Here is a 115,343-nt window from a genome sequence, read left to right as displayed (position 1 = left end):
AACCTAGATAAGATGGCGTCTGCTTTCACTGAACAATTTAATGCAGTTCATAGACAAGGATATAACTTAAATAACTTAGAAGGAAAAACTACTACTAACCAAACGCCAAACTTCTTTTCATTAGGAGAAGGAAGTTATAAAGGAATTGGTGCAGCCAATACAATGCAGCTCTCAGATGCTATTAGCCAATCAACGGATAACATTGCTGCTGCTCAAGAAGCGGATAGTGGAGGTAGAGCCTTTATTGGTAACGGTGAGAATGCAAAAGCCCTTGCAGATGTTAAAAATACGCCTCTAAGTGATTTAGGAGAAAATACAGACGTTAGTACATTCTATGAATCTCTTATTGGTGACATGGGTGTACAATCTCAAGAATATCGTCGTTTAGAGGATAACTCGAGTACACTTCGCCTTTCTGTAGAGGAACGCAGACAATCTGTAAGTGGGGTTTCCTTGGATGAAGAAATGTCGAATATGATTAAGTTCCAGCATGCGTATAATGCAGCTGCACGTAGTATGACAACAGTTGATGAAATGCTCGATAAAATTATTAACGGCATGGGCCGAGTGGGAAGGTAGGTGAATAAATCATGCGCGTAACCCAATCGATGTTAACGAATAACATGCTTCGAAATGTGAGTAAGAGTTATGAACGAATGGGAAAGTACCAGGAACAGCTTTCAACAGGAAAGAAAATTCAAAAGCCTTCAGATGATCCTGTAGTAGCTATGCGTGGTATGAATTATCGTTCTGAGCTTACTGAGATTAAACAGTACCAGCGTAATCTGAATGAGGTTCATAACTGGATGGATAACTCAGATGCTGCGATGGATAAAGCGACCAAGGCTCTTCAGCGTATTCGTGAGTTGGCTGTACAGGGAAGTAATGGGACTTATGAAGAAGGGCAACGTGAGAATATTGCTAAGGAAGTTAAACAGTTGAAGCAACACTTAACGGATGTTGCCAACACAAAAGTGAATGATAAGTACATCTTCAATGGCACGAATACGACCGAAAAGCCGGTTAATTTTGTAGATGGTGCTGGCAATGTCATTAAAAATCCTGATGGAAGTGAAAAGGTTAGTACTTCTACAAATGGTAATGAAGTGAAGATTGAAGTTTCCAAAGGTGTTGAGATCGCAACGAACGTGAATCCTACTCAAGTTTTCAAAGAAGGAATGTTCGATGATATTGATAAGTTTATCAATCGTTTAGAGGGTACTGGCTCTGGTGAGTTAGATCACTCTATCGCAGACATTGATAAACATATCAATAGCGTAGTAAATGAACGTGCTGACCTTGGAGCTCGAATGAATCGTGTTGAGTTAATTGAGGATCGTTTGAGCAGTCAAGAAGTCATTACTTCTGGCACTCTATCAGAAAATGAAGATGCTGAACTAGAAAAAGTTATTACAGAACTAAAAACACAAGAAAGTGTACACCGTGCAGCATTAGGTGTCGGCGCAAGAATTATTCAACCATCCTTAATGGATTTCCTTCGATAAGCTATCTGTAAAAGCAGATAGCTTTTCTTTTACATTTAATAGAATAAGGAGGTGTTAGCCTGTGGATTTTCCTCAAATAAGATTGAATACACAACAAGCCAAAACTGGACTAAATATACAAAATGCTAAATTGACTATGAATCAACAAAAGGCAGATGTACGTATAGAACAACCACAGGCTGACGTATCTATTAAACAGCACTCTCCTAAATTAACGATTGATCAATCTAATGCTTGGAGTAACTTAGGACTGAAAAATGTATTTGAACGAACTCGAGATACTGCTCAGCATGCAAATCAAAAGTTCCTTGAGAATTTAGCGAAGATGTCTCAAGAAGGTGATGAACTGATGCGGATCGAAAATGGCGGAAACCCTATTGCATCTCAAGCTAAACGGAATGCAGGGTGGGATTTCACTTATAAGCCAGGTGGAATGCCGGTTTATGATCTAGTATCCCTGAGTTATGAACCAGGTCGAGCGGATATCAATGTGAAGCAGAATGACCCTATTATCCAGACCACCCCTAGGAAACCTCAATTCCAGTATCAAAGAGGGGATGTCTCTACTCAGGTTAAGCAGTATTCAAATGTGGATGTGGATTTTGTAGGATTAAAATATGTTGGCACACAAGGCTTTGAAATATCGATATAAAGAAGTGGTGAACTATGAATATTAAAACAAAATTTTTCGGAGAGATGGAAATAAATCCAGAAAGTATTATTAAGTTTCCTAACGGATTACCAGGTTTCGAGCAAGAAGATGAATTTGTACTGTTAGCTATTGATGAGGAAGAAATCTATCATTCTTTACAATCCACCAAGAGTGAGGAAGTGGCATTGATTGTTACGAATCCTTACTTATTTTTCACGGAGTATGAATTTCATGTAGATAAGAGTACTCAAGAGTTATTACATATTGAAGATGAAAGTGATGTAGTGGTTCTATCTGTATTAACGTTGAGAGACTCTTTTGCAGACTCTACAGCAAATCTTCAAGCGCCAATTATTTTGAATGTGAAGAAGAATAAGGCGAAGCAATTAATCTTAATGGACACGGATTATGAAACGAAACATCCTTTAGTGTCATCACAGAAAGATGGTGATTCGGATGTTAATCCTTAATCGTAAATTAAATGAATCGATTCAGCTTGGTGATGATATTGAGATTAAAGTTGTTGCGGTTGAAGGAGATCAAGTGAAGATCGGAATTGAAGCTCCGCGTTCACTAGACGTATATCGAAAAGAAATCTATTTAAAGATCCAAGAAGAGAACCAAGAAGCAAGCGCAATGTCGAAGGATGTCATCAATCTATTAAAAAATGCTAAAAAAGATTAAACCTTGTAAAAGTTAATCCGATATAAGAAATGTAACGTCAAAGGACCTAAAGGCGGCCGACTTTAGACCTTTTCGTAAAAATTACTTACTAAGTCTCACAAGGACGTGAGGCTCAAAATTCAAGGAGGAATCTTTTACTATGAGAATTAATCACAACATAGCGGCGTTGAATACTCACCGCCAGCTTTCCCAGGCTAACAATGCTAACCAACAGTCAATGGAGAAACTATCTTCTGGTCTTCGTATTAACCGTGCAGGAGACGATGCAGCAGGTCTTGCAATTTCTGAGAAGATGCGTGGTCAGATTCGTGGTCTAGAGCAGGCTGAACGTAACGCTCAAGATGGTATCTCTATGATTCAAACTGCAGAAGGTGCTTTAAATGAAACACACTCTATTCTGCAGCGTATGCGTGAATTATCAGTTCAAGGTGCAAACGATACTGCAACTGACGCTGACCGTGCAGAACTTCAAAAAGAGGTTTCTCAATTAAAAGAAGAAATTGACCGTATTTCAAATACTACTGAATTTAACACTAAAAAACTTTTAAATGGTGATCTTCAAAGTGTGCAAAAGGCACAAGGAGATGTACTTGAATCAGCCAATGTAGACTTTAAAAATAGTTTATCAGGTGACCCAGGTGAGAATGCAATAAATATTCAAAGTGGAAGTAATGACACCTTAACTATTGAGTATGGAGGCTCTGGAAGTACAGAAGATATCACTTTAACAGCTGGAACATATACTCAGTCTGAATTAGTTTCAGAAATCAACACCCAATTAACTGGAAGTGCAAATCTCGGTGACTTATCTGTTTCTGATACTAGTGGTAGCTTGGAATTCACTGATGGAGATGGCAGTGGTGATGCAACTGGATTTACGATAAAAACCTCTGGGAATGCAGCATCTGATTTAGGGATTTCTAGTGATTTAGTCGTGGCTGATGCAGGTAGTGCAACTGCTGCAAGTACAGTTTCTCACGATTCATACAGTATTGCGGCCGGTTCAAATGATCAATTTAATGTTTCATTAAACGGTAATTCTGCAACAACTGTAACATTAACTGCAGGTGATTATACATCAATTGATGCGTTAAATACTGAAGTGAACAATGCATTAGATGCTGCGGGAGTAGGTATTACTGCTGCGGTTAGTGAAGATGGTGAGAGTCTTGAATTTAATGCAGATACCAAGGGTGATACTTTTGAAATGACAGAAGGAAATGCAGGACTTGGTCAATTGGGTGTAACTGATGGTGCTCAAACAGGTACATTAACTTCTCTCGGGAATGAAGATGGAGACAGTTTGGGTGTTAAAGATGGTGACACAGTTAGAATTAATGGTCAAATTAATGGTAAAGCAATTTCAGAAGCAACTCTTTCTGTAACAGCAAACACTTCGCTTAATGACTTAACTTCTTCAATCGAAACGGCATTTGGATTAGACACGGATAGTGTTAGCATTACATCTGAAGGTGAACTTCAGGTTAATGGTAAAGATGGAGAGTCAAATGATCTGCAGAATCTGAGTCTTTCTATTGATGGAAATGAATCTTTTAACAACCACTTCAGTAACTTCTCAGAAGTTCAAGATGCACAAGATGAAAGTACAAATCATTCAGCAGTATTCCAAATTGGTGCTAACCAAGGTCAAACAATGAAGGTTGATATTAATGAAATGTCAGTAGGTTCATTATCTCTTTCTTCTGTTGACATTTCATCTCAACAGGGTGCTGAAAATTCTGTTACAGTTATTAACGATGCAATTGAGCAAGTATCAGCAGAACGTTCTAAACTTGGTGCATTCCAAAACCGAATGGAACACTCAATCAATAACTTAGGAACTTCTTCTGAAAACCTAACAGCAGCGGAATCACGAATCCGCGACGTAGATATGGCCAAAGAAATGATGAACCAAACGAAGCAAAACATCCTTGCACAAGCATCTCAGTCTATGCTTGCTAAGGCGAACCAACAGCCACAAGGTGTACTTCAGTTACTACGTTAATATTTCTTAGAATGCTCATGGACGAGTATTCTCGTAATACTCAAGGAAGAGTTACTGTTTCATAGTATGACTATGAATTCAGTAGCTCTTTTTTATATAAAAATAATGGTATTTTTTAAGTTTTTTTCATATTTTTACTAAACATATAGGTACATAATCCGATATAATAGTAGAAGGAAAAGTTAACCACTTCTCCAATAAAAATAATAACCTATGTTCTCAAGGAAGAGAATTTCAAGGTGTACATAATAAACTCAAGGATGAGTTACTAAACCTAATGTTAGTTCATAATTTTGAATTAATCGTAGGTTTATTAACTCATCTCTTTTTTGAGACTTTAATAGGTATTAAGTTGCATGAAGGGAGACCTATTTATGTTAGTGATTGGTCGAAAGCCAGGGGAATCTGTAGTTATTGATGACAAAATTACGGTTAAGGTAGTAAAAAGCGAGGACGGACATCTTCGTTTAGCAATTGATGCTCCGAGAGAAATTAGTATTACTCGAGGAGAACTATACGAACAATCAAATGATTAAATTTTCTAAGTAAACTCACGGACGAGTTTGAGGAAAGAGACTGCAAGGATGCAAAATTCGGTCTCTTTTTCAAACTCGTCATTTTTTATGAGTTTGATTCAGGTGTAAGAGTAGGGCCCACTCTTACGCTTGTTCAATATATATGAGGTGAAAATGGACGTTCACCTACTAAAACATATTCCAGGGAGGAATTTTATTATGAGAATTAATCACAATATTGCGGCATTAAATACGTATCGTCAGTTAGGCTCAGCAAATCAAGCAAACTCAGCATCAATGCAAAAACTATCATCAGGTCTCCGTATTAATAGTGCTTCTGATGATGCAGCAGGCCTAGCAATTTCAGAGAAAATGCGTGGTCAAATTCGTGGCTTGGAACAAGCTCAAACAAATGCCCAAGATGGTATTTCTATGATTCAAACGGCTGAAGGAGCATTGAATGAAACACATTCTATCCTTCAACGTATGCGTGAACTTGCTACTCAAGCTTCCAATGATACTAATACGACTGAAGACCGTGGTGAAATTCAAAAAGAAATGAACCAATTAACTTCAGAGATTAATAGAATTGGTAATACAACTGAGTTTAACACTCAAAAATTAATTAATGGTGACAAATCTTCAACAACAACACAAGCTACTAATATCACTGGTGTTTCTAATACATCTGGTGGTGTTGATGCTGTAAAAGCTTCAACTACTCTTGAAATTACTAAGGCTAATTTAGCAGAAGATGAAATTCTTACAATTGATGGCAAAACTATTGAGTTTTATGACAGCTCCAGTGGTAGTGCAGACCAAGCAACTGACTATAGCATTGACTTAAATGGTCTTGCAGATGATAATGCTGTAGCAAATGCAATTGCATCTTTAAATGGTGGTTCGCTTGGTACAAATGGCGTTGATTTGAGTGCAACTGGTAATGTAGTAACAGTTTCAGCATCTACTGCTGGAACAGCAGGAAATTCTATATCTGTTACAGCTCCTACAGATGGTACTGGTGTAACTGGACCATCTGGCGCAGATATTTCAGGAGGAACAACTCTATCTGGTGGAGTAGATGAAACAAAATCAAGTGATACATTTACCGTTACAACTGCTCCTTCTGAAGGAGATACATTAGATATTAATGGTACTACAGTTGCGTTTTGGGATAGTAATAATGGAAATTATGCAGACGCATCTGCTGCAGCATCAGATTTAGGTGTTAGTACAAGTGAATTAATTGATGTCTATGACACTTCGGGTGGTGCTGCGAAAAATACTACACAAATTGCTACAGATATTGCCTCACTAGAAGATAATGGAGTGGTTTCTGGAGTAACAATCACATCAAGTACTAATAGTGTAACGGTTACTTCAACAGCTAACGGAACGGCTGGTGATGGTACTACCGTATCCTATACTGGTGTTACTACAACAAATGGTGGTGTAAACCTCCAAATCGGTGCAAATGAAAACCAAAGCTTAATAGTAGATGTTGGGGACATGCGTGCAAATGCATTAGGAATTACTGCTGCAGCAGGAACAAATGGTTTTACAGGTACTGATACAGTTTCAGATGGTACAAGTAGTGCTAGTGTAGAAGCTGCGTTAGATGTTTCAACTCACAAAAATGCTTCAGCAGCGATTACTAAACTTGATGCAGCAATAGAAAATGTATCAGGTGAACGTTCTAAATTAGGTGCATATCAAAACCGTCTAGATCACACTATTAATAACTTAGGTACATCTTCTGAAAACCTAACAGCAGCGGAATCTCGAATCCGCGACGTTGATTATGCTTCTGCCGCATAGCGGACATGAAGCACAGTCGTCCTAACGGGAAACGGTTAGGATTACGATCGGGTGAATTGCTGGGAACCCCTTAGAGCCTTTGATGCGACAGCGAAGCCGGAAACGGCAAACGTAAACGCTAGAAAAATTAAAGGATTGGGCAATCAGCAGCCAAGCTCCTGTTCCGAAAGGATGGAGAAGGTTCAACGACTAGGATAAACCACTGTCTGGGTGATGAAATCCGTAGGAAAGTAGAGCTTTCCGAAGTGCCCGACCCCTACTAGAATAGCTAGAGGGTGAAGATATAGTCTGGTCAATCATGAGAGTGATTGTGGCACGATGGCCAAAGAAATGATGAACCAAACAAAACAAAGTATCCTTGCACAAGCTTCTCAAGCAATGCTTGCTAAGGCGAATCAACAGCCGCAAGGTGTACTTCAATTACTACGTTAATCTATCGATATTTAAAAAGGTCCACATTCGTGGGCCTTTTTTCTATCATAAAACCTTAAGGTCTCACCACCTAAATCCGATATAATAAGAAAGATGTGAGGAGGAGTTGGCTAGCGATGGATGTGGGGAAAATCTTATCTGGATCCCAACTCCTGCAAAGGGCTGAGCGCATCGAGAATACAACATCATATGCAGAAAAGGGATCTGAACAACAAAACTTAGAAGCTTCGTCTGAAGAGGTAGCATTAGCGACCAAAGAAATAGATAAAGACGAAGCCAAAAAAATTGTAGAAAGTATGAACGAATTTTTAGGACCTACGAGAACGGAACTGAAATTTCAGTTTCATGATAAGCTAGATGAATACTATGTATCTGTTATAAATCCAGAAACAGATGAAGTTATAAAGGAAATCCCTCCTAAGAAGCTATTAGATATCTATGCATCTATGGCAGAGTTTATGGGATTTATTGTAGACGAGAAAGTATAGGTGGTGAGTGGATATGAGCAGTGATATGCGTATAGGCGGATTAGCCTCAGGAATGGATATCGACAAAATTGTTGGTGACTTAATGAAGGCAGAGCGCATGCCTCTAAATAAAATGGAACAAGAAAAAACTTGGACTACATGGCAACGCGATGCTTATCGTGACATGAACAAAAAGTTTTTTGAACTTAAAAACATGGCTTTTGATATGAAGCTTGAAAGAACATTTAATAGTAAAACAACTTCTTCCACGAATGAAAGTGCTGTTACCGCAACTGCAACTGCTTCATCTAGTAATGGAAGTTATAATATTCAAGTTGACCAACTTGCGACTGCAGCGATTAATACGAGTCGCGCACCGGTTTCAGCTGATTCAGGAGATAAGATCGATCCTACTAAAAGTTTAAGTTCTCAAGAAAGTAAGTTTGCAAATGCACTTAACTTAGATGATTTTACTATTGAAACCTATAATGAAGATGGAACCGTTAATTCGAAAACGTTCCAGATTGATAGTTCAATGTCACTCAATGATGTTTTCAAAAAGATTAACGATTCTGACCTAGGCGTTCGAGCTTTTTATGATAAACAAGCTGATAAAGTCGTAATGGAGCGTACTCAAACAGGTGATTTTAACACGGATTCTACTCGCTTCAGGGGAGCTGAAATTGGATTTGATGGTACTACCGCTAAGTTTTTAACAAATACACTAGGTGTATGGAACGCAAAGCAAAAAGCAGATGGTAGTTGGGTTAAGGCAGAACAAGGTGGAACAGATGCACAATTCACTTACAACAATGCTTTAACAATCAATTCACATGATAATAATTACACACTAAATGGCATTACTTTTGAATTCAAAAATACAACACAACAAAATGCCACAATTTCCGTTAATAACGACGTAGATTCAGCATTAGAAAAAATTACAAAGTTCGTGGATAAATATAACAAAGTAATCGAATCCGCTAATGAACAGGTTAATGAAAAACGTTATAGAGACTATAATCCTTTAACAGAGAAGCAGAAAGAATCTATGGAAGAAAAAGAAATTGAACTATGGAACGAAAAAGCCAAAAGTGGGCTATTGCGAAGCGACTCTATCATTCGAGGAACTCTTTTTGATATGCGTAGTCAGTGGTATGACACTGTACAAACAGGTGGAGAGTTCAACCAATTGTCTGAGATTGGGATTACAACTTCTCCAAACTACCGAGATGGTGGAAAACTACTAATTGATGAGGATAAACTGCGTCAGGCTCTTACAGATAATCCTGGAGATGTTCATAAACTGTTTGCAAGTGATGGTACGGGTGATCAAAAAGGGATAGCTAGAAAAATAGATGAGACACTCAAAAACGCTATGGACTCTATCGAAAATAAAGCAGGTAAAACGACTAGTACGAACAGTTCTTTTATGCTTGGTCGTCAACTAAACGATTTAGATGATGAAATCAATCAATTTGAAGATCGTCTAACGCAAATCGAAGACCGCTATTGGAGTCAGTTCACGCAAATGGAGAAAGCCATTCAGAAGATGAACTCTCAGTCTAATTATATGATGCAACAATTTGGATAAAGAGATAAAGGGGAGTGAAACGTATGTCTACTCAAGCTTATCAAGCGTATCAAAATAACTCAGTAGAAACAGCGTCACCAGGTGAATTAACACTAATGCTTTATAATGGATGCTTAAAGTTTATTCGATTAGCTAAAAAAGGTATAGAAGAGTCGAACTATGAGTTGAAAAACACAAACATCCAAAAAGCTCAAAAAATCATTCAAGAACTCATGGTAACCATGAATCCAGAGTATAAAATCACAGAAGAGATTATGCCTTTATATGACTATATCAATCGCAAACTAATGGAAGCGAACCTTCACAACGACACTGCGATGTTAGATGAAGCGGCTGAGCTTGTTACGGATTTCCGTGATACATGGAAAGAAGTTGTGAAGCAAACGCGTCAGCAAAAGTTCGGTTCTGGTGGCAATGCCTAATGAGTCAGGTTCAAAAACTTCACGAAGTGACATCACAGTTATATGAGCTTATACAAGAGGAGCCAAAAACTGAAGATCGAGAAGAAATCATAGAAAAAGTAAATGACTTGTTAGACAAGCGAGAAGTGCTTTTACAAGACATTCAAGGTCCTTACTCTGAAGAAGAAAAGCAGTTGGGTAAGGAGATTGTACATATGGATCAGTACGTTCAAGAAAGAACGAATGCTTTAATGAAACAAGTGAAAATGGATATAGCACGAACCAAAAAACAAAAATCTTCTAACCAGAAATATACTAATCCTTATCAAAATGTGAGTAATTACGATGGTATGTTTATGGATCAGAAGAAATAGAGGTGATCTATTGTCTCAACTAACAGAAGAACAAATGCATTTCTTAAAGCAGTATGATCATCTTTTACAAACGATGAGTGAAGGATTTGAATACTTAGAAGAAAATATTAAAGAAGAAGCACCGCCACAAGTCGATCAGGTTTTTGCTGATATCGTTCAAGCTATGCAGCAACTTAATCAGGGTAACCAGCAGTTAGCTGCAATTCTTGAAAAACCTGAACAGATCAAGCCACTTATGGAAGACTTTCAAGACATCGTTAATATGATGACAGAATGGTTTGAACTGAACACTGTAGACGGACGTTATAGTCTATTAAACAATCGTGTAGTGCCAACTTTCGAAAGCTGGCGTTATTCCATGCATGAGCTCTTAAAACCATATGTATCTCATTAATCTATCCCGTTCCCTCTGTATATTAGAGGAGCGGGTTTTTACACGTTAAGAAGCATAAAATTTTAGCAATGGAGAAGTTCGACGTAGTTAAAATTTTGAAAGTATGAAGTATAAGAGCAACTAAGCCTCTGTCTGCGCCTTAAAAGGCTTGCCAATCGGCAAGTTTTCTTTATGTTAATCGAAATATAAATTTTCACTAAATATTCAATCATATCATGAGCATTCCCGCATAGATTAGGTGTACAATATAAGTGAAAGGAATACTTTGATAAACAGAAGAATTTTCTTGTTTATCCTTCAGTAATGCAGGGTATTTCTTTCAAATAAACCATCCTTATCCTTAGCTGCCTACAAGTTTCGACACTGAATCTTCTAAAAAGTCAGAAAAATAATAGAAGCGTTTCGATCCTTGTGGTAGAATAGGTAATACATAAGGATGAAAGGAGGACACTTCTATGAAGTACAACATTCGTGGTGAAAATATTGAGGTAACGTCAGCTATTAAGGAATATGTGGAAAGAAAAATAGGTAAACTGGGGCGTTACTTTGATGAGGAACCATCTTCAGAAGTACATGTTAATTTAAGTGTCTATAATGATGAGCAGCAAATTGAGGTAACTATTCCAATGCCAAATCTTTTGCTCCGTGCTGAGGAACAGCACGTGGACTTATACGCTGCCATTGACCTTGTGGTAGAAAAGCTAGAGCGTCAAATTCGTAAGCACAAAACCAAGGTGAATCGCAAATTCCGTCAACAAGGTGCACCGAAATATGTGTTTGCTGAGTTAGAAAAAGAAAACGCTGAAAAGGCAGATCCTTATAGTGACAATGACATTGAAATTGTTAGAAACAAGCGATTTGATTTGAAACCAATGGATTCTGAGGAAGCGATCTTACAAATGGACATGTTAGGCCATAGCTTCTTCGTTTTCACAAACGTCGAAACGAATGACACAAGCGTTGTTTATCGACGCCGAGATGGTCGTTACGGCATTATTGAGCCAAGCTAAAAAAATTCATAATGAAAGAGCTCCTTTTCACAGGAGCTCTTTTTTAGGTTGTATGTAACCTTATTGCCGCGATCTACCATCGCCGCCTTGGTTTTGTAGTTTATCTTTGATAGCAGCAACTTGAGTCAAGATTACACTGTTTAAAACAGTTGAAGTCACAATACCCAATATTGTGAAGAAAACAAGCGCTGCAAAGTAGTTGTTTGTCCGCATTCTAACCCTCCTAAGATTTGGTCAGTATAGTATGTGAAAGTTTTAGGAAGGCCATTCATAAAAAAATCTCCTCCATTATGAAAATCGCACTATTTTTCCGCCACAACCCTCTAATTTTCATTTTCTGCAAAGCAAAATCCCTTTATGACGCTTTTCATGCTCTCAAAATTTCATTTTTGGTAATTCGCCTTCCAAAAGGTTTCCATGATATAAATAACTTATCTTGAAAGGAGGCGTATTTAATGAAAGAAAGCAAATGTGATACGTGTAAGGATCTTCGTTTCAAAGTGAAAAGACAAGAAGAGTATATCGCTCAATTAGTTGAAATCGTTGCGGTAACAAACCGGAACGCAACAGAGCTGGATCGTCGTATATCTCAATTGGAGCACCAGTTAAATTACAACCATCATAACCTCATTTGCTAAGTCTCCGTTATGTTTCCTCTTCACTCCTCTAGCAGCCTCGCAATACGCCTCATTTGATGAGCAGGCTATCCCCAGTCTGTTCATCTTTTTACATATTTGCACGCTTTTCTTTTATCTTATATCATAGTTTTAATACCATCTGGGAGGACTGTCCTATACAAGGAGACTCCAGTTGTCATGGGACTAGGACTAGTGTTATGATTATGGTTGGATCAATCTATTTGAAATAACGGATTTCTATAAATAGGGGAGCGTTATACATGCGTGCTTTAATCAAAAAAGTTTTTGGCGATGAGAATTCACGTCAACTGAAACAAGTTCAAAAAGTTGTCGATCAGATCGAATCGTTAGAACCTGAATACGAGAAACTTACAAATGAACAAATTCAAGAAAAAACAGAAGAGTTCAAAGGTCGTATCCAAGACGGAGAAAGCCTTGATCATATTTTGCCTGAAGCTTATGCGATTGTTCGTGAAGCTTCGAAGCGTGTTCTGGAAATGCGACCATTCCCAGTTCAGCTAAGCGGTGCGATTGCCCTTCATGAAGGTAATATTGCTGAGATGAAAACGGGTGAAGGTAAAACACTTGCATCTACAATGCCTGCTTATCTAAACGCTTTAACTGGAAAAGGCGTGCACATTATCACGGTTAACGATTACTTAGCTAGTCGTGACGCAGAGGAAATGGGCAAGCTTTATAATTTCCTAGGCCTTACGGTTGGCCTGAACTTAAATGGGATGTCAAAAGAAGAGAAGCGTGAAGCGTATGATGCGGATATCACGTACGGAACGAACAACGAGTTTGGTTTCGACTACCTTCGTGACAACATGGTTTTGTATAAAGAAGAAATGGTACAACGTCCTCTTCCTTTTGCCATCATTGACGAGGTCGACTCCATTTTGATTGATGAAGCGCGTACCCCGTTAATCATCTCTGGTTCTGCTCAAAAGTCAGCAACGATGTATCAGCAAGCAGATCAGTATGTAAGAACATTAAAGCAAGAAGAGGATTACACGTACGATGAAAAAACAAAAGGCGTTCAACTGACTGAAGAAGGAATCAACAAAGCAGAGCGCTTTTTCAATATTGAAAACCTATTCGACTTAAACAATGTGACGCTAACTCACCATATCAACCAGGCGTTAAAAGCTCATACGTCTATGATTCGTGACCAAGATTACGTTGTTCAAGATGCTGAAGTAGTCATCGTTGACCAATTTACAGGTCGTTTAATGAAGGGACGTAGCTACAGTGATGGGCTTCACCAGGCAATTGAAGCAAAAGAAGGGCTTCAAATCCGTAACGAAAGCCAGACTCTAGCAACAATTACGTTCCAGAACTTCTTCCGTATGTATGAGAAACTATCCGGTATGACCGGTACAGCAAAAACGGAAGAAGAAGAGTTCCGTAACATTTACAATATGAACGTTGTGGTAATTCCGACGAATAAACCAATCGTTCGTGATGATAAAGCAGACATGATCTATAAGTCAGTGGATGCGAAGTTCAAAGCACTTGTTGAAGACATTAAAGAGCGTTACACACGCGGTCAGCCTGTCCTTGTTGGTACGGTAGCGGTTGAAACGTCAGAGCTTATCTCGCAGTATCTGAAAAAAGCCGGTGTACCACACAATGTCCTAAACGCGAAGAACCACTTCCGTGAAGCGGAAATCATTGAGAATGCTGGTGAAAAAGGTGCTGTTACGATCGCGACAAACATGGCCGGTCGTGGTACAGACATCAAGCTTGGCGACGGTGTTAAAGATCTTGGTGGTCTTGCTGTTATCGGTACAGAGCGTCACGAATCTCGTCGTATTGATAACCAGCTACGTGGACGTTCTGGTCGTCAGGGAGATCCAGGTGTATCGCAATTCTATCTATCCATGGATGACGAATTAATGCGTCGTTTCGGATCAGATAATATGCGTTCAATGATGGATCGTCTCGGCATGGATGATTCTCAGCCAATTGAAAGTAAGATGGTTTCAAGAGCTGTTGAATCAGCGCAAAAACGTGTTGAAGGTAATAACTTCGATGCTCGTAAGACATTACTTGCATATGACGATGTCCTTCGTCAGCAACGTGAGGTTATTTACAAGCAGCGTAACGAAGTCCTTGAATCCGATAACCTTCGTGAGATTATCGAAGAAATGATGAAGTCTACGGTTGAACGTCAGGTTCAGAGTCATACAAATGACGAACTTGATGAGAACTGGGATCTTGATGCGTTAGTTGACTACTTGAAAGGAAACCTTCTTGATGAAGGCGACATTGAAGTAAGTGAACTAAAAGGCAAAGTCCAAGAAGAAATCGTAGAAGTCATTCTTGAAAAAACGAAGAAGAAATACGATGAAAAAGAAGAAGAACTTACAGATGAGCAAATGCGTGAGTTCGAAAAGGTTATCCTTCTTCGTACAGTTGATACGAAATGGATGGACCACATCGACCAAATGGACCAGCTTCGTCAGGGTATTCACCTTCGTGCGTACGGTCAGACCGACCCTCTACGTGAATATCAGATGGAAGGCTTCGCAATGTTTGAGCAAATGATCGCGACGATTGAAGAAGAAGTTTCAAAATACGTCATGAAAGCTCAAATCCGCGATAACCTGCAGCGTCAAGAAGTTGCCAAAGGCGCAACAGCTGTTTCTGGTGATGATCAAGAAAACCAAAAAGAAAAGAAACGCCGCCCAGTACGAAACAACAACGCAGTAGGGCGCAATGAACCTTGCCCATGCGGAAGCGGCAAAAAATATAAGCACTGTTGTGGTAAGTAGAAAAGCGGAAGCGCCCGGTTAGCGACGTATGTACTGGACTGAGCCGCAGTACAATAAAGGAAGATCGACTAAGTACGTCACATCCTGTGACAAAGCCGATCTGACCCACGTCGTGTGGCCCCAAGTACACTAGTCGCTGGGCGCTGAAGCTAGACATCATAGACCGAGGCACTCTCTGAAGAGGAGAGTGTCTTCGTCTGTTCTCTAAAATTTTGATGAGGTGATACATCATGGATTTAATTGATATCCGACATGATTTAGATAATATGGCTACACGTTTAGCGGACTTCAGGGGGTCTCTTTGACCTCGATACGAAGAAAGCTCGCATTGCTGAGCTAGAGGAACAAATGAGTGACCCCGCTTTTTGGGACGATCAAGAAAACGCTCAAAAAGTCATTAATGAAGTGAATGGCCTTAAAGAGCTCGTTCATACATTGGAACGTCACGAGGAAACACATGAAAACCTAGAAGTATCCTACGAGCTGGTAAAAGAAGAGGTCGATGAAGAACTTCACGCAGAGCTTGAAGGAGAAGTAAAACAATTAGCTGAGGACTTGAATGCATTCGAGTTACAGATGCTATTAAGCGAACCTTATGATAAGCACAACGCAATCCTTGAACTTCACCCAGGCGCTGGAGGTACTGAGTCACAAGACTGGGCTAGCATGCTTCTTCGTATGTACACGCGTTGGGCTGAGGAAAAAGGCTTCAAAGTGGAAACAATGGATTATCTTCCAGGTGACGAAGCCGGGGTTAAAAGTGTTACGTTGAACATCCAAGGTCATAATGCCTATGGCTACTTGAAAGCTGAAAAAGGTGTTCACCGTTTGGTACGAATCTCACCGTTTGATTCATCCGGACGCCGTCACACTTCTTTTGCATCATGTGAAGTTATGCCTGAATTCAATGATGAAGTTGAAATTGATATACGGAACGAAGACTTAAAAATTGATACGTACCGTGCAAGTGGTGCAGGTGGACAGCACGTCAACACAACAGACTCTGCCGTTCGTATCACACACACACCAACGAAGACAGTCGTAACCTGTCAGTCCGAACGTTCCCAGATCAAAAACCGCGAACAAGCGATGAAAATGTTAAAGTCCAAACTTTATCAACTCGAAATCGAACGCCAACAACAAGAACTAGACGAGATCCGCGGTGAACAAAAAGAAATCGGATGGGGAAGTCAAATCCGTTCTTACGTCTTCCACCCATATTCTATGGTAAAAGATCATCGCACAAATGTAGAAATCGGTAACGTCCAGAGCGTTATGGATGGTGACATCAATCCATTTATCAATGCGTTCTTGCGTTCGAAGATGAATTAAGAGAGTAGTTTTTAAGCTACTCTCTTTTTATAAAAATATTTTAAAAGGTGTGAGTACATTGAATGCGAAAAAAAGAATAGTACCTTTACTCATTCTTCAGTTAGAAGCTCTCTTAAGAAGGTTAAGTCATCTCCATCCGAAAAGGAAACAGATTGAAGATGATTTAAGTATGATGTGGTCTGGTTACAATGGGGAATTGTTACTCGATTATGACCTCCGCTTTTTACCTTACCGCTCCTATCAAATCCTCCATGATGTTCGCCTCCAAGTCTTCGGAAAATGCTTTCAAATCGACACCCTCGTCTTATCTCCCTACGCAGCTTTTATCATTGAAGCCAAAAATTACGCTGGAACCATCGTTTTTGATGAAGAAAGTGAGACCTTTATACAGCTAGTAAGAGGAAAGAAGAAAACCATGAAAGATCCATTAATACAAGTAACACGCCAACAAAAACAGCTAGAAGAATGGCTCCGTCATAATGCAGGCATTCATGGTTACCCGGTTATTCCAATGGTTGCTATTTGTAATCCTTCTACAATTGTTACTCCTCCTAAAAACCACTCTCAAACATGGCCTATAATGAACTCTATCCATACAGTTGACCAAATCCAACAAAATAACGAACTTTATAAAAATCGAAAACCAGTTGATATAGAGTTAATTAAAAATAAGATCATTTTAGCAGATACTCCTTTAGAGCAAGATCTATTGAAGAAATACTCAATCAACCCTTCTGATGTTAAGTTGGGCGTTCAATGTCCTGAGTGTGGTCATCTACATATGACTTATATTAGAAGACGCTGGGATTGCTCGGAGTGTGGTCATCGCTCTAGTGTAGCGCACATTAAAGCTCTGGCAGATTACTTTTTGTTATTTAAAAATACGATCACAAATCGTGAATGCAGAATCCTATTGGGGTGTTCAGAAAGGTTAGCTTATCACTTTCTATCCAAATTAGGCCTTCGCAATTCAGGGAAAACAAGTGGCCGAAAGTATTATGCGCCTGAAAATGTGAGGGATTTTCTCTCATATGTGGAAAGTAGCAAATGAGTGAGGAAGTAGTGTGAATAAGTGAAGAAGTGCAGCTGAAAAGTGAGGAAGTAGTGTGAATAAGTGAAGAAGCGTCCCAGATAAGTGAGGAAGTAGTGCAAATAAGTGAAGAAGTGTAGCAGATAAGTGAGGAAGTAGTGCAAATAAGTGAAGAAGCACCCTAGATTAGTGAGGGAGTAGTACAAGTAAGTGAAGAAGTCACCAGAATTAGTGTGGAAGCCCCAGGCCATGATCATAAAACATAATAAGATTCCCGCCCTAGCGGGAATCACCCTCCACCAACACCCCACCACTTCACCACAATAACGCGGCAACATAGTGTTATTTACACCATTTTCTTCCCGTGCTATACTCCATAACGGACTTTATGTGTTTTATACATGCAAATTTTAAAATGAGTGAATTTGGACATCTAAGTAAACAATCAAAACAAGAGAGTGTAAAGGTGCTTTAGCGCTTTTGTGTTGCGTCGTACCAAAGCCCCGGCCAGCCCGGCCCCAGCATCGACCCCAAGAATCAGCACATCAAAGGCGTCCCTCTACAACAGCCAGCATCCGCACACTCCCGAGAAAGAATGAGGTGTATCTCTATGATGATGAAACGTTATCGAAGAGAGCCTATGCCTACGTGGCTACGGCATTTAATTGAATATATGTTCGTGATTATTGGTTCCGCTTTTGTTGCGACGGCATTTAATATTTTCTTACTTCCGAATGAAATTGCATCTGGAGGCGTAGCGGGTATCAGTACGATCCTGAAAGGGCTATTTAACTGGGATCCTGCTTATGTCCAGTGGGCGCTGAACATCCCGCTTTTCATATCGGGTGTACTCATACTGGGTAAAAACTTCGGCATGAAATCACTTGTCGGTACGATTGCTCTTCCGTTCTTTGTAAAAATCACAAGCGGTATTGAACCTGCTACAGAAAATGCACTTCTTGCTGCGATTTTTGGTGGTATGGGTGTGGGTCTTGGTTTAGGTATCGTGTTCCGAGGTCGTGCTTCTACTGGTGGGGTCGATCTTCTCGCTCAGATTATTCATAAATACACACATATTCCGCTTGGATTATGTATCGCTATGGTTGATGGCATGATTGTTCTTACAGCAGCAATAGTCTTTGATGTAGAGAAAGGTCTGTTTGCATTAATTGGACTGTTTGCGACAAGTCGTACCATTGATGTTGTTCAAGTCGGTTTTAACAGATCGAAAAATGTCATGATTATTTCACAAGAGGTTGAGAAAGTGAGATTGGGTATATTTCATGAGATTGATCGAGGTGCAACAGTTATAAATGGTGTCGGTGGTTACACCAATGAAGATCGAAATATTATTATGTGTGTGGTCGAACAGAGCGAATTCACCAAATTGACACAAACCGTCAAAAGGATTGATCCTAGTGCGTTTGTCATAGCTATGGACGCTGCAGAAGTTCTAGGGGAGGGTTTTAAAAACGGCTAAGTTGGTTATAATATCCTTGAGCGTTTTTAATTAAACACTAGTTAGGGGGATACTAACAATGAAAAAGCAATTATTAGCCGTATTGTTTGGCTCTGCTCTTGTACTTGGCGCATGTGGCGGCGGTGGGGATAACGGTGCCGATGACGCTACTGAAAACGGTGGAGAAGATCAAACAGAAGAACAAACTGGAGACAATGGTGACACAGGTGATGGCGGCGGCGAAACAGCTGGCGGCGTGAATGCTTCTGAAGCGAAAAAGTACTTCAAGCAAAGCTGTGCAGGTTGTCACGGTGCAGATCTATCCGGAAACAATGGACCGAACCTTCAAACGATCGGTTCCCAGTATAGTAAGGATCAGATCTTAAACATTATCAAAAATGGTAAGGGTGCAATGCCTGGCAACATGGCTTCAGGTGAAGAAGCAGAAACGATTGCTGCTTGGTTAGCTACTAAGAAATAAGTATTATTTTTACAAGAATCCATAAGTCAAACAAAGCTCAAATGATAGGTCTGACACCTATTGTTTGGGCTTTTTTAATTGTCTTTTAGATAATCATAAATGAAAACGGTCAATTGTTTGATTCTTTTGTCATAAATCAACACTTTTACAGATATTTTGAAAAGAAAATGTAATAATTTTTTGTCTAAACAAACAGAAATAAGATGTTATAATGGTAAAGACGTGAAAACGAGTCGTAATTTGCATATTCACGCTTCTTTTGTCAAAATTGACAACAGCGAAGACCTACAACTATAGATATAGGTGGTTAGTATATGATTGAGATGAAGGACGTGTACAAAACTTACCCCAACGGTGTGACCGCCTTAAACGGGATTAACCTCTCCATTGATCAAGGAGAGTTTGTCTATGTCGTTGGACCAAGTGGTGCAGGAAAATCCACATTAATTAGTATGATGTTTCGTGAAGAAAAGCCAACAAAAGGTTCTATTGCTATTAATGGCATTCAGTTAAATAAATTAAAAGAGCGAAAAGTCCCGCATCTTCGCCGTGATATTGGCGTTGTATTCCAGGATTTTAAGCTTTTACCAAGGCTTACAGTCTATGAAAATATCGCTTTTGCTTTAGAAGTTATAGAAGAGTCTCCGAAAAACATTCGTCGTCGTGTCATGGAAGTGCTTGATCTAGTAAAGCTGAAAAATAAGGCTAGGCATATTCCGGACGAGCTTTCTGGTGGGGAACAGCAGAGGGTATCGATTGCACGTGCGATTGTAAACCGTCCGAAAATGATGATTGCAGATGAACCAACAGGTAACCTTGACCCCGAGACTTCTTGGGAGATCATGAGAATATTTGAAGAGATTAACGCTAGAGGGACTACCATCATCATGGCTACACACAGCAAAGAAATTGTAAATACCATTAAAAAGCGTGTTATTGCAGTAGAAAATGGTCGTATATTCCGTGATGAAGAACGAGGTGAATACGGCTATGAAGTTTAGAACAGTAGGAAGACATGTCCGTGAAGGTGGAAAGAACATCTATCGTAACGGTTGGATGACGTTAGCATCTGTTGGTGCCGTTACCACGACATTATTGCTTGTCGGTGTGTTCATTGTAATTATGATGAACTTAAACCAAATTGCAACTAATGTTGAACAAGATGTAGAGATTAAAGTTTTAGTCGATCGTACAGCAAGTGAAGAACAGATCAATACGATGGAACAAAATATTGAAAGCATACCTGAAGTAGCTTCTGTAAATTTTTCACCAAAAGAAGAAGAGCTTAATAGTTTAATAGAAAGTATGGGAGAAGAAGGGAAAGCCTGGGCGCTTTTTGAACAGGAAAATCCTCTGAACGATGCTTTCGTCGTTAAAGCAGAAAATCCAAAAGAAACTTCTGTTGTAGCAGATCAAATTAAAGAAATGAAAAACATCGATAACGTAACCTATGGTGAAAAAGTGGTTGAGAAACTTCTTAAAGTCACCAAGTATGCACGTTATATTGGATTAGCGATCATAGTAGGGTTAGTCTTTACTGCTATTTTCCTCATATCCAACACAATTAAACTTACAATTATGAACCGCAGCAAAGAAATCGGCATCATGAAGCTTGTAGGGGCAACCAACAGCTTTATTCGTTGGCCATTCTTTATTGAAGGAATGTTATTAGGTATATTAGGTTCTCTCGTTCCAATTGGAATAACAGTAGGAGCTTACTACTACCTTTATAACAACCTTAGATCACAGATTCAATTACCATTTGTTGAATTCCTACCGTTCAATCCATTTGCTTGGCAAATTGCAGGAATTCTACTCGCCATCGGAGCCTTTATCGGTATCTGGGGCAGTGTTATGAGCGTAAGGAAATTCTTAAAGGTTTAAAGATCAAGGGGCATACAATAGTTCAGCAATTTTAAAGTAGACAAGCCTTTGCTGAGCTACTTTCCCCATCTTTAAACTCTATCAAATAGACTGATATACTGACATTTTTCTAACAGGGAAGGGGAAAAGGGACGAATGAAAAGGCTGATTGGTGTATTATTTGTGTTCACACTTGTATTTTCAGTAACGTTAGTTTCAACTTCAGAAAAAGCCCTGGCAAGCGACACACTAGAGGAAATCAAAAGAGAAATCGAAGCACTGAAAAAGAAAAATCAATCTTTAGATAACAAAGCAGATCAAACGAAGAAGAATAAGCAACAAACACAATCTGAAATTAATGCGAACCGTGCAGAGCAAAGACGAATCAACAACTTAATCCAAAAGCTCGACAGAAAAGTTGAGGAAACAAACACAAAGATTCGTCAAAAACAAGAAGAGATTAATAAAACAAAGCAGGAAATCAAGAAAACAGAAGAAGAGATTGCTCAACTTAAGAAAGAAATTGAGGAATTAAAAAAGCGAATCGCTAAACGTGAAGAATTACTTAAAGATCGTCTCAGAAACCTTCAGAAGAATGGAGGAGAGATCAGTTATCTAGAAGTACTTCTAGGTGCGAAAAACTTCGGAGACTTTTTGAACCGTGCTACAGCCGTAACGAAGATCATGGACCAAGATAAAGTGATCATGGAAAAGCACCAGGCTGAGAAAAAGTCACTTGAAGAGAAGAAGAAACAAGTAGAACAAAAGAAACAAGAACTAGAACAACGTAAAGCAAGCCTTGAACAGCAGAAAGCAGACCTCGTTCAGCTTCGTAAAGATCTTGATGCACAAAAAGCTGCGAAGCAAGAATTAATGAAACAGCTTAAAGTAGAAGAAAAAGAACTGAAGAAGAAGAAGATGGAGCTTTCTGAACAAGAAGCAATCCTAAATCGTCAGCAATCCACCATCCAAAAAGAGATTGAGCGTGCTAAGCGCCGTGCTGAAGAGAAGAAGCGTCAAATGTCCCAGAATAAGAATAATTCTTCTTCAACACCAACGAACTCTGGTGGGTTTATTAGCCCAGCAAATGGACCGTTAACTTCTGGGTATGGTCCACGTTGGGGATCTATGCACAATGGTATTGATATTGGAAAGTACGGAGGTTCTACACCAATTAGAGCTGTTGCAGCTGGTACTGTGTTAAAATCCTATTATTCTTCCAGCTATGGAAATGTAGTGTTTTTAACTCACTATGTGAATGGACAACTTTACACGACGGTATATGCACACATGCAAAACCGTGAAGTTTCAGATGGACAATCTGTTAAGCAAGGTCAGCGTCTAGGATATATGGGATCAACTGGTCACTCTACTGGACCTCACTTGCACTTTGAACTTCACAAAGGGCCATGGAATTATAGTAAAAGTAATGCTGTAAACCCAGCTAGATATATTAACTTCTAAATCGTAAAGAATATGAAAAGCGCCAATCTGATTAAGAGTCAGATTGGCGCTATTTTTATGAGTAAAGAAAGTATAAGTTGTAGCGCTTAAATGTCTAGCTCCAGCGCCCAGCAACGAAGGGACTTCCCTCGCCTCCGTACGATAAGTCAACATCGATTCACTTTGTTCATCGTGTTTCCTTTACACCTTTGTGACATGAAATTTGAACAAGGAAGAAAGTCGACGTAGTTAAAATTTCTAGGTGAAAGTACCACGGCAACTAAGCTTCTGTCTGCGCCTATCGGCTTGCCAATCAGCAAGTTTGGTTAATCGTACTACGGGCTCAGTCCAGTCCCTTCGTTGCTAAACGGGCGCTTGTGCTTTTCTTATGAATTAGCATGTAAACAACATTTGTAGTTTCATATAGTTATAGAGTACTCTTGCATGTCGCCCTTCCTCGGTATAGGGGTTTTGAAGTTGATATAATCTCCTTAAAAATATTTGATCACAATGGCAAGAAGGTCCAAATAGTCGGTAACACTCATCATGAGCTTTACATGCTGCATCCACCGCATTAACTGGTGCTCCAGGACCACTACAACCCGGACCACAATATTTATATCCAGGAAAGATACAAAGCTTAAAAGGCAATCTTACTCACCTCCATATATAACCCTGAAAAAGTCTTTTATTCACTATATGTAACAAACCTATATTAGGTATGGGGATTTGACATCTATGTCAGGTTAAACATTTTAATTTGCGGGTAAGATATGTTAAAGTCCCTATAGATGAATATATGAATACATGTGCATATATGTAATGAAGAGGTGAATTTTGAATGGGACATAATCACGACCACGGCCATGATCATACACATGGAGCCAATAAAAAAGCACTCATGATTAGTTTTATTATTACAACAGTTTATATGATCGTTGAAGCAGTAGGTGGGTTTATCACCAATAGTCTTGCTTTGTTGTCTGATGCGGGGCACATGTTGAGTGATTCTGTTTCACTAGGTGTAGGGTTGCTGGCATTTATTGTAGGAGAAAAAGCAGCGAACTACAGTAAAACGTATGGGTATAAACGCTTTGAGATTTTAGCCGCTTTATTTAACGGTGTAACGCTCGTACTCATTGCATTCTACATTTTCTATGAGGCATACAAACGATTTGTGAACCCTCCTGAGGTTGCATCGACCGGAATGCTTATTATTGCGATTTTAGGCATGATCATGAATATTGTAGTGGCATGGATTTTATTAAGAGGCGATACGGAAGAAAACTTGAACCTGCGAGCAGCTTTTCTGCATGTGCTAGGAGACCTTCTTGGCTCTGTTGGTGCTGTCGTTGCTGCATTACTGATCATGTTTTTAGGCTGGGGATGGGCTGATCCATTAGCTAGTGTCATCGTAGCCTTTTTAATCATGATTAGCGGAGGACGGGTAGTACGAGAATCTATACACGTTCTTATGGAAGGTACACCTAAGAATATTGATGTAGATGAGGTTATTGACACGATTCAAAACATACCAGAAATCAAAAGTATCCATGACCTTCACATTTGGTGTATCACGAGTGGGAAAAATGCGTTGTCTTGCCATGCTGTTGTGCAAAATGGTCTTTCTTTTAATGAGTCACAAAATCTATTGCGTACCATTGAACATGACTTGCAGCATAAGGACATTGGGCACGTGACGGTTCAACTTGAAAACGAAGACCATCCTCATGATGGCTCGATTACATGTAAGCATATAGATGAAAATCCGCAAGACCATGAACATGATCATTAAAAAGGGGGAGAGGGAAATTATGAAGTCAGATGAATCAGTGGAAAATGAGATCAATGATCTTGATGAAGAAACGCTTTTTGTTGTATCTCAAACCTTTAAAGCTCTCTCAGATCCAACACGTATCCGAATATTGCATTTACTTTGCACAAGAGAGCAATCCGTTAATCAGATTGCTGAGACACTAAACTTAAGACAATCCACAGTATCACACCAGTTACGTTTCCTGAAAAATTTGAGACTAGTGAAATATCGTAGAGAAGGAACCACTCTTTTTTACTCAAATGATGATGAACACGTAATGGGGATTTTAAGTCAAACGATTAATCACGCACTACACCATTAAAAAGCCGAGGGAGCACCTCGGCTTTTACTATGCAGAAATACGTTGTAACTCTTTTAACTTGGAAGAGAACTCAAGAGCAAAAGCTGTGCAACGTTCGTAATCCTCATCGGTTGTTAGAGCCATCTCAATTTTAAAACCATCCTGTAAAAGCTTAGCTCCACATTCTTGTAGTCTTTCTTCAAACGTATGAACGGCTTCACAAAACTTTGGATAGTTTGTATCTCCTGAGCCAAAAGCAGCAGCTGGTTTACCTGTTAAGTCCACACCTTCCATTTCCTCATAAAATTCTTCTACTTCATAAGGTAGATCTCCATCTCCCCATGTATAGGAACCTAGAAGAATGGCGTCATAATCTTGCAATTCAGTTGGCATGAGTTCGTCCATTTCTTCTAATGTCACCTCGTGCTCTTGTTTTTCGAGCTCGACTTTGAGGTGGTCAGCGACTTCTTCGGTGTTTCCGGACATGCTAGCAAATGCAATTAAAATGTTTGCCATAAACCAATCATCCTCCCTTTATATTTGTTTTGCAGCTCGTTTATATAGTATGGATCTCGCCTTCTCTAACTGTTGTACGTAGTAATCAAATATCTCTTTCTCTTTGTTTTCCAAGGCATGATCTACTTTATATTCGTAATAATTTATTTCTAATTCTAAGTCTAAGAGGGAACATATCAGGCTGTGTTCATAGATTTTTTGTAAATCTGATAAAAGAATATAAACGTGATAGGACTCGTTAATGGTGATTTGAAAATACCAGCCTAAATGCTCTACGTATTTTCTTTCATTTGTGAGTTCAAAACGATCTCCTTTTTGTAACTGAATGATGTTGGTATGTTGTTCACCCGTGCAGAAACAGTCCGCCCCATGCTGAAAAGATCTTTTTACAACAAAAGAAGATTGCATATGTAAGTTCCTACCTTTCGTTAATTGATAAAGATTCTCAACTATTACGTACAGTTTAATTGAAAACTATTCTCATCGTCAACCATTTTATGATACTGATAATCATTTTCACTTTTGAAGGATTTATGAAAATGTAAAGATAGTGCTCTGAGGGTCTTAGTACCAACTCTCTAAATTAGATGAATCCCTTTTTCACATTAATAAAATAGTGTACACTATACTTATCAAGTTTTACCTATAAGATACAAAGTGGACATGTTTCCAAAGCTTTGGCATAAACTTTATAAAGGGCATCGCACAGATCGGTGTGATGCCTTTTTGTGCAATCATTTCTCATTTCTTCGGGAAAATCGAATTATACATTTGGGGTGACGTACATGAACCTGAAAAGACGTTATTTGGCTTTGCTCCTAGTTGGTGCAATGGTATTGGGAGCTGTGGGAACTTATGCAGGCTTTCAGCTTTTCCAACCAGGGACAAGCCAAGCGCAGGTAGACAAAGAGGATGACCAGGAAAAGAAAGATCAAGAAAAGCAAAAAACGATCGAAAATCTCTTAAGTGGACTGCAAAAGAAAAATGATGAAGAGCTTTCAAAGGTGAATAAAGCCTACTCTTTAATCAAAGAAAAATATGTACAAGATGTAGATTCGAAACAATTAATTGAAGGTGCCATCGATGGCATGCTACAAACTCTAGACGACCCTTACAGCACCTATATGGATCAAGAGACTGTTGAGCAATTTGAGAGTACCATCTCTTCTTCTTTTGAAGGGATCGGTACAGAAGTAAGCTTGATTGATGGTAAGGTTACAATCGTCTCTCCATTTAAAGGATCTCCTGCTGAAAAAGCTGGCTTGAAGCCTAAGGACCAAATTGTTGGTGTGGATGGAGAAAATATCGTTGGAATGGATCTTTATGACGCAGTACTAAAAATTCGTGGTGAAAAAGGGACCACCGTTACATTAGAAATTAATCGTCCTGGTGTAAGAGAAAACCTTACGATTGATGTTGTGCGTGACACAATTCCAATTGAAACCGTATATTCTGATGTGAAAACAATTGATGGCAAAAAAGCAGGCGTGCTTGAGATTACATCCTTTGCTGAAGATACAGCAACAGATTTTAATAAGAAGCTAGCTGAGCTGGAAAAGAAAAATATCGAAGGTCTAGTTATTGACGTTCGTGGTAACCCAGGTGGCTTGTTTACTTCGGCTCAAAAGATTCTAGAGAACTTCATTCCGAAAGATGAGCCTTATGTTCAGATTGCCAATAGTTCAGGTGAGAAGCAGCGTTACTTCTCTAGTCTAAAAGAGAAGAAAGGCTACCCGGTTGTTGTGCTTATTGATGAAGGTAGTGCTTCAGCATCTGAAATCCTTGCTTCTGCGATGAAAGAAGCAGGAGAGTATGATCTAGTTGGTAAGCAGAGTTTTGGTAAAGGTACCGTTCAGCAACCAATTCCTATGGGAGATGGAAGCAATCTTAAGTTAACGATCTACAAATGGTTAACGCCAGATGGTAACTGGATTCATAAAAAAGGAATTAAGCCAACTGTAAAAGCTGAGTTACCAGAGTATTACTACACGAACCCAGTTCAAATTGATAAAGAACTCAAATACGATCAAAATAGTGAAAAGATCGCCAATGTACAGAAAATGCTTGAAGGACTTGGTTTCAACCCTGGACGTAAAGATGGCTACTTCAGTAGAGAAACTGCAGCTGCCGTGAAGAATTTCCAACAGGAACAAGGTCTAGAAGTTACAGGAACCGTTAATGAGAAAACAGGAACTCAGTTACAATCAGCTGTGGTTCAAAAGGTTCAAAACAATGAAAATGATACGCAAATGAAGAAAGCACTTGAGGTTTTATTCAAAGGCCAAAATTAATTATACGTTAGCCAATAAAACCATGCAGGATTTCAACATTTCGTATAGAATTATATCCGTAGCCCTAAGCTGCGGATATTTTTGTTTTTTTGAGCTTTCGCATCATCCAGCTCCAGCGCCCAGCAACTAGTATGCTTCCCTCACCTCCGTAAGATAAGTCAACATCGAATCGCTTTGCTCTTCGTGTTTCCTTTATCTTACTGCGGCTCAGTCCAGCATATACGTTGCTACCCGGGCGCTTGCGCTTTAGTTATTGGAGGGAAACAACATGACAATCGATTGGCTAGTCGAAATTTCTAAGGGGATCGGAAGGTTTTTTCTTCATCCTGTTTTCTACTGGGCTATATTTTTACTAGGTATGACAACCTTTCTACGAATTAAACGAGAACGTAAACATTTTGGTATAAAAATATTTGGGATATTAACAGAGGCGCGTGGGACCTTAGGGATTAGTCTCTTATCAGGTCTGGTTATATCGCTTATTGTCATAGGTAGTGGTTTTTCTTTTCCATATGCTAGCGTCTTACTCTGGACGGTTGTTGTTATTCTGGCTAGTTTATCTATGAAATTAAGCTGGATATCTCCTGCCTACACACTAGCAGCAACATACTTTCTTTTGTTAATGTTACCTGATCAATCCCTATCCTTTTTGCCTGAAGAATGGTTACAACTATGGGAGAGTACAAGTATAAAAGGTGTAGCGATTTTACTTGGATTGTTACTATTTGTAGAAGCAATTCTCTATATGAACCATAACGACAATGATTCTTTTCCTGAATCAGTAGTAGGAAAACGAGGAAAGCCGATTGGACAACATCGACTAAAAAAGCTTGCGATTCTACCAATCTTCTTTTTAATTCCTGGGGGAGCAATTGAGTCATTTGCATCTTGGTGGCCAATGTTTTCAGTTGGAGGAGAAAGCTATGGACTAATGGCTGTCCCAGCATTAGTGGGGTATGAGCATCTTGTGCGCGGTATAGCTCCCAAAGAGGCATCAAGAACATTAGGAAAGACCACATTTATCTTAGCTAGTGTTGTAACGGCATTGGCGGTCGGCAGTATTTATGTTCCTCTATTATCCCTAGTCGCTATTTTAGTTGCCCTATTAGGAAGAGAGTTAAGTACATTTATCATTCGATTTTTTGACCAACAAAAGAATCCTTTCTTCACTCCTCGAAGTGATGGGTTGCCTGTACTGGCTGTTATACCCGGATCAGCTGCTGATAAGATGGGTTTATGTGTTGGAGAGCGAATCGAAAAAGTAAACAATCGTAAAGTTGATAATGAAGATGATTTTTACCATGCGCTGCAAAAAAATAGAGCATACTGTAAGCTTGAGGTTCGTGATACGAGAGGTGAGCCACGGTTTGCTCAGCGTGCGATGTATGAAGGAGATTACTATGAACTAGGTCTCATTTTTGTTAAGGATCATCATGTTTATGAAGGTGTAGAATCAGAACTTTATCAAAAAGATTCATAAGATAATGGAATAAATTTAAGAAAAGAAGGGAGGGTTCTCTCTTCTTTTTTTTAATATAATAAATTTCACACTACTACTAGATATGTAATAAAAATTCGACATAGATATTTAGTCTTATAAACTTGTGTTTTACTACCAAATATTACCCGAAAATACCTTTTTATAACTGATCATATATTCTTATTTTTCTGTTATAGGATTGAATTTCCAACTCACTATATTTATATTGTAAATAGTTTGAATTAACAAAAAATTCATTAATTTAAGTGGGGGGAGAAAACATCATGAAGAAACGTGCATTGATTTCTTCAGCATTGTCTTTAGCGCTTGCAGTTGGACCAGTAACAGCAAGTGCAGCTATCCCATCTCCGAGTGATCTTGGGAACAGTAACGTGAAAAAAACTCATCAACATGGAGGATCACCATTTGATTTGGCGATTGCAAATGATGAGCGATTAATTGAAATGTTGAAAGAGAATGGCAAGATTTCTGAAGATGCTACACCTGCTGAGGCACAGGAAGCATTGAATAAGTTCCTTCAACAGAAGCAAGAGGCGGCTGAACAAGAAAAAGGTGAACTTAATCGCGATAAAGAGAAGCTGAAAGATCAATTGAAAAAACAGATGGAAAATAACAGTCTGACAAGTGGTGACGGAAATAAACTTGGACAGACTGACACACCGAAGTCTGTTAAAGAAGAGAAGTATAATGGAGAGGTTCGAGAAGATAAAGTACTAGCTCTACTTATTGAATATCCGGACGCTCCTCATGGTAATATAGCAAAAGAACATACGGATATGTACTATGGAAATAGTGATACAGCATATTCACCAGAGCATTATGAAGACATACTATTCGGTGATGGTGGCTGGACAGGCCCAGACGGAAAACAATATGTATCTATGAAACAATACTATGAAAAACAATCAGGAGGAAGCTATACCGTAACAGGTGAAGCTGCTGGTTGGTATAAAGCAGAGCATCCTGCAGCCTACTATGGTGCTAATGTAAATGGCGGAGACGTTAACGCTCGCGAATTGGTTAAAGAAGCACTTAAGAAAGCTGCTGCTGATCCATCTGTAGATTTGTCTGAATACGACGAATGGGATCGTTACGACTTAGACGGTGACGGAAATTATCTTGAAGCTGACGGACTTGTTGACCACCTGATGGTTATTCACTCTGGAGTAGGTGAAGAAGCAGGTGGAGGTAAGCTTGGCGAAGATGCTATTTGGTCTCACCGTTGGAATCTAGGTGGCGTAACACCAATCGCAGGTACAGAAGCTAGCGTACCATACTGGGGTGGCACAATGGCTGCTTATGACTACACAATTGAGCCAGAAGATGGAGCTGTAGGTGTTTTCGCTCACGAGTTTGGCCATGACCTTGGTCTTCCGGATGAGTATGACACGATGTACTCAGGTGCTGGAGAGCCAGTAAGTTACTGGTCGATCATGGCAAGTGGTAGCTGGGCAGGAGCTCTACCAGGTACGATGCCGACAGGGTTCAGTCCTTATATGAAAGAAATGCTTCAAGCTTCTGTAGGCGGTAATTGGCAGACAGGTTCTGAAGTAGATTTAGAAGATGTAAATGCTGAAGGAATGGAATTCTTACTAGATGAAGCGGCAACAAAAGGGGAAAACAACGATGTCGTTAAGGTAAACCTTCCAAAGAAAGAAACGGTGATTAATAAGCCTTACAGTGGGGAGAGCGAATACTTTAGTGGAAGTGATAATTACCTTCACAATAAGCTGATGAAAACAGTCGACCTATCAAATGCTGAGAATGCTCAGCTAACATTCCAAACATGGTATGACATTGAAGTAGACTGGGATTACGCATATGTGACTGTTGATGGTGAACCTGTCCATACGGAGATTTCTACAAATACTGATCCTCACGGGAACAACTTAGGAGAAGGTATTACTGGTTCATCAAACGGATGGAAGCAAGTAACAGTTGATCTATCTGATTATACAGGTGAAGCAGTTGAAGTAGGTTTTGAATATGTAACTGACGCAGCTGTTTCAAATCCTGGTTTCTTTGTAGATGATATTAGCCTTTATGCAGATGGAAACCAACTCGTTTCTGATGATGCTGAAGGTGAAGCGAAGTTCAATCTAAATGGCTTCGAAAAATCAAACGGTAAGAAATACACGGATCACTATTACCTTCTAGAATGGAGAAGTCATAATGGTGTAGACGAAGGATTAGCGAACATCCGTCGTGGTGCAAGCTTAATGCAATACGATGCTGGCCTAGTTGTATGGTATGTGGATAAGAAATATGACAACAACTGGACAGGTGTACACCCTGGTGAAGGTTTTGTAGGTGTTGTAGATGCTGACCAAGAAGAGCTTGAGTGGAGTGACGGACTGACTGCCTCTACACGCTACCAAGTACATGACGCAGCATTTAGCCTTGATAAATCCGAAGAAATGTACCTTGATTATACGAACCTTTATGGTATTACGTTGAAGGATAACAAAACCAAACGCACACCATTATTCGACGATAGTGCTGATTATTCCAATGAAGGAATTGAAGATGCAGGACGTAACGTTCCAGAATACGGATTGAAGTTCCGTGTAACTGGTGAGAGTGAAGACGGTACAGTTGGTAAGGTACTGATTCACAAATAAGAATTTCTATGAATAGGTAAGAATAAAAACGCCATCCAATAGGGTGGCGTTTTTATATGCGTTATTTTAATCAGCCAGGCATATAACCAAACGGCCTTGGTATGATATAATCTTAAAGGATTTATAAACTGGACGGAGTGAAAACATGTAAATCAATCATAGTATAGATATGTACGAATCGGACTCGTTATTTCTAATTGATAGGAGCAGATGAATACCATGGAAATACATGACGAAATGAAAAAGCGTCGCACCTTCGCGATTATCTCGCACCCGGACGCCGGTAAAACGACGCTTACAGAGAAATTTTTATTATACGGAAATTTAATTCGAAATGCCGGAACCGTTAAGGGGAAAAAGTCCGGGAAGTTTGCAACTTCAGACTGGATGGAGATTGAGAAGCAACGTGGAATCTCTGTTACTTCCTCTGTTATGAACTTTGAATATGAAGGGTATCAAGTAAATATTCTAGATACACCTGGACACGAAGACTTCAGTGAGGATACGTATCGTACGTTAACTGCCGTGGACAGTGTAATTATGATTATTGATGGTACAAAAGGTATTGAGGCCCAAACGCTTAAGCTTTTCAAAGTTTGTAAAATGCGTGGTATCCCAATTTTTACATTTATTAATAAGCTTGACCGTGAAGGGCGCGATCCTTTTGACTTGTTAAAAGAAATTGAGGATGAGCTTGGCATTCAAACATACGCAATGAACTGGCCTGTGGGAATGGGGAAACGTTTCCAGGGTGTGTTTGATCGACGTAACGACCAGTTTATTCACTTTACGGGAAACGAACAAGAAGAACCTATCCCCAATGCAGAGCTTGAGAAGCATACGGAGCTTGTAGAAAATGAGACATTCCAAGCTGCTTATGAAGAGATGGAGCTTTTAGAGGAAGCTGGAGAAGAGTTTGATATGGAAGCGGTCCAACGTGGAGAGCAAACGCCAGTATTCTTCGGTAGTGCCCTTGCACCATTTGGAGTCGAAACGTTCTTTAATGAATTTATTCATATGGCACCTCAACCTGCTCCACGTAAAGCGGATGGGGACCTTATTCAACCTGATAAGGAAGAATTCTCTGGATTTATCTTTAAGATTCAGGCGAACATGAACCCTGCTCACCGTGATCGTGTTGCTTTTGTGCGTGTATGTTCTGGTAAGTTTGAACGCGGCATGAAGGTGACGCTAGATCGAACAGGAAAAGAGATCAAGATCGCTCAGACACAACAGTTTGTGGCGTCATCACGTGAAACGCTTGAGGAAGCTTATGCTGGTGATATTATTGGAATTTATGACCCGAACATCTATCGTATAGGCGATACACTTGTTCAAGGAAAAGATACGTTCCACTATGATGAGCTACCACAATTCCCGCCTGAAGTATTCAAAAAGGTAACGGCGAAAAACGTGATGAAAGCGAAGCAATTCCGTAAAGGGATCGAGCAGCTTGTGCAAGAAGGAGCGATCCAGCTTTTCAAAGGCGTGCGTAACGATGACTTTATTCTTGGTGCTGTTGGTCAGCTTCAATATGAAGTGTTCCAATATCGCATGAAGAACGAATACAACGTTGAGGTGTTACTTGAAGACATTGGTGACCGAATCCCACGTTGGTTGAAGGAAGAACAAGTCGATAAGAAATTATTTGATGAACGCAGTCTGCTTGTAAAAGACCGTGAGGATAACTATTTAGCTCTGTTTAAAAATGACTTCTCCTTACGTTGGTTCATGGATAAGAACCCGGATATCGAGTTAATCGATTTATTTGAAGTCAATCAATATAGTCAGTAATATAGATGAAAACGCTCAGCTTGATGGCTGGGCGTTTTGTTTTTATTGGTTTATTCAAGAATAGCCCCCTATTGTTGAAGACTTGGTTTCGAGATAATAATGTGAGGAGTCCGTTGCTGTTGAGTAATTTGTTGCGGTCAGTGAAACGGCAAGCCTGTTGTGGAAGAAAAGCCGAGCCTCCTCGTGCCTGCGGGGTCTCGTCTTCCCTTTGTTACCACGACAGTTTGCCGTTTCCTTCCCTCCACGCGATTATGGAGACTAACGGACCATTATTTGGACTTTCCCACCACATATTGATTGGAAAACATATTAACAGAAGTTGCTTAGACCCTTGTCATGATAGGATTATACTACCCTTGGAATTAGAACACCTCATCCTAGAACTACGGCGGTTCCGTTAGTCACCATTCGGCCAAGGTGGGCTGTGGAACGGGTTGACTCCAGCGGAAGAACGGAGTGACGAGACCCCGCAGAGAGCTTGCGAATGAGGAGGCTCGGCGCTTCGTCCGCAGGAAAGCAACCCGTTCCACAGCCCGCCGCTCTCCATAAAAGCAACGGAACCTCTCAGTTTCAAGTCTTCAACATAACTGCCATTTAACGGAAAATAACTCAATTCTAATACGCATATCACTCGAATGTTTGTTCGCATATATGTTATTATAGTGTTAGATTGTGGTAAACTACGGTTATATGAATGAATACGTGTGAAAAGAATGGAGGTTGCGTTGATTTTGGAAAAGAAATTTGATTTGGTCTCACAATATCAACCTCAAGGAGACCAGCCTCGTGCGATTCAGGAAATTGCTGAAGGAATTCGAAATGGAAAGCAGCATCAAACGTTATTAGGTGCTACGGGAACGGGAAAAACATTCACAATGTCTAATGTTATTCAAGAAGTAAACAAACCGACATTAGTGATCGCTCACAACAAAACGCTCGCAGGACAGCTTTATAGTGAGTTTAAAGAATTCTTCCCGAACAACGCGGTTGAGTATTTTGTCAGTTACTATGATTACTACCAACCAGAAGCGTATGTCCCTTCAACAGATACATTTATTGAAAAAGATGCAAGCATCAATGATGAAATTGATAAGCTACGCCACTCGGCTACGTCTGCCTTATTTGAACGTCGAGACGTGATTATCGTGGCTAGTGTTTCATGTATATATGGTTTAGGTTCTCCAGAAGAATATCGTAACTTAGTGCTTTCTCTACGTTCTGGGATGGAAAAAGATCGCGATCAATTACTACGTGATTTGGTCGACATTCAATATGCTCGTAACGATATCGACTTCCAACGCGGTACGTTTCGCGTTCGAGGCGATTCAGTAGAAATTATCCCAGCTTCTCGTGAAGAGCACTGTATTCGTGTGGAGTTTTTTGGTGATGAAATTGATCGGATCCGTGAAGTTGATGCCTTAACAGGTGAAATTATAGGTGATCGTGAACACGTAGCTATTTTCCCGGCTTCTCACTTCGTAACGCGTGAAGAGAAGATGAAGGTAGCAATTAAAAATATCGAACAAGAACTCCAAGAACGGATTAAGGAGTTAAAAGATCAAGACAAGCTTTTAGAGGCGCAGCGAATTGAACAGCGTACCAATTATGATCTAGAAATGATGCGCGAGATGGGTTTCTGTTCAGGAATTGAGAACTATTCCCGTCATTTAACTCTAAGAGAACCAGGTTCAACACCTTACACACTTATGGATTATTTTCCGGATGATTTCTTAATGGTTGTCGATGAATCTCACGTAACATTACCTCAGGTGCGTGGAATGTATAACGGGGACCAAGCAAGGAAAAAGGTGCTTGTCGATCACGGATTCCGTTTACCTTCTGCGATGGATAACCGTCCCCTTACGTTTCAAGAGTATGAAGGTAAAATGAATCAGAATGTGTATGTTTCTGCGACGCCAGGACCTTATGAACAAGAGCATTCTCCTGAAATGGTTGAACAAATCATTCGTCCAACTGGTTTATTGGATCCAGAAATTGATGTACGTCCAATTGAAGGGCAGATTGATGACTTAATTGGTGAGATTCATAAACGAAGAGAGCGGAATGAAAGAGTCCTTGTTACAACATTAACGAAGAAAATGTCTGAGGATTTAACGAATTACTTAAAAGAATTGGATATCAAAGTAGCGTACTTACACTCTGAGATCAAAACCCTTGAGCGCATTGAAATTATTCGAGATTTAAGACGTGGAAAGTATGACGTTCTAGTCGGAATCAACTTGCTTCGTGAGGGACTCGATATTCCGGAGGTCTCATTAGTCACCATTTTAGACGCGGACAAAGAAGGTTTCTTACGTTCGGAACGTTCTCTTATTCAAACTGTTGGTCGTGCAGCTCGTAATGAAAACGGTCAAGTCATTATGTACGCTGATAAAATAACAAAATCCATGCAGATTGCTATTGATGAAACGAACCGTCGTCGTGAAAAACAAATGGCTTACAATGAGGAACACGGAATTACACCAACAACGATTAAAAAAGAAATTCGCGATGTAATCCGAGCAACGATGGAGTCGGAAGAAGAAGAAACCCAAGACGAAAAAACTCAAGTAGCCAATATGAGCAAGAAGGAAAAAGAGAAGATGATCGACAATATGGAAACAGAAATGAAGCAGGCTGCAAAAGATTTAGATTTCGAAAAAGCAGCAGAGCTACGCGATTTAATCTTGGAGCTTAAAGCGGAAGGATGATCTAGGATATGAGCCAGAAATCGATCAAAATCCAAGGGGCTCGTGCCCATAATTTAAAGAACATTGATGCTGAAATACCGAAAAACAATCTGGTCGTGCTCACAGGTTTATCTGGGTCAGGGAAATCCTCTTTAGCCTTTGACACGATTTATGCTGAAGGTCAGCGCCGTTATGTGGAATCTCTATCTGCTTATGCACGTCAGTTCTTAGGACAGATGGATAAGCCTGATGTCGATTCAATAGAAGGGCTATCGCCAGCGATTTCAATTGATCAAAAAACAACGAGCCGTAACCCTCGTTCAACAGTTGGAACGGTCACAGAAATCTACGACTATTTGCGCTTACTGTACGCTCGTGTGGGTCGTCCAACGTGTCCAAAACACAACGTTGAAATCACGTCCCAAACGATTCAACAAATGGTCGATCAGTTACTTCAATATCCTGAACGCACCAAGATGCAAATTATGGCTCCAGTTGTATCAGGGCGTAAAGGTGAACATGTTAAAGTTCTTGAAAAGCTAAAGAAAGAGGGTTACGTACGTCTCCGTGTAGATGGTGAGATGCGAGAAGTAACCGAAGAAATCAAGCTTGAAAAGAATAAAAAACACTCGATAGAGGTTGTCATTGACCGTATTGCTATTAAAGATGGTGTTGCGGGTCGTATTTCCGATTCATTAGAGACGACATTACAGCTAGGTGAAGGCCAAGCTATTGTTGATGTTATTGATGGGGAAGAGCTCTTATTCAATGAAAACCATGCATGTCCGATTTGTGGTTTTTCAATAGGAGAATTAGAGCCACGCATGTTCTCCTTTAACAGTCCATATGGTGCTTGTGACCGTTGTGATGGTTTGGGAACACAATTAGAAGTGGATCTTGATTTTGTCATTCCTGACTGGGATTTAACACTGAATGAACATGCCATTGCCCCATGGGAGCCGGCTAGCTCACAGTATTACCCGCAGTTATTGAAGAGTGTATGTAATCACTATGGAATTGATATGGATATTCCAGTTCGTGATATTCCAAAACAGCTTTTTGAACGTGTTCTTTATGGTAGTGGAGATGAGAAAATCTTATTCCACTACGAAAATGACTTCGGAAAAGTGCGCGAAAACGAGATCTTTTTCGAGGGCGTTATTCCTAACGTAGCACGTCGTTATCGGGAAACGAGCTCCGATTACATTCGTGAGCAAATGGAAAAATACATGGCGCAAAAGCCTTGTCCAAAATGTGAAGGTTATCGTCTTGATGAAAAACCTCTTGCTGTATTAATTAATGGACAACATATTGGAAAGGCCACAGAGCTTTCTGTTCATGATGCTCGTGAATTTTTCGATTCTGTAGAGTTAACGGAAAAAGAGCGTAGCATTGCTCGTATGATCTTGAAGGAGATCTCGGATCGACTTACCTTCTTAATTAACGTAGGACTGGATTATCTCACGTTATCTCGATCAGCGGGAACATTATCTGGTGGGGAAGCACAACGTATTCGTCTCGCAACCCAAATTGGTGCCGCTCTTACAGGCGTTCTCTATGTTCTTGATGAGCCTTCAATTGGATTGCACCAACGTGATAATGACCGTCTGATTTCAACGTTGAAGCGAATGCGTGATCTGGATAATACATTGATTGTTGTTGAGCATGATGAAGATACAATGCTTGCAGCAGATCACCTCATTGATATTGGACCAGGAGCTGGGGCGCATGGTGGTGAAATCGTTTCTAGTGGTACCCCACAAGAAGTGATGGATGATACGAACTCTTTAACAGGACAGTATTTATCAGGGGAGAAGTTTATCCCATTACCACAAGAGCGTCGTAAGCCAGATGGTCGATATCTGGAGATCAAAGGTGCAGAAGAGAATAACTTGAAAAAGGTTAATGCTTCTATTCCTTTGGGCTTGCTGACAGCTGTTACTGGGGTGTCAGGCTCAGGTAAGAGTACATTAGTGAATGAAATTTTATATAAATCTCTTGCTCAAAGACTGCACAAAAGCAAGGAAAAGCCAGGTAAGCACAAAGATATAAAGGGTATTGATTATCTTGATAAGGTAATTGATATTGACCAATCTCCAATTGGTCGTACACCGCGTTCGAACCCTGCTACGTACACGGGCGTTTTTGATAATATCCGTGATGTATTTGCGCAGACAAACGAAGCGAAAATGCGAGGATACAAAAAAGGTCGTTTCAGCTTTAACGTAAAAGGTGGCCGCTGTGAAGCTTGCCGTGGGGATGGAATCATCAAGATTGAAATGCACTTCTTACCTGATGTGTATGTGCCTTGTGAAGTATGTGACGGAAAACGTTACAACCGTGAAACGCTAGAAGTGAAATATAAAGGCAAGAGCATTGCTGACGTACTTGAGATGACGATTGAAGAAGCTTATGAGTTTTTCGAAAACATCCCGAAAATTAAACGAAAGCTCTCTACGATTTTTGATGTAGGTCTTGGCTATATTAAACTCGGCCAACCAGCTACCACACTATCAGGAGGAGAGGCTCAACGTGTGAAGCTTGCAAGTGAATTACACCGTCGTTCAACAGGTCGCTCCCTCTATATTTTAGATGAGCCTACAACGGGTCTGCATGTGGATGATATTTCACGTTTACTCACTGTACTTCAGCGTTTAGTGGATAATGGAGATACCGTTATGATCATCGAGCACAACCTTGATGTCATTAAAGCTGCAGACTATCTTGTAGACCTAGGTCCTGAAGGTGGAGAAAATGGTGGCGAGATCATCGCGACCGGTACACCTGAAGAAGTAGGTGAGCAAAAGCAGTCTTATACGGGATATTATTTGAAGCCAATCCTTGAACGAGACCGTAAACGAATGGAAAAAAAGCTAAAAAGTAAAGAAAAAGTTTCCAAATAAGTTCAATATTCAGTCAATTGCCTTTATAATGGAAATGGTGTCTATGTATTACGAAGGGTTGGATGAGTGTGAATCAAAATTTCTTTAACGAATTACAACCAAGCACATACGCTACAAGACAAGCATCTCCAGAATGGAAAGAGGCAATTGAATCGTTAGTCACCGTTCAGGACCATGCTGTTGTAGATATTGGTTGCGGCGGTGGTATTTACACGAAGCCCATGATCGAACTCGGTGCAAAGCAAATCACCTGTGTTGATGGCTCGGAAGTCATGCTTCAAGGAGCAAAAGAAAACTTAGCAAACTTCTCAGGTGTATCTTTTGAACTGGGTGATGCTACAGCCACGCCACTACAAGATGAATCTGCGGATATGGTGCTAGAACGAGCGCTTATTCACCATTTGAATCGTGCGCAATTTCGAGAAAATATGACCGAGGTTCATCGAATACTACAAACTGGAGGCCAGGTGATCCTTCAAGATCGTACACTTGAAGATTGTTTCCTACCTCCGAGTAAAGAACACATTCGAGGATATTTCTTTTCAGAATTTCCACAGTTGAAAACAGTAGAGAAAAATAGAAGATACCATTCCAACACTGTCGTAACGGAATTACACCAAGCTGGCTTTCATAAAATTAAGATCAAAACAATCTGGGAAACTCGCAAAGTGTTCAATAATCGAGAAGAACTAGAAGAAGATCTGCTTAACCGAACAGGCCGAAGCATTCTGCATGATATCACAGACGCAGAACTACGAGATATGATAGACAACATTATTTCATCATATAAACCTGGTGAGCCTATTTATGAAAAAGATAGGTGGACGATCTGGGTGGCTGAAAAAGCTTAATGTAGAAGACTGATCCACGTGGGTCAGTCTTTTTTATATGGTAAGGGGAGAGTGGTGAGTAATAGTGTTGAAGATGAGGGAAAGAGTGAGGAGGAGTATGAATAAGTGAAGAAGCGCCTCGGATAAGTGAGGGAGTAGTATGAATAAGTGAGGAAGTGCTCCAGATAAGTGAGGGATTAGTGCAAATAAGTGAAGAAGTGCTCCAGATAAGTGAGGGATTAGTGCAAATAAGTGAAGAAGCGCTCCGCATAAGTGAGGAAGTAGTGCAAATAAGTGAAGAAGTGCCCCAGATAAGTGAGGAAGTAGTACAAATAAGTGAAGAAGCACCCCGTATAAGTGAGGAAGTAGTATGAATAAGTGAAGAAGCACGCCAGAAAAGTGAAGGAGCAGGATCTATTAGTGTTGAAGACAGAGTGAAAAGTCAGGAACTCCCTCTAGTAAAAGAAGTGTATCCTGCCAATCTCAAAGAACGATTAAAATAAAGAACGCCTGAGATCTCCCAGGCGTTCATATTAAAACTCTGCTGTAATTGGCAGCTTTATCTTTAACTCTTCTAAATCAAAAGCCCCTCGCACCATAAAATGATCCACTGTTTCATACTTAACTGCTTCAAAACCTTCCTCAAATTGATCAGGGTTAAAATAAAGAGCGATGTTTTCGAAAGGTTCAGGGATAGCCCGACATATATCCTCTAGATCAGGAATTTGATCAGCTATAATATCAAACAACTCAAGCGTACCATCCTCAATATCATATACCAGGTATGCATCTAAGCTATCACAATAGTAGAGTAGTTCATGCAGGTTAGGATTATACATGTTCAGGAAAAAAGAAGATTGATAGCGTAATGGCATGAACTCTTTTGATAATGGCGCGCGTTTTTCCCACATAGAACGGAAAGTAGCTAACTCCTCTTCGTTAAAAATATCCACTTTTTGAAGCTGTGTAGCTGATCCAGGCTTATGTCCATAAGAGCGTACGAAATAATACTCCTCAAGAGACTCAAACCCAAAAGGTGTGTACAGTTCTGGACTACTTGTCATTAGAAAGGCAGGTCCACCTTGTTGATCAATAAAAGCTAATGCTTCACGAAATAAGCTTTTCATTAGTCCCTTACCTCTATAATCTGGATGAGTTATCACAGACTGGATCCCTGTGGCACCCAACTTTTCTCCATTAATCAAGAATTCCATATGAAACAATGACACATTTGCCACTGCTTTTTCTTCTTCAAAATAGGTGAACGGACGATACGATTCGTCCCAGAATCCTTTGGAGTGAAAATCACGAAATGCCTCTACTGGAATGTTAAACACCGTATCAAAAAGAGGGTAGAGTTGTTCGCGTCTGCTTTGGTTCTCTCCATAATTTATGTGAAATGATAATGTTTGCATAATATCCTCCCATAGTTTAATTGTTTAGCACGGTTGGATGAACGTTGTAGGCATACTGAGACCTCCTTTTAATTACATAAACTATAGTTCCAAAACCATCATTTGTCAAAATATACTAATGTAGTAGAATGGTAGGGAGTTAACGAGAGAGGAGAAAGGATATGAAGAAAAATCTTATCTGGGGAATACCGGGAGTGATCATCCTTTGGTATCTCATTCGAATTTTATCAACCTGGTTTGGTTTTAAGATTTATCATCCAATAGCTCCAATATTAGAATTAATCACTGGTTTTGCTTGGGCTACAAAATACATATTACCTTGGATCGTTCTGTATTGGTTGATCCGTTTTATTCAAGCCTATGAGCGTAAAAAAACTTGAGGAATAGTCCTTGTTTCAGGTAGATGTTTTGACGTTTCATCAACAAATTGGGTATGGTATATAAAGACACTAGTGCGAGAGGAGCTATCGCCATGGAAAGAATCGAAATTGATGGAGTCCAAGAAGCGCTTGAACGCTTTGCTCACAAAGACGTATATATACACTTAGAAACGACAAATGGAGCTTATGCTCGCCATTTTGATTCCAATGCCTATAACGTTGGTGCGTTTATTCGAAATGCACAAGTTCGTTATACACAGGCTAAAATCGTTGGACATGAGTCCTATAGAATCGGTCTCAAAACCGAGAATGGTTGGATTTATGCTGAAGGGTTAACAGACTGGGAAATCGATAAACATGACCGTCTATTAATGGCTGGTCACGATGTAGAAGGTCGCTTAATGGTTTCCTTAGAAATAAGCGAAACACCTTTTGACTAAGGTGAGTGCACGTATAAGATTTTTCTTTAAAACGAAGGAGTGAAGCCAGATGGATCAACAGCACGTTGTCATTATTTTACCTCACCCTGATGATGAAGCGTTTGGATGCTCCGGGACAATTCTGGAGTATCGAAAAAACAATATACCCGTAACGTATTTATGCGGAACACTAGGTGAAATGGGACGTAACATGGGAAGTCCTTTTTTTGCTAATCGTGAAACACTGCCGGAGATTCGTAAAAAAGAACTTCAAGATGCTTGTAAGGCGCTTGATATCGATCTTCAAATGCTAGGTTACCGTGATAAGACATTAGAATTTGAGGATCGCGGAGAAGTGGCTGAACACTTGAAGAGCATCTTAGAAGATATTCAGCCTAGTCTTGTTATTACGTTCTATCCTGGTCATGCAGTACACCCTGACCATGACGCGATGGGAGCAGCTGCGATTAAAGCGGTTGAGCGCATGGATCCAGATCATCGTCCGGAAGTATGGGCAAAAGCGATTACGCATAATCGTCATGAAATGCTAGGAGAGCCGGATGTTGTGAACGATGTAAAAGACCAATTTGAAGACAAAATGAAAGTCATCGAAGCACATCGCTCACAAGCTGAAGGCATGCTAAGTAAATTCCGTAACAGCCCTGAGTTCGGTGACATGGATTCAGAAGGAATGAAAATGTTACGCTACGAAGAATTTTATAAATGGGATTTTAACTCTTAAACAGTATCCATAGCGGGTACTGTTTTTTCATACTCCTTATAAAATATGACGAGAAGTCCGTCTAGAGGTTGAGGTAACCCTTAAGACACTTGTGTAAAATAGGAATCAGAATGGTGAAACAAAATCTATAAGGTATTCGTAAATCTAGATACACCACTTTTTAAGTGTTGAAAGGAGAACCATACATGAGTGAAGAGCGTAAACGAATATTAAAAATGATAGAGGATCAAGTTATTACAGCGGAAGAGGCAGAGGAATTACTTGAGTCCCTGAAACATGCTGAAAATGTTGAAAAAGAGGAAACAGAGCAACAGCAGCAGGATTTAACAACTAAAGTGGATTGGAATGCTAAACAGGAACAACATTATTATGAAACTGAATCTACGAAGAAGCGGTTTATGAATTTTGTAGAAGATGCTGTGAAAAAAATTAAAAACGTTGATTTAGATTTTAATTTTGGGCATAGCTATCAGGTGTCACATATTTTTCAATATGAAGGCGTATCTTTTTCTGAGGTGTATTTAGATATTTCAAATGGTAGTACTAAAGTGATCCCGTGGGAAGAGGAAGACGTCCGTATTGAGTGTGAAGCAAAAGTTTATAATGCTGAATCACGAGATGCAGCGCGTAAATTTTTCATGGACGAAAAGAAATTCCTTGTGGATGACGACTCACTAAGGTTTGCAATTGCATCAAAAAAAATCAGCGCAAGTGTGAAGCTCTACATCCCTAAGAAGGAATATGAAAAGGTGTCGTTACGTATGTTTAATGGTAGTATTCATTCGGAACATCTTCATGCGGAAGAGCTACGAGCGAAAACGGCTAACGGCAGTATTAAGTTATCGCACATGCGTGGAGACGAGTGGGATATTGCTTCTTCCAATGGATCTATCACGTTAAAAGACATTGTATGTAATGAGCTCGAAACGGAGAGCTTAAATGGTTCAATCAAGCTTGATGGTGAATTCGGTAAAGTTGACTCACAAGTTGTAAATGGAAGTATTCATTGTGACTGGCAAGGAGATCAAGGGCATACAGGCTTTTTCAAGTCCCTGACTGGATCTATTCGTATCAATCTTTCAGACGACCGTCGTATTGATGGGGAGTTGAAAACGAGTGTGGGAAGTATCAACTGTAACATCCCTGAATTCAGGGTAATTGAAGAGAAGAAGGATGTTTTGAAAAAAGAACTTAGGTTTGAAGCTCATCCTGAAAAGGAAAAAACATTACATCTAGAAGCAGAAACCAAGACAGGCTCCGTTAAAGTCAATTCCAACGATTAGGAGGTTTAAATATGGAAAAACAAAAGCGCTTAACGAAATCTAGAGAGGATAAAATGATTTCTGGTGTTTTAGGCGGTGCATCGAAGTATTTAGAAATGGATTCTACATTGCTTCGTATTCTATTTATCGTGATACTAGCTGTAACAGGAGGCCTACCATTTATCCTGATTTATGTGGCAGCAGCCTTCATCATGCCATATGAAGGAGAGGAAACTACGTGAAAAAGTGGCTCTTACATGTCGTACTAAATGCTGTAGCAATCATAGCTGTCGCTCAACTATTCGAATCTTTTAAAATTGAAGGTTTCGCTGCTGCTTTAATAGCGAGTTTAATTCTTTCGGTTTTAAATGCAATCGTACGCCCTATTCTTGTCGTATTGACGCTTCCGATTACGGTTGTGTCGCTTGGATTATTTCTCTTTGTCATCAATGCGATTACACTTATGCTCACAGCGTGGCTTATGGGAAGTAGTTTTGTTATAGATGGATTCGGCATTGCAATTCTATCAGCCATTATTATTTCACTTTTAAATCTCATGTTAAATCAATTAGCGAAAGAACTATAGTAAAGCTGGCCTTTTTGGGTCAGCTTTTTTCATGAAAAGTGCTAAAATATCAAATGGAATAATAAAAGGGGGAAAATAACATGTCCCAGCTTGTAGAAAAAACGCCGAGCCCCCGGACGAGAAAGTCGATTTATAATGACTTGAAAGAGCTTGGTGTCAAAAAAGGAATGACCATTATTGTACATACATCCCTATCCTCACTTGGATGGGTAAATGGAGGAGCGGTAACGGTTATCCAAGCTTTAATGGATGCGGTAACAGAGGAGGGAACGATCGTCATGCCTTCTCAAACAGTAGAAATTTCGGACCCAGCAGAGTGGGAAAACCCTCCAGTTCCTGAAGAGTGGTGGGAAGAGATACGAGAAACTATGCCTGTTTATCATCCGGACTACACCCCAGCTAACTTTATGGGGAAGGTGCCTGAGGTATTCAGAACATTCCCTGGTATTGAAAGAAGTTCACATCCAAGTTACTCTTTTACCGCATGGGGAAAGGATAAGAAGCATATTTTAGCTGATCAATCATTGGAATGGAGTTTGGGTGAGGAGTCCCCTTTAAGAAAGCTCTATGATCAAGGGGCTCACGTATTACTACTGGGTGCTGGTTTTGATAGTTGTACAGCTTTTCACCTAGCTGAGTATCGTGTCGAGTATCAGGACGTTATTACAAAAGGTGCTCCTATGATTGAAGATGGAGAGCGCATCTGGAAGGAATACAAGGAGCTTGAATTCCGAGATGAGCTTTTTGAAGATTTAGGTGCTGATTTTGTAAAGACCCACAGTTTATCAGCAGGAAACGTAGGATCTGCAAAATCATATCTGTTTGAAGTTAAGGAAGCCGTTGATTATGCTGAAATGTGGCTGAACCTTTATGATCGTCGGAAAAGTGAATCATTGTGAACTTAAAAAATAACCTATGAATCACCAAAAATGTCTCACTAAATTCACATATTTTTCAGGAAGATTTTAAATCAACATACCAAAGGAAAAAATGCTACAATAGGAGAAGTGATTAGAGTCAGGGAGGCATACATATGTCGAAGGTTCGTACACAAGATTTATTGGACCGTTTTGAATTAGAAATTGTCGCGGGTGAGGATGGTGCTCATCGCGAAATCTTTACAAGTGATATATCCCGACCAGGTATGGAAATGGCGGGGTATTTTAAGTATTATCCATCAGAACGACTGCAGTTATTAGGGAAGACAGAGCTTTCTTTCTTTAATGAGTTATCTGATGAGGAACAGCAGGATCGTGTGACCAAATTATGCACGGATATTACTCCAGGTATTGTGATCACACGAGGAATGGAAGTGCCGGAACTCTTAATAACAGCTGCTAATGAAGCGGGCGTTCCGATTATGCGTTCTCCGTATAAAACGACGCGTGTGATTAGCCGTTTGACGAACTTCCTTGAGACAAAATTTGCGCCATTTACAGCTATTCATGGTGTTCTTGTTGATATCTATGGCGTAGGCGTCCTTATTACGGGGCAGAGTGGTGTTGGGAAAAGTGAAACAGCACTTGAGCTTGTCAAAAGAGGACATCGCTTAGTAGCTGACGATAGTGTTGAAATTCGTCAGGAGGATTATGATACGTTAATCGGGAATTCTCCACCGCTTATCGAGCATTTACTTGAAATTCGAGGACTTGGCATTATCAATGTCATGACATTATTTGGTGCTGGAGCTGTGCGCAGTTATAAACGCATTACAATGTGCATGCATCTTGAACTTTGGGACAAGAACAAGCAATATGATCGTCTTGGTTTAGAAGAAGAAATGATGAAGATCATGGACGTAGAAATTCCAAAAGCTACGATACCAGTACGTCCAGGTCGTAACTTAGCGGTTATCATTGAAGTAGCAGCAATGAACTTCCGTTTGAAGCGTATGGGCATTAACGCTGCTGAAGAATTTTCTGATCGTTTAACCAACATGATTGGTGAAAATAAAAATGATATAGCGAAGGGTGGTTTTTACGATGACGTGTGAAGTGAACGCCCTTAGTCGTGTCTTTTTAGAGCTTGGGCCATTTACGATTTACTGGTATGGAGTCATTATCGCAACAGGTGCGTACTTAGGATTATGGCTGGCGATGCGTGAATCGCAGCGACTTGGTCTCAAGAAAGACATTTTCGTTGATTTAGTTGTATTTGCCATTCCGGCAGCGATTATCTGTGCAAGAATCTACTATGTGATTTTTGAATGGGATCGATATAAGAATGGCAGCCTGATAGACATTTTTGCTATATGGGAAGGCGGTATTGCCATCCATGGTGCGTTGATTGGTGCTGTTATTACAGCTCTAATCTTTGCAAAAGTACGTAACATTTCTTTCTGGCAGTTAGCTGATATTGCTGCTCCAAGTATTATTCTTGGACAAGCTATCGGACGTTGGGGAAACTTTATGAACCAAGAAGCCCATGGCTATGCTGTTTCAGAAGAGTTTTTCAATAATTATATGCAGTATTTGCCGGACTTTATCGTTCAGCAAATGTGTATTGATGGCATCATGTATCATCCGACATTCTTATATGAATCCCTATGGAACATTCTTGGGTTTGTATTCTTACTTATCTTACGTCGCTTCAACCCTCGTCGTGGGGAGCTATTCTTAAGCTACGTGATTTGGTACTCATTCGGACGCTACTTTATCGAAGCGATGCGTACAGATAGTCTGTATATCATTGCAAACTTACGTACAGCACAAGTGATTTCAATCGTCCTAATCATCTTAGCTGCGGGATTAATCATGTATCGCAGAATAAAAAATAAAGCAAATGTTCATTATGATGGAACAAAAGTGAAAGACTAGGGAGGGATCACCTTGCCGGGTGTGTTAAAAAGGGGATTACAACAAGGATTAAAAGTCACATGGACACTTGGTAAAGTGATTTTTCCTGTTACCTTAATTGTTACGATTTTACGATTCACCCCTGTTTTGCAGTGGGTGATGGAGTGGATTACACCACTTATGAAATGGATTGGGTTACCCGGAGAGGCGGCGATCCCGCTTGTCCTTGGTAACTTCCTTAATCTCTATGCTGGAATTGCAGCTATTGTGTCATTTGATTTTACCGTCAAGCAGGTCTTTATTTTAGCCGTGATGCTGTCGTTCTCTCACAATCTTCTGATTGAATCGACTGTCGCTTCTAAAGTAGGAGTGAAGTGGTGGTTTGTTGCTGGAGTGAGACTTTCTCTCGCATTTGGATCAGCCGTCATGATCAACCTGCTTTGGGATGGTGGAGCTGAAATGGCTCAATACGGGATCATTTCCGACCAGGCAGATCCAGAAGGTTATATGGGGATAGCCTTTTTAGGAGTTAAAACAGCTATTATGAGTATTGTGCAGCTTGCAGCCATTGTCATCCCTTTGATGGTGGGGATGCAGTACTTGAAGGAGAAAAATTGGCTAGACTTGTTTTCAAGGTGGCTTGCTCCATTCACTCGTGTGCTAGGTGTTGAACGGAATGCCTCGATGACCCTTGTGGCAGGCCTTGTAATTGGTCTTGCTTACGGTGCGGGGCTCATGCTTCAAGCTGTTGAGGAAGATGGTGTGTCGAGGAAGGATATGTACTTGTCACTCATTTTCCTTGTTTCATGTCACGCTGTCGTTGAAGATACGCTTATTTTCATCCCGCTCGGTATTCCAGTGTGGCCATTGCTCTTGATAAGACTGGTTACAGCGATTGCATTAACTGCGATTGTCGGTTTTGTTTGGAACCGAAAGATTGCAAAAAGAAAGGAAACAGCATCTTATGACAATTCGTACCCTACTGTTTGATTTAGATGGAACATTGATTAACACGAATGAATTAATTATCTCTTCTTTTATTCATACAATTGAAAAGTACGCACCAGGGAAGTACAAAAAAGAGGACGTGTTGAAATTCATCGGCCCTCCTCTTGAAGAGAGTTTGCGTAAGATTAATCCAAATGAAAATGTAGAAGAGATGATTGATACGTATCGTAAGCATAATCATGAGCACCATGATGAACTCGTTGTGGCTTATGATGGTGTGGTTGAGACGTTACAAAAATTACGTGATGCAGGTTATAAGCTAGGGATTGTTACGACCAAAATGGGTGTAACGGTTGATATGGGCTTAAAGCTAACTAAGATTGATAACATGTTTGATACAATCGTTACGCTTGATGACGTGGATCATGCCAAGCCTCATCCAGAACCGGTTGTTCGTGCGATGAAAGCACTTGATGCCAAGCCTGAAGAAACGGTCATGGTTGGTGACAATACACATGATATCGAATCAGGGCAAAATGCTGGAACGAAAACAGCGGGCGTGGCCTGGACGATTAAAGGTCGCGAAACCTTAGAGGATCTAAAGCCAGATTATATGCTCGAGCACATGAGCGACATCCTAAAGATCGTAATGGAGTGATCATATGCGTAAGACGGACCGTTACCGTGTAACCGAAGCCAACTCATTGTGGCAAGTTTATAAAACTGTCCCCTTTTTTAAGGTGGTACGAAATTTTATAGTCATCCAATTGGCACGTTACACCCCTTTTTTACCGGTGAAAAATTGGCTGTATCGCACGTTTTTAGGGATGGATGTCGGGAAGCATACCGCTTTTGCTTTAATGGTTATGCTTGATGTAATGTTTCCTGAAAAAATCTCGGTTGGACGGAATACGGTTATCGGTTATAACACAACGATCCTCGCTCATGAGTATCTCATTAAGGAATACCGCCTTGGCAAAGTGGAGATCGGAAGTGAAGTGTTAATCGGAGCTAACACAACGATATTGCCAGGTGTCACAATCGGTGACGGCGCCATAGTCTCAGCAGGCACCCTTGTACATAAAGACGTACCACCCGGTGCTTTTGTTGGAGGCAATCCAATGAGTGTGATCTACTCGAAGGAAGAAATGGACAAGCGCAAAGAAGAGGATACGTTTTTTGACGAATAAATGAGAGCACTGCTTTTCCTATGGGAGAGGCAGTGTTTTTTAGGTTTTCTGTTATCAGGAGTCCGTTGCTGTTGAGTAATTTGTTCCGGTCAGTGAAACGGCAAGCCTGTTGTTGCCCCACACGACGTGGGGTAGTTCTACGTTGCCACATGATGTGGCGGTTTTAGTAGAACCTCCATAGTATAGCCGAGCCTCCTCGTGCCTGCGGGGTCTCGTCTTCCCTTTGTTACCACGACAGTTTGCCGTTTCCTTCCCTCCACACGATTATAGAGACTAACGGACCATTATTTGGACTTTCCCGCCTCATATAGATTGGAAATCATGTTCAGAGAAAGTTGCTCAGACCCTTGTCATGATAGGGTTATACTCCTAGAACTACAGTGGTTCCGTTATTCACCATTCGGCAAAGGTGGTCTGTGGAACGGGTTGACTCCAGCGGAAGAGCGGAGTGACGAGACCCCGCAAAGAGCTTGCGAATGAGGAGGCTTTAAAGTTAACAATGAAGTTCGGTTAAAACCGCTACTTCCTGTAGCAACACCGAACTACCCCACGTCGTGTGGGGCAGCAGGAAAGCAACCCGTTCCACAGACCGCCGCTCTCCATAAAAGCAATGGGACCATACGCACGTTATCTCGATTCCAAGTCTTACACATAAAGGGGCTATAATGAAATCAGGAATTTAATAAAAATAAATGCTAAGACATGCTCATACACATATAAAAAGCACCAATATGTCCGTGAAGAAAGGAATCTTGATACATAAACACGAATGAAGTACATAGAAGCATGTTTAAGGAAACGGAAACGTAGGAAAACGACATGAAAAAGAGATGGAGGTCATCTGAATGCAAACATACATTTTGTCACTGGATCAGGGGACGACGAGTTCGCGAGCGATCTTGTTTAACCATGATGGAGAGGTTGTTCAAACCGCCCAAAAAGAGTTTCAGCAGTTCTTCCCGAAACCAGGATGGGTCGAGCACGATGCTAATGAAATTTGGACATCCATATTGTCGTGTATAGCGGATGTTTTAACAAAAGCCGAAATCCAACCCGATCAAGTCGCTTCCATCGGGATTACCAACCAGCGAGAAACAACCGTGATCTGGGATAAGGAAACAGGTCAACCGATTTATCACGCAGTTGTTTGGCAATCCCGTCAAACCAACGACATCTGTAATGAATTACGAGAGAACGGGTACGAAGATCTGTTTAAAAAGAAAACAGGGCTTGTATTAGATCCTTATTTTTCAGGGACTAAAGTAAAGTGGATATTAGATCATGTTGATGGTGCACGTGAAAAAGCTAAACAAGGAAAGCTTCTGTTCGGAACGATCGATACATGGTTAATTTATAAACTTTCTGGTGGACAAGCACATGTAACAGATTACTCCAACGCATCTCGTACGTTAATGTATAACATCTATGATCTGGAATGGGATCAGGAGCTTCTTGATATTTTAGAAGTGCCGAAATCCATGTTACCAGATGTACGTCCTTCTTCTGAAGTGTATGCCTATACTGTAGACTATCACTTCTTCGGAAAAGAAATCCCTATTGCTGGAGTTGCTGGTGATCAGCAAGCGGCATTATTCGGACAGGCTTGTTTTGAAAAGGGTATGGCGAAAAATACGTACGGAACAGGTTGCTTTGTCCTTATGAATACAGGTGAAGAAGGGGTTCCATCAGATCAGGGCCTCCTTACAACGATTGCATGGGGCGTGGATGGAAGAGTTGAATATGCGTTAGAAGGCAGTATTTTTGTTGCGGGTTCAGCGATTCAATGGCTCAGAGATGGATTGCGAATGATCAAAGATGCACCTGCTAGTGAGGATTATGCCAAAAAGGTTGATTCCACAGAGGGGGTGTATGTTGTTCCTGCCTTTGTTGGCCTTGGTACACCGTATTGGGACTCGGATGCCAGGGGAGCTGTATTCGGCTTAACTCGTGGAACTTCCAAGGAACATTTCATCCGAGCTACACTTGAATCTCTCGCCTACCAAACGAAAGATGTTGTCGATGCCATGAAAGAGGATTCAGGAATTGACCTGAAAACGCTTCGTGTTGATGGCGGAGCGGTTAAGAATGATTTTCTTATGCAATTTCAAAGTGATGTGCTAGGTGTTGAAGTGGACCGACCAATCGTTAATGAAACGACCGCACTAGGGGCAGCGTATTTAGCTGGACTAGCGGTAGGTTATTGGGATAGCAAAGACAAAATTACGGAACAATGGAAAAAGGATCGTACCTTTAAACCGGAGCTGGAAAACAAGGAAGCAGAAGAGTTATATAAAGGCTGGCAAAAGGCTGTAGCGGCCGCTCGAGCATTTAAATAGTCGAAAAAAGGAATGGGTAGGGTATCGTACGGATAGAATGGAGTGTTTCGAATGTTTTCTGGATATAAACGAACGGAAATTTATCATAAATTAGAGCAGGAGCGTTTGGACGTGCTTGTGATCGGAGGAGGTATCACAGGAGCGGGTATTGCACTGGATGCTGTAACCCGTGGCTTGTCAGCTGGTGTTTTAGAGATGCAGGATTTCGCAGCTGGAACTTCGAGTCGCTCTACAAAGCTCGTTCACGGAGGGCTGCGCTATTTAAAACAGTTTGAAATGAAGATGGTAGCTGAAGTGGGACAGGAGCGTGCCATCGTTTATGAGAATGGCCCTCACGTAACGACTCCTGAATGGATGATCCTCCCATTTTATAAGGATGGAAATTTTGGTCCATACATGACGAATATAGGCCTTAAGCTTTATGACACATTAGCTCGTGTGAAAAAAGATGAGCGACGAAAAATGCTTACGCCAAAAGAGACACTGGCGAAAGAACCCCTTTTGAAAAAGGATGGCTTAAAAGGTAGCGGCTATTACGTTGAGTACCGTACAGATGATGCGCGACTGACGCTTGAAGTGCTGAAAACAGCCGTGCAAAAAGGGGCTATGGCTCAAAACTACGTTAAAGTTGTCGACTTTTTATATGAAGATGGTCTAGTCGCTGGCGTTGTGGCAGAGGATCAGATTGATGGTGAAAAACATGAAATCTATGCACGTAAGGTCGTGAATGCTGCTGGCCCTTGGGTGGATGAACTGCGTGAAAGAGATGGTTCTAAAGAGGGCAAGAGTCTTCACTTAACAAAGGGTGTTCACCTCGTCTTTAATGGTGAGACATTTCCACTTCAACAAGCTATTTATTTTGATGCACCTGATGGGCGTATGATTTTTGCGATCCCGCGTGATGGAAAGACGTATGTTGGGACTACAGATACCGTTTATGAAGGGGACACTGCACACCCTACCATGACCGTTGATGATCGAGATTACTTGCTGCGGTGCATTGATTTTATGTTCCCAGACCTATCGATTACAGCTAATGATGTAGAATCGAGTTGGGCAGGTTTACGTCCATTGATTCATGAGGATGGAAAAGATCCATCTGAAATTTCTCGTAAAGATGAAATATTCACTTCTGAATCAGGGTTAATTTCCATTGCGGGCGGAAAGCTGACTGGCTATCGTAAAATGGCTGAAAATGTAGTGGATTTGTTGGCTGGGCACCTTTCTGAACAATTAGGGGTTCACTTACCAGAATCCCAAACGGAAGAACTGCCGATTGCAGGTGGTGAAGTTGGTGGTTCTGAAGGCTTTTCTCATTATATGGATCGCAAAATCGAGGAAGGAAGAGCCATGAGCTTATCCGAGGAAAAATCTCGAGGCTTAACTCAAATGTATGGAGCCAATGTCGATGAAGTATTCCATCGATACTATAAAATGAAAGATCAAGATTTGGACTTAGATCCATTAGTGTACGCTATGCTAACGTATAGTATGGAGCACGAACACACTGTGAAACCTGTAGACTTTTTTGTTAGAAGAACGGGAGCTCTATTCTTTGATATTCACTGGGTGCATAAGCATAAAGAGTCAGTTATTACGTTCATGGCTCAAGAGTATGGTTGGACAGAAGAGCAGATTGAAACCTACACCCGAGAATTAGATGTATTGCTTGAAGAAGCAGTCGCTCCAGATCCATCTTAGATATGATTGTCCCTCTGGTTGTTTGGCCAGGGGGATTTGTTTTGGTTAGAGGGGGGATTCTGGATAGAGAGCGTATAGTTTTGGATAGAACGCTTCTAATTCTGGATAGACGGCATATCGTTCTCGATAGGAGCCTCCTAATTCCCGATAGCCTCCCCTTAATTCTAGATAAAGCTTCCCTCACCCACCACAATTCCCTAAAACCACCTTGTACTTTACGTTAACGTAAATGGTATACTTAAAAATATCAGAAAAATCAGATAAAAAGAGGTGCGGGCATGCAAGAGACGTTCACCATATCTGAATTGGCGAAGTATTTCGATGTAACAACACGTACGATTCGGTACTATGAAGAGCTTGGGTTACTCACCCCTGAACGCACTAAGAGCGGGCAGCGGGTGTTTACTAAAAAAGAAAAAACACGCCTGATCCTTATCTTTCGAGGGAAGAAGTATGGGTTTCAGCTAGAAGAAATTAAAGAGATGGTCGATTTGTTCGATCAGGATCCTTCGGGAAAGAGACAGCTTGAGAAAACGATTGAGTATGGTGAGGAGAAGGTCGAGGAGGTGTCGAAGCGGATTAGGGAGTTAACAGAGATGCGAGATGAAATGCAGTCCCTGATTGGAGAGTTTCAACAAAAATTAAACCAGTTGAAAGGGGAAAAGGTATGAACATTTCTGAACTGTTAGCGAGACAAGCGAGGAAGTATCCGAACAAAGAGGCGATTGTTTCAGGTGGAGATCGAATCACATACAGTGAGTGGAACCGTAACGTAAATAAACTCGCTCATGCTCTATCCAAAAGAGGGATAGGAAATGGAGACAAAGTTGTTCTCCATATGCCAAACGTAACAGAGTTTCTCTATACTTATTTTGCTGTGCATCGATTGGAAGCGATTATTGTTCCGATCAATGCTAAATTTGTACAAGAAGAAATCGAGTATATTCTTGACCACAGCGATGCCAAAGCTTTTCTCACACATGAACTCCTTTTTGACAATGTTTCTTCTATCCAAGATCCGAACCTCATTCAAATCAAAACAGGAGCGGCGCATGATGGATGGCTCGCTTTTGACGAGGTATTGGCATCAGGTGATGAAGCAGAAATCGTGTCTACGACGCATGAGGACGATGAGGCATCGATGCTCTATACCTCAGGAACAACAGGTCGGCCAAAAGGGGTACTCTTCACGAACCGCAATCTATTAACCATTTCTTCCATGATATCGATCGAACTTACCATCAACACCGACAGTCGATTATTGCATATCATGCCGCTCAGTCACTCAGCACCATTGCATCTATTTTTAGTGTCTGGCACCTATGTGGGAGCCACGCACGTGCTAGCACCAACGTTTACTCCGGACTTAATGCTAGATTTGATTTCATCAGAAAAAGTCACCCATTTCTTTGGTGCACCTGTGGCTTATATGGTGACAGCGAAGCATCCTAAGATTCAAGAGTACGATCTCAGCTCTGTTGAATACTGGTTATACGGTGGAGCACCACTTGGCACAAAAGAGGTTCAATACGTCAAACAGCAATTCAAAACCGATCGCTTAATGTGCCTATATGGATCAACAGAAGCTGGACCGAACGGAACCCTACTCAGACCTGAAGAGCACGATGCGAAAGCAGGGAGTGTTGGTCAGCGTGCAGCGCTTCATTGTGAAATCAATCTAGTTGATGAAAATGGTGATCCTGTTAAGCAAGGAGATATAGGTGAGATTATTCTGCGTGGTGAAGGAACCATGAAGGGCTATTATAAAAATGAAGAGAAAACGAATGAAACGATTAAAGATGGATGGCTCTATACAGGTGACATGGGGGTTCAAGATGAGGACGGATATTTCTGGGTGATTGACCGTAAGAAAGACATTATCATTTCAGGCGGCGTTAACGTATTCCCGAAAGAGATAGAAGAAACGCTAACGACTCATCCTGCTATTGCAGAAGCTGCTGTCATTGGGGTTCCACATCCAGAGTGGGGTGAAACGGTAAAGGCATTTGTTGTTTTAGAGGGTGAAGTAGCAGATCTTGAAGAAGATTGTAAGCGTTTTCTTAAAGGTAAACTTGCAAGCTATAAAATCCCTCGTATTTACACAAAATTGGATGCACTACCGCGTAATGCGTCTGGTAAGTTATTAAAACAGCAACTGCGAGAGCTTCAAGAAGCGTAAGGAGGAACACAATGAATTTTTTCAAAGAGGATCCAAACCTATCTTTCATCCTAAAGCAGTATTTAGATGATGATTTTTATAAGTGGGCTGAAAAAGAGTTGGATGAATACGGTGAAGTATGTGCCAATGAAGTTGATGAGCGTGCGGTTCATACAGATCGAGAGGGACAGCCCAAGCTGATTAAGTACGACAAAATGGGGAATGACATTTCGCATGTATGGCTGAACGAAGGATACAAAGAAACTGTCAAAGATACGTACGGGCGCGGAATCGTCGGTTATGTGCACAAGGAGATTCCAGAGCTTGGTCGAAAAGGGAACTACATGTACTCGTATGCACAAGGTTATCTTTTGTCGCAATCTGAGCCAGGCTTTTATTGTCCTGTTACGTTGACGATGGCTACAGCCTACTTACTAGATCATTATGGGAGTAAGGAACTGAAAGATAAATATTTACCGCATGTTCTCTCAACTGGAGACGTTGAGTTATATGAAGGAGCAACCTTTTTGACGGAGCGCCAAGGAGGTTCTGATGTTGGCGCAAATGAAACAACAGCTATCAGCCACGGGGATCATTATCGTTTGTATGGAGAAAAGTATTTTGCAAGTAATGCTGGGGCTTGTGGAGTTGCCACTGTTTTGGCTCGCAGAGAAGATGCACCTGAAGGAACAAAAGGTCTGAGCTTATTCCTAGTTCCATGGCGAAATAAGGACGATAGCTTAAATGGCATTCAGATTCGTAGGTTAAAAGATAAGCTGGGTGTTCGTGCAGTTCCATCTGCTGAAGTGGTGTTTGATGGAGCTGAGGCTTATATGATCGGCGAACCTGAGCAAGGAATCTATTACATGATGGAAGCGCTGAACCTTTCACGTGTCTGTAATGCCATTGCTTCGATTGGTATTATGCAGCGTGGTTATCTTGAAGCAAGAAACTATGCCTATGAGCGAAAAGCTTTTGGTAATACGTTAAAAGATTACCCGATGGTGCGAGATACATTGGTTCGTTTAAGGGCAAAACAAGAAGTAGAGACAAGCGCCGTCTTTTCCCTCATTTCTTTGTTTGATCGTGTTATGACAGATCGAGAGGCGTCGAGTGTTCGAGAGATTGCTTTAAATCGTTTACTCATAGCGCTTTTGAAAAAAGAAACAGCAGAGCAGGCGATCCATTTCTCACATGAATCTATCGAGATGCATGGAGGGAATGGGTTTATCGAAGACTTCGTAACCCCTCGATTGCTGCGGGATGCTCAGGTTCTGACAGTTTGGGAGGGAACAGCAAACATACTTGGACTTGAAGTGTTACGTCTCATGCATAAGTACCAGGTTCATAATATGTTTATCGAAGAGATGCAACAAGAATTAGACGCGCTTCCTGTTGAGTTGGCAGATGAAACTGCTTTTGTAAAAGGAAAAGTGCGAGAACTACAAGAGCTCATCAATCGAGTTGTCGTTATGGATGAAGGATCACAAACGTATTATAGTAAAACATTAGCTGATCGTATGACTGCTATTTATGAGAGTGTTATCTCTCTAAAAGATGCGGCCGTTGGAGGAGAGCGTAAAAAGGCAATTGCTGAAGTCTTTTTACAGTTAACATGGAAAAGAGATGAGTTAGACTTTGATCAACTTTCTCTGAAACATTTTGATCGGATTGTAGAGCAAAAAGAACAAGTGAATGTGTAAATGAAATGATTGAAGCACCCTAGCCTTTTGAGTGATGAAGGCAGGGTGTTTTTCTGTATTTATGCAAAAAATTATATATGAAATCCCTGAACCTTATGTTAACCTATATTTATGTTAACTTAACACTTAAAAGGTTAACGATAACTTTGAGTTTAGGAGGAGTAACGATGAAATCAAGAAAGATGACACCACTTGATATTACGATGGGGAGTTTATTTGTAGCTTTGATGGCGATTGGAGCTAATATCGTGGCATGGGTCCCATTTATGGTAGTAGGAGGCGTTCCGATTACATTGCAAACGTTCTTTGCCGTGTTAGCAGGTCTTGTATTGGGCAGCCGTTTAGGGGCTATGTCTATGACGGTTTATATGTTAGTTGGACTAGCTGGCGCACCGATTTTTGCTAGGTTTGGCGGTGGTTTTGGTTCATTACTTAGTCCTACATTTGGATTTATTTTATCTTTTATTCTTGTAGCTTATGTAGTTGGTAAACTTACTGAAAACAATCGTACATTACCTCGTTATGTCATTGCTGGCATTATTGGTATGACGATCAATTATGTTTTTGGTACGAATTGGATGTATGCAGCTTACGTACTATGGTATGGCGCTCCAGAAGGCTTCTCTTATTCTATGGCATGGGCGTGGATGGTGGCCCCACTACCGAAAGATTTAATTTTATCTGCATTAGCCGGTGTATTCGCATTCCGACTTGAACGTAGTGTGTTATCTCGCAGTCAGCTTCGTAGACAACAAAACGAAGCAGCATAAGACTTTTAGTTTATATCCAGCCAATTTGATCTTTGTTGGCGAATACATAACTACAGAGGGGAAAGAGTGTAACAAAGACCACCAGATGATTAGAAATGCTGGGTTTGAGATTGATTATGTTACAAATGAAGAAGAAACTACTATTGGGTAAGTCGAGGTGAGCCTGGAACGTGTGATGCGTTTCAGGCTTTTTTGTTGCGTTCGGGCGGTTTCTGCTCTGATTCAGGCGATCGCAAGTGACATTCAGGTGGTGGGCATCCCGGTTCGGGCGGTTGTTCTAGATATTCAGGTTATTGAAGATCATATTCAGGCGATCTTGCACGAAATGCAGGCGCTCGCCCCCGCCAGCACCAACGCAGCGTAAAGCTCAACTCTAAGGTCAACATCCCCAGATTTGTACAAGCATTTTAGGGAATAGATAAGATGAGGAATTTTGGTTGACCGGAAAACTTTATTTTGTTATCGTATTAGCAGACTAAAGGATTCAGAATGTTATACGCATATATATTTAAAGAGAGGGGTTCGTTGTTTTGGCTAATCGTCTTATGTTCGAAAAACCACTAGGAATGCGGGATACACTCCCGTTTTTTTATAATCAAAAGCGAAAGGCAAGAGAAGCGCTTTCTAATGCCATTGAGTCTTGGGGGTATCAATTTTTAGATACGCCAATGCTTGAATACTTAGAAACGGTTGGGGAAGCGAGTGCGATTGATGAAACGCAATTGTTTAAACTACTCGACCAGCAAGGGCATACACTTGTCCTTCGACCTGATATGACGGCACCGATCGCGCGTGTTGCTGCTTCTCAACTTAAAGAGCAAGGATTTCCGGTTCGTTTAGCATATGATGGACCTGTATTTCGCGCACAGCAAATAGAAGGTGGAAAGCCTGCACAGTTTGAGCAAGTAGGTGTGGAGTATATCGGGGAAAACTCCATCTATGCGGATGCTGAGGTGATCGCTCTTCAGGTTCAAACATTAAAAGAGGCTGGGTTGGATCATTTTCAACTTACAGTGGGTCACATTGGATATGTAAAAGGTCTACTAAAAGAGATCTTTGGTGATGACCAGGAAACGTCTGAGCTTTTCCTCCGCTTTTTATATAGAAAAAATTACGTTGGATTTCGTAAGGCGTTACAAGATACAGATATCTCAAAAGAGGATCAAGACCGCTTAAAACAACTCCTATCTCTCCGAGGGGAAGAAGATGTCCTTTCAACTGCCAAGAATATTACGAAAAATGGTGCTTGTCATGAGGCGATTCATGAGCTTCAGCAACTACACGAAATTTTAGAAAGCTATGGTGTGACCGAGTATGTGTCCTATGACCTTAACCTGATCAGTCATATGAGCTACTATTCTGGAATTTTATTTGAAGGCTATGCTCCTGAGTTAGGTTCTTTACTATGCAATGGAGGACGCTATGATCAGCTTCTGCCTTCCTTCCAAACAGAAGCCTCAGCTACAGGTTTTGCTGTACGTTTGGACCGTTTAGTTGAAGCTGTTAATCAGCAAAATGCAGAAAATAATCGTACGCTTATTCTTTTTGATGATCGCTCCTTTCAAAAAGCACTTAAAGAAGCGAAGGATTTAAGAGGAGAGGGGAGTCGAGTTGTTCTTCAGCATCGAAACAATATTGAAGAAAAAGCTCTCCAAAACGAAGAATTCACGAAATTGATTGATCTGTCGGAAGGAGGAGCTGACCATGAATGATTGGTTAACCATTGCCATGCCTAAAGGCCGTATTTTTGATGAAGCGGCTCAACTATTGAAGAAAATTGGATATGATTTTACCGATGTTGAAGAGTCTCGTAAATTAATTCTGGAGTTTCCGGAGTATAAAATGCGCTTGATGCTTGCTAAGCCAATGGATGTTGTCACCTATGTTGAATATGGTGCTGCAGATTGCGGTATTGCAGGGAAAGATGTTTTATTGGAGCAAGATCGAGATGTATATGAAGTATTGGATTTAGAAATTAGCCCATGTTACTTAGCGGTAGCGGGACTGCCAGACAAACCGCTTAGTAAAATCGCACCTAAAATTGCTACGAAGTATCCAAGAGTTGCATCTGAATACTTCAGAGAGCAAGGTGAGCAAATCGAGATCATTCCGTTAAACGGATCGATTGAACTCGCTCCACTCATTGGGTTAACCGATCGGATTGTCGATATCGTTTCCTCAGGACGTACTTTACGTGAAAACGGACTTGTGGAGTATGAAAAAATTGCAGATATTACGTCAAGATTTATTGTGAATCCAGTAAGCTACCGAATTAAAAGTCAGGTAATTGACCCGATTATTACGGATTTAAGTCAAGAAATCTAGGGGGAGACGTTATGAGAATTGTTAAACCAGATGAGATTGAAACGTTAAAGCGAGGAGTCGACGGCGGTACAGAGGAACAGCGCAAAGTCGTCCAGACGATCATTGAAGATGTACAAAATGAAAAAGACGAAGCGCTCCTCCGATACACCAGAAAGTTGGATGGCGCAGACCTTGAAACGTTACAAGTAACACAGGATGAGATTGATTCTGCTTTAGCAGAGATGGAGGATGAGGATCTGCAGATTTTGCGTGAAGCAGCTGCCAACATTCGCTCATTCCATGAAAAGCAAGTGCGTCAGTCCTGGTTTGACACGAAGCCTGATGGGACGATGCTTGGACAAAAAGTGACCCCTCTTGATGCCGTAGGTGTGTATGTACCAGGAGGAACCGCCGCTTATCCTTCCTCTGTATTTATGAATCTAATGCCAGCAGTAGTAGCGGGTGTTGAGCGTATTGCGATGGTAACACCTCCTTCAGAAGCGGGAACAGTACCAGCAGGAGTGCTTGCGGCAGCTCACATAGCTGGGGTTCGAGAGATTTATAAAGTAGGTGGCGCACAAGCCATTGCAGGTCTTGCTTACGGAACAGAATCGATAGCGCCAGTAGATAAAATTGTAGGTCCAGGCAATATTTTTGTCGCATTAGCTAAACGTGAAGTGTTTGGGGATGTAGACATTGATATGATTGCTGGTCCAAGTGAGATCGTGGTATTAGCAGATGAGTCAGCGAGAGCGAATGAAGTAGCGGCAGATTTATTATCTCAGGCTGAACATGATGAACGTTCTGCAAGTGTATTAGTTACAACGTCAGCAGAACTTGCTGAAAAAGTGGCCAATGAAGTGAACGCTCAACTCGCTGATCTTCCGCGTCATGCTATTGCCCGTGTAAGTATTGAAAATGAGGGTGGCATCATTCTCTGTAAAAATATCCAAGAAGCCTTAGATACAGTGAATTCACTAGCTCCTGAGCACTTAGAAGTTATGACGAAGGAGCCGATGTCCTTGCTAGGAAGTATTAAGCATGCAGGAGCGATCTTCCTTGGGCGATACAGTTCAGAACCAGTAGGCGATTATTTTGCCGGTCCTAACCACGTTCTTCCTACTAGTGGCACAGCTCGCTTCTCTAGCCCGTTAAATGTAGATGATTTTGTGAAGAAATCGAGTGTCATTTATTACAGTGAACAAGCTTACAACCGAGATGCAGATAAGATTGCGCGTTTTGCTCGCCTAGAAGGATTAGAAGCTCACGCACGCGCGATTGAATCCAGAAAGGATCGTGATGAGTCATGACAAAGGAACGTAGAAGCCATATCGAACGTACAACTGGGGAAACAAGTATTTCACTAGATCTTCTTTTAGATGGCAGTGGAGCTGGGTTTGTTGATACACAGGTACCTTTCATGACACACATGCTCGAGCTTTTTAAAAAGCACGGTTTTTTCGACCTTTCTGTAAAAGGAACGGGCGACGTTGAGGTTGATGACCATCACCTGACTGAGGATATCGGAATCTGTCTGGGTCAAGCATTGCGTCAGGCTCTAGGTGAAAAAGAAGGAATTAAACGTTATGGTTCCTTTTCGCTTCCGATGGATGAAACGCTTGTGACAGTGGCAGTTGACCTTAGTGATCGCCCACATCTTGAGTGGAAAGTGGATCTTCCATCTGAAAAAGTGGGGACGTTTGATACGGAGAATGCCCATGAATTTTTCTGGAAGCTAGCTCTTGAGGCACGTATGAATTTACATATTGTGCTGCATCATGGCACGAATACACACCATATTATTGAAGCGATATTTAAAGCTACAGCAAGAGCACTGGATGAGGCGACACAAATTGACCCTCGTATCCAGGGTATCATGTCGACGAAAGGAAGTTTATAAATGATTGGAATCATCGATTATGGGATGGGAAATCTCTATAGTGTTTCCAAGGCACTTGAACGTCTAGATGTTTCTTATACAATATCAGATAAGTGGGATGAACTGGATGCTTGTGAAGGTCTCTTGCTACCCGGTGTAGGTGCTTTTCCTGATGCCATGAGTGCATTAAACGAATCAGGCATGGCGGACTTTTTGAGAAGAAAAGTAGAAGAAGGAGTTCCTTTGCTTGGCATTTGTCTTGGGATGCAGCTATTATTTGAAGAAAGTGAGGAAGTTACACCAACCAAAGGGCTTGGTTTTCTTCCTGGAAAAGTTGTTCGATTCAAGGGTGTGGATGAAAACGGCACACGCTATAAAATTCCGCACATGGGTTGGAACCTATTAAATCACAAACGCCCTGATTCCATTTTGCTTCGTGATGTTGTAGAGGATTACGTTTATTTCGTTCACTCGTTTTATGTTGATACGAAGGAAGATGTAGTGGTAGCAAGTGCTAACTATGAAACGGAAGTACCGGCAATAGTAGGAAAAGGTCATGTACTCGGAGCTCAATTTCACCCTGAGAAAAGTAGTTCAGCAGGCATGGCCATTTTGAAAAATTATTGTCAGTATGTTTATGAATCTAATCACAAAGGAGTTATCGAATGAGCCAATTTATTGTGTACCCAGCTATAGATTTAAAAGATGGAAAATGTGTACGCCTGCAACAAGGTGATTTTAATCGTGAGACGGTCTATGGAGATTCTCCTTATGAAGTTGCTCAAGACTTTGTTGAGCAAGGAGCGGATTGGATTCATATCGTTGACCTAGATGGTGCCCGTGATGGGAAACGCGTGAACGCAAATCACATCTTGAATATTGCAAATGACTTACCAATTAAAGTTCAAATGGGAGGTGGCATCCGCAAAGAAGAGGATGTGACATTCTATTTACAGCAAGGGATAAATCGTGTTGTTATCGGTAGTCTTGCTGTTTCAAACCCAGAACTTACAAAGCGTCTGATTTCTACTTATGGAGATCAGATCGCAATTGGGCTTGATGCTCGAGACGGGTATGTTGCAACGAATGGTTGGATGAACAATTCGGACAAATCGGTATCAGAAGTCGGAAAATATTTTGCGGATTGTGGTGTTGAACACTTTATCTTCACGGATATTTCAAAAGATGGCATGATGAGCGGACCTAACGTTGAAGCCATTTTAGAATTAGCGGATGAAAGTGGCAAGAAGGTTATCGCTTCTGGTGGTGTGCGTAACGTGGAAGATTTGAAAATATTAAAAAGTTATGCAGATCGAAACATTGCTGGTGCAATTGTTGGGAAAGCCCTTTATACCAAAGAGATCACCTTGAAGAATGCGATTAATGAGGTGAATCAACCATGATCACCAAACGCATTATTCCTTGTCTCGATGTTAAGGATGGTCGTGTCGTAAAAGGGATACAGTTCGTACAAATCCGTGATGCAGGTGACCCTGTAGAGCTTGCAACAGTTTATGATGAACAAGGTGCAGATGAACTTGTATTTTTAGATATATCTGCTACTCATGAAGGACGTAAGACCATGATTGAGGTTGTGAGAGAAGTAGCAGGTACATTAGCGATTCCGTTCACAGTTGGTGGCGGTATTGGTTCGCTTGATGATATGCGTGCCATATTACGTGCTGGAGCGGATAAAGTGTCTCTAAACTCAGCAGCTGTTCGAAATCCTGAGCTTGTTGCAGAAGGTGCGCGTTACTTTGGGTCTCAATGCATGGTTGTGGCGATTGATGCCAAGTATGATGAAGAGATGAACTCATGGCGTGTTTTCACCCATGGTGGACGAAAAGGAACAGAGTGGGAAGTTGGCGAATGGGCACAGCATGTTGAATCCTTAGGAGCTGGGGAATTGCTTTTAACAAGCATGGATCGTGATGGTGAAAAGAACGGATTCGATATTGATTTACTGCAATATGTTCAGGAGGAAATCAATATCCCGGTTATTGCTTCTGGAGGAGCAGGTAACGCTCAGCATTTTGTTGATGTTTTTCAAAAAGCAGAAGTGGATGCAGCACTTGCAGCGTCCATTTTTCACTATAAAGAAACATCCGTAGATCGTGTGAAGCAAGATTTATCAGATAGTGGGGTGCACGTACGATGAAGGTTGAAGATGTTCAGTTTGATGAAAAGGGATTAGTCCCAGCTATTATTCAGGATGCACGAAGCAAAGAAGTGCTAACCCTGGCTTATATGAATGAGGAAGCTTTAACAAGTACGCTTGAAAAAGGAGAAACTGTGCTTTACAGCAGATCACGTCAGGAGCTTTGGCATAAAGGTGCAACTTCTGGCAATACGCAAAAGATTCATTCCATACGTTATGACTGTGATCAAGATGCGGTTTTAGTTCAGGTGATTCCGAATGGTCCTGCTTGTCATAAAGGAGATTATAGCTGTTTTTCTGAATTTGTTTATGGAGAAGAAGAGGTCCCAAAAGAAAATCGCTACGCTTTCTTAGATGAACTTCAGTCAGTTTTAGCAGAACGAAAAGCGACACTTCCTGAAGGTTCTTATACATCATCTCTTTTCCAAGGTGGCGTTGATCGAATTGGGAAAAAGATCGGTGAAGAGGCAAGTGAAGTGATTATTGCTGCTAAAAACAACGATAACGAAGAGTTAAAATGGGAAACAGCCGATTTGTTTTTCCATACCCTTCTCATGCTAACGCAGCAAGGGTTGCCATTTGATGATGTTTTATCAGCTTTAGAATCTCGTCATAAGAAAAAGTAAATTTTAATGGATAAATACGGAATATGGTCTACATCCTCCCCTATTAAGTATGATATACTTTTGAACAGACTGAGTTGGTTCGAAGAGGAGGACCTAGATGCATACTTCAACGAAAAACTCTGAGGAAGTATTACAAGCGAATATTATCCCTTTCAAGCCAGAAGGGGAATTTTATTTTTCTAAGGGTGTGCAGGCGTTCCGAAAGCGTGAGTTTGATAAGGCCTTACGATGGCTAAAACGAGCTTCGGAGTTATCGCCAAAGCAACCCTTATATAAATGTCAATTGTCCGTTGTTTATACAGAAACAGGAGAATACAACGCAGCAAACCAAGTATTAATGGATGTGCTCGCTGACTTTGGCCATGAGTATGTGGATTGTTTCTATTTAATTGCAAACAATTACGCACACCTTGGCCTGTTTCATGATGCCACAAAATATGCGAAGGAATATATCCAAAAGGCTCCTGAGGGAGATTTTAAAGAGGAAGCAGAACAACTCATGTCCTTAATGGATATTGATGAAGAATCTGATTCTGATGAAGATGATGAACTTGACATTATGTTAGAAGAAGAGGATGAACTCCTTCGTTACCAGGAGTCTGCCTTTTATTATCTTGAGAGGCAAAACTGGAAAGAAGCGATGATTATTCTTGAAGACATGATGCGTTTGTTTCCATCCCACATTACAGCTAAGCACGATTTTGCTTTGGCATTATTTCATCATGGGGACAGACAGGAAGCGATTGATTTAGAGGAAAAGTGGTTAGAGCAAACCCCTGAATCTTTACACTCGCAATGTAACCTTGCTGTGTTTTATCATGGGAACGGTGAACAAGAAAAAGCTGAACAACACATTCAACAGTTATTGAATGTATATCCGATTCATGAACAGCAAAAGCTTAAGGTAGCATGTACCCTTTCTCAGATTGGGTATTATCAAGAAGCTTATAAGCGGTTTACTGGGTTGAAAAAAAGTAAGCTGAAAGGGCACTTATCTTATTATAAATGGTATAGTATTTCAGCTTATCACACGGGTGAACCCTCTAAAGCCATTAGCTTATGGGAAGAAGGATGCATAAGACATCCTAGCCTTTCTGAACAGGGTGGTCCTTGGGAATCCTCATGATACCCTCATGAGCATATCAATAGACTAAAAGACCCGTTGTTTTATACCATGATTACATGACAACGAATGAAAAAGGGGTTGAAGGTCGTGACAGAAGAACGTATCTACGACGTAATTATCGCAGGCGCAGGTCCTGCAGGTATGACAGCAGCTGTTTACACCTCTCGCGCAAATCTAGATACACTTATGCTAGAACGCGGAGTACCAGGTGGACAAATGGCGAATACCGAAGAAGTTGAAAACTATCCGGGTTATGACCACATTTTAGGTCCAGACCTTTCGAATAAAATGTTTGATCACGCTAAAAAATTCGGCGCTGAATATGCGTACGGAGACATCAAAGAAGTGATTGACGGAAAAGAATATAAAACCATTAAAGCTGGTAATAAAGAGTTTAAAACACGTGCTCTTATTATCGGTACAGGTGCACAATATAAAGAACTTGGCATCCCAGGTGAAAAAGAACTTGGTGGCCGCGGTGTATCTTATTGCGCAGTATGTGATGGTGCTTTCTTTAAAAATAAAGAATTGGTTGTTGTCGGCGGGGGAGACTCTGCTGTTGAAGAAGGCGTGTATTTAACACGTTTTGCAAGCAAAGTAACGATCGTTCACCGTCGTGAAGAGCTACGCGCTCAACCAATCCTTCAACAACGCGCTTTTGACAATGAAAAGATTGACTTCATCTGGGATACCGTTGCAACAAAAGTCAACGAGAAAGATGGAAAAGTCGGAAGTGTAACACTTTATAATAAGAAAACAGATGAAGAATATGATAAGCCAATTGATGGTGTCTTCATCTATATCGGTATGATTCCATTAAGTGAACCGTTTAAGTCTCTAGGTATCACAAATGAGAACGGCTATATTGAGACAAATGAAAAGATGGAAACGAAAGTCCCTGGTATTTTTGCGGCTGGTGACATTCGTGAAAAAGAACTTCGTCAGATTGTTACGGCAACAGGTGATGGAAGTATTGCAGCTCAATCCAGCCAACATTATATCGAAAATTTATTAGAAGAATTGGGCGAAGCGTAAAGTTTCAAAATAGCTCAGTGAAGGGCGTTGTGAGCGTTGTGTAATCATCCGTAATTAAACGTAATTACATTTTAATTCTGCTGTAACACGCCTGAAACAATTTTGGGGTACAATATAATTAACTAATTGACCCCCTTTTAATAAATATTAGTTTATGGCACAGGCGATTTTATCGTCTGTGCATTTTTTTTGGTAATAAAGGTTAGTGAGAGAGGATCCGTTACTTAAGTAAGAGGAAGGGGTCAGTGAAACGGTTCGCGTCCTGTGGACTCACGTTCGAGCCTCCTCGTTCGTTACACTCTCTGCGGGGTCTCGCCCGATCGTAATACCACTGGAGTCTCACCGTTTCCTTCCCCCTTTTATAATTAAGGTTAACGGATCCAACTATAATTCATCTATACTAATTAGGCTGCGGTTCCGTTAGTATCCATACTGCTAAGGTGGGCTGGGAAACGGGCTGACTCCTCCGGAAAAACGGGCGAGCGAGATCCCGCAGGGAACGAAGTGACTGAGGAAGCTCGATCGTTCGTCCGGGGAAAGCAGCCCGTTTCCCAGCCCGCCGCACTCTATATCGAAACGGAACCATACTGATATCAGGATCTAAACAAACATCCGTTTTCTAAACAACGATTACATAGTATAATAAGGGGAGTAGTGCCTCTTCATTATGTGAGGTGAGTAAATTGCAACGTGTGACAAATTGTATTTTAGAAGATAAAGAAAAAGGTCAGGTGCTCATGCTGAAAAAGCCTAGAAGAGGGTGGTATGTAGCTCCTGGTGGGAAAATGGAGAGTGGAGAACATATTAAGCAATCTGCCTCCAGAGAGTTTTATGAAGAAACAGGGCTTACCGTAGATGATCCTGAACTTAGAGGAGTTTTCACCTTTGTCATGAAAGAAGGAGAAAACGTTGTTCAGGAATGGATGATGTTTACGTTTTACGCTGAACAGCATTCTGGTCATTTACTTGAGGAAAGCCCAGAAGGTGAGCTTGAATGGGTGTCTTTGAACGAGGTGTTAAAGAAACCCATGGCAGAAGGCGACCGTAAATACTTCGAACATATACTCAATTCAAATGAACAGGTGTATGGGACTTTCACGTACACCACAGATTTTCAATTAATAGATGTAGTACTCGATCCAGCAAGTCCATCATAAAGGAGCGGTTGTATATGGCTAATCATCCACAAGATACCCAACTTGTGATCATTACAGGAATGTCCGGTGCAGGGAAAACAGTAGCTGTTCAAAGCTTTGAGGACCTTGGGTTTTTCTGTGTCGATAATTTGCCACCAGCTTTACTACCAAAGTTCTTAGAGCTTATGAAAGATCCGCAAAACAATATTCAAAAAGTCGCTCTTGTTATGGACCTGAGAGGCCGAGAGTTTTTCGATACATTATTTGAGGCTCTGGACCAACTGGGAAAAGAAGAATGGCTTACGGAGCATATCCTCTTTTTAGATGCTGAAAATCAATCTCTCGTATCTCGTTATAAAGAAACAAGAAGATCTCATCCTTTGGCTCCTGAAGGTTTACCTATGGAAGGGATTGAACAGGAACGGTCGATCCTTGATGAATTAAGAGGACGCGCACAGCAAATTATAGATACAACAGATATGAAGCCACGTGACTTAAGAGAACGTATTTTAGAATCTTACGCAGAGAAAACACAACAAGTCTTTTCTGTACAGGTCGTTTCTTTTGGCTTCAAATATGGTCTACCGATTGATGCGGATCTTGTTTTTGATGTGCGTTTTTTACCGAATCCGCATTACGTTGAACAAATGCGTCCGTTAACTGGATTAACAACAGAGGTTTCGTCCTATGTATTTAAATGGAGTGAGACCCAGAAGTTTATAGAAAAATTACTCGATTTACTCGGTTTAATGCTTCCTCAATATAAACGTGAGGGTAAAAGTCAGCTCGTCATCGCTATCGGGTGTACAGGTGGCCAGCATAGATCTGTTGCCATTGCTGAACATATTGCGAAGCATTTCTCTACAGACTTTATCACCCATGTAACACATCGAGATATCGACAAAAGAAAGGGAAAATAGTCTATGTCAGATCAATCTTTACCACGCGTGGTCGTGATTGGTGGAGGGACAGGGATGCCCGTGTTATTACGGGGGTTAAAGTCTTTTCCGATTGATTTAACGTCCATCGTAACGGTTGCAGATGATGGAGGGAGTTCAGGGCGTCTTCGAGATGAGCTCTCCATGCCTGCACCAGGAGATATACGAAATGTAATTGCAGCCTTATCGGATGCAGAGCCAATGCTTTTAGACTTATTTCAACACCGTTTTGCAAACGGGAATGGATTATCTGGTCACTCTATGGGCAACTTATTGTTAGCAGCTATGACATCTGTGACAGGTGATTTCTTAAATGGCATTACTGAGATCTCTCGAGTTCTAAATGTAAAAGGGAAAATTTTACCGATTGCAAATCAAAACATGTTCCTGCATGCTGAGATGGTTGATGGTACAATTGTGTCTGGTGAATCAAATATTCCGAAGTCTGGCAAGAAGATCAAACGAGTCTTCTTGAGCCCTGAACCCGTTCAACCTCTTCCGGAAGCTGTAGAGGCAGTAAAGCAGGCAGACCTCGTTATTGTTGCACCAGGTAGTTTATATACAAGCACACTCCCTAATATGATCGTTTCGCAGATTGGTGATGCGTTACGTGAAACACATGGGAAAGTTGTTTACGTTTGTAATGTCATGACCCAATATGGAGAAACGACTGGTTATACAGCAGCAGACCATATTCAAGCAATCTATGATCATATTGGAGAAGGATGCTTACATTCTATAGTCGTCCATAACCAAGAAATTGATGAGACGATGCAGCAAAAATACGCTGAAGAAAACGCAAGCCCTGTTATCTATGATACAGATCGCTTGTTAGACTTAGGAATAGAGATCATTGAGGGAGATATTATTGATCCCAATCAAAAAGCTCTTCGTCATGATACGTATAAAATAGCTCAGTTACTCGTATCTTTATTACAATCTGAACAAGATCAAAAAGAGTCTTAAGAGTAAAAGCGGAAGCGTCCGTTTTGCAACGTATATGCTGGACTGAGCCGCAGTGAGATAAAGGAAACACGATGAGCATTGGTGAATCGATGTTGACTTATCGACCGGAGGTGAGGGAAGCATACTAGTTGCTGGGCGCTGAAGCTGGATGTGGCCACGCTCTAATTAAGGAGATATCCACAAGCTACCATTTTTATAATATAGACCAATATAAAGAAACACATGCACGTGTTTCCGAAGCAGGGGAGGTGAAAGGGTTGTCGTTTGCTTCAGAGACTAAGAAAGAATTAACGTCCATTGAGTTGGACCCATGTTGTGTGCAATCCGAATTAGCCGCATTAATTCGCATGAACGGATCACTCTCATTATCGAATCGTGCGTATATTTTAGATGTGCAAACAGAGAACGCAGCGATTGCGCGCCGAATTTATACACTTATCAAAACGTTATATGATTTTCCTGTGGAATTATTAGTTCGAAAAAAGATGCGTCTGAAGAAGAATAACGTCTATATTGTTCGTATGAAGGAGAAGGTACGTGAACTCCTTACAGATCTTTATATTTTGGAAGAACCCTTCACACTCGTTCGAACCATTTCAGAGAAGTATCTAGAGAAAACATGCTGTCGCAGATCCTATTTACGTGGTGCATTTTTAGCTGGGGGCTCTGTAAACAACCCTGAAACATCTTCATATCACATGGAGATTTTCACATTTTATGAAGAGCACAATACGTCACTATGCGACTTGATGAATCAATTCGATCTCCATGCACGTGCTATTGAACGTCGTAACGGGTATATTTGTTATTTAAAAGAAGCAGAGAAAATTACAGAATTCCTTAATATTATAGGCGCTCACCAGGCACTCCTTAAATTTGAGGATGTTCGGATCATGCGTGATATGAGAAACTCGGTCAATCGACTTGTTAACTGTGAGACTGCTAACCTAAATAAAACAATCGGTGCAGCCTTCCGTCAGGTTGAGAATATTAAATTCATCCAGCAAACGGTTGGTCTTGAAGCGCTGCCAGAAAAACTACGTGAAATTGCGACGCTTCGTGTTCAGCATCAAGACGTAACATTAAAAGAACTTGGTGAATTAATGTCATCAAACATCAGTAAATCCGGCATCAATCACCGACTTCGTAAAATCGATGAATTTGCAGAAAAAGTACGAAAAGGTGAAGTTACTGTGAATGGTTAGCGAATCCGTTCCTTTTTACAATCTTTCGTGATATAATTGCCTTACATTTTTAGCGCTTCTTCTTGCAGAAGCGTTTTTTTATACACATATGATAGCGCTTACCGATGAGAGGTATATATACAAAGAGAAAATGATGATGGAGAGAGGAGAATTTAAATGGTAGAAAGGTCAGTAACCGTCTCACTTAGTTCAGGATTGCAAGCGAGGCCAGCTGCGCAATTCGTACAAGAAGCAAATCGATTCAGCTCAGACATCTTTCTAGAAAAAGAAGGAAAGCGCGTGAACGCTAAAAGCATTATGGGTCTAATGAGCGTTGCCGTCGGTCCAGGGGAAGACATTACTCTACAAGCAAAAGGATCAGACGAAGAGAATGCACTTGAAGTACTTATTGAGTTTGTAACAAAAGAATAGTGTTTTTTATCGTTTTAATGTGAAAGTATGAACATTTGTTTTGGAAAGCTAGCCTTCTTTTTGGGGGCTAGCTTTTTTGAGTTTTTGTACCTGATAGAAGGGGGGGACCCGAGCGAAAGCAGCTCGCACCCGAGCGAAAACAGCTCGTACCCGAGCGAAAGCAGTGCGTACCCGAGCGAAAGCAGCTCGCACCCGAGCGAAAGCAGCTCGCACCCGAGCGAAAGCAGCTCGCACCCGAGCGAAAACAGCTCGTACCCGAGCGAAAGCAGCTCGCACCCGAGCGAAAACAGTGCGTACCCGAGCGAAAGCAGTGCGTACCCGAGCGAAAGCAGTGCGTACCCGAGCGAAAGCAGTGCGTACCCGAGCGAAACACTCCCTACCCAAGAAAAAATTCCCCCCTCATAAGTCCCCCCACATCCTAAGATTAAGGTAAGCCCAAAAAGTGATGCCAACTCCGCCTAGAGGTTGAGGAGGTTATTTTAACCTTCATGTAGAATAGTAATTAGAAAATAAAGGAAGAGGAGTTGGCAAAATGGAATCCATTATTGAAGTTAACGGTATTCGAAAAGTTTACAAAAAGCGAAAAAGTAAAGAAGCGTTTGTTGCTGTGGATGGGATTTCTTTTCAAGTGGGGAAGGGAGAAATTATGGGTTTACTCGGACCGAACGGAGCTGGGAAAACCACCACGATTAAATCGATCTGTGGATTACTTGTACCAAATGAAGGCTCAATCTCCATCCATGGGTACGATAGTGTAAACGATCGAAACAAGGCACTTCGCCACATAAGTGCAGTATTAGAAGGAAACCGAAACATCTACTGGCGTTTAACAGTGTTTGAAAACCTCGAATATTTTGCAGGTAACCGAGGGATGAGCAAGAAAGAAATTCTTCCATACATAGAAGAACTGCTCGATATGTTCCATCTTCAAGATAAACGGAATGAAGTGGTCAATAATCTATCTCGAGGGATGCAACAAAAGTTAGCCATTTGTGTAGCCATGATGGCAGGAACGGATGTCATTTTACTAGATGAGCCAACCTTAGGATTAGATGTAGAAACTGGATATGAGGTTCGAGAAATTCTAAAAAGGATCGCCTTTGAAGAGCAAAAAACGATTATCATAAGTACGCATGATATGGATGTTGTTCAAGACCTTTGTAACCGTACAGTCATTATTAACCAAGGAAAAGTCATTGCGAATGAACAAGTAAGTAAACTACTTAATTTGTTCAAAACTAGTGCTTATAAAATACACTTAAAAGAATCCTTAACAGAAGAACAGGTAAAGCATCTTGAGCACAAGTTTCCAATACACGAATGGGAAGGCCAAATCCTCAATGTCAACCTGGATCACGAAGAGGCAATCTATGATCTAATGGATATTTTAAAAATGAATAGAACAAGTATTGAGACGATCAATCAAACAGAAGTGAACTTTGAGGAAGTCTTTATGAAACTAGTGAAGGAGGAAGCTGTATCATGATGACATTTGCTAATGTACTTCGAGTTAATGTGAAAAAAGAATTTCTAGAGCTTAAGCGGTATTTTGCCAATACACTTAGTATGATTCTAACTATGTATTTTATCTTTCTTGGTATGTTTTTTGGAATTCAAGTAGTAGGAGATCCTGCAGATGTAGCAACGAATACACAATATATCATTGTCAACTATGTCTTTTGGTATTTAGGAATGGCGACGCTTCAATCGCTTGGGTTTACGATTTCTCAAGAAGCGATGAGGGGAACCCTTGAACAACTTTACATGTCACCTGTTTCTGCTTGGAGAATATTACTGGCTCGTGTATCAGGAATGGTGTTTAACCATCTGTTTATAATAGTGTTTTTACTCTTTGCATCTATGCTTACAACAGGTGAGTGGTTGAATTTAAATCCCGTTGCAGTTGTTCCTATATTACTCCTTACAGTGGTGAGCATGATTGGCGTTAGTTTTATAGTAGCTGGGATTTCTGTAATCGTAAAACAGATTAATGCCTTTCTTCAAATTTTACAGTTTATCATAATGGCATTCGCTTTCATTCCGTTATCCGTTGCTCCTTATTTAGTATTTGCTCCATTTGTAAAAGGTGTGGATATGACGCGCCAAGTTATGATTCATGGTTATACATTAACGGACTTTACAGCTCTAGACTATATAGCTTTAGTTGGTAACGGTATTGCTTATGTAGCCATTGGTGTAGTTTTATATCGAACATGTGAAAAAATCGCAATGAAAAAAGGACTGCTTGGACATTATTAAACATAGAAAAAGGCTGTCGATAACTCGACAGCCTTTGTTTTGGATTTAATTACTATTCAGGCTTTTTCTCCATTACTTTGTCGATTAAGCCATACTCAAGCGCTTCGTGAGCTTCCATGAAGTTGTCACGGTCTGTGTCGCGAGAGATCACATCGATAGATTGACCTGTACGCTCAGCAAGGATGTTGTTTAGTTTTTCACGCATGCGAAGGATACGCTTAGCATGAATATCGATGTCTGTTGCTTGACCTTGAGCTCCGCCTAGTGGTTGGTGAATCATCACTTCACTGTTTGGTAGAGCATAACGCTTACCAGGCTCACCAGCTGCAAGTAGGAATGAACCCATAGAAGCTGCCATACCTGTGCAGATTGTAGATACATTTGGTTTGATGAACTGCATTGTATCGTAGATCGCCATACCAGCTGTGATCGAACCACCTGGAGAATTGATGTATAGAGAAATATCTTTATCTGGGTCCTCTGCAGCTAGGAATAGCATCTGTGCTACGATTGAGTTCGCAACGTTATCATCGATTGCGCTTCCAAGCATAATAATACGGTCTTTTAACAAGCGTGAATAAATATCATAAGCACGCTCACCGCGGTTTGTTTGTTCAATAACTGTAGGTATTAAATTCATACTTTTCTCCTCCTTTAAATTCATCTTTTTCTGAATGAATTTTAAGTAACTATGTTTATCATACATGCAAGGTCAGAGAAGGTCAAACAAAAGGCATCTGACTTAAAAGTATGTAAATGAGTGACCTTCACTGCCTCTATAGTATATGCAGCGGGGACTGCGCATATTTTCAATTTTTCCCCGTTTCATGCGTTATAAACATATGAAACGGTTATTATTTTCGAAGTGACACAATTTGACGCATGGTTTGATGAAAATGACGATTTAATTCTCGCTCACGAACTTGCCAAACCGTCCAACCATGCTTCATTAAATATCGCTTCTCCTTTTCTAGTTTACGCTTTTTCACCGGGTGAAGTAAATCTTCAGGGCTGTAAAATAATATCGCTAATTTCACATCTAATAAAGCAAGATCAACGGTTACTCGTCCAACTTGCACACCTGTATAAGGAAGAAATCCGTACGTTTTCAATGTGAAATACGTTTTGCGGAGAGCGGGGGAATGCACGGGTGGATAAAATGAGTACGCGTTAAATGTAGGGATAGGCTGGCGGTAAATAAGATAGGAACTGAGTAATACGGTAAAAAATATAACAACGGTCCATAATAGCAATGCTAATGACATATAAATCACCTCATTAATTAGCATCTCCTTTGAAAGGACAGAACATGCAATGGGCGAAGTTCAGGTTGAATTTTAAGCAGTTGCATCATATAATGAAAGTTGTCTTTATAAATAGTCAGTAGTCGCGTAGTCTAGTTCTGGCTCCCAGTGGCTAGTGAACTTCCATCACCTCCGCACGATAAGTCAACATCGAATCACTACGTTCTTCGTGTTTCCTTTACACATTTAGTGATATGAAATTTTATCTTCGAAGAAATTCGACGTTGTAAAAATTTCTAGGTTAAAGTACCAGGGCAACTATGCTTCTGTCTGCGCCTAGCGGCTTGCCAATCAGCAAGTTTACTTAATCGCACTGCGGCTCAGTCCAGTTCATACGCCCCTAACCGGTCGCCGCCACTTTCTTTATGCGCCCGTAGCTCAGCAGGATAGAGCGTTAGGTTCCGGTCCTAAGTCAGTCGGGGGTTCGAATCCCTCCGGGCGCGCTCAGGAAGCCTCTTGAATTTCCAATAAAATTCAAGAGGCTTTTTATATCTCTACTCCTCCCTTAGGTCGCCATTTTCTGCTACAATAATATGTAACCGCTTACGAACGGAGGACTCAAGCGATGAATCAACAACTGACTCAGGAACAAAAACTCTCATGGAAAATGACACAAAAGATGAGTCAAGCGATTGAGATGTTAACGTACAATGGTATGGAGCTCAATCGATTTTTAGAGGATCAAGTAAGCGATAATCCCCTTATTCATATCAAACCACAGGACACCTCATTTGCTTCGGGTGCTATTCAGCCTGAACTACATCGTAGTGAGCGTTCAGTTCATCAATATTTACATGATCAGTTACTTCATATTTCGATACCTTCAAACCTCAAGTCAGCAGTAGAATATGGGATCGATTCCATTCACGATGATGGTTATCTAGACCTTTCGCTACAAGAGTGGCAGGAAGCTTGCAAAATAAATGAAGAGGAGACTTATAAATTACTAGAAATTCTCCAATCTCTTGAACCTGCAGGAATTGGGGCACGTACGCTTCAGGAATGCATCACCTTACAACTGCAACGCCAACATGCACCACTTTACGTCACACAAATCATCCAGGAGAACCTTCAAGATGTAGCAGAACAAAACCTAGAGGCGATTTCTGCAAAATATGAGTGTACGATTCAGGAGGCTGAAGATGCGATATCCCTTATTCAGTCTTGCCACCCAAGACCTGCACTCCAAGTAGCACCAGTTAAACAAGATTATATTGTTCCAGATGCAAAAATCTATAAAGACGCTGGGCAGTGGAGGTTTGAGTTATCATCATTTAACCAACCTTCTATTTCGATTGAAGAGTCCCTTTTGAATCTCAATACCCATGACACTCAAGCAAAAGCGTATATTCATGAAAAATATCAACACGCTGAGTGGATCCAAACCGCCATTCTAAAAAGAACGATCAATTTTTCAAAAGTGCTTGAGCAAATCGTGAATCGACAGTCTCCCTTTTTTGAAAAAGGATATCCTGCCATGCGCCCCTTAAGAATGCGTGAAATCGCTGATGAAGCTGATATTCATGTATCAACCGTAAGCCGAGCTGTAAAAAATAAATTCGTGCAGACACCACAAGGGATTGTATCGTTGAAAGAATTTTTCCAAACAGGTTTGCAGGCAAAAGGGGGAGAGGAAACATCCTCTCAATCTATCAAACAGCTTATAAAAGAAACCATACAAACAGAAAGTCAAGAAAAACCGTATTCAGATCAAGCGCTCAGTGATCGTCTTCATCGGGAGTTTGGCATTTACATTTCAAGAAGAACTGTGGCAAAATATCGAGAAGCACTTCATATTCCTTCCTCATCTAAACGGAAAAAGAAAGGGAGTCTAACGACGTGACGAAAGAAATCATCCTTTATACAAAAGAAACATGCACACTATGCGATGATGCAAAGATCCTACTGGAAACGATTTTACATGATTATGATGTGGTTATACGTGAAATAGACATCTATGAAGATGATGATCTCTTGGAGAAGTATCAGCTTATGATTCCTGTGGTTGAAATCGATGGAGAAGAAATTGATTATGGCCAAATCGACCCAACAAAGGTGATGAAGCGTTTACAATAAAAATAGCGCTTCTTCTTTGTTGCACGGGGGTTTACAGACTGATACAATAAACTTGTACGTAAGCTTATTGTATTTTTTTACCCTAAGTGGGACACAATACGTCATGGCGGGACAAAAAAGCCCCCGCTGAAGCTTACATACAGCAAAGGAGCTTTTCCATGAGGGCGTTAATTGACTTACAGAGTAAACTATTCCCCGATTTGCTGGATATTATGCAGCGTCGTTATGAGATTCTACAGATCATTCGACAAATGGAGCCGATTGGACGTCGCAGTCTTGCTGATAATTTGGCCATGGCTGAACGTACGGTTCGATCTGAGATTGATTTTCTTCAGGAGCAAAGCCTGATCGAGATTACAACAAGAGGCATGCACCTTACCTCAGAAGGCAGACAAGTTCTCCTGCAGCTCGAAGAATTTATGAAAGAGCTGAAAGGGATCTCCAATCTAGAAGATCAAGTAAAGAAAAAGTTGAATATCAATCATGTAGTGGTCGTTCCAGGGAATAGCGATGAACTCTCATGGGTAAAAGAGGAAATGGGCAAGGCGTGTGTTCGGTATATGAAGGAAGTCTTAAAACCGAATAACACCGTAGCCGTAACCGGAGGCGGTACAATCGCAGCCGTAGCTGAAATGATGACCCCTTTAGAACAAGCGCAAAATTGCTTGTTTGTCCCAGCCCGAGGCGGATTAGGAGAACAAGTGGAAAATCAAGCTAATACCATTTGTGCTGAAATGGCGAAAAAAGCAAATGGGAAATATCGTTTGTTGTATGTTCCTGATCCGCTAAGCGAAGAATCGTATCACACCATCATCGGTGAACCTTCTGTACGTGAGGTACTAGAGTTAATTCGTAGCTCTGATCTAATCGTACACGGAATTGGAGATGCCATGACTATGGCTGAAAGAAGAAAGACACCTCAATCCGTTATGAAAACTATTCAAGAAGGAGATGCTGTTGGTGAAGCTTTCGGGTATTACTTTAATAAAGAAGGAGAAATTGTTCACAAAGTGCGCACAGTAGGAATCCAATTGGAAGATTTAAACCATACTAATTGTGTTATGGCTGTGGCCGGTGGCAAATCAAAAGCGGAAGCGATTGACTCCTACTTTAAACAGGGACAATCCAATGTACTCATTACCGATGAGGGTGCAGCAAGAGAGTTAATAAAGGGTACTTCCCTTTAGATAAAAACATTAAGGATAGATACCTTAAGGAGGAATTTTTCATGGCAATCAGAATTGGTATTAACGGTTTCGGACGTATCGGACGTAACGTATTCCGCGCAGCTTGGAACAACGACGAAGTAGAAGTAGTTGCAGTTAACGACTTAACAGATGCAAACATGCTTGCACACCTACTTCAATACGACACTGTACATGGTAAATTTGAAGAAGAAGTTACTGTAAATGGTGACAACCTTGTAATCGGTGGTAAAGAACTTAAAGTACTTTCTGAGCGTGACCCTGCAAACTTAGGTTGGGGAGATCTTGGTGTAGATATCGTAATCGAATCTACTGGTCGTTTCACTCAGCGTGACGATGCTAAGAAACACATTGACGCTGGTGCGAAGAAAGTTATCATTTCTGCTCCTGCTAAAGGTGAAGACCTAACAGTTGTTATGGGTGTTAACGAAGACAGTTACGACAAAGATAGCCACCACGTTATCTCAAACGCATCTTGTACAACAAACTGCTTAGCTCCGTATGCTAAGGTTCTTAACGATAAATTCGGTCTTAAGCGCGGTATGATGACAACAGTTCACGCTTACACAAACGACCAGCAAATCCTTGACCTACCTCACAAGGACTACCGTCGTGCGCGTGCAGCAGCTGAAAACATCATCCCAACAACTACAGGTGCAGCACAAGCTGTAGCGAAAGTACTTCCTGAACTTGAAGGTAAGCTTTCTGGTATGGCTATGCGCGTTCCTACTAAGAACGTTTCTCTAGTAGACCTTGTAGCTGAGCTTGACGCTAACGTTTCTGCAGAAGACGTAAACGCAGCTCTTAAAGAAGCAGCTGAAGGTGAACTTAAAGGGATCCTTGGTTACAGCGAAGAAGAGCTTGTATCAAGCGACTACAATGGTAACACTGCTTCTTCTACAATCGATGCTGCTTCTACACTAGTAATGGAAGACAACATGGTTAAGATTGTTTCTTGGTATGACAACGAAACAGGTTATTCCAACCGTTGTGTAGACCTAGCTGTTTACCTTAATAGCAAAGGACTATAAGATAGATAAATTTTATCTTCCCAACGGAAGGAAAATAACCCCTGTTAACCGTATATATGTATAGGTGTTCATCGCAAAGCGTGGGGGAGACTAGCCTCCTCCTTTGCGATGTTTGTATGAAAAGCGACTGTAAAGAATGGAAGTACACCATATTTTTACCAAAAGGCTAGTCTGGATAGATCGTTTCTTCATCACAAACAATAGAACACGTTTGTCCCAATCTTCTAAGAGGGAACGTACATACAGGGGCGAGGATTAACCCAATAGCCCAAGCAGCCAAGTAGTTGGTGCTAGCTAGACATTGAACAAAGGAGGTCCATCCCATGAACGTAAATGAGAAAAAAACCATTCAAGACATCGATGTTAATGGAAAAACGGTTTTTTGCCGCGTTGATTTCAACGTACCTATGTCAGAAGGTGAAGTAACGGATGACACAAGAATTCGTGCTGCCTTGCCAACAATCCAGTACCTTGCTCACAAAGGTGCTAAAGTTATCCTTGCGAGCCACTTAGGCCGTCCAAAAGGTGAAGTTGTTGAAGAGCTTCGTCTTGATCCAGTTGCGAAACGTTTAAGTGACCTGCTTCAAAAAGAAGTAACGAAAACAGATGAAGCATACGGTCCTGAAGTTAATAAAGCCCTTTCCGACCTAGGTGAAGGTGAAATTTTACTTCTAGAAAACGTACGTTTCTATGCTGGTGAAGAGAAAAACGATGCAGACCTTGCGAAAGAATTTGCAAACCTAGCTGATGTATATGTGAACGACGCATTTGGTGCAGCTCACCGTGCGCATGCATCTACTGAAGGCATTGCACATCATATCCCAGCAGTAGCAGGACACTTGATGGAAAAAGAACTACGTGTACTTGGGAAGGCCTTAAAAGATCCTGAACGCCCATTCACAGCTATTATTGGCGGAGCGAAAGTTAAGGATAAAATCGGCGTTATCGATAATCTAATTGATAAAGTTGATCACCTCATCATTGGTGGTGGCCTAGCTTACACATTCGTAAAAGCACAAGGCTATGAAATCGGAAAGTCTCTTTTAGAAGAAGATAAGATTGATGTAGCGAAAGAATATATGAAAAAAGCAGAAGAGAAAGGCGTTAAATTCCACATGCCATTAGACGTAGTGGTAGGAGACGACTTCTCAAACGATGCAAACACTCAAATTGTGGATATCGACAGCATTCCAGCAGATTGGGAAGCAATGGATATCGGACCGAAAACGATTGAAAAGTACGCGGATATCGTAAAAGATTCCAAACTTGTTATCTGGAACGGTCCAATGGGTGTGTTTGAACTTGAAACATTCGCCAAAGGAACGAAAGGCGTAGCTGAAGCACTTGGCCAAACAAAAGGTTATACTGTGATTGGCGGAGGCGACTCTGCAGCAGCAGTTGAAAAATTCGGTTATGCTGATCAAATGGACCACATTTCCACAGGTGGCGGTGCGTCATTAGAGTTCATGGAAGGTAAAGATCTTCCAGGCGTTGTAGCCCTAAACGACAAGTAAAGGAGCGAGACATCTATGCGTAAAAAAGTGATTGCAGGTAACTGGAAAATGAATAAGCTTGTAGGTGAAGCGGAGCAATTCGTTGAAGATGTAAAAGAATCTGTTCCATCAAGTGAAAAGGTTGAATCCGTAGTGGTAGCACCTTTCACGCACCTTCATGCACTTGTTGAAAAAGCAAAAGGTACTGACTTAAAGATCGGTGCTCAAAATATGCACGCTGAAGAAAGCGGCGCATTCACAGGCGAAGTTAGTCCTGAAATGTTAAAAGACATTGGCGTTGAATACGTTGTACTTGGACACTCTGAACGTCGTGAGCTTTTTGGCGAAACAGATGAGTCTGTTAATCAAAAAGTCCATGCAGCTTTCAAACACAATCTTGTACCAATCGTATGTGTTGGTGAGTCTGATGAGCAGCGCGAAAACAACCAGGCTGAAACAATCGTTGAAGACCAGGTTAAAAAAGCTCTTAAAGACTTAACAAACGAACAGGTTCAAGACGTGATTATTGCTTACGAGCCTATCTGGGCAATCGGCACAGGTAAAACAGCTACAGCAGAAGATGCAAATGCAATGTGTACACACATCCGTAACGTTGTAAAAGCATTTGCTGGTGATGAAGCAGCTCAAGCTGTTCGCATCCAGTACGGTGGTAGCGTGAAGCCTGCGAACGTTGATGAAATGTTAGGTCAGTCCGACATTGATGGCGCTCTAGTAGGCGGTGCAAGCTTAAAAACTGACTCTTTCTTAGCGTTAGTGGAGGCAGGTACAAAATGAGTGACAACCGTTTAGCCGCGTTAATTATCCTAGATGGTTTTGGCCTAGAGGATAATGAGATTGGAAATGCCGTAAAGCAAGCAAACACGCCGAATTTTGACCGCTTTTGGAATCAGTATCCTCATTCACAGCTAACCGCAAAAGGAGAAGCTGTTGGTCTTCCAGAAGGCCAAATGGGGAACTCTGAGGTTGGTCACTTAAACATCGGTGCTGGTCGCATTGTGTACCAGAGCTTGACTCGTGTGAACATGTCCATTCGCGAGGGAGACTTCTTTGAAAAAGATACTTTCATTGATGCGATGGAACATGCAAAAAAGAACAACAAAGCCTTACACTTATTTGGTCTTTTATCTGACGGTGGTATTCACAGTCATATTGAACACCTATATGCACTTCTTGAAATGGCTGCTAAACGTGGTCTTGAGAAGGTATATGTTCATGGTTTCTTAGATGGCCGTGACGTTGGCCAAAAGTCAGCGAAAAAGTATATCAAAGCCCTTCAGGATAAAATGGATGAGCTTGGTGTAGGTGAACTTGCTACAGTATCAGGCCGCTATTATTCCATGGACCGTGACAAACGATGGGATCGTGTAGAGAAGGCGTACCGCGCTATGGTTTATGGGGAAGGTCCAAGCTATCAGGACCCACTTGAAGTAGTGGACGATAACTATGCGAATGATATCTATGACGAATTCGTTCTTCCATCTGTTTTGACAGATGAAAACGGTGAGCCTCGCGCTACTGTTGAAGACGAAGACGCGATTATTTTCTACAACTTCCGTCCTGACCGTGCGATCCAAATTTCACGCACGTTTGCAAACGAAGATTTCCGCGAATTTGATCGTGGGGAGAAGGCGCCGAAAAATGTTCACTTCGTTATGCTTACGAACTTTAGTGAAACGGTTAATGGTTATGTAGCATACAAGCCGGTTAACTTGGATAACACAGTCGGAGAAGTTTTAGCGCAAAACAATATGAAACAACTTCGCATTGCAGAAACTGAAAAATATCCACACGTAACATTCTTTATGAGCGGTGGACGTGAAGCAGAATTCGAAGGCGAAGAACGCATTCTAATTGATTCTCCAAAAGTTGCAACGTATGACTTACAGCCAGAAATGAGCGTGTATGAAGTAACAGATGCTCTTTTAGGTGAATTAGATGCAGACAAGCACAACGCAATCATTCTAAACTTCGCTAACCCTGATATGGTTGGTCACAGTGGAATGATGGAGCCAACAATCAAAGCGATTGAAGCCGTAGATGAGTGCTTAGGCAAAATCATCGATAAAATTTCCGACAAAGGTGGCCATGCGATCATCACAGCAGACCATGGTAATGCGGATGTCATGATCACGGATGAAGGAAAGCCACAAACGGCTCATACGACGAACCCTGTCCCTGTTATCGTAACAAAGGAAGGCGTCGAGCTTCGTGATGGCGGTATTTTAGGTGACCTTTCACCTACACTATTAGATTTATTAAACGTTGAACAACCTGCTGAAATGACAGGTGAATCACTGATTAAAAAGAATCAATAGAATTGTTTTCAAAAGGTAGTGCACGACCTTTTGCTAATCTTAATTTCGATAAAAAAGGAGAGAAACAACTATGCCATATATTACAGACGTATACGCACGTGAAGTATTAGACTCTCGTGGTAACCCAACAGTTGAAGTTGAAGTATATACAGAATCAGGCGCTTACGGTACAGCACTTGTACCAAGTGGTGCATCTACAGGTGAATATGAAGCAGTAGAACTACGCGACGGTGACAAAGACCGTTACCTTGGAAAAGGCGTAACGCAAGCTGTAGACAACGTAAACGAAAAAATCGCTCCAGAACTTCTTGGTTTCGATGTAACGCGTCAAGTTATCATCGATGAAGTTATGCGAGAGCTTGATGGTACAGAGAACAAAGGAAACCTAGGTGCGAACGCAATCCTTGGTGTATCCATGGCTGTTGCACACGCAGCTGCTGACTTTGTTGGCATGCCTCTATACCAATATCTTGGTGGATTCAACGCTAAGAAGCTTCCAACACCAATGATGAACATTCTTAACGGTGGCGAGCACGCTGACAACAACGTTGATATTCAAGAATTCATGATCATGCCAGTAGGCGCTCCTTCATTCAAAGAAGGTCTACGCATGGGTGCAGAAGTATTCCACGCTCTTAAGAAAGTTCTTAAGAATAAAGGCTATAACACGGGCGTAGGTGACGAAGGCGGATTCGCTCCTGACCTACAGTCTAACGAAGAAGCTCTATCTACAATCATCGAAGCGATCGAAGCGGCTGGTTACAAGCCAGGCGAAGAAGTGAAGCTTGCGATGGACGTTGCATCTTCTGAAATCTACGAAGACGGTAAGTACAACCTTAAAGGCGAAGGCGTTACACGCACAGCTGAAGAAATGGTTGACTGGTACGAAGAGCTAATCAACAAGTATCCAATCGTATCGATTGAAGACGGCCTAGACGAGAACGACTGGGAAGGTACAAAACTTCTTACAGACCGCATCGGCGACCGTGTTCAAATCGTAGGTGATGACCTATTCGTTACAAACACAGAAAAACTTAGCCGTGCAATCGAGCAAGGCGTAGGTAACTCAATCCTTATCAAAGTGAACCAAATCGGTACACTTACAGAAACATTCCAAGCGATCGAAATGGCGAAAGAAGCTGGTTACACAGCAGTTATCTCTCACCGTTCTGGTGAAACAGAAGACGCAACAATCGCTGACATCGCTGTTGCAACAAACGCTGGTCAAATCAAAACAGGTGCACCATCTCGTACAGACCGCGTAGCGAAGTACAACCAACTTCTACGCATCGAAGACATCCTAGCTGGTACAGCTGTATACGCTGGTAATAAAGCATTTTACAACTTGAATAAGTAAGTTTGTTAAGTGCTTAGTTAGGCAGTCCACTCTTTTGAGTGGGCTGTTTTTTTGTGGTCTTGAATCGCAATGAGGGTGGTGCACTCGCAAATGAGGTTTAGGCGCTCGCATTTGGTGCCGGAGCGCTCGTATTTGAAGGGGGGCGATCGCAAATGAGGATGACCCGCCCGCATTTTGTACCGGAGCGCCCGCAAACGAGTTCGAGCCGCTCGCATTTCGTCCTGGAGCGCTCGCAAACGAGTTTCCCCCGCCTGCATCCCGTACCGCAGCGCCCGAAAATGCCATAAGATCGCCTGAAAGCAGGAGCCCCCATACCACACAATCCAAAACAATTGGCTTTTCCTCTGTGCAGTGTTATAATTTCCAATAATTTGTGTGAAATGATCAGGGGGACAAAACCATGAACTGGATTATGATGATCCTGGTTTTCTGTGGTGGATTAGCTGTAGCGATACAGTCCGCAATCAATGGAAATCTAGGACAAAAAATTGGTGTATTCGAAGGAGCTTTTGTCTCCTTTTTAGTTGGAACAGTGACCTTATTTTTAATTATGTTATTCTTTGGACGTGGCAATATCGTGGATGCCTTTCAAGTTCCGAAGTGGCAGTTACTTGGAGGGGTGTTAGGTTCATTCTTTGTATCTTCCATGGTCCTTGCAGTTCCTCGAGTAGGCGTCGGGGCAGCACTATTTACAGTCATCGTAGCTCAATTAACAATGAGTTCTCTGATCGATCATTTTGGTTGGCTTGGAATGAAGCAAATTCCGCTCGATTGGAATCGGCTGGCCGGGTTAGGTTTAATGATTGTAGCTATTATTTTATATACAAGACGTTAATACAAAAAAGCTGGACTCACTCTATCAATGAGTAGTCCAGCTTTTTTTAGCCTCTTCTAATCCTTTTAAATCCCTCTTGATCCAAAAAGTCCACAGCTTCATTATAGGTAGGGAACGCACTATCTAGCATTTCGCCAGCGTAAATGTTCCATAAATCATAATCGAAAACAAGGGTTAGAATGTGACCTTCATCATTCATCCATGTTTCTTCACCATATTCTTCATCGTCTTCCTCATCTAACGTAGCTAAAGAATCAATGGATTTTCGGACAACTTTGCGAAGTTCTTCTTCACTATAATTACGAATGTTGACCATACCTTTATCATCAACATCATAATCCTCATCGTCAATCAACTCTACATAAACATATCCGTTTCCATTTGGATGCAATCGGTAAACCACGTTTTTCTTATCATAGACACTGTCTTCAAACTGAAAATTCACGCGACCAAGGGATACGTCGTTGCGTGTAAGCTCAGGAAAAGACTCAATTATAGCAAGCTTTTCTTCAAATGTAAGCATGTTACCTCCGTAGGATTGTATTATTCTTTCATCATATTATATCACGTACCTTAATCAACTCGAAACAGATCAGGTATTGTCGAAATACTCTATTACTAAGTTCTCACAATGTGATTTTAATCATACATTCATGACTTCACTTATTTAGGGGATACTGAAACCATAATAAGATTGTTTCGAGAGATGATATGAAAGGGTATAAGATCTTTAATATTGCCCTGTTTCAGCCAATAATTTACACCGATATTTAAAAAATTTTCGGAAAATATGAAGATGTATATACAAATCTTTTAATATAAGATATGATGTATATACAAGTTATTAAGAAAACGCTTTATTTCATACACAGAGAGAGTTTGAGGGAGGTTACATCATGAACTTGAAAAAAGAGGCGAAGGGTATTTTAGATGCAATTGGTGGTCAGGAAAATATAGCTGCGGCCACACATTGTGTAACTCGTTTACGTTTATCATTACATGATGAGAGCAAAGTAAATCAAGAAGAGCTCGAGAAGCTAGAGTCGGTTAAAGGTTCATTCTCTACAAATGGACAGTTCCAAATTGTTATTGGACAAGGTACCGTAGACAAAGTATATAAAGAGATGACAGCACTAGGCGTTGGAGAGGCATCTAAAGATGATGTGAAAAGCGCTTCAGCTGAAAAAATGAATCCGCTTCAAAAAGCAATTAAAACATTAGCAGATATTTTCATTCCGATCCTTCCGGCAATCGTAACAGCAGGTTTACTTATGGGGATTTACAACATCCTCGGTGGTACAGGAATTTTCTTTGATGAAAAATCATTAATAGAGGTTTATCCGCAATGGGCTGACCTTGCGAATATGATCAACCTTATAGCCAATACGGCATTCGTATTCTTACCAGGACTCATTGGTTGGTCGGCTGTTAAGAAGTTCGGTGGTAATCCATTACTTGGTATTGTACTTGGACTTATGCTCGTTCACCCTGACCTACTAAATGCTTGGGCTTATGGTGAAGCTGTAAAAAACAATTCCGTTCCAACATGGGACTTATTTGGCTTAACAATTGAAAAAATCGGTTATCAAGGACAGGTTCTTCCTGTATTATTAGCATCTTATGTATTAGCGAAAATTGATATATTCCTACGTAATCGTATTCCAGATTCTATTCAGCTTTTATTCGTTGGACCTATTGCTTTACTTGTAACAGGTTTCCTAACATTTATTGCAATTGGACCCCTTATGTTTGGTCTTGGTAACTTAATCACAGATGGTCTAGTTGCCGTATTCGATCAGTTCGCAGCACTAGGTGGTTTAATTTACGGTGCTCTTTACCCATTACTTGTTGTAACGGGAATGCACCATACGTTCTTAGCAGTTGATATTCAGCTAATCGGTAACACAGGTACAACATTCTTATGGCCAATTCTTGCGTTATCTAACATTTCACAAGGTTCAGCAGCATTAGGCGTAATGGTAGCTACAAAAGATGAGAACCTTAAAGGACTATCTGGTTCTTCAGGGGTATCTGCTTACCTTGGAATTACAGAGCCTGCTCTATTTGGTGTTAACTTACGCTATAAGTTCCCATTCGTTGTAGCGCTTGTATCCTCTGCGATTGCAGCTACTGTGATCACAATTATGAACGTACAAGCTTCATCCATCGGAGTAGGTGGTGTACCAGGAATCTTCTCCATCTTGCCGCAAGACTGGCTTTGGTTCCTAGTTGGTATGGCGATAGTACTGGCTTTACCATTTATTGCTACATTCCTTATTGCAAAACAGAAAAAAATATAATATCGATAGACGGATAGCAACCGTGCACCCCATGGTTGCTATTTGGTCTGTCATAGATTTTACATGGTTAACAAAACCCACATACATCAAAAGGACGGTGCTAACATGACACAACAACCATGGTGGAAACAATCAGTCGTTTATCAAATCTATCCGAAGAGCTTTAATGATACAACAGGAAACGGGACTGGAGATATCCAAGGAATTATTCAAAAGCTCGATTATTTAAATGAACTTGGTGTGGATGTTGTATGGCTCACTCCAATTTATAAATCTCCTCAACGAGATAATGGCTACGATATTAGTGATTACTTCGATATCCACGAAGAGTATGGAACAATGGAAGATTTTGATGAGCTTTTAGAAGAAGCTCACAAACGGGACATCAAGATCATCATGGATATCGTTGTAAACCACACCTCCACAGAGCATGAATGGTTCCAAGAATCCAAGAAATCTAAAGACAATCCTTATCGTGACTATTACATTTGGAAAGATCCAGTTGATGGTCAAGAACCGACGAACTGGCAATCCAAATTCGGCGGAAATGCATGGGCATATGACGCTGAAACAGGACAATATTATTTACACTTATTTGATGTAACACAGGCTGATTTAAACTGGGAAAATGAAGCTGTTCGTAAAAGTGTATATGACATGATGCACTTTTGGTTGCAAAAAGGCGTTGATGGTTTCCGTCTTGATGTTATTAACCTAATCTCAAAAGATCAGGCATTCCCGAACGACTATACAGGGGATGGGCGTAAGTTCTATACAGATGGACCACGTGTTCATGAGTTCATGCACGAAATGAATCAGAATGTATTTTCTCAATATAAAATGATGACGGTTGGCGAAATGTCTTCAACGACAATTGAAGACTGTGTAAAATACACACACCCTGAGCGTCAGGAATTAGACCAAACCTTTAGCTTCCACCATCTAAAAGTTGACTATCCGAACGGTGAAAAATGGGTGAAAGCAGATTTTGATTTTCAACAGCTGAAAGACGTTCTAACAGAATGGCAAGTAGGTATGCAACAAGGCGGAGGTTGGAATGCTTTATTCTGGTGTAACCACGACCAGCCACGTGTTGTATCTCGTTTTGGTGACGATGAAAATTATCCAAAAGAGTCCGCTAAAATGTTAGCAACAACGATTCACATGATGCGCGGTACGCCTTATATTTATCAAGGTGAAGAGTTTGGAATGACAAATCCTAAGTTCAATCGTATCGGCGACTATCGTGACGTTGAATCCTTGAACATGTACGATATCATGAAGAAAGAAGGAAAGTCTGAAGAAGAAATTCTGGAGATTTTAAAACAGAAGTCTCGTGATAACTCCCGTACACCAATGCAGTGGAATAACCAGAAACATGCTGGATTTACATCAAGCACACCATGGATTCCTGTAGCTGCAAATGCGGATGAAGTAAACGCTCAAAACGCATTAGAAGATCCTGATTCAGCTTTTTATCATTATCAAAAGCTCATTCAACTTCGTAAAAAATATGATATCATGACAACAGGAGATTACGAACTCATTCTGGACGACCATGACTCCATCTTTTCTTATGTAAGAAATGGGGATGGTGAGAAGTTACTTGTGATCAATAACTTCTATGGTACTGAAACACAATTCACCTTACCTGATCACGTAGATGTAGATGGCATGAAATCCGAGATTCTTATTTCAAACTATGAGGATTCTTCAGAAGAATTCAAATCCATCTCGTTGCGTCCGTATGAGTCCATCGTCTATTATTTAACGAAGTAAAAGAGTGATGAGTGTGAAACAGAACAAGTTTTTAACCATATATCATGAGCTTGTAGAATCGATCAAAAATGGAGAGTACCCAGCTCAATCAACGCTCCCTTCTGAGAATGAATTAGCTGATCTTTACCAGACTTCAAGGGAAACGATTCGTAAGGCATTGAACCTGCTTTCTCAAAATGGATTTATCCAAAAGGTTCGAGGGAAAGGGTCCGTTGTTTTAGATCAAAATAAATTTGATTTTCCTGTATCGGGGTTGGTGAGTTTTAAAGAACTAGCTGATTCGATGGGAGAGAAGCCTAAAACAACAGTTCACGAATTGTCTTTGTCTCATCCAAAAGAAGTGGTGCAACAAGCTTTGAATCTTGATGAGAATAACCTTGTGTGGCATGTGTCCCGCATTCGTAACTTGGGCGGAAGTGATGTCATTTTGGATAAAGACTATATTCTTTATGAGCAAGTTCCTAAGCTGACGAAGGAGATTTGTGAAGATTCCATCTATGCCTATCTTGAAGGTGAGCTAGGGTTAAACATTTCATTTGCTAAAAAAGAAATTACGGCAGAGGACCCAACTGAAGAAGACCGTAACTTACTTGATTTAGAGGGATTCACAACGATTGTGGTTATTAAAAACTACGTGTATTTAAATGATGCGACGCTTTTTCAATTTACAGAATCTAGACACCGACCTGATAAATTCCGATTTGTTGATTTTGCCCGTCGCTAATGCCAACCTTCCTGACTCTCTGAGTTGGGGAGGTTTTTCTTTTATAAAAAGGGTATTTATAATAGGATAGGGAGCACGAAAAAAGGGGCTGTTTTAATGAAAAAATTGCTGCAACTCCTCCTCTTACTCGTATTGGTTTATGTAGGATATGCAGGTTACTCGATATGGACATTTACAGGGAATGATTATCATGAAAAAACGGATGCAGCGATTGTTTTAGGTGCAGCTGCTTATTACGATAAGCCATCTCCAGTTTTTCAAGAAAGAATCAATCATGCTCTTAAACTCTATGAAAATAATAAAGTTGATCATCTTATTTTTACTGGAGGAAAAGGAGATGGTGCACAGTATGCAGAATCTGAAGTAGCTAAGATGTATGCTGTTCGTAATGGTGTGTCGAAAAAGGATATATCGATTGAAACGGCTTCAGAGATCACGGAGCAAAATCTAGATGAGGCTAAGAAATTAGGGAAGAAGAAAGGTTTTGAGACTTATAGACTTGTCAGTGATCCTCTTCATATGAAACGTGCGATGGCCATGGCGAAGGATCGTAATATGGACGTGCATGCTGCTCCAACCCAAACTTCTGCTTACAAAAGCCTTGAAACCAGAGTTCCTTTCTTTTTAAGGGAATGGATTTTTTATGTTGGTTATGAAGCGAGTGTAATTGCAGAACAGTTTCTTCGAATAGCAAATTTAGAGGATGCTGTTGAACTTTAGGATTCTTTTAGATATGATGAATATGTAAAAAATATCAATCTTATATTTCTTTACACTAGGGGTGCGTAAGCTGAGAGAGGCGTTATGTCTCGACCCTTTGAACCTGATCTAGCTTGAACTAGCGTAGGGAAGTGGTTGTGTGCGACACATGACAGCTATAACAATGTGACTCGTCTATACATAACCGCTTCTGATACGTCAGAAGCGGTTTTTTTCGTAATTTATAAGCTCATAGATGTCTAGCTCCAGCTCCCAGCAACGAATGGACTTCCCTCGCCTCCGTACGATAAGTCAACATCGATTCGTTTCACTCACCGTGTTTCCTTTATCGTACTACGGGCTCAGTCCAGTCCCTTCGTTGCTAAGCGGTCGCTTGCGCTTTTCGTATTGGGAAGAAAGCATAAGAATAATAAGGAGGAAAAGGCATGTCTTTTACACAAGAGTGTCGTAAAGAAGCTGATTCGATTTGGGAAGAGAGTTTTCACCATCCTTTTATTCAAGAACTTACAGAAGGGACTTTATCGTTTGATCAATTTCGTTACTACGTTTTACAAGATTCCTATTATCTGAGTCACTTTGCTCGTGTTCAGTCTTTTGCAGGGGCAAAAGCTGAGGACTTGGAGACGACTAGTCGTTTAGCCGCTCATGCACAAGGGACCTATCAAGCTGAGCTGGGACTGCATGAGACGTTTGCTAAGGAACTGGGCATTACAGAAGAGGAAAAGAACGTATTTCAACCATCTCCTACTGCATATGCTTACACATCACACCTTTACCGCTCTGCCCTATTAGGTGATTTGGGGATGATCATATCCTCCCTTTTACCTTGTTACTGGCTGTACTACGAGATTGGTCAACGCTTCAAGGATTATACACCAGGCGTAGCGATTTATGAAGAATGGATCAATACGTATGGAAGTGAGTGGTTTAAGTCGTTAGTTGAAGAACAAATTAATCGCCTTGATCAATTGGCAGAAAAAAGTACTCCAAAGCAACGACAAGCCATGAAAGAAACATTTCTCATAAGCAGTCAGTATGAATTAAAGTTTTGGGAAATGGCATATACATTAGAGTCATGGAATAAAAAAGAACAAACAACTTCATAAAAAAGCTAGGGGAGCTACATGGTGGCTGAGAGGATCCGTTTCCGACCCTTTGAACCTGAATTGGTTAAAACCAACGGAGGGAAGCTTCGATAAACATGTAACAGCTGTACAGAATCGAAGCTCACCTCTAGTCAATGAGGTGAGCTTTTTTAAATTCTTTGAAAGGATGATACACATGAACGATCTTTTACACATTGGTGGAGTGAGTCTCCATAACCGACTTTTTACCGGAACAGGAAAGTTTGCCGACCACAAAGAGATGAAAAAGGCGATCGAATCATCTCAATCTCAGGTAGTGACGGTGGCTTTGCGCCGAGTAGATATTAACGGAAGAGATGAACATATTTTAAATGACATTCCTGAGCACGTGACCTTAATGCCTAATACATCTGGCGCTAGAACAGCAGAAGAAGCGATTCGAATTGCGCGATTAGCCAAAGCGAGTGGGATGGGAAATTGGATCAAGATTGAAGTGATCTCGGACCATAAATACTTACTCCCGGACAATGAGGAAACCATTAAAGCAACCAAAACACTGGCAGATGAAGGATTCGTCGTACTTCCCTATATGAGCCCTGATCTCATGGCAGCAAAACGCATGGAGGAAGCCGGTGCCGCAGCGATCATGCCATTAGGTTCACCAATCGGATCGAATCGCGGGATCAAAATGAAAGAAATGATTCGAATTATGATCGATGAAATTAACCTACCGATTATTGTGGATGCTGGTATTGGCAAACCTTCTGAAGCTGCAGAAGCAATGGAAATGGGAGCAGATGCAGTGCTTGTGAATACAGCTATAGCTACAGCTGAGAATCCAGCACAGATGGCTCAGGCTTTTGATATGGCAGTAAAAGCTGGACGTATGGCTTACCTGTCTGGACTTGGACCAACGACAGAGAAAGCTAATGCTTCTTCACCATTAACAGGATTTCTAACAACATAAGGAGGATTCCATGAGTTTTTATCACACGTATGAACAATTGAAAGACCTTCCGTTCCAAGAGCTATTTTCAAAGATTACAAGTCTAGATGTTGAACGGGTGTTGAAAAAAGATCGCCTGACACGAGATGACTATATGATTTTACTTTCCCCAGCCGCTGAAGACTATCTAGAAGAGATGGCCCAGCGTGCTCATCAATTAACGGTTCAACATTTTGGTAAGACCATGCAGTTGTTCTTACCCTTATATGTATCTGATTACTGTGTGAATACATGTAAATACTGCAGCTTCAGTGTAGATAATGTGTTTCCTCGCAAACGATTAACAATGGAAGAGGTTGAACAAGAAGCAAAAGCGATAAGAGATAAAGGCATTGAACACATTATTTTATTATCTGGAGAATCACGTATGCACTCATCTGTTGAGTACTTAAAAGAGTGTATGACCGTGCTTAAAAAGTATTTTTCCTCTGTAGGCATCGAAATTCAACCGATGGATCAAGTGGATTATGAGGAGCTTGTAAATAGCGGAATTGATGGATTAACGGTTTATCAAGAGGTTTATAACGAAGACATTTATCGTGAGATTCATACAAAAGGGCCGAAACGGGACTATCGCTATCGTTTGGATACACCTGAGCGAGGCTGTAGAGCTGGTATGAGATCTGTAAATATTGGGGCGCTATTAGGGTTGGATGACTGGCGGAAGGAAAGCTTTATTTCTGGTCTCCATGCGCAATATCTACAGGATACCTATTTAGAAACAGAGATCGGTACGTCTTTCCCACGTATCCGTCCAAATGCCGGTGGTTTTCAGCCTAATGTGGATGTGTCGGATAAAAATCTTGTTCAAGCCATGCTAGCCTTAAGAATCTTTTTACCGAGAGTAGGGATTACGATTTCGACTCGTGAAAATCCTGCTTTCCGGGATGACATCATTCCTTTAGGGGTGACGAAAATGTCTGCTGCTTCCTCTACAGAAGTAGGTGGTTATACGAACCCAGATGATACACAAAGCCAATTTGAAATATCAGATGAGCGCTCCGTTGACGAAATCCGTAACCTTCTTCATTCCAAAGGATATCAACCTGTGATGAAAGATTGGCAGATCATCTGATGGAATTCCATCTTGTATCAAACGGGAGAATGCATCTGAATGAATTTTCAAAGATCGCAGGGCGGGTAGCACCTTATGTTGACTTTATTCACATTCGAGAAAAGCATCGTTCAGCTCAAGACATTACAAGTGCCATAAACAAATTAAAGGAAGAATCGATTCCCTCTGAAAATATCATCGTGAATGACAGGGTCGATATAGCCTCTGTTGAAGGTGTTCGTGGAGTGCAATTAGCCTATCACAGCATTGGAATAAAAGAGGTTCGAAAGCATTTTCCGCAGTTTCGAATTGGAAAGTCAGTACATTCTGTAATGGAAGCACAAGAGGCTGAGACCGATGGGGCAGATTACGTGTTGTTTGGTCATATCTTTTCGTCGAACTCAAAGCCGGGGCTAATGCCTAAAGGGGTTGAAGCATTAAAAGATGTGGTGGATGCGACCTCAATTCCAGTCATCGCAATTGGTGGGATCACACCACAAAATGTGCATGAAATAAGAAGAACTGGAGCAAAAGGGATTGCTGTTATGTCGGGATTACTAGATGCTCACGACCCTTATCAAATGGCTCAAGAATATAAGAAAGGATGGGTAATATGACGATTCAAGTAAATGGAAAACAAATCGATTTACCGCAATCAGTTAATCACATTAGCGATTTACTAAATCACTATAATCTGCAATCCAATCAGGTCATTGTGGAATTGAATCAAGCCATTGTCGATCAAAAGCTTCATGCAGATACACAGATACAAAATGGCGATCAGGTAGAGCTGGTTCATTTTGTTGGAGGAGGTTGAGCCTCATGGAGGACTGTTTTTCAAGACAAAAACTTTTTGCTCCAATTGGAGAAAAGGGGCAAGTCAAACTGTCCCAAAAACACGTATTTATACTCGGTGCTGGAGCTCTGGGTACGGCTAATGCTGAACAACTTGTTCGTGCAGGCGTTGGGCAAATAACTATCGCGGATCGAGATTACGTGGATTGGAGTAACCTTCAAAGGCAACAGCTTTATGCAGAAGAGGATGCACGTAATGCGGTTCCCAAAGCTATAGCGGCTAAAAAGAGGTTGAATGCAATCCATTCTGGTGCCACAATCCATGAAGTTGTAGGAGATATGGGAGTAGAAGAACTTCATGAAATCATACCTGAAGTGGACTTAATTATAGATGCCACAGACAACTTTGAAACACGAATGAAGGTCAATGACATAGCTCAGTTTTACAAGAAAACGTGGATTTACGGAGCCTGTGTAGGAAGCTATGGCTTAAGCTTCACAGTTGTTCCGGAAAAGACACCATGCCTGCACTGCTTACTTGGTGTGCTCCCTTCAGAAGGGGCAACTTGTGATACAGCTGGGATTATAAGTCCAGCTGTACAAATGGTGGTAGCACATCAAGTTACGGAGGCCATGAAGGTATTGGTAGGGGACTATGAGGCTTTACGAAGTAAGATAGTCTCTTTTGATTTATGGAAAAATGAATTCTCTTCTGTGGATGTATCCTCTTTAAAAAAGGGTGCGTGTCCTTCTTGTGGAGAGATTCAGCAATATCCCTATTTAAAAGAAGATTCCCAAACGAAAACAACTGTTTTATGTGGTCGTGATACCGTCCAAATTAGGCCAATGGAAACTATGAAGCGGGACTTAGAGGTTTTGAATCGAATTCTTTTAAGAACATCAGGAGAAGTGAAAAAGACCCCTTATGTGTTGATGTATCAGCAAGGACCTTATCGTCTTGTCTTTTTCCAAGATGGGCGCGTGTTAGTGCATGGAACGAAAGATGTTGGAAAAGCCAAATCTTTATATAACCAATGTGTAGGATAGGAGGCATAAAGATGCAAGTTGCAAAAGCGTTAACCATTGCTGGGTCTGATTCGGGTGGAGGAGCTGGCGTCCAAGCTGACTTAAAAACCTTTCAAGAGCTTGATGTATATGGAATGTCCGCCATCACTGCTGTGACAGCTCAGAATACGTTAGGCGTACAAGGGGTGTATGATGTTTCCGTTGATGGCGTCATTGAACAATTGAACTCCATCGGTGATGACCTTACTCCAAATGCGGTCAAAACTGGGATGTTATTTAGTGAAGATATTATTGAAGCAACAGCAATCTGTATTGATTTTTATGGGTGGAAGAACCTTGTAGTTGATCCTGTTATGATTGCGAAAGGAGGGGCGAAACTTCTTCAAGATCAGGCGGTTCGAGCTTTAAAAGAGAGGTTACTCCCTCTATCAACAGTCGTGACACCAAACCTTCCTGAAGCAGAAGTCTTGGCAGATATGAAGATTGATTCAGAGGATAAAAAGAAAGAAGCAGCTAAAGCCATCCATGGACTTGGAGCTGATTTTGTCGTCATCAAAGGTGGGCATGATTCATCCTCCATAGTAACGGACATTCTGTATGATGGACATGCGTTTACTACTTTTGATTCAAATCGATATGAAACGAAAAATACACATGGAACTGGATGTACGTTTTCAGCAGCTATTACAGCTCAGCTAGCCCAAGGAAAATCAGTTCCTGAATCAATTAAACTAGCAAAGGCATTTATTCAAGCGGCTATTGAAGATGATCTTCATATTGGAGCAGGTCATGGTCCAACGAATCATTGGGCTTATGAGAAAAGAGGCGCGTTAACATGAGCATGGCTGAACATTTACAGCTTTATTTGGTCATGGGGAGTCAAAATTGTTATCAGGATCCAATTGAAGTCTTACAAAAAGCGATACAAGGAGGCGTAACGTGCTTTCAGTATCGAGAGAAGGGAAGCGGAGCGAAAGTTGGTTCTGAGAGGGGAGAACTGGGACTCCATTTTAAGGAGGCATGCCATAGTTACGGAATTCCTTTTATTGTGAATGATGATGTGAATTTGGCTATGGAGCTTGAAGCTGACGGTGTACACATTGGCCAAGAGGATGGAATGGTTCAGGAGATTCGATCTTTGATTGGTTCTGAGAGGTTGTTAGGTGTCTCTGCTCACAATGTACATGAAGCGGAAAAAGCTATAAAAGAAGGAGCCGACTACATAGGTGTAGGTCCGATGTTCCATACATCCACGAAAAAGGATACAGAACAAGTTCGAGGACCCATTGTTATCCGAGAAATTCGTGAAGTATTTCCTGATTTTCCGGTAGTAGGGATCGGCGGAATATCTAAAAGGAATGCCTATGATGTGGTGTCCTCAGGTGCAAATGGCGTTGCTGTGATTTCAGCTATTAGTCAGGCAGAAAACGCAATAATAGCAGCTCAGGAATTGAAACAGGAAGTAGAGTATGGAGTACTAACAGAGAAAAGTAATGTTATACGCAACTTAATTAAAAGTGAAGATTAGGCATGAAGAACCTACGAAGAGGGTACGCTCTATGTAGGTTCTTTTTTATGGGTAAATAGAACATTATCAATAGGATTAAACGCATCATTTCGCTATACTAGGAACATGTGAAAAAAGACGGAGGGATAGAATGGATTTTGCAGTCATTACAGGTGTTTCTCGCGGATTAGGAGAATCTATAGCTAAACAAATGATGGAGCAGGGGACGAGTGTCATTGGACTTTCTCGTTCTGAAAATAAAGATCTCCAATCTGTAGCAAATAAGCACCAAGTCACTTACGAGCATTACACATGTGACCTATCATCAGAAAATGAAGTTGAAAATGTGTTTTCACAAATCATAGATTTTATAAAAGAACAAAAAGCCAATAATGTATATGTCGTAAATAATGCAGGTGTGGTGGAACCGATTCAAAAGGTTGGAGATCTGCCCGCAAATGAAGTGGTTCAGCATATGCATGTAAATCTGATTGCCCCTATGCTCATCACAAACTTATTTACGAAAAACTGTAGTGAGATGGAAGTAACAACTGTGAATATTACTTCAGGTGCTGCCAATCGTGCTGTATATGGCTGGAGTACATATGGGAGTTCGAAAGCAGGTGTCAATTATTTCACATCGACGACTGCATTAGAATTAGAAAAGAATCGTTCTTCTCATAAAATTGTGGCTTTTAGTCCGGGGATTATGGACACAGATATGCAAGCAGATATTCGCTCTGCATCTGAGGAAGCTTTTGCAGAAGTGGATACATTTAAGGAATTTAAAGAGCAAGGAAAGCTTCGTGATACGGATGTGGTAGCTCAAGCCATGCTTAAGCTCTTACAACAAGACTTCGAAAACGGAAGTGTTTATCACGTTAATGATCTACTAGACTAACGGAGGTGTCAGCGTGAATTTAAAAGAATGGTTCGAAAAGGGGATGGCTCCTCAAGAATATGTAAGTGCCATGAATAAGCACCAGGACAACCTCGTGTATGTATATAAAACGTTTGATTTGCCTGATGATCAGGACTTTTTCAAATATCTTAAAGATCAAAATCTAAGTGTACTCGTCATAACGGAGGACTGGTGCGGAGATGCGATGCTCAATATTCCGATCTTACTTCGAATTTGTGAAGCTGGGAACATCAATGCCCGTATGTTACCACGTGACGAACATCCGGAATTAATGGACCAATATTTAACAAATGGATCTAAATCTATTCCAATCTTTATTTTCTTCAATTCAGATGGAGAACAAAAAGCGGTCTGGGGCCCAAGAGCACCACAACTGCAGGAATTAGTGGATGAATCCCGTGAGAATCTTCCTTCTCAAGACAGTCCAGATTTTGAAGAAAAGCAGCGAGAAATGATCTTATTTTTAACAAAGGCCTATCGAGAAAATAACGCTCTTTGGACAGAAGTATATGAAAGCTTAAAACGAACACTTTATAAGTAAGTCAAAAACCCCTTCATCGTGGAGGGGTTTTTATTGCTCTTTCGCATCTTCGATAATCCAATCAACTGCTTCAGCTAAATTGGGATAGACCGCATCTACTCCATCTAAATCATCACCGATAAACACAAGCTTTGTGCCAGCATTCTGACCTGCCTGAATATCAGGTTCACGGTCTCCAACCATATAGGACGAGGCAAGATCAATGTCGTGCTTCTCAGCCAACTCTTCAATCATAAGACTTCCGGGTTTGCGGCAAGCACAGCCTTCTTTTGGTTTATGGGTACAGCATGCAACCTCATGAATAATGGCATCCTCTTTTTTTAGCTCTGAAACCATATGCTCATGTATGTTCTCTAACATGTCTTCCTTTAAGTATCCCAATCCAACTCCACCCTGGTTCGTGACCACAGCAATCAGTTCAAAAAGCCCGGATTCATTAAGCTTCTTTATAGCTTCAGGCACACCAGGTAAAAAATGAAGGTGCTCTGGACGGTTCACAAACTTGACCCGCTCCGTTAAAACTTCATTAATAACACCATCTCGATCCAAAAATACAGCTTTTCTGCTCATACATAAACTCCTTTCGCTATCACCTAGTATGCCCAAGTTGAGTCTGTGCATGAAGGATAACTGACAATTGTTGATAAGCAAGAATAAGTAGAATTACGTTTTTGTTTGTTCTTAATTCTCAAATATTTCTAGTTCCTCTATCATATGATATAATTGTTATATGAAAATATTATTTTGAGAGGAACGGGTTTGATTGAGAATCCTATCGAATCTATTTGCGATATTACTATTTTTTGTAAGTGTAGGATTTGTTGTTGTGGTTCTTATGCCTGAACTAGAAAAAAAGAAAAATAAATACACGGATATTACCACAATTGCCAACACCACCTCAGCACCACCTCCGACTAAGAAAGAGGAAGTTCCTTTACCAAAGTCTCTACACCCAGCTGTTCAGAAGGCTAAAGAACGTTTAATAGATCTAACGAAAGAAAAAGGCATTAACATCGTTATTACGGATGGTCATCGCTCCAAAGAAGAGCAAAATGCCTTGTACGAAAAAGGGCGCTCCAAATCTGGGGATATCGTAACCCATGTAAAAGGTGGAGGGTCTTATCATAATTATGGACTTGCTATTGATTTTGCTTTAAAGCTAGACAATGGAAATGTGATTTGGGATATGAAACATGATGGAAATGGCAATGGAGAATCAGACTGGATGGAAGTTGTCGCTATCGCGAAAGATCTTGGTTTTGAATGGGGAGGAGATTGGTCCTCCTTCAAAGACTATCCACATCTTCAAATGGATTTCGGTTTCTCTATTCGTGAATTAAAATATGGAGATCGTCCAGTAGTAGAGAATTTTGAGGAAGACCCTAAATCAACAGCATCATAAAACAGTAGACTCCAGCCTATATTTGGGCTGGAGTTTCATTATATAGAACACCTTAGATTAATCGTTACATATTTTTTTGAACCAGAAAGAGACTTGCACAATCTAATAAGTAACTTAAAGTGAGGTGAACAAAATGAAAAAGCTTGTGAAAAAAGCCAGGAGAGGAAATCAGCAAGCTTTTACAGAACTCATAAAAATCTATGAACAAGACCTCTATCGAACTGCAAAAAGCATTTTGAAAAAAGATTCTGACTGCGCTGATGCGATTCAAGAAACTATTATTAAAGTTTATAAAAAACTTCCGACATTAAGGGAACCAAGCTATTTTAAAACGTGGATGACTCGCATTCTTATTAATGAATGCCGTTCGATGTTAAAGTTGAGGAAGAAAGTAATTCCAGTTGAGCAGTTTTATACACACCAACATACGCATGAACATTGGAATGAAGTTGAACTAAAAGAAATTATTGAAGAGTTAGATGAGAAGTTAAAAGTGACTGTGACGCTCTATTACATACAAGACTTTAAGACACACGAAATTGCAGAAATACTCGATATTCCCCAAGGAACAGTTAAATCCAGATTATCTCAAGCTCGAAATGAACTATCCAAAGCATTAAAACATCATGAAAGGGGGAGACAAGATGCATCCGGATCAGATGGATCAAGAACTTAAGAGTATTCTCTCTCAAAAGCAAGAAGAAATGCCCCCAGAAGTAGCTGAGGAAATTGAAAATACGTTAGATAACCTTCCTAAAAAGAAGACGTTAAGAGAGAAAATACAAAACCGTTTTTATATCCGTAGAGGAATAGGTATCGCAGTTCTATCACTCCTTTTAGTATTCATGGCAGGTTTTGCTTCACAGCATATTTTGACTCTTGTGAATGAAAACGGAGAAGAAATTTTTAGAATAGAAGAATTTAAGGGTGAGAACAAGGAGCCTAGTTATCTTGATCTAATGAGGGAAGTCCGAAATCGAATGGAACTCGGTGAGGTAAAACATATCTATATTAATAAACCAAATGATGAGGAAGAAGAACGGATTCGAACTGTTACGAAACCAAAACACTATGGAAGTCTCATGCAATTAAAATCACACGTTGATTTCCTTGTCAGAACACCGAGTTATACTCCAGAAGGTTATGATTTTTCATATGGTACAATGTCCAAACGATTCAATATAAACCATGAAGAAGTTATGGCAAAGTTCAAGGAGGTTGCTTCTGATCATAAAGGAGAGGTTATCATTATTGATGGACTATCAAAGGGAACACCTGATGGAACACACTTGAACTTTGAAAATGCCAACCAAGAGGTATTTACGGTAAGACAATGGCATGAAGGACCTTCCAAAATTTTCGTGTCTGATTTGAAAGAATATGAAGGAAGTAAGCTAGAAATTCATGATATGGATGCGATTTACCGTAAAACTGAATCCTATCAAGAAATTTTATGGAAAGATGGTCTGAGCCTTTTTGAGATTTACACAACTGTTAACTCCATGGATAAGGAAGAACTAATTAATATAGCTGAGAGCATGTATTAGAAGTGATTCGCCTATGATTTGGTCATAGGCGAATTTTTTGCTTTAGCAGCCCCTTCATTGCTAAACAGGGGCTTCCGCTTTTCTTATGAATGTTTTCTTAAATACTTGCCAAACTACTAGAATGTTGTGATATGGTATTAGAAGTACGTTTAAATTTAGAAAAGGTAAGTGTTCGAAGATGAGTTCACCCTATATATCATTTGATAAAGAGGAATGGTCCAAGTTAAAGGCAAATGTACCGATGACCATTTCTGCTGAACAATTAGAAAATCTAAAAGGTATAAATGAAGCGCTTACAATGGAAGAGGTCTCCAATGTCTATCTTCCTCTTAGTCGACTTCTCAACTTATATACACGTGCATCTCAACAGCTGCACACCGTAACAGATACCTTCCTAGGAAAACAGACGAAGAAAGTACCTTTTATTATTGGTATTGCTGGAAGTGTGGCAGTGGGGAAAAGTACTAGCTCGCGTATTATTCAAGCTCTGTTAAAGGAATGGCATCATCATCCTAATGTCGATATTTTAACAACGGATGGTTTTCTGTATCCAAATAGAGTGCTTGAAGAGCGGGGGATTATGAATCGAAAAGGATTCCCCGAGAGCTATAATACCAAGAAGCTACTTAATGTGTTAGGTGAACTGAAATCAGGAAATCGTCATGTGACAGCACCTGTTTACTCGCACCTTACCTATGATATCTTGGAAGATGAAGTGCAAGTACTAGATCAACCAGATATCGTCATAGTGGAAGGCATTAATGTACTCCAAACACCAAAACCGAAAAAAGCGGAGCCTGAAACCTATGTATCCGACTTTTTCGATTTTAGTATTTACGTGGATGCCCATGAGGATTACTTGAAGAAATGGTACATCAACCGTTTTATGAAGCTTCGTGACACAGCATTCCAGGATGAAAAATCTTATTTCCATAAGTATGCGGATTTATCGGATGAAGAAGCAATCAACATTGCTGAAGATATCTGGAATCGGATCAACCTAAAAAACTTAAGAGAAAATATCCGAACGACTCGAAGAAGAGCTGATTTAATCTTAGAGAAAGATTCGGATCACTTCGTCGATCATATATTACTGAGAAAAATGTAAGGGAACGCTGGCTAAGGCCAGCGTTTTTATGTGGTTTATACATAGAGAAAGAGTAATCAGCAAACTGTGCTATGGACTCGAGCGAAAGTAGCGCTGACCCGAGCGAAAGCAGTGCCGACCCGAGCGAAAGCAGTGCCGACCCGAGCGAAAGCAACGTCGACCCGAGCGAAAGCAACGTCGACCCGAGCGAAAGCAGCGTCGACCCGAGCGAAAGCAGCGTCGACCCGAGCAAAAGCAGCCTCAACCCGAGCGAAAGTAGCGTCAACCCGAGCGAAATCAGCGTCGACCCGAGCGAAAGCAGCCTCAACCCGAGCGAAAGCAGCGTCGACCCGAGCGAAAGCAGCGTCGACCCGAGCAAAAGCAGCCTCAACCCGAGCGAAAGTAGCGTCAACCCGAGCGAAATCAGCGTCGACCCGAGCGAAAGCAGCCTCAACCCGAGCGAAAGCAGCGTCGACCCGAGCGAAAGTAGCGCCGACCCGAGCGAAAGCAGCGCCGACCCGAGCGAAAGTAGTGCCTACCCGAGCGAAAGCGACGCCAACCAGAGAAAAAACACCCCTACAAGCATACTAGCTTGTAGAGGTGTTCTCATAAGAAAGAATTTATTTCTGACCTGTTTTCTCCTTAACAAATTCAACAACTTCTTCAGATGTATCTTTTGAAAGGATCTCGTCTTTGTAAGATGCCATTTCTTCTTTAGAAAGGCTAAGGATTTGAGTACGAGCTGGCAAGATGGATGTTGCGCTCATACTGAATTCATCTAAGCCTAAGCCAAGAAGGATAGGGATTGCGATTTCGTCTCCTGCCATTTCACCGCACATGCCAGCCCATTTGCCTTCTGCGTGTGCTGCTTCGATGACGTTATTGATTAGGTTTAAAATCGCTGGGTTGTATGGCTGGTATAGGTAAGAGACGCGTTCGTTCATACGGTCAGCAGCCATTGTATATTGAATTAAGTCGTTCGTTCCGATAGAGAAGAAGTCAACTTCTTTTGCAAACTGCTTCGCGATAACAGCTGTTGCTGGGATCTCAACCATCATACCAACTTCGATACTATCAGAAACCTCAGTACCTTCAGACTTCAAGTTTGCTTTCTCTTCTTCAAGAAGTGCCTTTGCCTGACGGAACTCGCCAAGAGTAGCGATCATTGGGAACATGATCTTCAAGTTTCCGTATACGCTAGCACGTAATAAAGCGCGAAGCTGTGTACGGAAAATATCGTCACGCTCTAGGCATAAGCGAATCGCACGGTAGCCAAGGAATGGGTTCATTTCCTCAGGAAGGTCAAGATATTCAAGCTCTTTGTCGCCACCAATATCTAGTGTACGCACAACTACAGGCTTGTCTGATCCCATTGATTCAAGAACAGCTTTGTATGCTTCATATTGCTCTTCTTCAGTTGGGAGCTGACTTTTACCCATGTATAGAAACTCTGTACGGTAAAGGCCAACACCTTCGCCGCCATTCCCATGTACGCCGTCTACATCGTCTGGTGTACCGATGTTTGCAACAAGCTCAACGTGTTGACCATCAGCAGTTTTTGTAGACTCATCTTTTAGCTTCGCCCACTCTTGCTTTTGCTTTTCGAAGTCTGCTTGTTTTTGCTTGTACTCTTCAATTTGTTCATCTGATGGGTTTACGATTACGTCACCGTCAATACCATCTACGATTACCATGTCATTTTGGTTAATCGTTTCTGTTACTTCTTTCGTTCCAACTACTGCTGGAATTTCAAGAGAACGAGCCATGATTGCAGAGTGAGATGTACGGCCGCCAATATCTGTTGTGAAGCCTTGTACGAACTCTTTGTTTAATTGAGCTGTATCAGAAGGTGTTAAGTCTTCAGCGACAATAACAACTTTTTCATCAATTAAAGCGGGATCAGGGAACGTTACGTTAAGAAGGTGAGCCATAACACGCTTCGTTACGTCCTGAATGTCTGCAGCGCGCTCGCGCATGTATTCGTTATCCATGTTTTTGAACAAGTCGATGAACATATTTGCTGTTTCATCAAGTGCAGCCTCAGCATTTACATTTTCTGATTTGATTTTATCTTGGATTGGCTGAAGTAGCTCTGGATCACTTAAAACAAGTAGATGAGCAGAGAAGATTTCCGCCTTTTCCTCTCCAAGTGTTTTTAACGCGTGATCTTTAATCTTTTCAAGTTCACCTTTAGACGTTTCAATAGCGTCTTGGAAACGTTGAACTTCTTGATCTGGACTATCAATATCTTTTTTATCGTATGAAAGATCAGGTGCTTCCATACGGTATGCTTTCGCAATAGCTATACCGCTAGATGCTCCGATTCCTTTAATGTGACTCATGAATTATTCCCCCAGATTTTCTTTTTTCATGGATTCCGCTACAGCATTTAATGCATCTTCTTCATCCGATCCTTCAGCTTTGATCTTCACTTCAGCTCCAGATGGAATCCCAAGAGACATAATGCCCATAATGGATTTAAGATTCACGGATTTCCCGTTATACTCAAGGTTTACATCCGCTTTATACTGACCAGCCGTCTGAACTAATACGGTTGCAGGACGCGCATGGACACCGTCTTCTGATGTAATTGTCATTGTTTGTTCGACCATGATAAAAAACCTCCTGAACAATTAAAAATTCACTTTAACATGATACATGATTTAAGTGTTTTTAGCATCTTTTTTTAATAATCCAACTAAAATAGCTGTTACGATTGAGCCGGCAATAATAGCTACAAGGTAAAGTAAAGGTGCTAATAAGCCACCAAAAATATTGCTGTTTACCAATAGAATGACGAAAATTCCTCCATGTGGTGCCTGTAATGTAATGCCGAATAACATAACAAGAGCACCTGCTATGGCAGATCCAATTACGGAAGAAGTTATAACGCGAGCTGGATCGGCTGCTGCGAATGGAATCGCGCCTTCCGTAATAAAGGAAGCCCCCATAACGTAAGCTGTTTTACCTGTTTCACGTTCCTGCTGTGTAAATTTATTTTTGAAAAATGTCGTAGCAAGAGCCAGTCCAATTGGTGGAACCATTCCTCCGGCCATAATAGCCGCTATTGGTGCGTAGTTTCCTGCATCAATCATAGCAATACCAAAGGTGTAGGCTGCTTTGTTAATCGGTCCACCCATATCAACTGACATCATTCCACCTAAGATAAGGCCAAGAACGATTGTTAAATCTCCTAATCCGTTTAACCAATCCTGTAGCCCAACATAAATGGAAACGAGGGGAGGGTTGATTAAGATCATAATGATACCGGTAATTAGTAAACCAAATACAGGGTAGAACAATACAGGTTTTAATCCGTCTAGAGAGTCAGGCAATACGGTAAGTCCTTTTTGTATTAAAAGAACCACATAACCTGCTAAGAAACCTGCAATAAGTCCACCTAAGAAACCTGATCCATTTCCGGCGCCTTCAATACCACCTGTTTCCTGAATAGCAATAAGACCACCAACCATACCTGGTGCTAAACCTGGACGACCTGCGATACTTTGTGCAATAAATCCTGCTAGTACAGGTACGAGGAGGAAGAATGCTTTCCCTCCACCAATGGTAGATAACCATCCAGCAAATTGGTTATAAGATGGATGATCTGGGTTTGCTGCATTAATTCCCCATAAGAAAGATAAGGCAATTAAAATCCCGCCACCTACAACGAATGGAAGCATGTTGGATACACCATTCATTAAGTGTTTATAGAAGCCTTTTTTCTCGCCTCCACCTACAAAGGATCCATCTTCACCTTCTTCACCACCAGCTGCATTTCCGCCACCTTCATAAATCGGTGCATCTCCATTAGCAGCTTTCTCAATTAGATTCTTCGGTTCGTGAATCCCTTTTGCGACGGGGACAGTTAAAGTAGGTTTTCCTTTAAAACGATCTGTCTCAACTTCAATATCAGCTGCAACAATAACGCCGGTAGCTCTTTCAATGTCCTCACTAGTAAGGGCATTTTTTACACCGCTTGAACCGTTTGTTTCAACTTTAATCTTAATGCCCATTTCTTTAGCTGTTTCTTTTAGCTTATCTGCAGCCATGTATGTGTGTGCAATTCCTGTAGGACAAGCTGTAACAGCTACGACATAAGCTTCTTCATGATCTTCTGAAGTCGATTCTTCTTCAGCTTCTTCTTCCTCATCACCTTCAGACTCTTTATCATTAATGAGTTCTATGATTTTATCTTTGGACTCTGCTTCTAACAGCTTTTCACGGAAGCTTGCATCCATTAATAAGGAAGATAAGCTAGAAAGCGTTTCTAAGTGCTCTTGGTTAGCCCCTTCTGAAGCTGCAATCATAAAGAATAGATGTGTAGGCTGACCGTCAAGTGATTCATAATCAGCGCCATTTTGGGAGCGTGCAAACGCAATCGCTGGTTCTTTTACAGCTGCTGTTTTAGCATGTGGGATTGCCACACCCTCGCCAATCCCTGTTGTACTTTGGTCTTCACGCGCTTGAATAGCTTGTTTGAATTCTTCTTTATCATTCAAACGACCTGCTTCATCGAGCTTTGCAACTAATTCATCGATAATTTCAGGTTTTGAATCTGAATCAAGCTCTAAAATCATGGTGTCTTTTTTTAATAAATCAGTAATTTTCACGATTCGTACCTCCTTTTATGCATGTTCTTGAACTTCAATCTCAGATAGAAGCTTCTCTATATCTTCTTTGGTGCCTAGGTCGTTACTAAAAGCTGTGGCGCTTCCTGCAGCAACTCCTTGTTTAAATGCTTGACTGAGATCTTTGTTCTGGCTGTAAGAAGCAAGAAATCCTGAGACAACAGAATCCCCAGCTCCAACTGAGTTTTTGACTGTCCCTTTAGGAACGTTACAGGAATAGGTATGATCCTTGCTAACAAAAATTGCTCCCTGACCACCCATGGAAACAATGACATGCTCGGCACCTTGATCAACAAGTTTGCGCGCATATGTGATGGCATCTTCCTGGGTTTCTATGCTTGTGTTATAAAGCTCTCCAAGTTCATGATGATTTGGTTTAAGTAAGAATGTGCGTAGTCCCACGAGTTCTTCTAAAGCTTGACCTGATGTATCAGCAATGAAATGAGCATTATTTTGCTCACAAAGCTTCGCCATTTCCTTATAGAAGGTAGCAGGAATGGTTTTCGGAATACTTCCAGCGACTACAAGATAGTCATCAGGTTGTAGTTGATCCACTTGTTTTAAAAGTTGGTTTTGTTGATCTTCTGAAATATCAGGACCAGGTCCATTGATTTCAGATTCTTCATCTGATTTGAGCTTTACGTTTACTCGAGTCGGATATTCTGTCTCAATAAATTGGTGTTGTACTTGTTCAGATTCAAGATATTCTTCTATAAATCTGCCAGTAAAACCACCAATATAGCCGAGTGCTGTGTTTTTAATATCCAATCGTTTAAGAACGCGAGACACGTTGATCCCTTTTCCTCCCGCATAATAAAACGTTTTTGAAGCTCGGTTTAACTCACCTTCGTGAAATTGATCAACATGCATAATGTAATCAACGGAAGGACTTAATGTAACGGTATAAATCATGATGTCACAACCTTTACTGTGGTTTTCTCTTGGTAAGGGGATACCCTTTCTTGTTGGGTTTCATTCGTGATGAACTGGGCTTGTGATAGGTCTGCAATTTTAGCAAACGTAACCTCATTCAATTTAGAAGCATCACCAAGCACATAAGCTTCCTGTGATTGTGACAAAGCAGACTGTTTGATGAATGCTTCTTCTGGATCTGGAGTGGTATAACCATGGTTTGGATGGACACCATTAACGCCAAGGAAGCATTTATCAAAACGATACTGGGATAACGTTTGATACGCTCCCTGACCAACAAGGGCTTTTGTTTTATATTTTACAAAACCCCCAGTTAAATACGTCTGAACCTTATATTCCATCAATGCTTCAAGAAGAGATAATCCGTTTGTTACAACCGTAATATTTCGATCCTTTAAATAAGGAATCATTTGGTACGTTGTTGTTCCAGCATCAAGAAAAATACAATCATCTTCACGTATTAAACTAGCCGCAAAACGGGCGATGAGTTGCTTTTGATCTAAATGTTTCGTTGATTTCTCTGGGATACTTAATTCTTCACTTTTTTGGTGAAGAACAGATGCACCGCCATGAACACGCTTTAGCTTATTATCGTTCTCCAACTGACTGAGATCTCGTCTTATGGTCGCTTCAGAGGCGCCCGTAGCATCCACTAGTTCTTGGATTTTAGCTGTTTCTTGTTCATTAAGTATGTTTATAATGATTTGATGGCGTTGAGGTGTTAATATAGGAATCCCTCCGATCCATTATTTTCTATAAGGAAGCCTTTTCATAAATAATCATTTTCAATCAAAACCAATCAAAAGATATCAAATTAACGGCAAAGGTTCAACTAATATGCAAAATAAAATAATATTAAAAAAATTCGAATGGAAGATGTTGTTGCCCAAATGCTAGTTTTATGCTAAATTTATCTGTAGGTATTTGCACGTCTTATAGGAGGTGGATCACATGTACGGAGTTGTCGTTACATTACTTGTGATAGATGCAATAGCAATGATTACATTAGTACTTCTTCAATCTGGTAAAAGTGCAGGTCTATCTGGAGCGATTTCAGGTGGAGCAGAGCAGTTATTTGGTAAACAAAAAGCACGCGGAATCGATGCGGTTATGCATAAAGCAACCATCGTGACTGCTGTATTATTCTTTGTTTTAACATTCTTACTTGGTTATGTTGTAGGTTAAGCAACGGGTTTATACTCGTTGCTTTTTTTAATGTCTTTTATCATTCGCCAGGAAATATGGGAGGATCGCCTGAAAATCTCCTGGGATAGCCCGGAAACCTGATGAGATAGACTGAAACTCGATAATAAACGCCTGAACATGCTTTGTGGCCGCCTGAAACAAGGTCACGATCGCCCGAATAGGTACTGATACCCCCTCAAAACTCCTCTATTTAATTACCTTCTCCTTATGCTTACCCACTTTTTCATGGTAATATGGAAACGTTCTTAGGGGATGGAACCATATTCCTCTATAGGTAATTAAATATGATTACATGAATTCATGGTTCAGGCGAAACTAAACCATATATAAAGAATTTGCAGCGAAGATAGAAGGAGATGTAGAAAGATGAATATAAAACAACCTCAACCATTTACGTTTGAAGCAGGAAATCGTGCGGTATTATTATTACATGGATTTACTGGCCATTCAGCAGATGTTCGTATGTTAGGCCGTTATTTAGAAAAGAAAGGCTATACTTCGCATGCGCCTATTTTGAGTGGGCATGGTCAACCTGCAGAAGAGATTTTAAAATACACACCAGCGGACTGGTGGAAAGATGTTCGGAATGCATTGCAACATTTAAAAGATAAGGGCTACGAAGAAATTGCTGTAGCGGGTCTTTCTCTAGGAGGTGTTCTCGGATTAAAGCTTGCTTATAGTGAACCCATTAAAGGTGTAACACCCATGTGTTCTCCGATGTTTTTTGATAATGAAGAAGAGCTAAAGAAAGGGTTCAAGCAATTTGCAAAAGAATACAAGCAGCTTGAGAAAAAATCTGAAGATAAAATCCAAGAAGAACTAGACACATTATTAGAAACACCTTCTGAGACTTTTGAGGAACTTGGTAAGTTGATTAAGGATGTACATGACAACATTGATATGATCTATGCTCCAACATTTGTTGTACAAGCAGAAAAGGATGAAATGATTAATACAGAAAGCGCAAATTATATTTATGAGAATGTTGAAGCCGATCAAAAAAACATCAAATGGTACAAAGAATCAGGTCATGTGATCACCTTAGATAAAGAACGTGAACAATTACATGAAGATATTTTCAACTTCTTAGAATCCTTGGACTGGTCAGTGGAATAATAAAGGTAACGAATAGTAGAAAAGGACGGTGGAATACATGAGTGATCAGTTAAAAAAACAGATTTTAGATCATTTTAATGAAGATAATGCTAGACCATTATCTGTCCACGAAATAGAAGAAGTAATCGGACTAGACGAAGAACAAGATTTTACTACACTAATGAAAACCTTGAACCAGTTAGAGGAAGAAGGAGAGCTTGTACGTACACGTAAAAATCGTTACGGACTTCCAGAAAGAATGAATTTGATCCGAGGTAAGATTCAGATGCATGCGAAAGGATTCGCTTTCCTCATTCCAGATAATGAAGATCAGGACGATGTTTATATTCATCACTCTGATCTCCAATCAGCTATGAACGGAGACAAAGTCTTGGTTCGTATTGATTCTCGTGTAGATGAAGGAAAACGACCAGAAGGAACCGTTATCCGAATTATTGAACGAAATACAAATGAAATCGTAGGTACTTACGATGATAATGGATATTTTGGATTCGTGATTGCGGATGATAAACGTATTCCAAATGATATTTTCATTCCAAAAGGCGCTACAAATGGCGCGGTAGACGGTCATAAAGTGATTGTACGTATTACAAAGTATCCGGAAGGCCGCATGAGCGCTGAAGGTGAAGTAACGCAGATTCTAGGTCACAAAAACGACCCAGGCATTGATATTTTAGCGATTATTCACAAGCATGGTATTCAGGTGGATTTCCCTAATGAAGTAATCGAACAGGCTACACAAACACCTGATGAAATTGACCCTAATGAAATTAAAAACCGTCGTGACCTTCGTGACGAACAAATCGTGACCATTGATGGTGCTGACGCGAAGGACTTGGATGACGCAGTAGCTGTGCGCAAATTGGACAATGGCAACTATCATTTAGGTGTACACATAGCTGACGTATCGTACTATGTGGAAGAAGATTCACCAATTGATAAGGAAGCACGCGAACGCGGAACAAGTGTTTATCTTGTAGACCGTGTAATTCCAATGATCCCACACCGTTTATCAAACGGTATTTGCTCATTGAATCCACAAGTTGATCGCTTAACGTTATCTTGTGAAATGGAGATTAATCCTGATGGTGAAGTGGTAAACCATGAGATCTTCCAAAGTGTGATTAAAACGGATGAACGTATGACGTATTCTGATGTGAAGAAGATCTTAGTGGATGATGACGAGGAACTTAAACAACGTTATGAACCGCTTGTACCAATGTTTAAAGAAATGGAAAACTTGGCGTCCATTCTGCGTAAGAAACGTTTGAAACGCGGAGCAATTGACTTTGACTTTAAAGAAGCTCAAGTTCTAGTAGATGACGAAGGTAAAGCAGAAGATGTAGTGCTTCGTGAACGAACCGTTGCAGAGCGCTTAATCGAGGAATTCATGCTGGCTGCCAATGAAACTGTTGATGAACACTTCCATTGGATGGATGTCCCATTCATTCACCGCGTGCACGAAGAACCAGATTCATCAAAACTTCAGCATTTCTTTGAATTCATTACAAACTTCGGTTATAACGTCAAAGGTTCAGCTGATGACGTGCATCCGAAAGCATTACAAGAAGTGTTAGAAGCGGTTAAAGGAACAGAAGAAGACATGGTCATTTCTAAACTAATGCTTCGTTCCATGCAACAGGCTCGATATGACGACAAAAACTTGGGTCACTTTGGCCTTTCAACAGAGTTCTATACGCACTTCACTTCACCGATCCGTCGTTATCCAGACTTAACGGTACACCGCTTAATTCGTCGTTATATTATCGAAGGGAAGCTTGACCAAAAAACACGTCAACATTGGAAAGATCAAATTCCTGAAATCGCGAAGCATTCCTCTGAGCGTGAACGTCGTGCCGTTGACGCTGAACGCGAAACGGATGATCTGAAAAAAGCAGAATATATGCAGGACAAAATTGGTCAAGAGTTTGAAGGTGTCGTAAGCTCTGTTACAAACTTCGGACTTTTCGTAGAACTGCCAAACACAGTGGAAGGTCTTGTACACGTTAGCTATCTAACAGATGACTACTATCATTTTGATGAGAAGCAATATGCCATGATCGGTGAACGTACTGGGAATGTCTTCCGAATCGGTGACGAGTTAACTGTACGAGTAGAGAAAGTTAACCTAGACGAACGAGTTGTCGATTTTGAAATCGTAGGTATGGAACCTCCGAAGAAAAACAAACCTAGTGCCCGCCCTGATCAACCAAAAGTCATCCATGCTAAGAAAGAGAACTCAGGTGGTGGCAACAAAAAAGGTAAAGGGCGAAGCAAACACCAAGGCAAAGGACAAGGCAAGAAAAAAGACGGTGGCAAGCCGTTTTACCAAAACGTCCAAAAAGGTAAGAAAAAGAAGAAATAATGATTAAGAGCCATGACAGCATATCTGTCATGGCTTTCTCTATGTCTGTTTCTAAGTTCAAGATTCAGATGAACTCAAAAAAATAAGCTTTCCATTAAATGAAAAGCTCATTTCAAACACTTAAACCCATTTCCCATAAAGAACCCAAGCCTGACTCCATTCATAAGGGTGAAGAGAAGGGATGTTTTGATATCCTTTGGGTGAAAAATCTATCCATGCACCATATATATCGGGATGGTGCTGCAGCTCATACTGAACCGTCTCCCAAAAACCAGGTTGTTCATGATGGTCATCCCATAGGTATTTTACATTGGCATAAAGACGCCCCTTTTGATCCTGTTGCACAATGATAAAACGATCCTCCGTCTCATTCACGTAAAAAGAAGATCTTTCTAAGTAATCATCCGTAAATAAATCTTTATCAAAAGGAACAGGATAGTAGCCTTCATAAGGAAAAACCCCTAAAGGAATATCCGTGACGTTTTCTATGAGTTCACGTTTTCTTGCTGTATCTCTAACGCTATTCCAAACAGGTCCTTCTGTTCCGACAACTTGATCTGGCTTTTTTAAAACGAGAGGATGGGTGCAAACAAATTCAGGAATGCCAAGTTTACTCATTACTTTTTTGGCGGCTTCGTTGTTCACTTCTGTATGAGCCCCAATCCATTTTATGTTCGGTAGCGCTTCCAAATCACGAATGATAAATCGTAAAAGATTCGTCGCATGCCCCTGGGATGTATAGCGACGATCGCTACGTAACCTTCCTAGCATAGCGTATTGGTTCGCAAATAATGTATATCCTGCAATTGAAATCATGTGATCATCTTCGAAAAGACCATATACGACATTGTTTTCCCGTTTGATTAAGTCGGGGAAAATACGTAATACATAATCATCTTTGATTCCAGTGTCCATTTGTTCCAGGGTGTTTATATCACTTTCTGTTAAAACTTTTATGTGTAAAGTCCCGCATTCCACGACGATAACCCCTTTGCTGTAAATTCCCAACCATATCATATTACAGAGCAAGCTTGGCTGTCTATTTAATGACATCAAAATTTTAAAATATTATTAAAATTTTTCTTCTATAACTATCTGATTTATAAAGAAAACTAATTAATTTATTCCGTTAAATGGCAGTAATCTGGAATAAAGCGTAGAGAGGTTCCGTTGCCAAATAGAGAGCGGGCGGGCTGGGAAATGGGTTGCTTTCCTGCGGACGAACTATCGAGCCTCCTCATCCGCTATTCGCTCCTTGCGGGGTCTCGCTAGCCCGTTTTTCCGCTGGAGTCAACCCATTTCCCAGCCCACCTTAGCCGAATGGTGAATAACGGAACCGCAGCTATCGTAAGGTTTTCTGATGTAGATTATGGGG

Annotated in this window: 117 protein-coding genes, 1 tRNA gene and 2 riboswitches (1 of these 120 running past the window's edge); of the genes, 102 read left to right on the top strand and 16 right to left on the bottom strand. The window is 40.8% G+C overall.

Features of this window, described 5'->3' with window-relative positions; genetic code table 11:
• From flgK to hpf, 15 genes are all read left to right on the top strand, one after another.
• Positions 1 to 579, top strand: the 3' end of a protein-coding gene (flgK, locus tag H514_RS23885) for a flagellar hook-associated protein FlgK (protein ID WP_051255028.1). The gene continues 1,374 nt to the left of window position 1, outside the view; the window shows 579 of its 1,953 coding nt (coding positions 1,375-1,953); its start codon lies off the left edge, out of view; it ends in the stop codon at positions 577 to 579.
• An 11-nt stretch (positions 580 to 590) separates the two neighbouring features.
• On the top strand, positions 591 to 1,505 hold the full coding sequence (gene flgL / locus H514_RS0104550) for a flagellar hook-associated protein FlgL (protein WP_027445893.1): 915 nt from the start codon (positions 591 to 593) through the stop codon (positions 1,503 to 1,505).
• A 61-nt stretch (positions 1,506 to 1,566) separates the two neighbouring features.
• Entirely contained in the window at positions 1,567 to 2,157 is a 591-nt protein-coding gene (locus H514_RS0104545; RefSeq protein ID WP_027445892.1) for a DUF6470 family protein, read from the top strand.
• A gap of 14 nt (positions 2,158 to 2,171) precedes the next feature.
• Positions 2,172 to 2,627 (top strand): flagellar assembly protein FliW, encoded by a 456-nt coding sequence (fliW, locus tag H514_RS0104540; RefSeq protein WP_027445891.1) that lies wholly within the window; start codon positions 2,172 to 2,174, stop codon positions 2,625 to 2,627.
• Positions 2,614 to 2,841, top strand: a complete 228-nt coding sequence (gene csrA / locus H514_RS0104535) for a carbon storage regulator CsrA (RefSeq protein ID WP_027445890.1) — start codon at positions 2,614 to 2,616, stop codon at positions 2,839 to 2,841. The genes fliW and csrA overlap by 14 nt, the downstream gene beginning before the upstream one ends.
• Before the next feature lie 139 nt (positions 2,842 to 2,980).
• Positions 2,981 to 4,846: a flagellin N-terminal helical domain-containing protein gene (locus H514_RS25360; RefSeq protein WP_027445889.1), complete on the top strand. Its 1,866-nt coding sequence runs from the start codon at positions 2,981 to 2,983 to the stop codon at positions 4,844 to 4,846.
• A gap of 374 nt (positions 4,847 to 5,220) precedes the next feature.
• Positions 5,221 to 5,382: a carbon storage regulator gene (locus tag H514_RS0104525; protein ID WP_027445888.1), complete on the top strand. Its 162-nt coding sequence runs from the start codon at positions 5,221 to 5,223 to the stop codon at positions 5,380 to 5,382.
• A gap of 198 nt (positions 5,383 to 5,580) precedes the next feature.
• Positions 5,581 to 7,179 carry a flagellin N-terminal helical domain-containing protein gene (locus H514_RS25355; RefSeq protein ID WP_027445887.1) on the top strand — a complete coding sequence of 533 codons (1,599 nt, stop codon included), beginning with the start codon at positions 5,581 to 5,583 and terminating at the stop codon, positions 7,177 to 7,179.
• Between the two features lie 318 nt (positions 7,180 to 7,497).
• On the top strand, positions 7,498 to 7,611 hold the full coding sequence (locus H514_RS24230; protein WP_081672927.1) for a flagellin: 114 nt from the start codon (positions 7,498 to 7,500) through the stop codon (positions 7,609 to 7,611).
• Positions 7,612 to 7,727: 116 nt separating this feature from the next.
• Positions 7,728 to 8,099, top strand: a complete 372-nt coding sequence (gene flaG, locus H514_RS0104510; protein WP_027445886.1) for a flagellar protein FlaG — start codon at positions 7,728 to 7,730, stop codon at positions 8,097 to 8,099.
• 13 nt (positions 8,100 to 8,112) lie between these two features.
• Positions 8,113 to 9,672: a flagellar hook-associated protein 2 gene (locus tag H514_RS0104505; protein ID WP_027445885.1), complete on the top strand. Its 1,560-nt coding sequence runs from the start codon at positions 8,113 to 8,115 to the stop codon at positions 9,670 to 9,672.
• Positions 9,673 to 9,695: 23 nt separating this feature from the next.
• Positions 9,696 to 10,094 (top strand): flagellar export chaperone FliS, encoded by a 399-nt coding sequence (gene fliS, locus H514_RS0104500; protein WP_027445884.1) that lies wholly within the window; start codon positions 9,696 to 9,698, stop codon positions 10,092 to 10,094.
• Positions 10,094 to 10,447 carry a flagellar protein FliT gene (locus H514_RS0104495; protein ID WP_027445883.1) on the top strand — a complete coding sequence of 118 codons (354 nt, stop codon included), beginning with the start codon at positions 10,094 to 10,096 and terminating at the stop codon, positions 10,445 to 10,447. The genes fliS and H514_RS0104495 overlap by 1 nt, the downstream gene beginning before the upstream one ends.
• A gap of 10 nt (positions 10,448 to 10,457) precedes the next feature.
• Positions 10,458 to 10,841 (top strand): hypothetical protein, encoded by a 384-nt coding sequence (locus tag H514_RS22485; protein ID WP_036842300.1) that lies wholly within the window; start codon positions 10,458 to 10,460, stop codon positions 10,839 to 10,841.
• A gap of 455 nt (positions 10,842 to 11,296) precedes the next feature.
• Positions 11,297 to 11,851 (top strand): ribosome hibernation-promoting factor, HPF/YfiA family, encoded by a 555-nt coding sequence (gene hpf / locus H514_RS0104485; RefSeq protein WP_027445882.1) that lies wholly within the window; start codon positions 11,297 to 11,299, stop codon positions 11,849 to 11,851.
• Positions 11,852 to 11,911: 60 nt separating this feature from the next.
• Here hpf and H514_RS24555 read toward each other — a convergent pair whose 3' ends face one another.
• Positions 11,912 to 12,064, bottom strand: a complete 153-nt coding sequence (locus H514_RS24555; RefSeq protein ID WP_154657321.1) for a hypothetical protein — start codon at positions 12,062 to 12,064, stop codon at positions 11,912 to 11,914.
• Between the two features lie 242 nt (positions 12,065 to 12,306).
• Here H514_RS24555 and H514_RS0104475 point away from each other — a divergent pair, with 242 nt between their 5' ends.
• The 9 genes from H514_RS0104475 to H514_RS0104435 all read left to right on the top strand — a co-directional run bounded on the left by H514_RS0104475 (position 12,307) and on the right by H514_RS0104435 (position 22,895).
• Positions 12,307 to 12,489 (top strand): hypothetical protein, encoded by a 183-nt coding sequence (locus H514_RS0104475; protein WP_027445881.1) that lies wholly within the window; start codon positions 12,307 to 12,309, stop codon positions 12,487 to 12,489.
• A 260-nt stretch (positions 12,490 to 12,749) separates the two neighbouring features.
• Positions 12,750 to 15,266 (top strand): preprotein translocase subunit SecA, encoded by a 2,517-nt coding sequence (secA, locus tag H514_RS0104470; protein WP_027445880.1) that lies wholly within the window; start codon positions 12,750 to 12,752, stop codon positions 15,264 to 15,266.
• Positions 15,267 to 15,496: 230 nt separating this feature from the next.
• Positions 15,497 to 16,598, top strand: a protein-coding gene (gene prfB, locus H514_RS0104465; RefSeq protein WP_154657320.1) for a peptide chain release factor 2 whose coding sequence is annotated in 2 segments (ribosomal slippage) — positions 15,497 to 15,568 and positions 15,570 to 16,598 — 1,101 coding nt in all. Because the reading frame shifts where the segments join, the coding sequence is not laid out codon by codon here.
• A gap of 58 nt (positions 16,599 to 16,656) precedes the next feature.
• Positions 16,657 to 17,649 (top strand): NERD domain-containing protein, encoded by a 993-nt coding sequence (locus H514_RS22480; RefSeq protein WP_051255027.1) that lies wholly within the window; start codon positions 16,657 to 16,659, stop codon positions 17,647 to 17,649.
• Between the two features lie 595 nt (positions 17,650 to 18,244).
• Positions 18,245 to 19,108: a YitT family protein gene (locus tag H514_RS0104455; RefSeq protein WP_027445878.1), complete on the top strand. Its 864-nt coding sequence runs from the start codon at positions 18,245 to 18,247 to the stop codon at positions 19,106 to 19,108.
• Positions 19,109 to 19,166: 58 nt separating this feature from the next.
• Positions 19,167 to 19,568, top strand: coding sequence for a cytochrome c551 (gene cccB / locus H514_RS0104450; RefSeq protein WP_027445877.1), 402 nt, complete (start codon positions 19,167 to 19,169; stop codon positions 19,566 to 19,568).
• A gap of 314 nt (positions 19,569 to 19,882) precedes the next feature.
• Complete coding sequence (ftsE, locus tag H514_RS0104445) at positions 19,883 to 20,569, top strand: cell division ATP-binding protein FtsE (protein ID WP_027445876.1); 687 nt, start codon at positions 19,883 to 19,885, stop codon at positions 20,567 to 20,569.
• Complete coding sequence (gene ftsX / locus H514_RS0104440; RefSeq protein WP_027445875.1) at positions 20,559 to 21,452, top strand: permease-like cell division protein FtsX; 894 nt, start codon at positions 20,559 to 20,561, stop codon at positions 21,450 to 21,452. Before ftsE ends, ftsX begins: the two co-directional genes overlap by 11 nt.
• 135 nt (positions 21,453 to 21,587) lie before the next feature.
• Positions 21,588 to 22,895, top strand: a complete 1,308-nt coding sequence (locus H514_RS0104435; protein WP_027445874.1) for a murein hydrolase activator EnvC family protein — start codon at positions 21,588 to 21,590, stop codon at positions 22,893 to 22,895.
• A gap of 372 nt (positions 22,896 to 23,267) precedes the next feature.
• Here the strand turns inward: H514_RS0104435 and H514_RS24225 are convergent, their stop codons facing one another.
• Complete coding sequence (locus tag H514_RS24225) at positions 23,268 to 23,525, bottom strand: phospholipase (protein ID WP_081672926.1); 258 nt, start codon at positions 23,523 to 23,525, stop codon at positions 23,268 to 23,270.
• Positions 23,526 to 23,715: 190 nt separating this feature from the next.
• Here H514_RS24225 and H514_RS0104430 point away from each other — a divergent pair, with 190 nt between their 5' ends.
• Together H514_RS0104430 and H514_RS0104425 are read left to right on the top strand one after the other, a co-directional pair.
• A complete protein-coding gene (locus H514_RS0104430) occupies positions 23,716 to 24,669 on the top strand; it encodes a cation diffusion facilitator family transporter (RefSeq protein ID WP_027445873.1) in 954 nt (317 codons plus the stop codon).
• 19 nt (positions 24,670 to 24,688) lie between these two features.
• Positions 24,689 to 25,012: an ArsR/SmtB family transcription factor gene (locus tag H514_RS0104425; RefSeq protein WP_027445872.1), complete on the top strand. Its 324-nt coding sequence runs from the start codon at positions 24,689 to 24,691 to the stop codon at positions 25,010 to 25,012.
• A 27-nt stretch (positions 25,013 to 25,039) separates the two neighbouring features.
• On the opposite strand, the gene H514_RS0104420 is transcribed toward H514_RS0104425, so the two are convergent.
• Together H514_RS0104420 and H514_RS0104415 are read right to left on the bottom strand one after the other, a co-directional pair.
• Positions 25,040 to 25,507 (bottom strand): flavodoxin, encoded by a 468-nt coding sequence (locus H514_RS0104420; protein ID WP_027445871.1) that lies wholly within the window; start codon positions 25,505 to 25,507, stop codon positions 25,040 to 25,042.
• Between the two features lie 18 nt (positions 25,508 to 25,525).
• Positions 25,526 to 25,915, bottom strand: a complete 390-nt coding sequence (locus tag H514_RS0104415; RefSeq protein WP_027445870.1) for a hypothetical protein — start codon at positions 25,913 to 25,915, stop codon at positions 25,526 to 25,528.
• Between the two features lie 377 nt (positions 25,916 to 26,292).
• Here H514_RS0104415 and H514_RS0104410 point away from each other — a divergent pair, with 377 nt between their 5' ends.
• From H514_RS0104410 to H514_RS0104380, 7 genes are all read left to right on the top strand, one after another.
• Positions 26,293 to 27,798, top strand: coding sequence for a S41 family peptidase (locus tag H514_RS0104410; RefSeq protein WP_269429649.1), 1,506 nt, complete (start codon positions 26,293 to 26,295; stop codon positions 27,796 to 27,798).
• A gap of 268 nt (positions 27,799 to 28,066) precedes the next feature.
• Positions 28,067 to 29,278, top strand: a complete 1,212-nt coding sequence (locus H514_RS0104405) for a PDZ domain-containing protein (protein WP_027445868.1) — start codon at positions 28,067 to 28,069, stop codon at positions 29,276 to 29,278.
• Positions 29,279 to 29,562: 284 nt separating this feature from the next.
• On the top strand, positions 29,563 to 31,920 hold the full coding sequence (locus tag H514_RS0104400; RefSeq protein ID WP_027445867.1) for an immune inhibitor A domain-containing protein: 2,358 nt from the start codon (positions 29,563 to 29,565) through the stop codon (positions 31,918 to 31,920).
• A gap of 219 nt (positions 31,921 to 32,139) precedes the next feature.
• A complete protein-coding gene (locus H514_RS0104395; protein WP_027445866.1) occupies positions 32,140 to 33,714 on the top strand; it encodes a peptide chain release factor 3 in 1,575 nt (524 codons plus the stop codon).
• 731 nt (positions 33,715 to 34,445) lie between these two features.
• Positions 34,446 to 36,425: an excinuclease ABC subunit UvrB gene (gene uvrB, locus H514_RS0104390; RefSeq protein WP_027445865.1), complete on the top strand. Its 1,980-nt coding sequence runs from the start codon at positions 34,446 to 34,448 to the stop codon at positions 36,423 to 36,425.
• 8 nt (positions 36,426 to 36,433) lie between these two features.
• Positions 36,434 to 39,307, top strand: a complete 2,874-nt coding sequence (uvrA, locus tag H514_RS0104385) for an excinuclease ABC subunit UvrA (protein WP_027445864.1) — start codon at positions 36,434 to 36,436, stop codon at positions 39,305 to 39,307.
• A 62-nt stretch (positions 39,308 to 39,369) separates the two neighbouring features.
• Complete coding sequence (locus H514_RS0104380; protein WP_027445863.1) at positions 39,370 to 40,158, top strand: class I SAM-dependent methyltransferase; 789 nt, start codon at positions 39,370 to 39,372, stop codon at positions 40,156 to 40,158.
• Positions 40,159 to 40,670: 512 nt separating this feature from the next.
• Here the strand turns inward: H514_RS0104380 and H514_RS0104370 are convergent.
• Complete coding sequence (locus H514_RS0104370; protein WP_036843354.1) at positions 40,671 to 41,552, bottom strand: GNAT family N-acetyltransferase; 882 nt, start codon at positions 41,550 to 41,552, stop codon at positions 40,671 to 40,673.
• A 161-nt stretch (positions 41,553 to 41,713) separates the two neighbouring features.
• On the opposite strand from H514_RS0104370, the gene H514_RS0104365 reads away from it, so the two are divergent.
• The 35 genes from H514_RS0104365 to H514_RS0104200 all read left to right on the top strand — a co-directional run bounded on the left by H514_RS0104365 (position 41,714) and on the right by H514_RS0104200 (position 72,326).
• Positions 41,714 to 41,932: a hypothetical protein gene (locus H514_RS0104365; protein WP_027445860.1), complete on the top strand. Its 219-nt coding sequence runs from the start codon at positions 41,714 to 41,716 to the stop codon at positions 41,930 to 41,932.
• Positions 41,933 to 42,024: 92 nt separating this feature from the next.
• Positions 42,025 to 42,372, top strand: coding sequence for a YojF family protein (locus tag H514_RS0104360; protein ID WP_027445859.1), 348 nt, complete (start codon positions 42,025 to 42,027; stop codon positions 42,370 to 42,372).
• A 49-nt stretch (positions 42,373 to 42,421) separates the two neighbouring features.
• A complete protein-coding gene (gene bshB2, locus H514_RS0104355; RefSeq protein ID WP_027445858.1) occupies positions 42,422 to 43,093 on the top strand; it encodes a bacillithiol biosynthesis deacetylase BshB2 in 672 nt (223 codons plus the stop codon).
• A gap of 185 nt (positions 43,094 to 43,278) precedes the next feature.
• Positions 43,279 to 44,376: a DUF4097 family beta strand repeat-containing protein gene (locus tag H514_RS0104350; protein WP_027445857.1), complete on the top strand. Its 1,098-nt coding sequence runs from the start codon at positions 43,279 to 43,281 to the stop codon at positions 44,374 to 44,376.
• A gap of 11 nt (positions 44,377 to 44,387) precedes the next feature.
• Complete coding sequence (locus tag H514_RS0104345; protein ID WP_027445856.1) at positions 44,388 to 44,597, top strand: PspC domain-containing protein; 210 nt, start codon at positions 44,388 to 44,390, stop codon at positions 44,595 to 44,597.
• On the top strand, positions 44,594 to 44,941 hold the full coding sequence (locus H514_RS0104340; protein ID WP_027445855.1) for a phage holin family protein: 348 nt from the start codon (positions 44,594 to 44,596) through the stop codon (positions 44,939 to 44,941). Before H514_RS0104345 ends, H514_RS0104340 begins: the two co-directional genes overlap by 4 nt.
• Positions 44,942 to 45,021: 80 nt before the next feature.
• Positions 45,022 to 45,840 (top strand): AAC(3) family N-acetyltransferase, encoded by an 819-nt coding sequence (locus tag H514_RS0104335; protein ID WP_027445854.1) that lies wholly within the window; start codon positions 45,022 to 45,024, stop codon positions 45,838 to 45,840.
• A 134-nt stretch (positions 45,841 to 45,974) separates the two neighbouring features.
• Positions 45,975 to 46,934, top strand: a complete 960-nt coding sequence (hprK, locus tag H514_RS0104330; RefSeq protein WP_027445853.1) for an HPr(Ser) kinase/phosphatase — start codon at positions 45,975 to 45,977, stop codon at positions 46,932 to 46,934.
• On the top strand, positions 46,924 to 47,757 hold the full coding sequence (gene lgt / locus H514_RS0104325) for a prolipoprotein diacylglyceryl transferase (protein ID WP_027445852.1): 834 nt from the start codon (positions 46,924 to 46,926) through the stop codon (positions 47,755 to 47,757). The genes hprK and lgt overlap by 11 nt, the downstream gene beginning before the upstream one ends.
• A 12-nt stretch (positions 47,758 to 47,769) precedes the next feature.
• Entirely contained in the window at positions 47,770 to 48,726 is a 957-nt protein-coding gene (locus H514_RS0104320; RefSeq protein WP_027445851.1) for a nucleoside recognition domain-containing protein, read from the top strand.
• Positions 48,701 to 49,342 (top strand): pyrophosphatase PpaX, encoded by a 642-nt coding sequence (gene ppaX / locus H514_RS0104315; protein ID WP_027445850.1) that lies wholly within the window; start codon positions 48,701 to 48,703, stop codon positions 49,340 to 49,342. The genes H514_RS0104320 and ppaX overlap by 26 nt, the downstream gene beginning before the upstream one ends.
• A 4-nt stretch (positions 49,343 to 49,346) precedes the next feature.
• Entirely contained in the window at positions 49,347 to 49,874 is a 528-nt protein-coding gene (locus tag H514_RS0104310) for an acyltransferase (protein ID WP_027445849.1), read from the top strand.
• A gap of 845 nt (positions 49,875 to 50,719) precedes the next feature.
• On the top strand, positions 50,720 to 52,210 hold the full coding sequence (gene glpK / locus H514_RS0104305) for a glycerol kinase GlpK (protein ID WP_027445848.1): 1,491 nt from the start codon (positions 50,720 to 50,722) through the stop codon (positions 52,208 to 52,210).
• Between the two features lie 51 nt (positions 52,211 to 52,261).
• Complete coding sequence (locus H514_RS0104300) at positions 52,262 to 53,911, top strand: glycerol-3-phosphate dehydrogenase/oxidase (RefSeq protein WP_027445847.1); 1,650 nt, start codon at positions 52,262 to 52,264, stop codon at positions 53,909 to 53,911.
• A gap of 278 nt (positions 53,912 to 54,189) precedes the next feature.
• Positions 54,190 to 54,582 (top strand): MerR family transcriptional regulator, encoded by a 393-nt coding sequence (locus H514_RS0104295; protein ID WP_036843098.1) that lies wholly within the window; start codon positions 54,190 to 54,192, stop codon positions 54,580 to 54,582.
• Complete coding sequence (locus H514_RS0104290) at positions 54,579 to 56,090, top strand: class I adenylate-forming enzyme family protein (RefSeq protein ID WP_027445845.1); 1,512 nt, start codon at positions 54,579 to 54,581, stop codon at positions 56,088 to 56,090. The genes H514_RS0104295 and H514_RS0104290 overlap by 4 nt, the downstream gene beginning before the upstream one ends.
• Positions 56,091 to 56,101: 11 nt before the next feature.
• Positions 56,102 to 57,772, top strand: a complete 1,671-nt coding sequence (locus tag H514_RS0104285; RefSeq protein WP_027445844.1) for an acyl-CoA dehydrogenase family protein — start codon at positions 56,102 to 56,104, stop codon at positions 57,770 to 57,772.
• 167 nt (positions 57,773 to 57,939) lie between these two features.
• The gene (locus H514_RS0104280; protein ID WP_027445843.1) at positions 57,940 to 58,542 is read left to right on the top strand and encodes a biotin transporter BioY; all 603 of its coding nucleotides are present in this window, start codon (positions 57,940 to 57,942) and stop codon (positions 58,540 to 58,542) included.
• Positions 58,466 to 58,693 carry a hypothetical protein gene (locus H514_RS25350; protein WP_324604030.1) on the top strand — a complete coding sequence of 76 codons (228 nt, stop codon included), beginning with the start codon at positions 58,466 to 58,468 and terminating at the stop codon, positions 58,691 to 58,693. The genes H514_RS0104280 and H514_RS25350 overlap by 77 nt, the downstream gene beginning before the upstream one ends.
• 6 nt (positions 58,694 to 58,699) lie before the next feature.
• A complete protein-coding gene (locus tag H514_RS0104275; protein WP_154657319.1) occupies positions 58,700 to 58,906 on the top strand; it encodes a hypothetical protein in 207 nt (68 codons plus the stop codon).
• A gap of 166 nt (positions 58,907 to 59,072) precedes the next feature.
• Positions 59,073 to 60,254 carry an ATP phosphoribosyltransferase regulatory subunit gene (locus H514_RS0104270; RefSeq protein ID WP_027445841.1) on the top strand — a complete coding sequence of 394 codons (1,182 nt, stop codon included), beginning with the start codon at positions 59,073 to 59,075 and terminating at the stop codon, positions 60,252 to 60,254.
• Positions 60,247 to 60,867 carry an ATP phosphoribosyltransferase gene (hisG, locus tag H514_RS0104265; RefSeq protein ID WP_027445840.1) on the top strand — a complete coding sequence of 207 codons (621 nt, stop codon included), beginning with the start codon at positions 60,247 to 60,249 and terminating at the stop codon, positions 60,865 to 60,867. Before H514_RS0104270 ends, hisG begins: the two co-directional genes overlap by 8 nt.
• A gap of 11 nt (positions 60,868 to 60,878) precedes the next feature.
• Positions 60,879 to 62,156, top strand: a complete 1,278-nt coding sequence (gene hisD / locus H514_RS0104260) for a histidinol dehydrogenase (protein WP_027445839.1) — start codon at positions 60,879 to 60,881, stop codon at positions 62,154 to 62,156.
• Positions 62,153 to 62,746 (top strand): imidazoleglycerol-phosphate dehydratase HisB, encoded by a 594-nt coding sequence (gene hisB, locus H514_RS25055; RefSeq protein ID WP_027445838.1) that lies wholly within the window; start codon positions 62,153 to 62,155, stop codon positions 62,744 to 62,746. The genes hisD and hisB overlap by 4 nt, the downstream gene beginning before the upstream one ends.
• Positions 62,747 to 63,394: an imidazole glycerol phosphate synthase subunit HisH gene (gene hisH / locus H514_RS25050; protein WP_027445837.1), complete on the top strand. Its 648-nt coding sequence runs from the start codon at positions 62,747 to 62,749 to the stop codon at positions 63,392 to 63,394. It begins immediately after the preceding gene.
• Positions 63,391 to 64,128: a 1-(5-phosphoribosyl)-5-[(5-phosphoribosylamino)methylideneamino]imidazole-4-carboxamide isomerase gene (gene hisA, locus H514_RS0104245; protein WP_027445836.1), complete on the top strand. Its 738-nt coding sequence runs from the start codon at positions 63,391 to 63,393 to the stop codon at positions 64,126 to 64,128. Before hisH ends, hisA begins: the two co-directional genes overlap by 4 nt.
• Positions 64,125 to 64,883: an imidazole glycerol phosphate synthase subunit HisF gene (gene hisF, locus H514_RS0104240; protein ID WP_027445835.1), complete on the top strand. Its 759-nt coding sequence runs from the start codon at positions 64,125 to 64,127 to the stop codon at positions 64,881 to 64,883. The genes hisA and hisF overlap by 4 nt, the downstream gene beginning before the upstream one ends.
• Entirely contained in the window at positions 64,880 to 65,509 is a 630-nt protein-coding gene (gene hisIE, locus H514_RS0104235; RefSeq protein ID WP_027445834.1) for a bifunctional phosphoribosyl-AMP cyclohydrolase/phosphoribosyl-ATP diphosphatase HisIE, read from the top strand. The genes hisF and hisIE overlap by 4 nt, the downstream gene beginning before the upstream one ends.
• Positions 65,510 to 65,606: 97 nt before the next feature.
• Positions 65,607 to 66,635 carry a tetratricopeptide repeat protein gene (locus tag H514_RS0104230; RefSeq protein WP_027445833.1) on the top strand — a complete coding sequence of 343 codons (1,029 nt, stop codon included), beginning with the start codon at positions 65,607 to 65,609 and terminating at the stop codon, positions 66,633 to 66,635.
• Between the two features lie 87 nt (positions 66,636 to 66,722).
• Complete coding sequence (gene trxB, locus H514_RS0104225; protein WP_027445832.1) at positions 66,723 to 67,670, top strand: thioredoxin-disulfide reductase; 948 nt, start codon at positions 66,723 to 66,725, stop codon at positions 67,668 to 67,670.
• A gap of 683 nt (positions 67,671 to 68,353) precedes the next feature.
• Positions 68,354 to 68,827: an 8-oxo-dGTP diphosphatase gene (locus H514_RS0104220; protein WP_027445831.1), complete on the top strand. Its 474-nt coding sequence runs from the start codon at positions 68,354 to 68,356 to the stop codon at positions 68,825 to 68,827.
• Positions 68,828 to 68,841: 14 nt separating this feature from the next.
• Positions 68,842 to 69,726, top strand: coding sequence for an RNase adapter RapZ (gene rapZ, locus H514_RS0104215; RefSeq protein ID WP_027445830.1), 885 nt, complete (start codon positions 68,842 to 68,844; stop codon positions 69,724 to 69,726).
• Between the two features lie 3 nt (positions 69,727 to 69,729).
• Positions 69,730 to 70,710 carry a gluconeogenesis factor YvcK family protein gene (locus tag H514_RS0104210; RefSeq protein ID WP_027445829.1) on the top strand — a complete coding sequence of 327 codons (981 nt, stop codon included), beginning with the start codon at positions 69,730 to 69,732 and terminating at the stop codon, positions 70,708 to 70,710.
• A gap of 257 nt (positions 70,711 to 70,967) precedes the next feature.
• On the top strand, positions 70,968 to 71,915 hold the full coding sequence (gene whiA, locus H514_RS0104205; RefSeq protein ID WP_027445828.1) for a DNA-binding protein WhiA: 948 nt from the start codon (positions 70,968 to 70,970) through the stop codon (positions 71,913 to 71,915).
• 156 nt (positions 71,916 to 72,071) lie between these two features.
• Positions 72,072 to 72,326, top strand: coding sequence for an HPr family phosphocarrier protein (locus H514_RS0104200; RefSeq protein WP_027445827.1), 255 nt, complete (start codon positions 72,072 to 72,074; stop codon positions 72,324 to 72,326).
• A 48-nt stretch (positions 72,327 to 72,374) separates the two neighbouring features.
• On the opposite strand, the gene H514_RS24550 is transcribed toward H514_RS0104200, so the two are convergent.
• Positions 72,375 to 72,710, bottom strand: coding sequence for a hypothetical protein (locus H514_RS24550; RefSeq protein ID WP_027445826.1), 336 nt, complete (start codon positions 72,708 to 72,710; stop codon positions 72,375 to 72,377).
• A 148-nt stretch (positions 72,711 to 72,858) separates the two neighbouring features.
• Between H514_RS24550 and H514_RS0104190 the strand changes: the two genes are divergently transcribed.
• Both H514_RS0104190 and H514_RS0104185 read left to right on the top strand, forming a co-directional pair.
• The gene (locus tag H514_RS0104190) at positions 72,859 to 73,812 is read left to right on the top strand and encodes an ABC transporter ATP-binding protein (RefSeq protein ID WP_027445825.1); all 954 of its coding nucleotides are present in this window, start codon (positions 72,859 to 72,861) and stop codon (positions 73,810 to 73,812) included.
• On the top strand, positions 73,809 to 74,585 hold the full coding sequence (locus tag H514_RS0104185; RefSeq protein WP_231566608.1) for an ABC transporter permease: 777 nt from the start codon (positions 73,809 to 73,811) through the stop codon (positions 74,583 to 74,585). Before H514_RS0104190 ends, H514_RS0104185 begins: the two co-directional genes overlap by 4 nt.
• 52 nt (positions 74,586 to 74,637) lie before the next feature.
• Here H514_RS0104185 and clpP read toward each other — a convergent pair whose 3' ends face one another.
• Entirely contained in the window at positions 74,638 to 75,249 is a 612-nt protein-coding gene (gene clpP, locus H514_RS0104180; protein WP_081672930.1) for an ATP-dependent Clp endopeptidase proteolytic subunit ClpP, read from the bottom strand.
• 190 nt (positions 75,250 to 75,439) lie between these two features.
• Positions 75,440 to 75,850 (bottom strand): hypothetical protein, encoded by a 411-nt coding sequence (locus H514_RS0104175; protein ID WP_027445822.1) that lies wholly within the window; start codon positions 75,848 to 75,850, stop codon positions 75,440 to 75,442.
• Between the two features lie 406 nt (positions 75,851 to 76,256).
• Between H514_RS0104175 and H514_RS0104170 the strand changes: the two genes are divergently transcribed.
• The 10 genes from H514_RS0104170 to H514_RS0104125 all read left to right on the top strand — a co-directional run bounded on the left by H514_RS0104170 (position 76,257) and on the right by H514_RS0104125 (position 86,222).
• A tRNA-Arg gene (locus H514_RS0104170) sits at positions 76,257 to 76,332 on the top strand.
• Between the two features lie 122 nt (positions 76,333 to 76,454).
• Positions 76,455 to 77,732, top strand: coding sequence for an RNA polymerase factor sigma-54 (gene rpoN / locus H514_RS0104165; RefSeq protein WP_027445821.1), 1,278 nt, complete (start codon positions 76,455 to 76,457; stop codon positions 77,730 to 77,732).
• Positions 77,729 to 77,965, top strand: coding sequence for a glutaredoxin family protein (locus tag H514_RS0104160; RefSeq protein ID WP_027445820.1), 237 nt, complete (start codon positions 77,729 to 77,731; stop codon positions 77,963 to 77,965). The genes rpoN and H514_RS0104160 overlap by 4 nt, the downstream gene beginning before the upstream one ends.
• Before the next feature lie 158 nt (positions 77,966 to 78,123).
• Positions 78,124 to 79,152 (top strand): sugar-binding transcriptional regulator, encoded by a 1,029-nt coding sequence (locus tag H514_RS0104155; RefSeq protein WP_027445819.1) that lies wholly within the window; start codon positions 78,124 to 78,126, stop codon positions 79,150 to 79,152.
• A 41-nt stretch (positions 79,153 to 79,193) separates the two neighbouring features.
• Positions 79,194 to 80,201 carry a type I glyceraldehyde-3-phosphate dehydrogenase gene (gene gap / locus H514_RS0104150; protein ID WP_027445818.1) on the top strand — a complete coding sequence of 336 codons (1,008 nt, stop codon included), beginning with the start codon at positions 79,194 to 79,196 and terminating at the stop codon, positions 80,199 to 80,201.
• Positions 80,202 to 80,524: 323 nt separating this feature from the next.
• Positions 80,525 to 81,715, top strand: a complete 1,191-nt coding sequence (locus H514_RS0104145; protein ID WP_027445817.1) for a phosphoglycerate kinase — start codon at positions 80,525 to 80,527, stop codon at positions 81,713 to 81,715.
• Between the two features lie 15 nt (positions 81,716 to 81,730).
• Positions 81,731 to 82,489 carry a triose-phosphate isomerase gene (gene tpiA / locus H514_RS0104140; protein ID WP_027445816.1) on the top strand — a complete coding sequence of 253 codons (759 nt, stop codon included), beginning with the start codon at positions 81,731 to 81,733 and terminating at the stop codon, positions 82,487 to 82,489.
• Entirely contained in the window at positions 82,486 to 84,030 is a 1,545-nt protein-coding gene (gpmI, locus tag H514_RS0104135; RefSeq protein WP_027445815.1) for a 2,3-bisphosphoglycerate-independent phosphoglycerate mutase, read from the top strand. The genes tpiA and gpmI overlap by 4 nt, the downstream gene beginning before the upstream one ends.
• A 70-nt stretch (positions 84,031 to 84,100) precedes the next feature.
• Complete coding sequence (eno, locus tag H514_RS0104130) at positions 84,101 to 85,387, top strand: phosphopyruvate hydratase (RefSeq protein WP_027445814.1); 1,287 nt, start codon at positions 84,101 to 84,103, stop codon at positions 85,385 to 85,387.
• Positions 85,388 to 85,787: 400 nt separating this feature from the next.
• Positions 85,788 to 86,222 (top strand): DMT family transporter, encoded by a 435-nt coding sequence (locus H514_RS0104125; RefSeq protein ID WP_027445813.1) that lies wholly within the window; start codon positions 85,788 to 85,790, stop codon positions 86,220 to 86,222.
• Between the two features lie 46 nt (positions 86,223 to 86,268).
• Here H514_RS0104125 and H514_RS0104120 read toward each other — a convergent pair whose 3' ends face one another.
• Entirely contained in the window at positions 86,269 to 86,745 is a 477-nt protein-coding gene (locus H514_RS0104120; RefSeq protein ID WP_027445812.1) for a hypothetical protein, read from the bottom strand.
• A gap of 373 nt (positions 86,746 to 87,118) precedes the next feature.
• Here H514_RS0104120 and treP point away from each other — a divergent pair, with 373 nt between their 5' ends.
• The 14 genes from treP (at position 87,119) to H514_RS0104050 (ending at position 99,681) form a co-directional block, all read left to right on the top strand.
• The gene (gene treP / locus H514_RS0104115; protein WP_036842360.1) at positions 87,119 to 88,522 is read left to right on the top strand and encodes a PTS system trehalose-specific EIIBC component; all 1,404 of its coding nucleotides are present in this window, start codon (positions 87,119 to 87,121) and stop codon (positions 88,520 to 88,522) included.
• Between the two features lie 105 nt (positions 88,523 to 88,627).
• Positions 88,628 to 90,301 (top strand): alpha,alpha-phosphotrehalase, encoded by a 1,674-nt coding sequence (treC, locus tag H514_RS0104110; RefSeq protein WP_027445810.1) that lies wholly within the window; start codon positions 88,628 to 88,630, stop codon positions 90,299 to 90,301.
• A 13-nt stretch (positions 90,302 to 90,314) separates the two neighbouring features.
• Positions 90,315 to 91,025 carry a trehalose operon repressor gene (treR, locus tag H514_RS0104105; protein ID WP_324604029.1) on the top strand — a complete coding sequence of 237 codons (711 nt, stop codon included), beginning with the start codon at positions 90,315 to 90,317 and terminating at the stop codon, positions 91,023 to 91,025.
• 96 nt (positions 91,026 to 91,121) lie between these two features.
• Positions 91,122 to 91,745: a YdcF family protein gene (locus tag H514_RS22475; protein ID WP_051255025.1), complete on the top strand. Its 624-nt coding sequence runs from the start codon at positions 91,122 to 91,124 to the stop codon at positions 91,743 to 91,745.
• Positions 91,746 to 91,792: 47 nt separating this feature from the next.
• Positions 91,793 to 91,892: riboswitch (TPP riboswitch) on the top strand.
• Positions 91,893 to 92,170: 278 nt separating this feature from the next.
• Positions 92,171 to 92,851 (top strand): thiaminase II, encoded by a 681-nt coding sequence (gene tenA / locus H514_RS0104095; protein WP_027445808.1) that lies wholly within the window; start codon positions 92,171 to 92,173, stop codon positions 92,849 to 92,851.
• A riboswitch (TPP riboswitch) is annotated at positions 92,849 to 92,950 on the top strand. (Overlaps the previous gene by 3 nt.)
• 76 nt (positions 92,951 to 93,026) lie before the next feature.
• Complete coding sequence (locus H514_RS0104090; RefSeq protein ID WP_027445807.1) at positions 93,027 to 93,797, top strand: thiazole synthase; 771 nt, start codon at positions 93,027 to 93,029, stop codon at positions 93,795 to 93,797.
• A 10-nt stretch (positions 93,798 to 93,807) separates the two neighbouring features.
• The gene (gene thiH / locus H514_RS0104085) at positions 93,808 to 94,911 is read left to right on the top strand and encodes a 2-iminoacetate synthase ThiH (RefSeq protein ID WP_027445806.1); all 1,104 of its coding nucleotides are present in this window, start codon (positions 93,808 to 93,810) and stop codon (positions 94,909 to 94,911) included.
• The gene (tenI, locus tag H514_RS0104080) at positions 94,911 to 95,507 is read left to right on the top strand and encodes a thiazole tautomerase TenI (RefSeq protein WP_036842357.1); all 597 of its coding nucleotides are present in this window, start codon (positions 94,911 to 94,913) and stop codon (positions 95,505 to 95,507) included. The genes thiH and tenI overlap by 1 nt, the downstream gene beginning before the upstream one ends.
• Positions 95,504 to 95,707 carry a sulfur carrier protein ThiS gene (thiS, locus tag H514_RS0104075; RefSeq protein WP_027445804.1) on the top strand — a complete coding sequence of 68 codons (204 nt, stop codon included), beginning with the start codon at positions 95,504 to 95,506 and terminating at the stop codon, positions 95,705 to 95,707. Before tenI ends, thiS begins: the two co-directional genes overlap by 4 nt.
• Before the next feature lie 5 nt (positions 95,708 to 95,712).
• Positions 95,713 to 96,732 (top strand): ThiF family adenylyltransferase, encoded by a 1,020-nt coding sequence (locus H514_RS0104070; RefSeq protein WP_027445803.1) that lies wholly within the window; start codon positions 95,713 to 95,715, stop codon positions 96,730 to 96,732.
• Between the two features lie 11 nt (positions 96,733 to 96,743).
• Positions 96,744 to 97,550 (top strand): bifunctional hydroxymethylpyrimidine kinase/phosphomethylpyrimidine kinase, encoded by an 807-nt coding sequence (gene thiD / locus H514_RS0104065; RefSeq protein ID WP_036842354.1) that lies wholly within the window; start codon positions 96,744 to 96,746, stop codon positions 97,548 to 97,550.
• Positions 97,547 to 98,239, top strand: a complete 693-nt coding sequence (thiE, locus tag H514_RS22470) for a thiamine phosphate synthase (protein WP_051255024.1) — start codon at positions 97,547 to 97,549, stop codon at positions 98,237 to 98,239. Before thiD ends, thiE begins: the two co-directional genes overlap by 4 nt.
• A gap of 130 nt (positions 98,240 to 98,369) precedes the next feature.
• A complete protein-coding gene (locus H514_RS0104055) occupies positions 98,370 to 99,119 on the top strand; it encodes a (S)-benzoin forming benzil reductase (protein ID WP_027445801.1) in 750 nt (249 codons plus the stop codon).
• Between the two features lie 13 nt (positions 99,120 to 99,132).
• Complete coding sequence (locus tag H514_RS0104050) at positions 99,133 to 99,681, top strand: thioredoxin family protein (RefSeq protein WP_027445800.1); 549 nt, start codon at positions 99,133 to 99,135, stop codon at positions 99,679 to 99,681.
• Between the two features lie 30 nt (positions 99,682 to 99,711).
• Here H514_RS0104050 and H514_RS0104045 read toward each other — a convergent pair whose 3' ends face one another.
• Positions 99,712 to 100,251 carry a D-glycero-alpha-D-manno-heptose-1,7-bisphosphate 7-phosphatase gene (locus tag H514_RS0104045; protein ID WP_027445799.1) on the bottom strand — a complete coding sequence of 180 codons (540 nt, stop codon included), beginning with the start codon at positions 100,249 to 100,251 and terminating at the stop codon, positions 99,712 to 99,714.
• A 193-nt stretch (positions 100,252 to 100,444) separates the two neighbouring features.
• On the opposite strand from H514_RS0104045, the gene H514_RS0104040 reads away from it, so the two are divergent.
• The 5 genes from H514_RS0104040 to H514_RS22465 all read left to right on the top strand — a co-directional run bounded on the left by H514_RS0104040 (position 100,445) and on the right by H514_RS22465 (position 104,308).
• Positions 100,445 to 101,083 carry a M15 family metallopeptidase gene (locus tag H514_RS0104040; protein ID WP_027445798.1) on the top strand — a complete coding sequence of 213 codons (639 nt, stop codon included), beginning with the start codon at positions 100,445 to 100,447 and terminating at the stop codon, positions 101,081 to 101,083.
• Between the two features lie 133 nt (positions 101,084 to 101,216).
• The gene (locus H514_RS0104035; RefSeq protein WP_036842352.1) at positions 101,217 to 101,759 is read left to right on the top strand and encodes a sigma-70 family RNA polymerase sigma factor; all 543 of its coding nucleotides are present in this window, start codon (positions 101,217 to 101,219) and stop codon (positions 101,757 to 101,759) included.
• A complete protein-coding gene (locus H514_RS0104030; RefSeq protein ID WP_027445796.1) occupies positions 101,728 to 102,630 on the top strand; it encodes a DUF4367 domain-containing protein in 903 nt (300 codons plus the stop codon). The genes H514_RS0104035 and H514_RS0104030 overlap by 32 nt, the downstream gene beginning before the upstream one ends.
• Before the next feature lie 178 nt (positions 102,631 to 102,808).
• Positions 102,809 to 103,738: a type I pantothenate kinase gene (gene coaA, locus H514_RS0104025; protein WP_027445795.1), complete on the top strand. Its 930-nt coding sequence runs from the start codon at positions 102,809 to 102,811 to the stop codon at positions 103,736 to 103,738.
• 66 nt (positions 103,739 to 103,804) lie between these two features.
• On the top strand, positions 103,805 to 104,308 hold the full coding sequence (locus H514_RS22465; RefSeq protein ID WP_051255023.1) for a ribosomal eL19 family protein: 504 nt from the start codon (positions 103,805 to 103,807) through the stop codon (positions 104,306 to 104,308).
• Positions 104,309 to 104,337: 29 nt separating this feature from the next.
• Here H514_RS22465 and ptsP read toward each other — a convergent pair whose 3' ends face one another.
• From ptsP to H514_RS0103995, 5 genes are read right to left on the bottom strand one after another with little or no spacing between them, the layout of a single operon-like run.
• Positions 104,338 to 106,059 (bottom strand): phosphoenolpyruvate--protein phosphotransferase, encoded by a 1,722-nt coding sequence (gene ptsP, locus H514_RS0104015; RefSeq protein ID WP_027445794.1) that lies wholly within the window; start codon positions 106,057 to 106,059, stop codon positions 104,338 to 104,340.
• 3 nt (positions 106,060 to 106,062) lie between these two features.
• Positions 106,063 to 106,329 carry a phosphocarrier protein HPr gene (locus H514_RS0104010; RefSeq protein ID WP_027445793.1) on the bottom strand — a complete coding sequence of 89 codons (267 nt, stop codon included), beginning with the start codon at positions 106,327 to 106,329 and terminating at the stop codon, positions 106,063 to 106,065.
• 51 nt (positions 106,330 to 106,380) lie between these two features.
• The gene (locus tag H514_RS0104005; RefSeq protein ID WP_027445792.1) at positions 106,381 to 108,330 is read right to left on the bottom strand and encodes a PTS fructose transporter subunit IIABC; all 1,950 of its coding nucleotides are present in this window, start codon (positions 108,328 to 108,330) and stop codon (positions 106,381 to 106,383) included.
• A gap of 15 nt (positions 108,331 to 108,345) precedes the next feature.
• Positions 108,346 to 109,260, bottom strand: coding sequence for a 1-phosphofructokinase (gene pfkB, locus H514_RS0104000; RefSeq protein WP_027445791.1), 915 nt, complete (start codon positions 109,258 to 109,260; stop codon positions 108,346 to 108,348).
• Entirely contained in the window at positions 109,257 to 110,009 is a 753-nt protein-coding gene (locus H514_RS0103995) for a DeoR/GlpR family DNA-binding transcription regulator (protein WP_027445790.1), read from the bottom strand. Before H514_RS0103995 ends, pfkB begins: the two co-directional genes overlap by 4 nt.
• A gap of 223 nt (positions 110,010 to 110,232) precedes the next feature.
• Between H514_RS0103995 and secG the strand changes: the two genes are divergently transcribed.
• The 3 genes from secG to rnr all read left to right on the top strand — a co-directional run bounded on the left by secG (position 110,233) and on the right by rnr (position 113,968).
• The gene (secG, locus tag H514_RS0103990; protein WP_027445789.1) at positions 110,233 to 110,466 is read left to right on the top strand and encodes a preprotein translocase subunit SecG; all 234 of its coding nucleotides are present in this window, start codon (positions 110,233 to 110,235) and stop codon (positions 110,464 to 110,466) included.
• A 387-nt stretch (positions 110,467 to 110,853) separates the two neighbouring features.
• Positions 110,854 to 111,603 (top strand): alpha/beta hydrolase, encoded by a 750-nt coding sequence (locus H514_RS0103985; protein WP_027445788.1) that lies wholly within the window; start codon positions 110,854 to 110,856, stop codon positions 111,601 to 111,603.
• Positions 111,604 to 111,640: 37 nt separating this feature from the next.
• Entirely contained in the window at positions 111,641 to 113,968 is a 2,328-nt protein-coding gene (rnr, locus tag H514_RS0103980; protein ID WP_027445787.1) for a ribonuclease R, read from the top strand.
• A gap of 120 nt (positions 113,969 to 114,088) precedes the next feature.
• On the opposite strand, the gene H514_RS0103975 is transcribed toward rnr, so the two are convergent.
• A complete protein-coding gene (locus H514_RS0103975) occupies positions 114,089 to 114,946 on the bottom strand; it encodes a GNAT family N-acetyltransferase (protein WP_027445786.1) in 858 nt (285 codons plus the stop codon).
• Positions 114,947 to 115,343: the final 397 nt, after the last annotated feature.

The sequence above is a fragment of the Pontibacillus marinus BH030004 = DSM 16465 genome, from assembly GCF_000425225.1.
GTDB classification, from domain to species: domain Bacteria; phylum Bacillota; class Bacilli; order Bacillales; family BH030062; genus Pontibacillus; species Pontibacillus marinus.
The sequence above is the reverse complement of the archived record's forward strand: the minus strand, read 5'-3'. Positions and strand labels throughout refer to the sequence as shown.

Coding starts and splice junctions, on each gene's coding strand:
- flgL (WP_027445893.1), top strand. CDS start 591: ATGCGCGTAACCCAATCGATGTTAACGAATAACATGCTTCGAAATGTG.
- fliW (WP_027445891.1), top strand. CDS start 2,172: ATGAATATTAAAACAAAATTTTTCGGAGAGATGGAAATAAATCCAGAA.
- csrA (WP_027445890.1), top strand. CDS start 2,614: ATGTTAATCCTTAATCGTAAATTAAATGAATCGATTCAGCTTGGTGAT.
- H514_RS25360 (WP_027445889.1), top strand. CDS start 2,981: ATGAGAATTAATCACAACATAGCGGCGTTGAATACTCACCGCCAGCTT.
- H514_RS0104525 (WP_027445888.1), top strand. CDS start 5,221: ATGTTAGTGATTGGTCGAAAGCCAGGGGAATCTGTAGTTATTGATGAC.
- H514_RS25355 (WP_027445887.1), top strand. CDS start 5,581: ATGAGAATTAATCACAATATTGCGGCATTAAATACGTATCGTCAGTTA.
- H514_RS24230 (WP_081672927.1), top strand. CDS start 7,498: ATGGCCAAAGAAATGATGAACCAAACAAAACAAAGTATCCTTGCACAA.
- flaG (WP_027445886.1), top strand. CDS start 7,728: ATGGATGTGGGGAAAATCTTATCTGGATCCCAACTCCTGCAAAGGGCT.
- H514_RS0104505 (WP_027445885.1), top strand. CDS start 8,113: ATGAGCAGTGATATGCGTATAGGCGGATTAGCCTCAGGAATGGATATC.
- fliS (WP_027445884.1), top strand. CDS start 9,696: ATGTCTACTCAAGCTTATCAAGCGTATCAAAATAACTCAGTAGAAACA.
- H514_RS0104495 (WP_027445883.1), top strand. CDS start 10,094: ATGAGTCAGGTTCAAAAACTTCACGAAGTGACATCACAGTTATATGAG.
- hpf (WP_027445882.1), top strand. CDS start 11,297: ATGAAGTACAACATTCGTGGTGAAAATATTGAGGTAACGTCAGCTATT.
- H514_RS24555 (WP_154657321.1), bottom strand. CDS start 12,064: ATGCGGACAAACAACTACTTTGCAGCGCTTGTTTTCTTCACAATATTG.
- H514_RS0104475 (WP_027445881.1), top strand. CDS start 12,307: ATGAAAGAAAGCAAATGTGATACGTGTAAGGATCTTCGTTTCAAAGTG.
- secA (WP_027445880.1), top strand. CDS start 12,750: ATGCGTGCTTTAATCAAAAAAGTTTTTGGCGATGAGAATTCACGTCAA.
- H514_RS0104455 (WP_027445878.1), top strand. CDS start 18,245: ATGAAACGTTATCGAAGAGAGCCTATGCCTACGTGGCTACGGCATTTA.
- cccB (WP_027445877.1), top strand. CDS start 19,167: ATGAAAAAGCAATTATTAGCCGTATTGTTTGGCTCTGCTCTTGTACTT.
- ftsE (WP_027445876.1), top strand. CDS start 19,883: ATGATTGAGATGAAGGACGTGTACAAAACTTACCCCAACGGTGTGACC.
- ftsX (WP_027445875.1), top strand. CDS start 20,559: ATGAAGTTTAGAACAGTAGGAAGACATGTCCGTGAAGGTGGAAAGAAC.
- H514_RS0104435 (WP_027445874.1), top strand. CDS start 21,588: ATGAAAAGGCTGATTGGTGTATTATTTGTGTTCACACTTGTATTTTCA.
- H514_RS0104430 (WP_027445873.1), top strand. CDS start 23,716: ATGGGACATAATCACGACCACGGCCATGATCATACACATGGAGCCAAT.
- H514_RS0104425 (WP_027445872.1), top strand. CDS start 24,689: ATGAAGTCAGATGAATCAGTGGAAAATGAGATCAATGATCTTGATGAA.
- H514_RS0104420 (WP_027445871.1), bottom strand. CDS start 25,507: ATGGCAAACATTTTAATTGCATTTGCTAGCATGTCCGGAAACACCGAA.
- H514_RS0104415 (WP_027445870.1), bottom strand. CDS start 25,915: ATGCAATCTTCTTTTGTTGTAAAAAGATCTTTTCAGCATGGGGCGGAC.
- H514_RS0104410 (WP_269429649.1), top strand. CDS start 26,293: ATGAACCTGAAAAGACGTTATTTGGCTTTGCTCCTAGTTGGTGCAATG.
- H514_RS0104405 (WP_027445868.1), top strand. CDS start 28,067: ATGACAATCGATTGGCTAGTCGAAATTTCTAAGGGGATCGGAAGGTTT.
- H514_RS0104400 (WP_027445867.1), top strand. CDS start 29,563: ATGAAGAAACGTGCATTGATTTCTTCAGCATTGTCTTTAGCGCTTGCA.
- H514_RS0104395 (WP_027445866.1), top strand. CDS start 32,140: ATGGAAATACATGACGAAATGAAAAAGCGTCGCACCTTCGCGATTATC.
- uvrA (WP_027445864.1), top strand. CDS start 36,434: ATGAGCCAGAAATCGATCAAAATCCAAGGGGCTCGTGCCCATAATTTA.
- H514_RS0104380 (WP_027445863.1), top strand. CDS start 39,370: ATGAGTGTGAATCAAAATTTCTTTAACGAATTACAACCAAGCACATAC.
- H514_RS0104370 (WP_036843354.1), bottom strand. CDS start 41,552: ATGCAAACATTATCATTTCACATAAATTATGGAGAGAACCAAAGCAGA.
- H514_RS0104365 (WP_027445860.1), top strand. CDS start 41,714: ATGAAGAAAAATCTTATCTGGGGAATACCGGGAGTGATCATCCTTTGG.
- H514_RS0104360 (WP_027445859.1), top strand. CDS start 42,025: ATGGAAAGAATCGAAATTGATGGAGTCCAAGAAGCGCTTGAACGCTTT.
- bshB2 (WP_027445858.1), top strand. CDS start 42,422: ATGGATCAACAGCACGTTGTCATTATTTTACCTCACCCTGATGATGAA.
- H514_RS0104350 (WP_027445857.1), top strand. CDS start 43,279: ATGAGTGAAGAGCGTAAACGAATATTAAAAATGATAGAGGATCAAGTT.
- H514_RS0104345 (WP_027445856.1), top strand. CDS start 44,388: ATGGAAAAACAAAAGCGCTTAACGAAATCTAGAGAGGATAAAATGATT.
- H514_RS0104335 (WP_027445854.1), top strand. CDS start 45,022: ATGTCCCAGCTTGTAGAAAAAACGCCGAGCCCCCGGACGAGAAAGTCG.
- hprK (WP_027445853.1), top strand. CDS start 45,975: ATGTCGAAGGTTCGTACACAAGATTTATTGGACCGTTTTGAATTAGAA.
- lgt (WP_027445852.1), top strand. CDS start 46,924: ATGACGTGTGAAGTGAACGCCCTTAGTCGTGTCTTTTTAGAGCTTGGG.
- ppaX (WP_027445850.1), top strand. CDS start 48,701: ATGACAATTCGTACCCTACTGTTTGATTTAGATGGAACATTGATTAAC.
- H514_RS0104310 (WP_027445849.1), top strand. CDS start 49,347: ATGCGTAAGACGGACCGTTACCGTGTAACCGAAGCCAACTCATTGTGG.
- glpK (WP_027445848.1), top strand. CDS start 50,720: ATGCAAACATACATTTTGTCACTGGATCAGGGGACGACGAGTTCGCGA.
- H514_RS0104300 (WP_027445847.1), top strand. CDS start 52,262: ATGTTTTCTGGATATAAACGAACGGAAATTTATCATAAATTAGAGCAG.
- H514_RS0104295 (WP_036843098.1), top strand. CDS start 54,190: ATGCAAGAGACGTTCACCATATCTGAATTGGCGAAGTATTTCGATGTA.
- H514_RS0104290 (WP_027445845.1), top strand. CDS start 54,579: ATGAACATTTCTGAACTGTTAGCGAGACAAGCGAGGAAGTATCCGAAC.
- H514_RS0104285 (WP_027445844.1), top strand. CDS start 56,102: ATGAATTTTTTCAAAGAGGATCCAAACCTATCTTTCATCCTAAAGCAG.
- H514_RS0104280 (WP_027445843.1), top strand. CDS start 57,940: ATGAAATCAAGAAAGATGACACCACTTGATATTACGATGGGGAGTTTA.
- hisG (WP_027445840.1), top strand. CDS start 60,247: ATGAATGATTGGTTAACCATTGCCATGCCTAAAGGCCGTATTTTTGAT.
- hisD (WP_027445839.1), top strand. CDS start 60,879: ATGAGAATTGTTAAACCAGATGAGATTGAAACGTTAAAGCGAGGAGTC.
- hisB (WP_027445838.1), top strand. CDS start 62,153: ATGACAAAGGAACGTAGAAGCCATATCGAACGTACAACTGGGGAAACA.
- hisH (WP_027445837.1), top strand. CDS start 62,747: ATGATTGGAATCATCGATTATGGGATGGGAAATCTCTATAGTGTTTCC.
- hisA (WP_027445836.1), top strand. CDS start 63,391: ATGAGCCAATTTATTGTGTACCCAGCTATAGATTTAAAAGATGGAAAA.
- hisF (WP_027445835.1), top strand. CDS start 64,125: ATGATCACCAAACGCATTATTCCTTGTCTCGATGTTAAGGATGGTCGT.
- hisIE (WP_027445834.1), top strand. CDS start 64,880: ATGAAGGTTGAAGATGTTCAGTTTGATGAAAAGGGATTAGTCCCAGCT.
- H514_RS0104230 (WP_027445833.1), top strand. CDS start 65,607: ATGCATACTTCAACGAAAAACTCTGAGGAAGTATTACAAGCGAATATT.
- rapZ (WP_027445830.1), top strand. CDS start 68,842: ATGGCTAATCATCCACAAGATACCCAACTTGTGATCATTACAGGAATG.
- H514_RS0104210 (WP_027445829.1), top strand. CDS start 69,730: ATGTCAGATCAATCTTTACCACGCGTGGTCGTGATTGGTGGAGGGACA.
- H514_RS0104200 (WP_027445827.1), top strand. CDS start 72,072: ATGGTAGAAAGGTCAGTAACCGTCTCACTTAGTTCAGGATTGCAAGCG.
- H514_RS0104190 (WP_027445825.1), top strand. CDS start 72,859: ATGGAATCCATTATTGAAGTTAACGGTATTCGAAAAGTTTACAAAAAG.
- H514_RS0104185 (WP_231566608.1), top strand. CDS start 73,809: ATGATGACATTTGCTAATGTACTTCGAGTTAATGTGAAAAAAGAATTT.
- clpP (WP_081672930.1), bottom strand. CDS start 75,249: ATGAATTTAAAGGAGGAGAAAAGTATGAATTTAATACCTACAGTTATT.
- H514_RS0104175 (WP_027445822.1), bottom strand. CDS start 75,850: ATGTCATTAGCATTGCTATTATGGACCGTTGTTATATTTTTTACCGTA.
- rpoN (WP_027445821.1), top strand. CDS start 76,455: ATGAATCAACAACTGACTCAGGAACAAAAACTCTCATGGAAAATGACA.
- H514_RS0104155 (WP_027445819.1), top strand. CDS start 78,124: ATGAGGGCGTTAATTGACTTACAGAGTAAACTATTCCCCGATTTGCTG.
- gap (WP_027445818.1), top strand. CDS start 79,194: ATGGCAATCAGAATTGGTATTAACGGTTTCGGACGTATCGGACGTAAC.
- H514_RS0104145 (WP_027445817.1), top strand. CDS start 80,525: ATGAACGTAAATGAGAAAAAAACCATTCAAGACATCGATGTTAATGGA.
- tpiA (WP_027445816.1), top strand. CDS start 81,731: ATGCGTAAAAAAGTGATTGCAGGTAACTGGAAAATGAATAAGCTTGTA.
- gpmI (WP_027445815.1), top strand. CDS start 82,486: ATGAGTGACAACCGTTTAGCCGCGTTAATTATCCTAGATGGTTTTGGC.
- eno (WP_027445814.1), top strand. CDS start 84,101: ATGCCATATATTACAGACGTATACGCACGTGAAGTATTAGACTCTCGT.
- H514_RS0104125 (WP_027445813.1), top strand. CDS start 85,788: ATGAACTGGATTATGATGATCCTGGTTTTCTGTGGTGGATTAGCTGTA.
- H514_RS0104120 (WP_027445812.1), bottom strand. CDS start 86,745: ATGCTTACATTTGAAGAAAAGCTTGCTATAATTGAGTCTTTTCCTGAG.
- treP (WP_036842360.1), top strand. CDS start 87,119: ATGAACTTGAAAAAAGAGGCGAAGGGTATTTTAGATGCAATTGGTGGT.
- treC (WP_027445810.1), top strand. CDS start 88,628: ATGACACAACAACCATGGTGGAAACAATCAGTCGTTTATCAAATCTAT.
- H514_RS22475 (WP_051255025.1), top strand. CDS start 91,122: ATGAAAAAATTGCTGCAACTCCTCCTCTTACTCGTATTGGTTTATGTA.
- tenA (WP_027445808.1), top strand. CDS start 92,171: ATGTCTTTTACACAAGAGTGTCGTAAAGAAGCTGATTCGATTTGGGAA.
- H514_RS0104090 (WP_027445807.1), top strand. CDS start 93,027: ATGAACGATCTTTTACACATTGGTGGAGTGAGTCTCCATAACCGACTT.
- thiH (WP_027445806.1), top strand. CDS start 93,808: ATGAGTTTTTATCACACGTATGAACAATTGAAAGACCTTCCGTTCCAA.
- tenI (WP_036842357.1), top strand. CDS start 94,911: ATGGAATTCCATCTTGTATCAAACGGGAGAATGCATCTGAATGAATTT.
- thiS (WP_027445804.1), top strand. CDS start 95,504: ATGACGATTCAAGTAAATGGAAAACAAATCGATTTACCGCAATCAGTT.
- H514_RS0104070 (WP_027445803.1), top strand. CDS start 95,713: ATGGAGGACTGTTTTTCAAGACAAAAACTTTTTGCTCCAATTGGAGAA.
- thiD (WP_036842354.1), top strand. CDS start 96,744: ATGCAAGTTGCAAAAGCGTTAACCATTGCTGGGTCTGATTCGGGTGGA.
- thiE (WP_051255024.1), top strand. CDS start 97,547: ATGAGCATGGCTGAACATTTACAGCTTTATTTGGTCATGGGGAGTCAA.
- H514_RS0104055 (WP_027445801.1), top strand. CDS start 98,370: ATGGATTTTGCAGTCATTACAGGTGTTTCTCGCGGATTAGGAGAATCT.
- H514_RS0104045 (WP_027445799.1), bottom strand. CDS start 100,251: ATGAGCAGAAAAGCTGTATTTTTGGATCGAGATGGTGTTATTAATGAA.
- H514_RS0104035 (WP_036842352.1), top strand. CDS start 101,217: ATGAAAAAGCTTGTGAAAAAAGCCAGGAGAGGAAATCAGCAAGCTTTT.
- H514_RS0104030 (WP_027445796.1), top strand. CDS start 101,728: ATGCATCCGGATCAGATGGATCAAGAACTTAAGAGTATTCTCTCTCAA.
- coaA (WP_027445795.1), top strand. CDS start 102,809: ATGAGTTCACCCTATATATCATTTGATAAAGAGGAATGGTCCAAGTTA.
- ptsP (WP_027445794.1), bottom strand. CDS start 106,059: ATGAGTCACATTAAAGGAATCGGAGCATCTAGCGGTATAGCTATTGCG.
- H514_RS0104010 (WP_027445793.1), bottom strand. CDS start 106,329: ATGGTCGAACAAACAATGACAATTACATCAGAAGACGGTGTCCATGCG.
- pfkB (WP_027445791.1), bottom strand. CDS start 109,260: ATGATTTATACCGTTACATTAAGTCCTTCCGTTGATTACATTATGCAT.
- secG (WP_027445789.1), top strand. CDS start 110,233: ATGTACGGAGTTGTCGTTACATTACTTGTGATAGATGCAATAGCAATG.
- H514_RS0103985 (WP_027445788.1), top strand. CDS start 110,854: ATGAATATAAAACAACCTCAACCATTTACGTTTGAAGCAGGAAATCGT.
- rnr (WP_027445787.1), top strand. CDS start 111,641: ATGAGTGATCAGTTAAAAAAACAGATTTTAGATCATTTTAATGAAGAT.